This window comes from Campylobacter concisus, from assembly GCF_003048375.1.
Lineage (GTDB): Bacteria > Campylobacterota > Campylobacteria > Campylobacterales > Campylobacteraceae > Campylobacter_A > Campylobacter_A concisus_T.
In genome coordinates this window covers 1728003-1843345 of the sequence record NZ_CP021642.1, presented here as the reverse complement: position 1 = coordinate 1843345, position 115343 = coordinate 1728003, and the positions used below count along the sequence as shown (strand labels likewise).

The window sequence follows — 115343 nt, the reverse complement described above, 5'->3', positions numbered from 1 at the left end:
TCTATAACACTTCTTTTTAAGAGATCTTTTAATACATACCATAATCTACTCCAATGCACTGTAGGGAAATTTTGTATAGGATTTTTATGCCATTTCTCAGGAGATACTGCTTCTATAAATTTATTATTTCTTTTGTTGTTATTTTTTACTATACAATCAAGTAATTCTAATATCTCATTTTCAGAGAGTCCATTTTGTGATATATAAAGATAACATAGTATCTTTTGAATAAAATCTTTGCTATGATGATGTATCGAACCTAGATTTGATATGAATTCCTTTACTACATCCTTATTATTATTTGCTAGATCAACATCCTTTTTGATCACATCATAGCTTCTCCACTCTGCCATTTCCATTGCAGCCATTTTTATAAAAAATGGAGTTTGAGCATCTTTGTATTGTTCCAAGAAATAGTTTGATTGCTCTTGTGTGACCTTTCTATTTTTTTTCTTTAATGTGTTTTCTAAAAGGTCTAAGGCTTTTGAGTATTTTTTTAGTTCAATAACCTTGTAATTTCTATCTTTTATAAAATTGTAAGCACTTGAATCGTCACTGTAATTGTTATCATTTAGCATACTTATAATAAGCTTAACATTAGATGGCAATATCTCTGGTATCCACTCTGGGTTATTATTTGTGTTTAGTTGATCTATGGCATCTATCATAAATACAAAGTTCTCTTCTTTTTGCCCAAGAGCATTAATGGTCTCTACAGCCTTTTTGCACATATCTTTATATGAAAAGATATCTTCTTTAGATGATATTCCCTCGTCATCTTGAGAGGATAAACTAATTTTTGCATTTTTTATTGTGATATTACCATCTTCAGTCTCTACATAAGGCATGTTATCACCCAGTAGATAACTAAGGACATAGTTTAAATTAGTAGATCTTGGAGTAGTTCCGATAAAAATATAAGATATTTTCTTTAAATTTTTCTCTGCTTCATCTATGATGTGGGCCATTAGGGCTGACTTTCCACTTCCAGATCTACCAGATATAAAATATGGCTTATTGGAATTTGTATCATCTATATAGTCTAGTAGCTCTTTTGTTACTTTATCAAGCTCTGGTGTTGATATAAAATCTTCAAGCTTGTTTGTTTTAAATTTTAAAAAAAGATTCCCATCTTCCTTTTTTTCTTTATCATCATTTCCTTGATCGCTTTTGTTCTCACTTTTAAAAAACTCATCAATTTTTTCTTTTAAAAACTTTTTCAGACATTCTTTAAATCTATCTTTTTCATAATCTAGTTCATTTTTGCCTACAATTTTTGCATCTAGCTCTAGTAAATTTGATACTTGTTCTCTGATCTTTTCTTTTAGCTTTGCGGCTCTTTCGTGATTGTTTGCTTCATAGAAGTTGTTGTCTGTATTGCCTTTATCTTTTATGTTTCTTATAAAGGCAAAAATATTATCTTTTACATTTTCATCTTTAGAAATACGCTCTAAAAATTCAGCTTCCGTAGCAGAAGTGAAATATTTTGCTATTTGGCTTTCTTTCTTAAGAACTTTAGATGCTTCTTGTAAAATTTCTCTTAGTGTATTTTCCACCTTTTCCCATTCTTCGTATTTAACATATTTACCTTTGCGCTCTTGCAATCTATATGACGCTGGGATTTGATTTTCGTCTAGTCTATACCATTCTTTTAGTAATTTTTCATCTTTTACTTTTGATAATAGTATTTCAAATTCATCTTTTTCTATCATGAAGGGCAGAGGTATCCAACCATACCTATCTCCAGTTAGAAGTATAAAATTTGGTTTAGGATGATCCTTGCAATGTTTGACCTCATCAAGACACACTTCTAGTGTTTTTTGATCTAGTTGTGCTTCTTCACTTACTCCCCATCTAAGGTCAATTGGCTGAAACAAAGCTCCTTTATCTACACAGTATTTTTTGATTTCAGGGAAAATTTCAGTTTGTAAAATTTCTCTTTCATCTTTAAAATCAGAAAATGTTGATGAGACAAATACTCTAAAAACCTTTTGCATGACTATCCTCCTAGACTTATTTTAAATTTCATAGTCAATTGTAGCAAAAATAAAGGTTTCTATGTGATACAGAAATTTATGCTCTTAGATCATTTCTAGCTAATTAAAAGAATTTATTATAATATCTGCTTTTGTATTTAAGTATATAAATTATATGTTAGTTAAATCTTATAGCATTATGATTTTAATGAAATAATTAATTGTAGAAAGTTTTAATTCATGGCTTAACGCCGCAAAAGCAGCGTTAGCTTAAATTCTAATGGCAGCCACATCCGCAGCCACATCCGCCGCTTTGTTTTATCGTGTCAAAAACTGCGTCGTAGTTTGGCTCCTGGGTCACTTCAGGGACGATTTGTTTGTGGATGATGACGCCATCTTTGATGACAAAGACCGCTCTTGCAAGCAGGCCTTTTAGCGCCCCGTCACTCATCAGCATGCCGTAGTTTTGGGCAAATTCGCCGTATCTAAAGTCACTTCCCACGCGCAAATTTTCTATGCCCTCAGTCGTGCAAAATCTCCCCATCGCAAATGGCAGGTCGTTTGAGATGATGCTAAGTTTTATGCCGTGTTTTCCAGCTACTTTTTCGTTAAATTTACGTGCTTCTGCCGCACAAACGCCAGTATCAAGTGAGGGCAAGCAGACAAGCACCTCGATGCCGTTATTTCCGCCCACACAAAATTCGCTAAGATCTTGCGCTACGACTCTGGCTTCAGGCGCATAAGAGCCGACAAATAGCTCATTTCCGCTTAAATTTACCTCACTGCCTTTAAATTTTGTAGTTGCCATGATTTCTCCTTATCTTTTAGCTTTTTTAAATGCTTGATCAAGGTCGGCTATTAGATCATCGACGTTTTCGATGCCGATGGCTAGGCGAAGCAAATTTTGTTTTATGCCGATCTTGTCTAGCAACTCTTTTGGATATGCCTCATGCGTCATCGTAGCAGGCCTGCAGATAAGGCTCTCTACGCCACCAAGGCTCACTGCTAGATCAAAAATTTCTAGCGCTTTTACAAATTTATTTACATCATATTTTTCATCAAGCTCAAATGAGATAAGAGCGCCGATATCGCTTGCTTGAGCCGCTTGCATCTTTGCCTCTTGCTCGCTGTATGAGCCAGGGAAATGCACCACACTAACGGCGTCATTATTCTCTAAAAATTTGATGATTTTATGGGTATTTTGCGTTTGTCTGTCAAACCTAACGCTAAGCGTTTTAAGCCCACGTATTAGATAGTATGCGTCCATCGGACTGATGATGCCACCAAGCGTGTTTTTAGCAAATTTTATCTTTTCAGCCAAAGCATCGTCGTTTAGCGTGACGATACCAGCGATCACGTCAGCGTGTCCGCCGATATACTTTGTAGCACTATAAACCACGATGTCAGCTCCGTGCTCAAGCACTTTTTGATAGTAAGGCGTCAAAAATGTGTTATCCACGATGACTAGAGCGCCCTTTTTGTGAGCGATCTTTGAAATTCTAGCGATATCAGTCACTCTTAAAAGAGGGTTTGAGGGAGTTTCGATGAAGATAGCTGCCACATCATCACTTATATCATCTTCGCTTAAAAAATTTAGATCATCTATAAATTCGCTCTTTATGCCGTGACTTTCAAAAACGCTCGTGACATATCTATATGTGCCGCCATAGACATTGCTATTTAGCAGGACTTTTTGCCCTGTTTTTATAAGGCTAAGTGCAGCTGCTGTTGCTGCCATGCCTGAGCCAAAGCTAAATGCGTATTTGCTACCTTCAACTTTAGCAAAGATATCATCAAACGCCTTTTTTGTAGGGTTGTTGCCACGTGAGTAGGCAAATTCTTGAAAATTTTCAAGGTCATCTTGCACGAAGGTGCTAGCTAAAAATACAGGCGGAACGACCGCTTTGTTTGGGTTGTTTTTAGCTTCGATGCCTTTTACGATGAGAGTGTCTAGTTTCATAAATTTCCTTTTTAAAAATTTACGAAATTTTACATGATAAAGATTAATTTTCCCCAAACCCACCCAAAATATAGCCAAACCAGTAAGTGGTAGTAAAAGTGCTTTTTAAATTTGCATTTGTAAGATTGCTAAGACTAAATTTAAGCTTTTGCCTGGTCTTCGCAAGCCGCTAATGTATGGTTTTTTACTCGCTTTTGGCTAAATTTTTACCATAAATTTTACTCTACTAGATCAACCGACCAGTTTGCCTCCTGAAGCTTCATCTCAAGCTCTCTGATCTCTTTTGAAATCGCATCTACTTGCTTTTGAAGTGCGCTCACATCGACCGTGCTTAAAATTTTGATCTCGCTGTTTGAGTAAAGATCGACCTTTTGACTAGCACTCGTGGCAAACTCCCTAAGCACGTTTGCTTTTAGCACCAAAGCATCCTTTTTAGCGATCATCTCAGTGAGGCTCATGCCATCAAATTTAGCACTTGAGTTTGTTAAATTTATAGAGCAAATGAGCGTAAAAAGCTCGCTTGTTAGCTTATCAAGCTCTTTTAAAAGCAGCTTTGGATCCTCGCTTGGACTTTCATTCTCCTGCGTTTTTGCATTGCTAAGTAGCCTAACTTTTAGCTGTTCGATACGCTTTTGCGTGTCAGATCTTAGGATGAGAGCCTGAGCTAGTTTCATCACTTTTCCTTTTTTGGTATTAAATTTTTAAATCATCTTAGTATCTTTTGGGTTATAATTGATTTAAAATTTTATTTAAGGAAAAGCTATGAAGTACGATTTTGACACATTAGTAAGCAGAGAAGGCACCAACTCATCAAAATGGCGTATGAAGAGCGATGTTTTGCCGATGTGGGTTGCAGATATGGACTTTAAGGCCGCACCTGAGATCTTAAGCGTCTTGCAAAAGCGCCTTGATAACGGCGTCTTTGGCTACTCTTTCATACCAAAAGAGTGGAACGAAGCGATAAAGAGCTGGTGGCAAAGACGTCACAACGTGAGCTTAGAGAACGAGTGGATGTGCTTTTGCACTGGCGTCATACCGGCCATCTCGACCGCCATTAGGAGATTTAGCAGCCCAGGAGATCAAATTTTAGTGCAAGCGCCTGTCTATCACGTCTTTTTTAACTGCATCAAAAACAACGGACGTGAAATTTTATCAAACGACCTCGTCTATAAAAATGGCTCTTACGAGATCGACTTTGACGACCTCGAGGCAAAGCTAGCTCAGCCGCTAACTACTATGATGCTTCTTTGCAACCCTCACAACCCAATAGGCAAAATTTGGGACAAAGAGACGCTTAAAAAGATAGGCGAGCTTTGCTATAAGCACGATGTTTTGGTTATTAGCGATGAAATTCACTGCGATATAACTGATCCAGGTCTAAACTACGTGCCATTTATCAGCGTTAGCGAGGAGTGCAAAAACAACTCCATCACGTGCATCTCGCCTACAAAGGCCTTTAACATAGCTGGCCTTCAAAGCTCAGCCGTCGTCACGCCAAATGAAAAGATCAGATCAAGGCTAAATGCCGCTATCAACTACGATGAGGTCGGCGAGGCAAATGCCTTTGCGATCATCGCCGCAATAGCTGCATTTAACGAGGGCGAAGCGTGGCTTGATGAGCTTAGAGAGTATCTTTTTGAAAACAAAAAGGTCGTTGCAAACTTCATAAAAGAGCAAGGCTTGCCAGTGAAGCTCTTGCCATCGAGTGCGACCTATCTTTTGTGGCTTGACTGCAGTGCGTTTTGCGAGGATTCGAGTGAGTTTATGAATTTCTTGCGCGATAAAGCTGGACTTTGGCTAAATGACGGCAACGCTTACAGAGGAGATAGATTTTTCCTTCGTATGAATATCGCAACGCAGCGTGAAAGGGTGCTTGAAGGGCTAAAACGCTTGCAAAATGGTATAAATTTATACACTTCAAAAAGATAAATTTTGGCTGGGTGGCTTTGAAATTTAAGCCACCTTTGCTTGATACAAAATATCTACCAGGGGCATTTTGAAGTAACAAATACTGCTCCCATTTCTTAAATATCAAAGTGAGTATTACTCATAAATTTAAAGGCGAGATAGCTTTTGTTATTTTGCTACTTCGCTAACGTGTATTAGTGCCAAAAATAGTGTCGTGGTCGCGCTTGGGCTGTTTGAAGCTGTAAACCGCGATTATTTTGAGCATTAATGTGGCTTTGGCTCATAAATTTAGTAGCTTAAATTTGAAAGATAGAAATTTAAAGGCGAGATAGCTCGCGCTTAAGCAAAAAGCCTTTGAACGCGAATGCTCAGGGGCATTTTGAGTATCAGGGTGGTTTTAAATTTAAAGGCGTGAAGTTGTTTTATAGCGCTAAATTTAAAGTGAAAGCCACTGCACCAAAATAGATTAGACCGTCAAAACAAGCATTTTACGCCTTTTAAAGCAGCAATCATCGCGCCTATTGCTTGCTAAATTTAGCAACTCAAAAGAAATTTGAAAGTGAGATATCCCGCGCTAGCGTTAGATTTAAAAGAAGCCGCTTGCAAAACAAGAATTTGAGCCGTTTAAAATCGCATTATTTTTTAAAAGTGATTTTGCTTAGAAATTTGATGATTTTAAAATTTAAAAAATAGAAATTTAAAGATGAGCTAGCTCATGCTGGTTGTAAATTTATAAAAAGGTCATTTGTCAAAAGAAGCATTTGCACTCTTTTAAAATGATAAATTTGATAGTTAAATTTGAAAAAAAGTAGAAATTTAAAGGCGGGAAAGTCCCGCCAGATATCATTTATGTAGTTCTTTTGTGTAAAACTCAACTGAGCCAAGGCCCTCTTTTAGCGCCCACTCGTAAGCTTTGCTTACAAATTCCCAGTTTATGTTCTCATAAAATGTCTCTAGGTATTTTGGACGAGCATTGAAGTTGTCGATGTAGTAAGCGTGCTCCCAAACGTCAACGACTAAAAGTGGCACTTTTCCATCGCTCACTGGAGTTTTTGCGTTGCTAGTTTGCACGATCTCTAGCTTTTTGCTGCTTGGATCAAATACAAGCCACGCCCAGCCTGAACCAAAAAGCGTTGTAGCTGCCTTTAAAAACTCTTCTTTAAAGTTTGCGAAATTTGCTTCGATCGCAGCTTTTAGCTCGCTTGACATCTCGCTTTTTTTAGCGATACAGTCCCAGTAAAAGTCGTGGTTATAAACTTGAGCGACGTTGTTGTAAAGGCCACCTTCGCTATTTCTTAGGATCTCGTAAAATGATGCGTCAGCAAATTTTGTATCTTTTATGAGATTGTTTAAATTTGCAACATAGGTCGCGTGGTGCTTGCCGTAGTGGTATTCACAGGTTTTAGCACTTACTACTGCATTGTGGTTTGCGTCAAACGGAAGTTTTCTTAATTCAAACATAATAATTCCTTAATAATAAAATTTGTTATTTCGCATTATAGCCACAAAAGATTAACAAACAAAATCTTTTAAAATTTAAGCCAAAAATAGGGCGTTTTTATAAAAGCTAAATTTTTCATTTATAAAAGATAGGAGAATTTGCTTTAAAAATTTATGGTTATAAGAGTGAAAATTTATATCCTAAAAGAGCAAATTTAGCTCTCTAAAAGAGAGAAAAGTAAATTTAAATTTCTCTAAATGTAAAAAATAATACAAAAATATGTGTAGAAACGTAACAAAAATAGACTATAAAAATGATAAATAAATTTTTACGTTAAATTTACAAAGCAAAAACTATCCATTTTAGATCAAAAATGTTACAAAAATACACATATAAAAATAAAGATATGTGAATTTATGAAACAAAATTTCTAAATTTTTATTTTTGAAATTTATAATGCACCTATCAAAACTATTACAAAGGATGAAAGATGAAATTCTTACAAGCTTTACTTTTTACATGTGCCATCAGTGGCTTAGCATTTGGTGCGGATAAGGTCTATACGATCAAATTTGCTCACGTTGTTGCAGCTTCTACGCCAAAGGGCAAGGCAGCTGACTTTTTTGCAAAGCGTGCTGAGGAGCTAAGTGGCGGTAAGATAAAAGTTCAAGTCTTCCCATCAGCTCAGCTACTTGATGATGACAGAGTTTTTGGCGCGTTAAAACTTGGTAACGTTCAAATGGCAGCTCCTAGTTTTTCTAAATTTACACCTATCGTGCCGCAGTTTCAGCTATTTGACCTACCTTTCATCTTTAAAGATGCAGACCACCTTCACAAGGTTCAAGATGGCGCAGTTGGCGAGGAGCTAAAAGACCTTGTGACTAAGAAAGGCTTTGTAGCGCTTGATTACTGGGATGCTGGTTTTAAGCACTTTAGCTCAAGTAAAAAACCGATCCTTGTGCCAGAAGATGCAAAAGGACAAAAATTTAGAATCCAAAGCTCAAAAGTGCTTGAAGAGCAGATCAAAGCGATCGGTGGCAACCCACAAGTTCTGCCATTTTCAGAGGTTTATTCTGCGCTTCAACAAGGCGTAGTTGATGCGACTGAAAACCCACTATCAAATTTCTATAACTCTAAATTTCACGAGGTTCAAAGCTCTCTTACGCTTTCACACCACGGATATCTAGGCTATCTAGTTGTTATGAGTGATAAATTTTGGAACAAACTACCAGATGATCTAAAAGCAAATGTAAAACAAGCTCTAAGCGAGGCTACAGCTTACGAGAGAGAAGAGACAGCTAAAGAGGACGCTCACGTCATAGCCGAGCTTGAAAAATATATAGCAGAGACTAAAAAGCTAGAAATTTTCAAGATAGACGACGCACAAAAAGCCGAGTGGGAGAAGACTATGCAGGCTATCTATCCTAAATTTTACGATGTCATCGGCAAAGAGCTTATAGAAAAAACAATCGAGACAAAATAATGAAAAATTTCATTAACGCTCTTGATATATTGATAGTCTCGCTCAATAAGACTATCGCCGTTTTAGGGCTAGCTAGTGGAACGCTACTAGCCTTTGCCAACGTCGTGGCTAGATACTTTTTTGACAAAAGCTGGTCATGGGCGAGCGAGCTATCAAACTACTTATTTATTTGGTCGGCGTTTTTTGCCGCAGCGTATGGCTTTAACAAGGGCATCCACGTGAGCGTAACTATCTTGGTGGAGAAATTTCCACCAGCGCTTGCAAAGGCGTGCCTGCTCTTTTCGCACATTTTAACAACTGTCTTTTTGATATTTATCGCGGTTTATTCGGTTGATTATCTTAAAATTTTGCACGAGATCGAGCAGATGATAATAGACCTTGGCATACCTCAATGGGTCCCTATGCTAGTGCTTCCAATAGCCTTTGTCACAGCTAGCTACCGCTCGGCTGAAAAGGCTATCAAAGTAGCTCTAACTCCAGCAGCAAAGGTCGTAAGCAACGAAGCGCACGAGCTAGCTCATGGTAGCGTAGTCAAAGACTAAGGAGAAAAAAGATGACAATAGCATTTTTATTTATCCTGCTTTTTGCACTGATGCTAATAGGCGTGCCAGTCGCGGTTTCGCTAGGCACAAGCACCGTTTTAACGATGATATTTTTTACAGACATAGACATCGCTACGATCCCGCAGCTAATTTTTGATGGTATCAATAAATTTTCACTAATGGCGATCCCGATGTTTATTTTGGCTGGAAATTTACTAAGCAAAGGCGGCTCAGCAAGGCGTATCATCGACTTTGCAAAGTCTATGGTCGGACACTTGCCAGGTGGCTTGCCTATGAGCGCGATATTTGCCTGCATCATCTTTGCAGCCGTCTCTGGAAGCTCACCTGCGACGGTTGTGGCCATTGGCTCAATTATGTTTGCAGCTATAAAAGAGGCTGGCTATCCAAAAGAGTACGCAGTGGGCGGCATAACTACGGCTGGCTCGCTTGGAATTTTGATCCCACCTTCAGTTGTTATGATAGTTTATGGTGTAACTGCTGAGGTTAGTATCGGCAAGCTCTTTATGGCTGGCGTCGTACCTGGTCTTATGCTTGGTGGCATGATGCTTGCGCAAACCTACGTTGGAGCAAAAAAGCTTGGATTTAAAGCGACTAAGGCTGAGCCATTTAAAGTAAGAGTGCAGAAATTTGCAAAAGCATTTTGGGCGCTACTTATCGTTGTTGTGGTCATTGGCGGAATTTATGGAGGCATATTCACTCCGACTGAAGCTGCTGCGGCAAGTGCTGTTTATGCGCTATTTATCTCACTTTTTATCTATAGAGATATAAAGATAAAAGATCTTTGGGACATCTGCCTAGACTCAGCCCTTACAACAGCTATGATATTTTTCATCATCGCAAATGCCGTTGTTTTTGCATATTTGCTAACTAGCGAGCAGATCCCGCAAGCGATCGCTTCGATGATACTTGACGCAAATATCGGCATGATAGGATTTTTGATATTTGTAAATATCTTGCTCTTTATCATGGGTCAGTTTATGGAGCCTTCAAGCGTTATCATGATCATGGTGCCGCTCTTACTTCCGATAGCTACGCAGCTTGGCGTTGATCCTATTCACTTTGGTATCATCTTGGTTGTAAATATGGAGATAGGTATGGTGACTCCGCCTGTTGGACTAAATTTATTTGTCGCAAGCGGTCTTACAAATATGAACTTAAAAGAGGTCATCATGGCGTGCTTGCCATGGACGCTGACCTTGTTCTTTGGCCTTATCTTGGTTACTTATATACCGCAAATTTCACTTTGGCTACCAAACATAATGTATGGACATTAAAATTTAGAGGCTTAGGCCTCTAAATTTATCCTTTTGGATCGTAATCCGCACTCATAACGATATTTTTACCATTTCGCTTACCGACATAAAGCAGCTCGTCAGCTTGCTTGATCATACGCTCGATATTTACCTCAGTGTTGCCGCTGTGAGCCACGACACCAAAGGTCATAGTAGCTATGATTCTATGGTTTTCAAATTCAACGACATTTTGATTAAGCGTCTCTCTGATACGCTCTAAGATGCTAACCGCTTTTGCCTTTTTAACGTCAAAGATAACAGCCAAAAACTCTTCGCCGCCAAATCTCGCAACCCTATCTTCATTTCTGAAAGCGTTTTTGAAAATTTTAGAAAGGCTCTTTAGCACTTCATCGCCTGCGCCGTGTCCGTAGGTGTCGTTTATCTTTTTAAAGTTATCGATGTCGCACATCACGATAGCAAAGTCATTGCCGTCAAATAAATTCTTTTGTCTAAAAATTTGTTGCATCGAAGCTCGGTTTAAAAGTCCAGTTAGTGGGTCGTGGTTAAAGACAGCTTTAGCGGACTCTTTCTCTTCTAAGATGCCTAAGAATATAAATAAATTTGAGCTCTCTAGCAAAAATGATGTTAAGACAGCAAACACACAAGATGCAGTTAGGTTAAATACAAAAAATATCTCTTTGTATAAAGGATCGTCCTTTGCTGGTAGATCTATCACTAGATAAAAAAATAAAAATGCCGCGATATCTAGTAAAGAGATAATTCTGCTTAACATTTTAAAGCTAACTGATAAGAAAAAGAGGCTAATAGTTGATGTTAAAAATAAAATTTCAAAGCCCCAGCCTAGACCAAGGATAAAGACGCAAAGTGAGGCGTGGAGTAAAATTTCTACTTGCAAGATGAGCATCACGATCTTGTTGTTCTCTTCGCTATCAAAGAGTATCTTTAGTGCAAAAAGATATATGCTAACAGAAAGGATGTTTGCCACAGCCAAAATTTCTTCGCCCATGAGGTAGAACATAACTAGGTAAAAAGTATGTACAGCTAGAAGCGAAAAGACGATGATCTTTTGTGAGATATAAAGTGAAATTTTAGGCATTGTCTTTGTCCTTATTTGCCTTCATGATCTCATACTCGATGCGGTCTTTGCCATTTTTCTTGCCCTCATATAGCTTTTTATCAGCTTTGTTTATGACTGTGTCGATATCAGTTATAACGCCATTTGCGCAAAGGACTAGACCAAAGGTCATGGTTACTGAGCTCTTATCAGGCAGTTTTACCTGCGCTATCCTTGTGCCAAGTCTGGTTTCTACCTTTTTTACGTCTTCGGTTTTAACTTCAGGCAAGATAACTAGAAATTCCTCTCCACCCCACCTACAAATGTGGTCATTTTCTCTAAAAGTATCTTGCAAGGCTCTTGCGATCTCTTTTAAGACCTTATCGCCCCAGTCGTGTCCGTAGGTGTCATTTATCTTTTTGAAGTTATCGATGTCTCCTAGCATAACGACTAAATTTGCGTCACTGCTTTTTTCTCTAAGCTCTTTTAGCTCATATCTAAGTGTTCTTTCAATAGAGCGTCTATTTAAAAGACCGGTTAAAAAGTCATACTTAGAAATTCTCTCTATCTCCTCTTTCTCTTCGCTGATCTGTTTGTAGCCACTAGATGTGATCGCATCAGAGAAAAACGAAAGTCTAAAGACCAAGTAAAAAGTAAAGAAAACGCTTATACAGGTTGAGCCTATTTGTACCATGGTGTCTATCTCAACTACTTTATCTTTATATGTAAGATATAGCCACAAAAGGACAAATAGCTCAAGAAGGCAGACAGAGTAGGTAAGAAGTCTTTGGTTAAAAGCCAAAAAGTAGTTTATAAAGATAACGCCAAGGAGTGTTATCCATATACTAGAGCTCCAGCCCATGCCAACAACGCCAGCGATAACTGCGGTGATGACATTTAGTTGAAAGATGGCCGAGATTAAAAATCTGTATTTGATATTAAATCTAATCCTTAAAGCAGTGCTAATAGAAAGAAATAAAAAACAGATAAAAATGATCGTTAAGTCAAAGTAAAAACTACACAGCACGATCAAGACAAAGGCGTTACTTACTATCGCTACGTTTAATATCGTTTTGTAAATGTCATCGATAGCCTTGTAGCTATCTTGCTCTATAAATTCCTGTACCAAGCATTCTCTCCGTTAATTTCATCCATTAAATTTAATTAGACCATTTTAATACGAGTCGTAACTATCCTCATTCTCATCGCTATCTTCATAGTTGTAGTCATTTTCGTCGTAGTTATAGTCATAGCTATCGCTACTATCCTCGTCCTCGTCGTTAAATTCAGAGTAGTCTTCTTCTACCTCTTCGTAGTCAAAATCATCACTCATTTTTCTCTCCTTAAAAAATTTTATCTTTGATATTTTCGATATACAAGCTTTGGCTTGGGAATGCAAAATTTAGACCATTTTGCTTTAAAATATCCATAATTTTTAGCATTACATCTTGTTTTACGTCTAGAAAATCTCCCCAAACGATAGTTTTTGCAAAGCAATAAACTAGGATATTTATCGAGCTATCAGCAAAGTCATCAACCACGACAAATAAATTTGACTTATATCCAGCGTAGTCATCAACCGAAACTATGTTTTGTCTATATTTTAGTCCTCTTTTATTAGCCGCGATATCTTCGCTTTTAGCGATATCTGGGTGATTTATCAGCATATTTTTGATGTCATTTACACATTTTTTGATCTCTTCTGTAGTTGGTCCATACTCGATGCCAATAACCATTCTTATGCGTCTGCCGACCTTTCTTCTGGTCCAGTTTCTAACAGGATCGCTCGCTAGCTTTGAGTTTGGCACGAAGATAAGGGCGTTATCAAAGCTTCTAACTGTTGTTTTTCTAAATCCTATCTCAACGACCGTGCCCTCGATGTCGCCACAAACTATCCAGTCGCCTTGTGAAAATGAGTTGTCAAAGAGCATCATAACAGATGCAAAGAAGTTTGCGATGATGTCTTTAGCAGCGAAGGCAACAGCAAGACCACCGATACCAAGTGAGGCGATGAGTGCTGAGATATCAAAGCCAAGCTTTTGAAGGATCAGTAAAAGTGTGATGATAAGCACGATCACGTAGATCACTTTTAGTGCTAGGTTTATCACCTCTTTACGCTTGCTTTTTTGCGCGATCTTGTCGAGTATAGCGATGCCGTAGCCATTTAGTATGGTGAGAACAAGCCATGAAAATGCGACTATATATATGATAGAAAAGATATTTGCTACCGTTAGAGGCACTGGCACTGGATAAAATCCAATGCCGATACAGATGTTTAGCGCATAGATGATAAGAAGTGCTGAGATCGGCTTTTTGATGATATCAACGATCTGATTTTTAGCCTCTTTTACCCCTTCGCCTGAAGCGACGAGTGACATCACCCAGTAGGTGAGCTTGGCTAAAATTCTAGTTAGCGAGACAAAAAATAAAAATATCGCAACGATAACAACGATCTTGCCGATGTTAAATTTGCTTGAATTTATGGCTGTTGTTTTGTTTATATACTCGACTGCATCGACTAAATTTAGCTCAGACAAGAGCATGCTTGAGCTTAGAAGATCGGCGTTATTTTTAAGATAGATTAAAATTTCTTCTTCACTCTCTTTTTTCAGCTCAAGGTCAAAAAAGGCGCTGTCGTAAGAGCCTGAAGTGTCATTTAGTGAGTCTTTTAGATCTTTTATACTTACATAAGAATTTGTCTGTAAATTTAAAAGTCCATTATCTATCACTTCTTTTATAGAATTTGCCTTAGCACCCTTTTTAAAGATCTCTTCAAGGCTAATAAGTGCTGAGTAGTAAGCGTAATCAACCTTCATCTTCTCAAGCTCGATAGCACTTTGGATATAGGCGTCCTTGTTTGACTGCTTCTCAAGTCTTGCAACCTTTTTTTCTAGTGCCTCTTTTTGCAGATTAAATTTATTTATATCGCTTTGTGTTACCTCGATCTGCATGACGTAGTTTGGTATCTTTTCTAAAAGATCGCTCTTTTTCTTTTGAAGAGTGATCAAATTTGAGTTATCGATCTTTGAAGCGTTTAGGTCTTTTTGCTGAGATTTTATGATATTTATCTGGCTGTTTAGGGTTTGAATTTGATTTGTTATGCTGATGATATCGTCTTCTTGCGTTACGTTGTTATCAGCGCCAAAAAGAGTTATGAAAGAAAGTAGGATGATGGTTAGAAATTTACGCATTTTCGCCTCTTTTGTCCGCTAGAAGTTTAAACGTGCCCTCTTTCAAATCGTAGCTAAAAATTTCGCCAGTTTCTATGATGTAGTGCCAGCCATAAATTTGAAGCTCGCCACTTTCATACTCCTCTTTTACATTTGGATATGTCATTATGTTTTCTATCGAATTTATCACGTTTAGCCTCTCGGTTAGCCACGCCATTTTGGCTGGATCATCGCTTGTAAATTTAAGCACTTCTCGCTTGATCGGCTCTATTAGCCTGATCCAGTTTCTAACGTTTGGAGTGTTTTTTAGCTTCTTTTCATCAACATAAAGTGCTGCGCATCCGCCACAATCAGAGTGTCCGCAGATGATGATGTTTTTGATGTTTAAAACTTCAAGCGCATACTCGATCGCCGAGGTAGTCGCCAAAAACTCTTCGCTCACCCTATAAGGTGGCACGATGTTTGCGATATTGCGCACCATGAAAAGCTCGCCTGGCAGGCAGTTTGTTATCAAATTTGGCACGACTCTTGAATCCACGCAAGATATGAAAAGCGTGTGTGGATCTTGTTTGTGTTGCAAGCTTTTAAAGAGCTCTTCATGCTCTAAAAAGCCATCTTCCATAAATTTTACTGCACCTTCAAGTATTGAATCATCCATAAAATTTATCTCCATTTTTATATTTTTAACGCGATTATAGCAACTTTTATTTAATCAAAAAAATGCCCTCTAAAACGGACTTTAAACTAATATTTTTTATTAAACTTCTTTTTATATATTGTTTAATTATTTTAGGCTAAACTCACTGCAAAAATTCATAAGGAGAAAAAATGAGTTTGTATGATAGAAACTACGCTAAGCAAAATCAAGAAGAGCTTGCGTATTCTCAAAGCTCACTAAGCACTTTTATAAAACAAACTTATCAACTTTTTGCAGCATCACTACTTTCAGCTACTGCTGGCGCTTATGTAGGCATTAGCATTGCTGGCGTTTTTGCGGCAAATAGATTTTTGTTTTGGGGGCTTGTGATACTAGAGTTTGTATTGCTTTTTGGTCTAATGGCAGCTAAACGCAAAGAGGGATTAAATTTAATACTTCTTTTTGCATTTACATTTGTAAGCGGTCTTACGCTAACTCCGCTACTTTCAGCGATCCTCGCTATGCCAAGTGGCGCTAGTATCGTAGCTCAGGCATTTGGTTTGACAACGGTTGCATTTGGTGCATTAAGCGTCTTTGCGATGAATACAAAACGCGACTTTACAACGATGGGCAAGATGCTATTTATAACTTTGATAGTTATCGTTGTGGCAGCGATCATCAACATTTTCGTTAAAAGCACGATGTTTCAACTTGTAATCGCAAGTATTTCATCGATCTTATTTAGTGCTTACATACTTTTTGATACACAAAATATCATCCGTGGCAACTACGAGACACCAGTTGAGGGTGCAGTTGCTTTGTACCTTGATTTTGTAAATTTATTTACATCATTACTACAAATTTTAGGCATTTTTAATAGAAATGACTAATGACGAGCGCATCTACCGAGTGATAGATGCGAATCTAAATAGGCTAAAAGAAGGGCTTCGCGTCGTTGAAGATATAAAAAGATATGTCTTTGACGATGCTAAGCTCGCCTATAAGATAAAATCCCTCCGCCACAAGGCAAAAATCCCACAAAAAGAATTTTTAAAATTTAGAAATTCACAAAATGACGTTTTAAAAACCAGCACAAAAAGCGAGCAAGAAAGATTAAATTTAGACGAGATCATCACTGCAAATTTCAAGCGTGCCCAGGAGAGCGCCCGCGTGCTTGAAGAGTGCTTTAAGCTTATAAATTTAGAGCGAGCTGAGCTTTTTAAAAGCATAAGATACGAGCTTTATGAGCTTGAAAAAGAACTTTAACTAAAAATTTAAATCTTTTCTTGTATAATCGCAAACTATTTAAAAAATTTAAAGGAAATTTCGTGAGTTTAATATTTTTAATCTTGCAATTTGTTCTAGCTGTCGTTATCACGATCGCAGTTTTACTCCAAAAGAGCTCATCTATCGGTCTTGGAGCATACAGTGGAAGCAACGAGAGCCTTTTTGGAGCAAAAGGACCAGCTGGATTTTTAGCTAAATTTACCTTTGTGGTAGGCGTTTTGTTTATCCTAAACACACTTGCGCTTGGATATTTTTACAACAAAGATCTAAAACGCTCTATCGTTGATAGCGTCGATAGCAAATCTCTAGTCGTACCAAAATCAAACGACGTGCCAGCAGCTCCTAGCGCACCACAAAACCCAGCAAAATAACAATGATAAAAACGTTTTTAGCGTCACTTTTGACGCTAACGTTTGCTTTGGCAGACGCTCACATCCTAGTTTATCACCGCTTTGACGATCCAAGGCACGTTAGCACAGATATTTCTATTCAAAATTTAAGAGCTCAGTTTGAATACTTCAAAAATAACGGCTACGAAGTTGTCAAGCTATCAAGGCTTGTCGATGCGGTAAATGCTGGTGAGCCGATCCCTGATAATTGGATCGTTATCACCGTTGATGATGGATACAAAAGCTTTTACAATAACGCTCTTGAGCTTTTTAAAGAGTATAACTACCCATTTGCTTTGATGGTCTATGTAGAGGCAAGCGCGAACAAATATGGTGATTATCTAGACTTTGATCAGATCAAAGAGCTAGAAGCTTACGGCGAGATCGGCTACCACTCATACGCTCATCCAAGGATGACTAGACTTAGTGATGAGGCCTTGAGAGAGGACTTTCAAAAGGGCGTTGAGACCTTTGAAAAGCACATGGGCTATAAGCCAAAATACTTTGCAGTCCCTTACGGCGAGATCGATAGTAGGGTCGTCTCTTTGGCAAAAGAATTTGGCTTTTTAGCACTTTTAAATCAAAACTCAGGCGCAGTTTCAGATAAAAGCGACGTTTATGATCTTTACAGAACGCCAGTGATGAATGGCACAAAGATAGCACTAACTTTTAATAGCAAATTTTTAAACGCCGAGTGGATATTTCCAGAGGGCTATCCGCAAAACAATGCGATCGACAAGCTCATCATCAAGACCGACACTAACGCAAGTGAGGGCAGTTTTTTCATGACTGGCTTTGATGGCTTTAGAAAAGTACCTATGACAAATGGCGTTTTTGAGTGTAAATTTAACCCACCACTTGATAAACGTAAAGTGTTAATGTCGCTAAAAGTAGATCATCACAGAAGCACAAAACTTCTAATAAAGGACACCAATGCTAAATAAAATTTACGATACCCAAAAAGAGGGTTGCGAAAAGGCGATCGCTTCACTAAAGCGCGATTTTACAACGCTTAGAACTGGCAAGGTAAATATCAACATCCTAGATAACGTTATGGTTGATTATTATGGCTCGCCAACTCCGCTTAACCAAGTAGCCACCGTGCTTACGAGCGACGCTTCGACTATCGCTATCACACCTTGGGAAAAGAGCATGATAAAAGCGATCTCATCAGCTATCCAAGCTGCAAATATCGGCGTCAATCCAAACAGCGACGGCGAGAGTGTTAAACTATTTTTCCCACCGATGACCGTCGAGCAACGCCAAGAAAACGCAAAACATGCAAAAGCTATGGGCGAAAAGGCAAAAGTTAGTATAAGAAACGTGAGAAAAGATGCAAACGACGAGGTCAAAAAGCTTGAAAAAGACAAAGCTATAACAGAAGACGAGAGCAAAAAGGGTCAAGATGAGGTTCAAAAGATAACTGACACCTACACCGCAAAGATCGACACTCTTGTAAAAGAGAAAGAAGCCGAGCTTTTAAAAATCTAAATTTAATTAGAAATTTGCCCCCCTTGCAAATTTCTAAACCCCCACTTTTAGCCACGTAATGTGGCTAAATTTCATCCTTTAAAGGACGACCTTGCAGATCATCACCGAGCTAAAAGCTGCATTTGCTGATAAAAAAATTTTGCTTCTTACCATTTTGGCGTTTAGTCTGCCTACTATTTTTCTTAGTTCAAGTCAGATCATTGAGGATTACAGAGGATTTTGGCTGCTTGAGCCGCTACTTTTGGTCGCTATCTATCTAAATAAAAGGCAAATTTTACTCCCTTTATACTTTTTGATATTTGGAGCTAGCCTTTACTTTTTTGGCCTTAAGCTAAGCGGCCATGCCAGCGATCTTGTGACACTTTATCTCATGGCTTTTGTGCTTTTATTCTCTTTAAATTTTGCCAAAGATAATGAGAAATTTATAAGCCAGAGCCTAGCAAGACTTTTAAATTTACTCATCTCATTTGCCATTTTTCATCTATTTTTTCTTGGCATTTTGGCTGTTTTCGCAGGGCTTAACTACCTTTTTGGGCTGGAGCTATTAACCAGCCACAGGACGCAAAGGCTTTATCTGACACTGGTCTCTTTTGGACTGCCTTGTCTATTTATCTTTTTTGAGAGCAAATTTAGCGAGTATAGGCTCTTAAATTTCATCAAGATCGCCATAAATTTCATCCTAAATCCCCTGCTCATCATCTATGTGGCGTTACTAAATTTATACTGCATTTATAGGCTTGTTTTATTTGAGCTGCCACGCGGCGGAGTGGCCTACATCGTGCTTGCCTGCTTGATCGCTGGCTTTGTTTTAAGAGGGCTAAATTTACTCATCAAAAGCCAAATTTATGATCAAATTTTTAAGCTCTTGCCACTTTTTGTCATCTTGCCTAGCGTTTTGCTTTGGTGGGGAGTCATGCACAGAGTCGGCGAGTACGGCCTAAGCGAGCCTAGGATATATCTCATCGCCTGCGTGATATTTGCAAATTTGAGCTATTTTGTGATGATATTTTTTAGAAATTTCCCTTATAAATTTCTAGCATTTTTGATGATATTTGGCATATTTTTCACCCATTTTGTCCTTGATACGAAGCTGCTTACCATAAATTCTCAAAAAGAGCTTTTGCTAAGAGAGCTAAAGGCGCTACATTTGCTTGGTAGCGATGGCACGCTAAGTGGCGATGTGGGCAAGATCGGCGAAGAGAAGCTCTACTTTTTGCAAGATAAATTTGACTATCTCGTAGAAAACGGCGATAAATTTGCGCTAGAGAATAAAAAATTTATATCAAATTTAGAGAGTATCTCGGAGAAAAAGTGGCAGGTATTTAGCATTAACTCAGGCAATATCGGTATAAACGTCAAAGAGGCGACCATAAAAAGCGTAGTCTCAAGCAGCACAAATGGCGATGATCTTGTTATACAGCTAGATAATGAAAGAGTTAGTATAGATATGCAAAAGCACCTAGAAAAGGCGCTTGCAAGTTTAAATTTAAAGCCAGACGGCGACTTTGGCGCTGAGGTATTTGAGCAGCTAAAAGAGCAGCTTTTGATCCTTGAAGTAGGCAAAAGGGTCTTTGTTCTGCGCTCTATGGAAATCGTGCAAGAAAACGGAGTTTATAAATTTTACGACGCAAGCGTGCTTTTTTATATGGAGGATGCGCAGCTAAAATAGCGAACCCTGCGTGAGTTTTGGCTTTATGACAAAGCTTTTTCTATGAAAGTCTGAGTAGCCAAATTTAGCTATCGCATCTAGGTGCGACTTTGTGCCATATCCCTTGTGCCCTGCAAAGCCGTATGCTGGATAAAATTTATCCCAGCCGTTCATCAAGCGGTCACGGCTTACTTTTGCTAATATGCTAGCAGCGCTTACCCCAGCGACCTTGCCGTCAGCCTTTATCATCGTCGTGATGCCAACGCCGTAGTCTAAATTTCCATCGTAAATAATCTCAAAGCTCTCAAAATGCGCCTTGAAAAGTTTGAGCGCACGCCTTAGGCACTCACTTAGCCCAAGCTCGTCTATCTGGGCGTTTGAGAAGTAGGCGATGAGGAAATTTGAGCTTTTTGTGATCTCTTTAAAGAGCTCCTCGCGCCTTTTTGCGGTTAGTTTTTTGGAGTCGTTTAGACCAGAAATTTCGCTATTTAGCACGCAAGCAGCCACGCTTAGTGGCCCAGCCAGCGCCCCACGTCCAGCCTCGTCGATACCACAAATTTTAGCCATTACAGCCCGACTTCATCGCTAAAGTAAGGTCTTAGCTCCTCAAGTGGCACGCTGATCTGCTCTTCGTTTAAAAATGTAAGCCCAAGCGGCGAAAGCACGAAGTTATCGCTCACGCCAGCGGTTGCGAGGACTGCTTTTAGATGTTCGTTATTCATATCTTTAAAAATTTGCTTTAGTTTTAGCTTTTTGTTCGTCGCAAGCGAGATTACCTCGCAGTTTGTCTTTTCATTTTTATAGGTGCAAACGCTCTTTATTTTGTCGTTGATGTAGTAGATCTCTTTTAGGCTCTCATACTGGCTATTTGGCCATTGTTTGCGCTCGCTTTTTAGGTCGTAAAACTCTGCAAGAAGCTTGTTTTTATACTTTTTGGCTGAGTCTTTAGCAAAGATGTCGTTAGTGATCGCTTCGTATCTTGTGCCGTTTGCCTCGGTCATTTGGATGCCGATATTTAGGATCTCATACTCTTTTTCTTCTTTTACGGTGGCGTTGTAGGCCTTGTTTTTGACGATTATCTTGCCTTTTAGCTCGCCGTTTTCGTTTTTAACGTCTAAATTTATCTTGTCTGAGACTGCATTTAATGAAGAAATTTCACTGCCATTTTGCTCAAAAGAGCCCTTTTCATAGTCGTATTTTGCGCCGTCAAAAAAGATGTGGCCGCTTATCTTAGGCGGGACCTTAAAGCTCTTGGTTTGTTTGAAATTTTCAAATTCATCTTTAAAATAGTTCATATAAACTTCAAATTTCACACCATTTGCATCGCCACTAAATTTATAAAATTTAGCCCAGTTTTCGTGGTTTATCTCATAGCCAAAAAGGCTTGCAGCGATGAATAAGATCCCAAAAAATGCTCTCATGTCCGTCCTTTATAGTTTTTTTGATTATAACTATTTTATCTCTAGACTTTTAAAATGATAATCAAACAAAGAGTTTAAATTTATAAACCTAGGCTCCACCTAGAAAATGGCAAGATCTCGCACTTTATCCCCTCGATGCTTTGCTCGGCTTGGTTTGCGACACTGATGATTTGAAGTTTGCTAACGCCTAGCTCTTTTAGACTTGCGTGGAGTTTTTTAAATTTTAAAAAGACGATCTCAGGCGCAGAAAATGGCACGCAGATGATCGCAAGCTTCTTTTTGGCAAGGAAAAAATCGATCTCTTTTGTGTAGTAAATTTCATCTTTAAACTTAAGCAGCTCGCAAAAAACGACATTTGCAAAGACAGCCAAAAAGTCCTTTTTTAGACATAAAGCATTACGAAGTGCGAAATTTGTAAAGTAAATTTTCTTGCTCGTGCTACTCTCATCTAAATTTGGCACAAACTCAACGTATCCACTCTCATTTAGCAAATTTATCGCGCTATAAACACTATCTTTTGAAATTTTCATCTGCTCTTTTAGGTTTTTATAAATCCCAAAGGCACTTATCGTATCGTGGCACTTTGTCGCGCACTCTTTTAAGATAGCGATGTTTTGCTCGTTTAAATTTGCTCTTAAGAGCTGCTGCAAGTGGGCTGTGACCTCGCTGGAGTCCAAAAAGGCGCTTGCTATCTCGTTGCCATGGGCCAAAAAGTAGCTAAAAAGCAGGTCTTGGTCTAAATTTTTCTTAAAAAATAGTATAAATTCCTCGTAGTCGAGATAGTTTAAATTTATGCGTGCAAAGCCATCAAGCGAGAGTGAAAATTCCTTGCTTGTAATGATGATATTCTCAAGTGCAGCATCCTTTAGAAAGTCTAAATTTATAAGATCAGCGGCTTGTAAATTTTCAACCGCGAGCACTTTTATCTGGGCATTTTTTTCTAAAAACTCTTTTAAATTTGCTAAAAGCGAGGCTCTATCTATCCTTATATCGTCTAAATTTATATAAAGCCTCTCCTCGCTTTTATAATGGCTCAAAAACTCATAAACAAGGGCTGTTTTGCCACTTGATATAGCGCCAATGATAATCGTCTTTGGCGAGATGATCTCATATTTTCTAGGGATAAATTTAGCATTTTTAATGGGTGCTTGATAGAGCGTTTCTAAACTTTTCAAATTTGACCTTTTTGGCTTTTTGAAATTATAGCCACTTCCTTTTAAAAAGGAAAATATTGCTTTAAATTTTTTTAATAAATACTTAAGTGCAATATACGTAGAATGCTTTAAATTCCAAATGTATATAGACTGACGTTTATATACAAGCAACATTACTTAAAGGAGATGAGATGAAAAAAATGTATAAATTAGCTATCTTAGGCGTAATGGCATTGTCTTTTACTGGTTGTAGCTTGACTTTACCACCAAGTAAAGAACTGTCATTAAAAATGGCAAAGGAACAAGATCTAAACCTTTGGTGCTTGGTTGTAGATGCAACTGCAAAAGAAAAATTTAAAAACGCAAGAAGACTTGCTGTAACATATTACAATTCACCAAAATATGAAGGACAAGTACAAATAGGACCTCGCGGTGAATATAGCATAATGGACAATGATCAAACTTTTGCAAAGCATCCTCCACTCTATGAGCTATATATTAGAGATTTAGGAATGGTATTTCATACCCCATATTGTGATATCCCAAATAAAAAAATTATAAAAGTAATAGAACTAACCCCACAATTAATGAGAAAAAATTATGAAGGGGGAGGATTAAATAAAGATACTGAGTTTATTAATACAACTGAAGCTGCTATACAACAAGCACTTTATAGTAATGAGAGAATTGTAGAGCTTATGGAAGTTGGGGACTCTTACGAATCAATCTACAAAGACTACACAACTGGACAAGAGATAAAAAGATTTGTTTATGATTTTAAGGGATATCAAGAATATATAAAAAATCATAAAAAGTAAAAAATATTCTAATTTTAAAATAATCAAAATTTATCCTAGTCGAAAACTAACTAGGATAAATTTTTACTTCTTTAAAAGCTCAAACTAATATATAAAAAATCTAAAATTTATCTATGGCTAACTTAGATACTTTCCTTATTAAAAGGAAATAATTAATCAAAATTCAACAAAAAATAGCGTTTTTCTTGACAACTATAATAGCTTTTTTGTAAAATCCCTATCTCTTTACGAAAGACCTATGTCTTGCTCGTACGATCGCTTGATCCTATGCGGGTTATTTTGATGTAAAGAGGTCGCGAGTTTGCGACAAGTTCTTTTTAAAGGAAAACACATGGAAAGAATCAGGTTAAAGCTAAAAGCTTACGACCATAGAGTTCTAGACCGTACTGTTGCAGCAATCGTAGAAGCTGTCAAACGAACAGGTGCCGACGTTCGTGGCCCGGTACCAATGCCTACAAAGATCAAACGCTATACAGTCTTAAAATCTCCACACATCAACAAAGACTCACGTGAGCAGTTTGAGATGAGAATACACGCTCGTATGCTTGACATCGTAGCTGCTACTCCAGAAACTGTAGATAGCCTAACAAAACTCGACCTAGCTCCAGAAGTTAATGTCGAAGTTCGTGCGATGAAATAAGCGGACAAAAGGATAAGAGTATGGAATATATTGTAGAAAAAATAGGCATGAGTAGAACGATTGCCACGAAGAGTACGCCAGTTACACTACTTAAGCTAGTTGAGGCTAAAGTATGTGAGATCGACGAAAACAAACGTGCTATCGTAGCGTATGCCCACACTAAAGCAAACAACAAAGCTATCGCTGGTCAGCAAAAGAAATACAATCTGACAGCAGAATTTAACAAATTTGCTACGCTTGAAGTAGCTAATAGCGAAGTTGGAAACCTAGACTTTACACCATTAAATGAGGCTAAAATTTTAAAAGTTAGCTTTAACTCAAAAGGTAGAGGCTACCAAGGTGTGGTAAAAAGACATGGTTTCGGTGGTGGTCCAAAAAGCCACGGCTCACGTTTCCACAGACGCCACGGATCAATTGGTAACTGCGAATGGCCAGGTCGTGTTCAACCAGGTATGAAAATGGCAGGACACATGGGCAATGAGAAAGTTACTGTTAAAAACGAGCTAATAAGCTTTGACGCTCAAAATGGCATCGTAGTTGTAAAAGGTTGCGTTCCTGGTCACAATGGTGCAATGGGTAAAATAAGGATTGTAAAATGAGTAAAATTCACGTATTAAACGATAAATTTGAAAATTCAGGCGAGTTAGAGCTTCCTGCAAGCTACGCTGAAGTAAATCCGCACAACCTATATCTTTATGTAAAATCTTACCTTGCTGGTATAAGAGCAAATTCGGCTCATACTAAAAGTCGTGCTTTTGTAAGCGGTGGTGGTAAAAAACCATGGAGACAAAAAGGACGTGGTGGTGCAAGAGCGGGTTCAACTAGAACTAACGTTTGGGTAGGCGGTGCAGTTGCATTTGGTCCAACAAACGAGAAAAACTATTTTCAAAAAGTCAATAAAAAACAAAAAAGACTAGCTCTTGAGTACGCTTTGGCAGTAAAAGCACAAGATGGTAAAATTTTCGCAGTAGATAGCATCTCAATCGAGTCTGGAAAGACAAAAGATGCAGCTAATATCATCAAAAATTTAAAAGTAAAAGACGCACTTATCGTTAAAGATTTACTAGACGATAAAACACTACTTGCTTTTAGAAATTTAGCAAACTGCTATGTAGTAGATGCAAATGAGGTAAATGCTTATCTTGTCTCTACATTTAGTTCGGTTATCATTGAAAAAGCTGCACTAAAAACTATAACAAAAGAGGGCTAAAATGGCGGATATAACTGATATCAAAACAATTATTTATACAGAAAAAACTCTAGGCCTTCAAGAACAAGGCGTTGTTGTTATCCAAACTTCACCAAGAGTTACAAAAAACAGCTTAAAAGCGGTTTTACAAGAGTATTTTGGAGTAACGCCTGTTCGCGTAAATTCACTTAGAATTAGCGGCAAGGTTAAGCGTTTTAGAGGAAGAGCAGGCCAACGTGACGAGATAAAGAAATTCTACGTTAAGTTACCTGAAGGCGTAAGCCTAGAAAATACGGAGGCGTAAGATGGCTATAAAATCATATAAACCATATACACCTAGTCGTAGATATATGACTGGACTAAGCTCTGAAGATATAACAGCTAAACCAAGCGTTAGAAGCTTGCTTGTTAAACTACCTGCAACTGGCGGTAGAAACAATAATGGTCGTATAACTTCAAGACATAAAGAAGCAGGTGCAAAAAAACTTTATCGTATCATCGACTTCAAACGTCGCAAATTTGGTATAGAGGGTAAAGTTGAAGCGATCGAGTATGATCCAAACAGAAACTGCCGTATCGCTCTTATAGCTTACAAAGATGGCGAAAAACGCTATATCATTAGACCAAATGGCCTAAATGTTGGCGACGTTATCGCATCTATCGATGAGGGCTCACTAGATATTAAACCAGGTAACGCTATGAAATTAAGATTTATACCAGTTGGTACTATCGTTCATAACGTAGAGCTAAAACCTGGTAAAGGCGCTCAGATAGCTCGTTCAGCTGGTGGTTATGCTCAGCTAATGGGTAAAGAAGAGAAGTATGTTATCTTAAGAATGCCAAGTGGCGAGATGAGACAAGTACTAGCTGAGTGTATGGCAAGTATTGGTGTAGTTGGTAACGAAGACTGGGCTAACATCACTATAGGTAAAGCCGGACGTAATCGCTACCGCGGTATCCGCCCACAAACACGTGGTTCTGCTATGAACCCAGTTGATCACCCACACGGCGGTGGTGAAGGTAAGAAAAATTCAGGCCGTCACCCAGTTACTCCATGGGGTAAACCAACTAAAGGTGCTAAGACTCGCCGTAAAAAAGCTAGCGATAAGCTTATAATTTCAAGAAGGAAAGGAAAATAGAGATGGCAAGATCACTCAAAAAAGGTCCTTTCGTAGATGATCATGTAATGAAAAAAGTTATTGCCGCAAAAAATGCAAACGATAACAAACCAATCAAGACTTGGTCAAGACGTAGCACGATTGTACCTGAAATGATTGGACTAACATTTAACGTTCATAATGGCAAGAGCTTTATTCCTGTATATGTTACAGAAAATCATATAGGCTATAAACTTGGCGAATTTGCTCCAACACGCACATTTAAGGGTCACAAAGGCTCAGTGCAAAAGAAAATCGGCAAGTAAGGGGAGATAATATGAGTAAAGCAATTATAAAATTCGTAAGACTTTCTCCTACAAAAGCAAGACTTATAGCAAGAGAAGTTCAAGGTATGAATGCCGAGCTAGCACTTGCAAGCTTGCAATTTATGCCAAATCGTGGTGCTAAATTTATAGCAAACGCTATTAGCTCAGCAGTAGCAAATGGCGGATTTGAGCCAGAAGAGGTTGTAGTAACTAGTTGCCGCGTTGACGCTGGTCCTGTATTAAAGAGATTTAGACCAAGAGCAAGAGGAACAGCGAGCAAAATTCGCAAACCTACTTCTCATGTAATGGTAGAAGTATCTAAACCTGAAAAGAAGGAAGCATAATATGGGACAAAAAGTAAATCCAATAGGTCTTAGACTAGGAATTAACCGCAACTGGGAATCTAGATGGTTTCCAACCAAACAAAGTCTTCCTGAAAATATCGGTGAAGATTACAAAATTCGTGCATTTTTAAAGAAAAAACTTTACTATGCAGGAATTAGCCAAATTCTAATCGAAAGAACGGCTAAAAAACTTCGTGTAACCGTAGTTGCAGCTCGTCCTGGTATCATCATTGGCAAAAAAGGTCAAGATGTTGAAAACCTAAAGAACGAAGTTAGCAAACTTATCGGTAAAGAAGTAAATGTAAATATCAAAGAAGAAAGAAAAGCTCAAGCTTCAGCTCAACTTGCTGCTGAAAACGTAGCTATGCAACTTGAAAAGCGTGTCGCATTTAGACGTGCTATGAAAAAAGTTATCCAAGGTGCTCAAAAATCAGGCGCTAAAGGTATCAAAATTTCAGTTGCTGGTCGTTTAGGTGGCGCTGAGATGGCAAGAACCGAGTGGTATCTAGAAGGTCGCGTTCCGCTTCATACTCTTAGAGCGAAGATCGATTACGGTGTAGCTGAGGCTCATACAACTTATGGAAACATAGGTATTAAAGTATGGATTTTTAAAGGTGAGGTTCTTCAAAAAGGTGTTCAACCTGAGAAAACTGAAGAAGAGGCACCTAAGAAAACACGTAGAGCAAGAAGAGGTAAATAATTATGTTGATGCCTAAAAGAACGAAATTTCGTAAGCAAATGAAAGGTCGCAACCGTGGTTATGCGACTCGTGGAGCATCTTTAGCAACTGGTGAATTTGCACTTAAAGCTGTTGAGGCTGGTAGAGTAAATTCACGCCAAATAGAAGCTGCTCGTCAAGCTCTAACTCGTCACGTAAAGAGACAGGCTAAAATTTGGATTAGGGTTTTCCCTGATAAGCCACTTACTAAAAAACCTCTACAAACTCGTATGGGTAAAGGTAAGGCAGGAGTTGAAGAGTGGGTTATGAACATTAAACCTGGTCGTATAATATTTGAAATGGCTGGTGTTGACGAAGAGTTAGCTCGTGAAGCTTTAACTTTGGCTCTACACAAACTTCCTTTCAAATCAAAATTTGTAACGCGAGAGAGTGAAAATGAAATATACTGAGTTAAAAGATAAGAGCGTTGCAGAATTAAACGCGTTGCTAAAAGAGAAAAAGGTGCTTTTATTTACATTGAGACAAAAGCTAAAAACTATGCAGTTAAGCAACCCTAATGAGATTAGTGCTGTTCGCAAAGAGATAGCTCAGATCAACACTGCAATTAGTGCAACAAGACAAGGGGCGTAAAATGGCATTAAAAAGAGAAATTCAAGGTGTTGTTTTACAAAAAGCTGGAGATAAGACAGCTACTATTTTGGTAGAAAGACGCGTTATGCACCCAAGATACCATAAATTTGTAAAACGCTTTAAAAAGTATTTAGTTCATGATGAGAAAAATGAGACAAGAGCAGGCGATACAGTTGTTGCAGTTGAGTGCAGGCCACTTTCAGCTCGCAAGAATTTTCGCTTAAAAGCTGTATTAGCAAAGGGAGTTGAGTAATGATTCAAAGTTTTACAAGACTTGCAGTTGCTGATAACAGTGGCGCAAAAGAGTTAATGTGTATAAAAGTTCTTGGTGGCAGCAAAAGAAGATACGCTACACTTGGCGATATCATAGTTTGCTCTGTTAAAAAAGCTCTTCCAAATGGTAAGATCAAAAAAGGACAGGTTGTAAAAGCTGTTGTTGTAAGAACTAAAAGAGAGGTTCAAAGAGATAATGGTTCGCTAATCCGCTTCGACGAGAACGCAGCTGTTATACTTGATAGCAAAAAAGAGCCAGTCGGCACTCGTATTTTTGGACCAGTTGGACGTGAAGTTAGATATGCTAACTTTATGAAGATTGTTTCGCTAGCTCCGGAGGTTTTATAATGGCTAATGTAAAATTTAAAGTCAAAAAAGGCGATACTGTAAAGATCATCGCTGGTGACGATAAAGGCAAAACTGGTAAAATTTTAGCAGTTCTTGCAAAAAAAGGTCAGGTTATAGTTGAGGGATGCAAAGTAGCTAAAAAAGCTATCAAACCAAGCGAAAAAACTCCAAATGGTGGTCACGTAAATAAAGAGATGCCAATTGACATATCAAACGTCGCGAAAGTTGAAGGATAAGAGATATGAGTAGATTAAAAGATAAATTTAACGAAACTATCAAGCCAGCTCTCGTAAAAGAATTTGACATCAAAAATCCAATGCTCATCCCTGCACTCGAGAAGATCGTGATCAGTGTAGGTGCTGGAGACTCTGCGAAAGATCAGAAAGTGCTTCAAAATATGGCTGATACCATTTCACTTATCGCTGGACAAAAAGCGGTTATCACTGATGCTAAAAAATCAGTTGCTGGCTTTAAAGTTCGCGAAGGTTTCCCTGTTGGTATCAAAGTAACTTTGAGAAAAGAGCAAATGTATGCTTTCTTAGATAAGCTAATTAGCGTTGCTCTTCCAAGAGTTAAAGACTTCCGCGGTCTTCCAAAAAATGGCTTTGATGGACGTGGAAACTATAACTTCGGTCTTAGCGAGCAGCTAATGTTTCCAGAGGTTGAGTATGATAAAATTTTACGAACTCATGGTATGAATATTACGATTGCTACTACGGCTAAAAACGATAAAGAGGCATTCAAATTGCTAGAGCTATTTGGTGTGCCGTTTGCAAAAGGAAAGTAAAATGGCAAAGAAATCAATGATAGCAAAAGCTGCACGCAAGCCAAAATTTGCGGTTCGCGGCTATACTAGATGCCAAATTTGCGGTCGTCCGCACTCTGTTTATAAAGATTTTGGAATTTGCCGTGTTTGCCTAAGAAAAATGGCTAACGAAGGCCTAATACCTGGTCTTAAAAAAGCAAGTTGGTAAGGAAGAGAAATGTTGAACGATTTAATATCAGATGGATTAACACGCATTAGAAATGCAAGTATGAGAAGACTTGAGACTGCGAAATTGCTTCATTCTAAGGTTGTTGAGGCTACTCTTTCTATCCTTGCAGCAAAAGGCTATGTAGAGAGCTACAACGTTATCGAAGAAGGTAACAAGAAATTTATAAACGTAGTTTTAAAGTATGATGAGTACGGCAGAAGCGTTATAAACGAGCTTAAAAGGGTTTCAAAACCTGGTCGCCGTGTTTATCAAGGTAAAGACGACATTAAGCGTTTTAAAAATGGTTACGGAACAGTTATCGTTAGTACAAGCAAAGGCGTTATGAGCGGTATTGAGGCAAGTAAAGCTGGCGTTGGCGGCGAGGTTCTTTGCACCGTTTGGTAATAGTAAAGCAGCGTTTTGGCGTTGTTTTAAATTTAGAAATTTAACTTTAGCTAGGTGAAATTTTATATTTCGCCCAGGCTAAATTTAGTCAGGTTTCGTCAAATTTGACGATCAAATTTACGGCATTGTGGTGTTTATTCGTAAATGTAGGAACACCCTAGACAAGTAAAGGAAAAAAATGTCACGTATTGGAAAACAGCCTATCGCTATCCCAAGTGGTGTAGATGTTAGCGTTGAAAATAATGTCCTAAAATTTAAAAAGGGCAATCACTTAAAAGAGCTTGACACAAAAGGTCACGTTGATGTCAAGGTAGAAAATGGTCATATAGTTTTTGCTCCAAAGGGCGAAGATCGCCAAAGCAGAGCTTACTGGGGAACATATAGAGCACTTGCTAACAACATCGTAACTGGTATCACTCATGGCTTTACTCGCCAGCTTGAGATCAACGGCGTTGGTTACAAAGCAGCTGCAAAAGGTAAAATTTTAGAGCTTTCTCTTGGTTTTTCACACCTTATCAACTATGAGCTACCAGCAGGCGTTGAAGCTAGCGTTGATAAAAACGTTATTACTATCAAAGGCGACGACAAACAAGTAGTAGGTCAAGTGGCTGCTCAAGTTAGAGGATTTAGACCACCTGAGCCATATAAAGGCAAAGGCGTAAAATATCTAGAAGAACGTATCATCCGCAAAGCGGGCAAGACATCTAAGAAGTAAGGGGCGGTAAATGACAGCAAAAGTACTAAAAAGAAAAATCGCTCTTAGAATTAAGAGAAAAAGAAGAATCAGAGGTAAAATTTCTGGTGTTGCAACTTGCCCAAGAGTTTCTATTTTCAAATCAAACAGGACTCTTTATGTTCAAGCAATTGACGACGTTACAGCTACTACACTAGCTGCAGTTGATGGTAGAAAAATAGGCATAAAAGCAAACAAAGAAGGTGCGGTCACTTTAGCTAAAGAATTTGCTAAGGCTTTAAAAGCTAAGAAGATAGATGTTGCGATTTTTGATAGAAATGGTTATTTATACCATGGTGTTATTGCAGCATTTGCTGAAGCTTTAAGAGAAAATGGCATCAAGCTATAACCCAAAGGAAAATCGATGGAAAAATATAATAGAGAAGAATTTGAAGAAGTAATCGTCGATATCGGTCGGGTTACAAAGGTTGTTAAAGGTGGTCGTAGATTTAGATTTACAGCTTTAGTTGTTGTTGGTAATAGAAATGGCCTAGTTGGCTTTGGATATGGCAAAGCCAAAGAGGTGCCAGATGCGATGAGAAAAGCGATTGACGACGCATTTAAAAATATTATCCACGTTAAGATCAAGGGCACAACTATCCCTCACGATGTAGAGGTAAAATATAACGCAAGTAGAATGTTACTTCGCCCAGCTAGCGAGGGTACTGGTGTTATCGCTGGTGGTAGTGCACGTCCTATTATCGAGCTTGCAGGTATTAAGGATATCCTTACTAAATCACTTGGCTCAAACAACTCAGCAAACGTCGTTCGTGCTACTATAAAAGCACTTAGTTTGCTAAAAAGCTAAGAGAAAGGAGTTAAGATGGCATTAGAAAAATTAACACCTGCAGTAGGTTCAACACACGCATCTAAAAGAATAGGTCGTGGTCAAGGCAGTGGCAATGGCAAAACTGCTGGCAAAGGCAATAAAGGTCAAAGAGCAAGAAAAGGCTACAATGAAAAAAGAGGTTTTGAGGGCGGACAACAACCACTTCAAAGACGTCTTCCAAAAGTAGGCTTTGCATCTAAATTTGAAAAACCTTATGTTATCAATGTTGAAAAGATCGCAGCCATAAAAGAGCTTGCGGAAATTTCAATCGCAACAATAGCTAGCGTTCATAAAATTTCAAAGAGCGTTACTAAGATAAAACTAATCGGTGCAAGCGCAAAAGCTCTTGCTTCAAAGATCAAAGACGAGAACGTTAGCGTTAGCGGAACAAAATAATGGATAAAACACTGACCAACAAGATTTTAATCACGTTGGCATTTTTGTTCGCATACAGGATACTGGCTTATGTGCCAGTTCCTGGTGTTAATGTCGACGTAATTAAAGAATTTTTCAATTCAAACAATAGCAACGCCTTGGGTCTATTTAATATGTTTAGTGGTAAGGCCGCTGAGCGTTTAAGTATCATATCTCTAGGCATCATGCCTTACATCACAGCTTCGATCATCATGGAGCTTCTAGCAGCGACATTTCCAAAGTTAGGTCAGATGAAAAAAGAGCGCGACGGTATGCAAAAATATATGCAAATCATACGTTATGCGACCATCGTTATCACTCTTGTACAATCAATCGGCGTCTCTATCGGACTTCAAAGCTTAAGCGGTCGTGGTGGCGAGCAAGCTATCATGATAGATATGAATTTATTTATCGCGATCTCTGCTGTATCTATGCTAACTGGCACCATGCTACTTATGTGGATAGGTGAGCAGATCACGCAGCGCGGTATAGGCAATGGTATAAGTCTTATCATCTTTGCGGGCATCGTCTCTGGCATACCTAGTGCGATCGGCGGAACTGTAAATTTGGTAAATACTTCTGAGATGAATTTCCTAACAGTCATCGCTATTTTGGTGATCATTTTAGCGACCATTGGTGCTATTATCTTTGTCGAGATGGGCGAAAGACGTATCCCTATCTCTTACTCAAGAAAAGTGATAATGGAAAATCAAAACAAACGTATAATGAACTATATACCGATCAAAGTAAATTTAAGTGGCGTTATCCCACCGATATTTGCTAGTGCGATTTTGATGTTTCCAAGTACTATTTTGCAGGCTAGCACAAATCCAGTAATCCAGGCTATCAACGACTTTTTAAGTCCAAATGGCTATATGTTTAATGTTTTAACATTTTTATTTATCATCTTTTTTGCGTTTTTCTACGCATCTATCGTGTTTAACACAAAAGATATAAGTGAAAATTTAAAGAAACAAGGCGGATTTATCCCAGGTGTTAGACCGGGCGAAAGCACAGCTAGCTATCTAAATGAAGTAGCTGGCAGGCTAACTTTAGGTGGTGCTTTGTACTTGGGCATCATTTCAACATTACCTTGGGTACTTGTAAAGACTATGGGCGTACCATTTTATTTTGGCGGTACATCAGTACTTATCGTGGTTTCAGTAGCACTTGATACTATGAGGCGCATAGAAGCTCAGTCTTATACAAACAAATATCAAACCCTAAGTGCAGTAGGTCTATAAAATGGCTATCACGCTAAAAAGACCAGCTGAGATAGAGAAAATGAGAGCGGCGAACAAGATCGTCGCTCGAACACTTGATCACATTTCTACGATCATAAAACCTGGAATTTCACTTCTTGAGATAGATAAAATTTGCGAAGATATGATAAGAGCAGCTGGAGCAAAACCCGCCTTTAAAGGGCTTTATGGCTTTCCAAATGCAGCTTGCATAAGCGTCAATGAAGTGGTGATCCACGGAATTCCAAATGAATACAAGCTAAAAGAGGGCGATATCGTTAGTGTAGATATCGGCTCAAATTTAGATGGTTATTTTGGTGATTCAGCTAGGACATTTGGAGTTGGTAAAATTTCAAAAGAAGACGAAGCTTTGATCGCTTGCTCAAAAGACGCGCTATATTTTGCAATTGATTTCATAAGAGCTGGTATGCACTTTAAAGAGATTAGCTGCGAGCTTGAGAAATTTATTCTTGGTAGAGGCTATATACCTTTGCGCGGATATTGCGGTCATGGCATAGGCAAAAGGCCACACGAAGAGCCAGAAATTCCAAACTATCTTGAAGGAAACAATCCAAAAGCTGGACCAAAGATAAAAGAGGGAATGGTTTTTTGTATAGAGCCGATGATCTGCCAAAAAGATGGCACGCCAGTTTTAGGAAGCGATAACTGGAAAGTAACCTCAAAAGATGGTTTGAGAACTAGCCATTATGAGCATTGCATGGCGATAGTTAATGGCAAAGCCGAAATTTTAAGCCAAGCGTAAAATTTATAGCAAAAAAATTTAAAGAAAGGAGAGTTTGTGGCAAAAGACGATGTCATTGAGATTGATGGAAATGTTGTTGAAGCACTGCCAAATGCAACTTTTAAAGTTGAGCTTGACAACAAACATATCATTTTATGTCATATCGCCGGAAAGATGAGAATGCATTATATAAAGATAATGCCTGGCGACCGCGTAAAAGTAGAACTTACGCCATATAGCCTAGACAAGGGCAGGATCACTTATAGGTATAAGTAAATTTAGGCTCTTGGCAAATATGCTAAGTAAATTTAAAGCTGGTTTTGGGTAAAATCCAAGCTTTGCGAAAAGCTGTATGAAGAATTATTTTCAAAGTTCCCCACTTATTTTGAAAATAGTTGGTTTAAATTATTTCTTTAGACCTGATGCAGCCCCTAAAAAAGTGGAATAAATTTTTAGGAGACTAAAATGAAAGTTCGTCCTTCTGTAAAGAAGATGTGTGACAAATGTAAAATTGTCAAACGTAGTGGCATAATTCGTGTTATCTGCGAAAATCCAAAACATAAACAAAGACAAGGATAAGGCATGGCACGTATTGCAGGTGTAGATTTACCAAACAAAAAGAGAATAGAGTATGGTTTGACTTATATCTATGGTATAGGTCTTTATAAATCTCGTCAAATTCTTGACGCAGCTGGAATTTCTTACGACAAGAGAGTTTATGAGCTTAGCGAAGACGAAGCAGCAGCTATCCGTAAAGAAATTCAAGAGCACCATATCGTTGAGGGTGATTTGAGAAAACAAGTTGCTATGGATATCAAAGCTCTTATGGATCTTGGAAGTTATAGAGGTCTTCGCCACAGAAAGGGTCTTCCTGTTCGTGGTCAAAAGACTAAAACTAATGCTAGAACCAGAAAAGGCAGACGTAAAACTGTCGGTGCGGCTACTAAGTAAGGCAAGGGTTAAAGGATAATAAATGGCGAAAAGAAAAATTGTTAAGAAAAAAGTAGTTAGAAAAAGCATAGCCAAAGGTATCGTTTATATCAGTGCAACATTTAACAACACTATGGTAACTGTAACTGATGAAATGGGAAATGCTATTGCATGGAGTAGTGCAGGTGGCTTAGGCTTTAAGGGTAGTAAAAAATCAACTCCTTATGCAGCTCAACAAGCTGTAGAAGATGCTTTAAATAAAGCAAAAGAACACGGCATTAAAGAAGTTGGCATCAAGGTTCAAGGTCCAGGTAGCGGACGTGAAACGGCTGTGAAGAGTGTAGGCGGTGTTGAAGGTATAAAAGTAACTTTCTTCAAAGATATCACACCTTTACCACACAATGGTTGCAGACCGCCAAAACGCCGCCGCGTATAATTAGAGAAAATTAGGAGAAATTATTATGGCTAGATATACAGGACCTGTTGAAAAATTAGAAAGACGTCTTGGTGTGTCTCTTGCGTTAAAAGGCGAAAGAAGACTTGCTGGTAAAAGTGCTTTAGAAAAAAGACCTTATGCGCCAGGACAACATGGACAAAGAAGAGCAAAAATAAGCGAATATGGCTTACAACTTCGCGAGAAGCAAAAAGCTAAATTTATGTATGGCGTTTCAGAGAAACAATTTAGAAGATTGTTCCAAGAAGCAGCACGCCGAGAGGGCAACACTGGTGCTCTTTTGGTTCAACTACTAGAGCAGAGATTAGACAATGTTGTTTACAGAATGGGCTTTGCAACGACTCGTCGTTTTGCTCGCCAGCTTGTAACTCACGGACATATTTTAGTAAATGGCAAGAGAGTGGATATCCCATCTTACAGAGTAGAACCAGGCTCTAAAGTAGAAGTTGCTGAGAAATCTAAAAACAATCCACAAATCGTTCGTTCGATCGATCTTACAGCTCAAACTGGCATCGTTGCTTGGGTAGATGTAGAAAAAGAGAAAAAATTTGGAATTTTCACTAGAAATCCAGAAAGAGAAGAGGTTATCATTCCTGTTGAGGAAAGATTTATAGTAGAGCTTTACTCAAAATAATAGAGGGTATAAAGATGAGAAAGATTACTACATCAGCTTATATGCCAACTGAAATAGAAGTTAAAAGTGTTAGCGAAAATGTCGCTAACATTACAGCATATCCTTTTGAAGCAGGTTATGCTGTTACTTTGGCTCACCCACTACGCCGTCTTCTTTACACAAGTACGGTAGGCTTTGCTCCTATCGGCGTAAAGATAAAAGGCGTTAGTCACGAATTTGATAGCATGCGCGGCATGCTTGAAGATGTGGCATTTTTTATTATAAATTTGAAGAAGATCAGATTTAAATTAAAAAGCGGCAGCGAGCGTGAAGTTATAGAGTATAGCTTTAAAGGACCAAAAGAGATAACTGGAGCTGATCTAAATAACGACCTAGTTGAGATCGTTAATCCAGACGCATATCTTGCAACCATCAACGAAGATGCTGAGTTAAATTTCTCAGTTATCATCCAAAAAGGTATCGGATATGTTCCTAGTGAAGAGATCAGAGAAGAGATCGAAGACGAGTATATCGCACTAGACGCTTTCTTTACACCTGTTAAAAAAGCAGTTTATGAGATACAAAATGTCTTGGTTGAAGATGACCCAGACTACGAGAAGATCGTATTTACGATAACAACAGATGGTCAAGTTGGTCCAGTAGAAGCTTTTAAAAATTGTTTAGAAGCTATGTATCAACAAATGTCAGTATTTAAAGGAATTTTAGATATTGACGTTAGTGCCCCAGTTGCTAGTTCAAGCGCAAGCGGCGAGTTCTCAAAGCTACTTTCTAGTGTAGAAGATCTAAATTTAAGCGCTAGAAGTTTTAACTGCCTTGATAAAGCCGATATTAGATTTATCGGTGAGCTTGCGTTGATGGACGAAAATGAGCTTAAAGAGCTTAAAAATTTAGGTAAAAAATCTCTTGAAGAGATAAAAGCGGTTATGGAAGAGATAGGCTATCCAGTTGGTGTCGATGTGTTAAAAGATAGCAAAGAGCAACTCAGAAAGAAAATAACCGAGCTAAAATCACAAATGAGTGCAAAAGAATAAAAGGACAATAGATGAGACATAAACACGGATATCGCAAACTTGGTAGAACGTCATCTCATAGATCTGCATTGCTTAAGAATTTAGCGATAGCTATCATCAAAAGCGAAAAGATAGAGACAACTTTACCAAAAGCAAAAGAGCTTAGAAGCTATGTTGAAAAGCTTATCACAAGAGCTAGAAAGGGCGACTCTAACGCTCACAGAGCAGTATTTGCTTCATTGCAAGACAAAGAGACTACAAATAAGCTAGTTACTGAAGTAGCTCCAAAATTTAAAGAGCGCAACGGTGGCTATACAAGAATCATCAAAACTCGCGTTCGCAGAGGTGATGCGGCTGAGATGGCTTATATAGAGCTAGTAGCTGAATAATCCCCAGAGAGCCTATCTGGCTCTCTTTTCTTTCTAAAATTATCTTTTTACGTTTTATAAATTTTCATTTTTAAAGGTTTTTGTTTTAAATTTTTATTCATTCTGGGTTGTAGTAAATTTACGAGTTAGAACACTATAAAATTTTTGGCTTTTGGAGTGTTTGGGATGACAGGCACAGAGCTAGCTTAAATTTATATAGTGGCTTTAAAATGTAAAATAAGCTAGATATTCAAGATGTTAAATTTAATGTATTTCAAATTTCTAAAATAACCTTGCAAATTTCTATGTTTTTAAATTTATCTATTCTGTATTGTAGTAAATTTACAAGTTAGAAAATCATAAAATTTGGTCCTTGGGGTATTCTGCTGGTGGGTGTTACAGGCTTGAAGCTAATGCAAATTTATACAGCGGCTTTAAACCAAAAAATAACTAGATGATCATGACGTAAAATTTAGTACACTCAAAATCCCTATAATAAACCTATAAATTTCTAGCTCTTTTTGAAAGTTTTATAAAAAGCACAAAGACATAGTTGAGAAATTTAAAAAGGCTCAGGATGAAATTGGACTACATCAAAGCAAACGAGGACGAGGCGCTTAAATTTACAGCTGAAGAGACTGGGCTTAGCATAGAGGCGGTAAAGAGCATGTATCCTCAGTACGACTTTAGCTCAAAGATCACGGCTGATGATATAAAAGCGCTTGAGGCTACGCAAGAATTTATGCTTGAGAGCAAGATGATAGAGCATAAAATCGATATAAAATCACTTCTACTAAACTAAACTTAAAGGGCAAATTTGCCCTTTTCTCCACAAAAAAACCACCAAAATTTAAAGCCAAAACGCCCCCAGCAAAAGCCTAGAAAACGTTTGTTTGTACTTTATCTGCTATAATAGCTAAAAAATTTAAGGAAAAAATATGATCCCATTTAGTGATGAAGAGCTTTTAAAACCAGTGACTGCGAGTTTGCAAAAGGTGCTACCTATGCTTGAAAATGACGGCGGCGGCATGGAGCTACTTGGCATAAAAAACGGCAAAATTTACGTAAGACTCACAGGACATTGTCACGGATGCGCAGCTAGCACAACCACGCTAAAATACGGCATCGAAAGGCAGCTTCGCATAGACATTCATCCAGAGCTTGAAGTCATAAATGTCCCAATAGGCGAGGAATTTGACATTGATAGATTATAAAAAAATAGGCATAAAATATTTCAAACGCTCTAAATTTAAAGATGCGATCTTTTACTTTTCACTAGCCTACGAAAAGACGCAGGAGAGAAATTTGCTATTTTTGATACAAATTTGCTCTCTTGGCGAGGAAAATGCCGAGGAGGCAAAGCTCTTGTTTGACTACTATATGGCGAAGGTAAGAGCTGGCGAAGACGACGAGGGCGTGGAGGAAATTTTAAAAATTTTAGAGTCCAGAGACGAGGAGAGCGAGTACTTTGAAGAGCAAGACGCGATCAGCTACGAGGACTTTAAAAGGGCTGTTTATAAGGACGGCAGCTTTAAAAAGGTTTTTGAAAACATCATGTTCTCAACCAAGGTCATGATCTCAAACAAAGACGATTTTTTGGAATTTTTAGGAAATTTGATAAAAAATGACTTCATCGATATGAGCATGAACTACCTTGAGAGTGCGGCGGTGATGTTTGGCGGCGACGAGCGTATAGATCAGCTTTTTAAAGAGATACAAAAAAGACAAAACGATGAAAATATCAGTAGAAAATAGCTTCATAACAGATGACTCAAACGAGTGCGAGCAGGGTGTATACTTTGTGCAAACTACCGCAAATGCGAAATTTGTAGAACACGCGGTAAAAAAGGGCGCTAAGATAATCACTCTTGAAGAGTGCAAAAAGCTTTTAAAGATCGATGAAAGCTTAAAAATAGTTGGCATCACAGGTACAAATGGCAAGACCACAACGGCTGCGGCTATCTACGAGACCCTGCGAAATTTAGGCAAAAAATGCGGCCTAAGTGGCACCAGAGGGGCATTTATAGAGGGCGAGCAGATAGATGACAAGGCGCTTACGACAAGTGCTATTTTAAAGACGCTCTCATACCTCAAAACAGCCAGCGAACAGGGCTGTGAGTACTTCGTGATGGAGGTTAGCTCGCACGCGATCGCTCAAAAGCGCATAGAGAGCTTAAAATTTGCCCTTAAAATTTTTACAAACCTAACTCAAGACCATCTCGACTACCACAAGAGCATGGAGGAGTATGCAAGGGTAAAATCAAGCTTTTTTGACGATGAGAGCGTAAAGCTCATAAATATTGATGATGGCGGAGTTAAATTTAACCCAAAAAACGCCTACACATACGCGGTCAAAAAGCCAGCTAGCTTTGCACCGATAGTTTATGGGCTAAAGGACGGCATAGACGCAGTTATCAAGACGCCAAATGGCGATGTGGAGATAGACTCAAGCTTGCAAGGCGAGTTTAATCTCTACAACCTAATCGCAGCCCTTGGAGCAGTTTGCCTGCTAGAGCGTCCAGACGCAGCCGCACTTTCAAAGGCGATAAGTAAATTTAAAGGTGTGAGTGGCAGGATGGAGGTTGTAAGCATCGATCCGCTAGTCATCGTGGACTTTGCCCATACGCCAGATGGCATAGAAAAAGTGCTAAACTCGCTTAGACATCTAAATTTGATCGCAGTCTTTGGTGCAGGCGGCGACAGAGATAGGACAAAGCGCCCTAAAATGGGAGCGATAGCCCAAAAATACGCAAGAATTTGCATAGTCACTAGTGACAATCCAAGAAGCGAAGAGCCAGAGAGCATAATCGATGAAATTTGCGCTGGCATGAGCCAAAATGAAAATTTGATACGAAACGCCAACCGCAAAGAGGCGATCGCGCTAGCCATTAGCAAGCTAGAACCTGGCTGGGCGCTTGTCATACTTGGCAAAGGCGACGAGCCATATCAGGAGATAAAGGGCGTCAAGCACCCATTTAGCGACAAAGAAGTAGTAAAAGAGCTTTTAAAGAGGTAAAAATGAATATAGAAATTTTAGCTAGTAAGATCCACAGAGCCGTCGTAACAGACGCAAATTTAAACTATGTTGGCTCGGTAAGCATCGGCGAGGAGCTTATAAAGGCTGCAAATTTGATAGAAAATCAAAAAGTGGAAATTTTAGACGTAAATAACGGCGAAAGATTTGCCACCTACGTGATAAAGGGCAAAAAAGGCGAAATTTGTCTAAACGGCGCAGCTGCTAGAAAGGTCTGCATTGGCGACGTGGTCATCATCGTGGCTTATGCTAGTATGAAATTTAAAAAGGCTAAGAAATTTAAGCCAACCATCGTGCATGTAAATAACAAAAACGAGATCATAAAGGAGTAGGCGATGTTTGAGGGATTTGACTTTTCAAAGATGGGGCAGATGCTTGAGGATGTACAAAAGCAGGCCAAGCAGATGGAAGAAGAGAGCAAAAATAAAGAATTTGGCGCAAAAAGCGGCGGCGGGCTGGTGAGCGTGAGAGCAAACGGCAGCGGCGAGATACTTGATATCAGCATAGATGATAGCTTGCTTGAAGATAAAGAGAGCATGCAAATTTTGCTAATAAGTGCCGTAAATGACGTGCTAAAATCAGTTGAGGCCGATAAGAAAAACACCGCTTCAAGGATGCTTGGCGGCCTTGCTTCGATGGGGATAAAATGAGACTAAAATATAAATTTACCCTTGCATTTTTGTTATCAGCGCTTTGCCTAAACGCCGATCCTAGGCCTACGCAAGAGGACTTTAACGCCTGCTTTGAAAAGAATAAAAACTCAATCGTCTCGGTAAATAAACATTTTGGCGTGGCTATCACTAAAAATTTGATCGCAGTGCCAAAAAGTGACGGAGCTCCGCTTGGCGAATATGTCAAATTTGACCCATATTTGCAGCTTTTCTTAGTGCGCTCTAGCAAGGAGCTAAGCCCTGTTGTGATGGCTGATGAGACCAACGAGGAGCGCATCAAAAAGAGCACTTGGGTTGGCATCTTAAACGACTCTAACAACACTGTCATGGGCCACATCAAGTCTTTGGGGCAAAATTTAGGCGACTTTGACACGCTAAGCTTCGAGTATAACGCGACTGGCGAGATAAACACGCCTTGTTGCAAGATGATAGGCATAGCTGTTGGAGCTGATAAATTTATACCAAATCGCTATTTAAAGCACTTTGTATCTTACGATGACGTATATTACGGCGATATCGGCGTGAAATTCTTGCAAAAAGAGGATAAATTTTTTGTGGGTCTTGTCGATCCACTAGGCCGCGGCAAGATGATGATGGTTGATGATGAGCTTGTTAGTGTAAATGGCATCAAGCCAAAGAGCCTAAGAGAGCTAAATGAGATGGTGCTTTTTGCTCCAAAGGGCGCAAAACTGGACATCATCGTGAAGCGTGATAGGCAGGAGCTACTCTTTCAAGTGCCAGTAAGCGGGGATGTGAAATTTAACCAAAGCCTAGACATTGACGCCCCTTCAAGCCTTGATCTGCCAAATTTAAACGTCATGCCAAAGTCGCCTGAGAGCTTACTAGATGATAAAATTTTGGTTGATTATGGTATCACGGTCGATAAAAATTTAGTCGTTACTAAGGTCGAGCCAAAGTCAAATGCGGAAATTTTTGGCATAAAAATCGGCGATAAAATTTTAGGCTACAACAAAGAGAGCGTGAGCAACCGTGAGGAGCTTTTAGAAAAGATAAGCGACCTGCAAAATTTCGTGCTTTTATTTAGTAGAAATGACTTTCAGTTCTTTGCAAGAGTGCCAAAATGAGCCTACTTGAGGACTTTGTAAAATTTCTAAACGCAAATTTGCCAAAGGCGCCTAGCTTTCACCCTTACTACGAGGAGGCGCTTGGCGTTATGCTAAAGGCCGGAGGCAAGCACTTTAGGGCACTTTTGCTTCTTGGCGTGGTGGAGAGCGTGGATAAAAGCCTCACGCAAAAGGCGATGAGAGTGGCTTTGGGGCTTGAGATGATGCATACATACTCGCTCATCCACGATGATCTGCCTTCGATGGATAACGCAAGCCTAAGACGTGGCACACCAACGCTTCACGTAACATACGACGAAACGACTGCGATACTTGCAGGAGATGCGCTAAACACGCATGCTTTTTATGAAATTTCACGTGCTGATCTGCCAGCTCAAACACGCATAAAATGCGTGGAAATTTTAAGCGAAAATGCTGGCGTTAGCGGCATGGTGCTAGGTCAGGCGCTTGATTGTTTCTTTGAAAATACAAACAAAGATGACATCAAAAGAGCAAAGGCTAAATTTGGGCTCTCTGGCAAGATGCTAAGCCTTGATGAGTTAGTCTTTTTGCACATCCACAAGACTGCAAAGCTCATCGCTGCTAGCCTAAAAATGGGCGCTGTGATAGTAAATTTAAGCAAAACAGAGTGCGAGAAAATTTATGATATCGGACTAAAGCTCGGCCTTGCTTTTCAGATACAAGACGATATCATCGATCTTACAAGCGACGAAGCGGCCGCTGGAAAGCCCGTGCATAACGATTTAGCCAAAAACTCATTTACAAATTTACTAGGTCTATCTGGCGCAAAAAAGAAAAAAGATGAGCTAATAGGCGAGATAGAAGAGGCACTAAAACAGATAGATGCAAATATCGCAAAAATGATCTTAGAGCTTACAGACAAGCACCTAAGATAGTGCGTAAATTTCGTAAATTTATATCACTTTTTAGACATTTTGGGCAAAAATGCAAGGCAAGTTTTAATCACTTTTTTGTATAATCTGACGCAATAAAAGGAGATCATATGCTAAAAAAACAAGCCGATACTATAAGATTTTTGTGCGCTGATATGGTGCAAAACGCTAACAGCGGACACCCAGGTGCTCCTATGGGCCTAGCTGATATCATGGTGGTTTTAAGCAACTTTTTAAAACACAACCCTAAAAATCCAAAATGGCTAAATAGAGATAGGCTCGTTTTTAGCGGTGGTCACGCGTCAAGCTTGGTCTATAGCTTCTTACATCTAACTGGCTACGACCTAAGCCTAGATGAGCTTAAAAATTTCCGCCAGCTTGGCTCAAACACCCCAGGACACCCAGAAATTCACACTCCAGGCGTTGAGGTGGCTACTGGCCCACTTGGTCAAGGCGTAGCAAATGCAGTTGGCCTAGCAATGGCAGAAAAATACGCTGCAAACGTGCTAAATGAGCCAGACAATAAAATAATCGATCATAAAATTTACTGCCTTTGCGGCGACGGCGACCTAGAAGAAGGCATAAGCTACGAGGCATGTTCGGTGGCTGGAAATTTAAGATTAGATAACCTTGTGCTCATCTACGACTCAAACAACATCACGATCGAGGGCGATACAGCGATAGCATTTAGCGAGGACGTCAAGGCTAGGTTTGAGGCGCAGGGCTGGGAGGTCGCACGCATCGACGGACACGACTATAACCAGATCGAATTTGCGCTTGAGCAAGCTAGCGAGAAAGAGTCGCCATATCTCATCATCGCAAACACGCACATAGCACGCGGCGCAATGGAGCTTGAGGGTAGCCACCACAGCCACGGCTCGCCACTTGGCGAAGAGATCATAAAAAAGGCAAAGGCTGCAGCTGGCTTTGACCCTGAGAAGAAATTTGCTATCGACGAGGACGTGCTTTTAAGATTTAGAGGCGCAGTAGAAAAGGGCGATCTTGAAGAGGCTATGTGGAACAAAAAGGTTGAGGCATTAAGTGCTGAGGGTAAAAATTTGCTAAATTCCCTTCTTAATCCAGACTTTAGCAAGATCGAATTTCCAGACTTTAGCGACAAAAAGCTAGCCACAAGAGATACAAACCACGTTATTTTAAATGAGATAGCTAAAAAACTCCCTGGCTTTATCGGTGGTAGCGCTGATCTTGCTCCTTCAAACAAGACCGAGCTAAAGGGCATGGGCGACTTCCCAAATGGCAAAAACATCCACTACGGCATCAGAGAGCACGCCATGGCAGCTATAAATAACGGCATCGCCAGATACGGTCTTTTCTTGCCATTTTCAGCGACATTTTTTATCTTTAGCGACTATCTAAAGCCAAGTGCGAGGATAGCAGCGCTAATGGGCATCAAGCACTTTTTTGTCTTCACGCACGATAGCATCGGCGTTGGCGAAGATGGTCCGACGCACCAGCCTATCGAGCAGCTTAGCACATTTAGAGCTATGCCAAATTTCTACACCTTCCGCCCAGCTGATGGCAACGAAAACGCAGCTAGCTGGCATGCGGCGCTAAATTTAAACGCTCCAAGTGCCTTTGTGCTTAGCCGCCAAGGGCTTGACCCACTTGCAAAAGGCGAATTTGGCGAGGTTAGTAATGGCGCATATCTTTTAAGCTCGTCAAAAGAAGCAAAGATCACATTTATAGCAAGCGGCAGCGAGGTCTCACTCTGCGTAAAAGCAGCTGCACTTCTAGCTGAGCAAGGTGTGGGTGCAAACATCGTATCAGCGCCTTGCTTTGACCTACTTTGCGAGCAGCCAGCCGAGTATGTGGCTAGAATTTTAGATAAAAACACAACCATCATAGCAGTTGAGGCCGCAACTGGCTATGAGTGGTATAAATTTGCCGACGCGGTTTATGGCATGAACAGCTTTGGCGCCAGCGGCAAGGCGAACGAGCTGTTTGATCACTTCGGATTTACTCCGCAAAAGCTTGCAAATTTTGCTAGCGAACTTATATAAAATTTAACTTTGGGGAGTAAAATCCCCAGCTGCAATCTAAAATCAAAAAAGGCATTTTATGGAAATTTCTCACGTTATCGTTTTGGCCTTGGTGCAAGGCATAAGCGAGTTTTTGCCGATATCAAGCTCGGCTCATCTCATCTTGGTGCCAAAGCTACTTGGCTGGCCAGATCAAGGGCTTGCTTTTGACGTGGCGGTGCATGTTGGTACGCTAAGCGCGATACTTTTTTATTTTAAAGATACGATTTTTAAGCTACTTCGCGACTTTTTTGCCTCGATCGCGCAAAGAAAGATGGTAGGCGATAGCTTGCTTGTTTGGTGCGTGGGATTTGCCACTATCCCAGTTGGCATCTTTGGGCTTTTGTTTAACAACGTGATCGAAGAGTACGCAAGAAGCGGCGTTGTGATCGCTGTTACTACGATCATCTTTGGCATCGCACTTTACTTTGCTGATCTTCGCTCAACAAACAAAAGCGAATACGAAATGACCATAAAATTTGCTCTCATCATAGGCTTAGCGCAGGCTGTGGCGCTCATCCCTGGCGTCTCAAGATCAGGTATAACGATGACAGCTGCCTTGTTTTTGGGCTTTAGCCATAAAGGCAGTGCAAATTTTTCATTTTTGCTTTCGATACCTGTCATCATCCTAGCTGGCGGACTTGAGAGCATCAAGCTTATAAAAGATCCAAACGCTCTGCCTTGGAGCGACATCGCCCTTGGCGTCATCATAAGTGCAGTTAGTGCTTATATCTGCGTGAAGCTATTTATGGGGATCATCTCAAGGATCAGGATGCTACCTTTTGTCATCTACCGCTTGATATTGGGTGCGTTTTTGCTATATCTATTTTTATAATTTTAAGTTGTGAATTGGCTAGGCTAAGACCTAGCCAAAATGATGAATTTGCCAAAAGCTTGGCAAATTTAGTTTTCTTTTTTGTCTTTTTTTATGACGTTTAAGAAGTCTTTTGCCGCTTGATAGGCTCTGTCGCCAAATTTCTTAGCTTCTGATTTTATATCCATTTGTTTGATGTCTTCAAGCTTGTCGTTCGCCTTTTTCTCAAACTCTGCGATATCTTGTTTTAGGCCTTCAAGCTTATCATTTGCGTCAAAATTTAGCTTTAGCTTTTTGCTCTTGTCGTTTAGCTCTTGCTTTAGGGCTTCAAATTTATTGTTCGCCTCACTCACAAGCTTTGCAACGCCGTTTGACTTTAGCTCTTCAAGCCTTGAGCTGATCTGCTCCATCGCTTGATCGCTTATGCGTTTAAATTTTGCTAGATTTGTATCAAGCTCGCTATTTATCACGCTTTCGATCTCGCTTTTAGCCACGCCATCAAATTCATTTTCAAGCTCTTTAAGAAGCGCTATAAATTCCTCATCCACGTTTTTTAAATTTAAAAGCTGTGAGTTTAGCCTTAGCTCATCTGGAGCAAATTTCGCCTCATCTTTTAGCTTCTCAATAGCTCTTAAGATGCCATCTCTTGTGCCATTTATCGCGCCTTTTATGAGCTCTTTTGCAAATATATGCCCCTCATTTGCTAAATTCCCCGCTGCACTGATGATATTTTTTGAAATTTCAAACATTCGCTCTTTGCTAAACTCCCCGCCTCTTATCGCAGCGTAGGTCATATTTTTAGCTATCGCACCAGCGGTCTCTTCGACATCCTTTGCGCCCTCAAGCGTTGTTAAAAAGGCGATTTGAGCACTCTCTTTTAAGATGCCAAGCATCCTTGTTTCTCTGATAATGGCGTTGTTTAAAAGCTCTAAAATTTCCTCTTTTTCGCCAAAATTTCTATCTTTTACGACCTCTTCAGCCGCTTCAAATGAAATTTTTAGCCTATTTTTTATCTCTTCACGCTTTGCTTCGATCGCTCTATTTATCTCATCTCTTTTATCAAATAGCTCATAAAGCTGCTTCTCTTCGCCGCTAACTAGAGCTTGGTTTATCCCCTCCATAGCGCTTTTTAGGTTTTTAGCATTTATGAGGCTCTCTTTATCCATCTTGTCGTAAAGCTCGTTCATCTTTTGCTTCAAAAGATCAGGCAGTGTGTTTTCGTCTTTGTCTGAGACGTCCCTAAAAAAGTCGTTGCAAAGAGCCTTTATGCTAGTTAGTAGCCCCTCGCTATCTTTATAATCACGTAAATTTTGCTCAAGTTTATCCATATTTTTGCCTTATAAAACGTATTTTGCTTCGTGTTTTAGCGCTGAAAAAATCTCTAGCCTCTCTTCTTCGCTTAAAACTAGCACAGCTAGATCGTAGCTAGCGTATTTTTTATCTTTGCTAAATTTCGAAAAAACTAGCTTAAATTCTCTATCTTTTACTATCTCTTTTACCTTCTCTTCGGCATTTACGCCAGCGTCAAATATCACTTTATACTCCCAGTGTGTTGGGTAGTCGATTTTTGCCTTTTTGTTATTTAGATCGCATATATTCGCCACTTTTTCCTCCTGTTTTGCTCTCTAGCACGATGTTACTGATCTCCATGCTCTTATCTATGGCTTTTACCATATCATAAATGGTTAAAAGTCCCACGCTCACGCCTGTTAGAGCCTCCATCTCAACGCCTGTTTTGCCCTCTATCTTTACGCTCACGTAAAGCTTAAAAGCGCAAATTTCAGGCAGCTCCTCGATGTCACAATCCACACCCAAAATGGCCAGTGGATGGCACATAGGTATTAGCTCGCTTGTCTTTTTAGCGCCCATTATCGCAGCGACGACGGCTGTTTGGATGACTGGGCCTTTTTTGCCGGTATTTTCTTTGATCGCCTTAAAAGCATCTTTGCTCATTTTGATGATCCCGCTAGCAGTTGCTACTCTTTTTGTGGGATCTTTTGGGCTTACATCGACCATCTTTGGACGGTCTTTTTCATCTAAATGTGTTAGCATTATCTCTCCTTTTTTGGCAGATTATAGCCTATTTAAACAAATTTAAGTTATCAGCAAATTTAAGCAAAAAAATATCAAAAATCTAAAATTTAAGCTTTGCTCAAAACGCAAGAGCGATTTTTCATTTCTTAATATAATTATCTAATTTAAATAATTTTTTTAAAAAAATATTTATAATTTAAATTTTAATGCAGAATATACCTAAAACACGAACTTTTATAGATAATAAATTTTATCAAAAATATATTTCTATCCGTTAAATTCCAAAGTTTATTTATTGTAAATAGCAAAATTTAAAAAAATTTACTGATATTTTTCTTTAAAAGCTTAAGAAAACAAACTAACTTCTAATTTGCTTTTAAGATATGAATATGTATATTTTTGTTAATTTTAAATTTACAATGAAAGCAACCTAGATAATGAAATTTCTGCTATGTCTTAGCTTATCTTTGATAGCGCTTTTTGCTGAGAGTAAGGGCTGCTTCATCGATGAAAATAGTCAAAACATCATCTTTGTAAAAGATGGTGAGACAAAAAGCCTAGGACTAAAGGAGAAAATTTACAAAGATCAAAGATGTGCTTTTGATGAGAGCTCTTTTTACGTTGCAAATTTAAACAACGAGATCGTAAAGGTAGCTAGCGAGAAGGAATTTTTATTTGCTCTGCCAAATGTTGGCTGTAAGGTTTCAAATATCTTGCTAGATAAAGAGAAAATTTACGTCGCTTGCGATATGGCAAATGTCGTAACAATCGCCATTTTTGACAAGAGTTCTAAAAAATTTATATCAAAAAATTTTAACAATGTTTATAAAATTTCTAGCTTTTTATCGCTTGGCGAGGGAGTGTTTTTTACAAGCTTTAATGGCAAGGCGTTTTTGCTTGATAGCAAGCTTAACGCAAAAGAGCAAAAAAGCGTTGGCTTTGCGCCGATAAGTGCCTGTAAATTTAGCGATGATGAAATTTTCATAGGCTTTAGAAACGGAGAAATTTTAGATCTTAAAAGTGGAGCTAAAAAGCAAGTTTTAAGATCTAAAATTTCAGCTCTTGCGTGCGTGGGAGATGAGGTTTTAGTAGCTAGTGAGGACGGAGTGATCTATAAATTTGACAAAAGCTTCAAGCTAAAGGGCAAAAAAGAGCTTTTTAGTGGCGAGATAAAAGAAATTTTTATAGAAAAAAACGTGCTTGTTGGCGTGGATCTAGGCAATAAGACAAAGAGTTTAGAGATAAATTCATTTTAAAAAGGAGAGTAAATGCAAAAGTTATTTTGTGTCGCAAGTGCTGCACTGCTTGGGCTATCTTTAACTGCTGCTTGTGCTGCTAGTAGTGACCTTGAAAAAGTCATGAAAGAGCGCGGGCTAAGCGAAAAAGATGTCCTTGCAGCTGCTAAGACTTACCAGCCAAGCGGTAAAAAAGATGATTTCATCGTCTTTTCATCTGGCGGGCAGAGTGGTCAAGTGCTAGTTTATGGCGTTCCGTCGATGAGAATTTATAAATACATCGGCGTTTTCACCCCAGAGCCTTGGCAAGGATATGGCTATGATGATGAGTCAAAAGCCGTTTTAAAACAAGGCAACATCAGGGGCAAAGAGATAACTTGGGGCGATACACACCACCCAAATTTCACTGAGAAAAATGGTGAGTATGTTGGTGATTATCTATTTATCAACGACAAGGCAAACCCAAGGATCGCTGTCATAAATTTAAAAGACTTTGAGACAACTCAAATGGTTGTAAACCCTATCATGAAGAGTGAGCACGGCGGTAGCTTCATCACTCCAAACAGCGAGTACGTCATCGAAGCTAGCCAGTACGCAGCTCCACTTGATGATAACTATCACTCAATGGACGACTACGAAGCCGTTTATAGAGGCGCTGTGACATTTTGGAAATTTGACTATCCAAAAGGCAAGATCGACGAGAAAGCATCTTTCTCTCTTGAGCTTCCTCCATACTGGCAAGACCTAAGCGACGCTGGTAAGGGCGAGAGCTATGGCTGGGGCTTTACAAACTCAATAAACACTGAGATGTATACAGGTGGTATCGAAAAAGGTCTTCCTCCATTTGAGGCAGGCGCTAGTAGAAACGACACCGACTTCTTGCACGTTTATAACTGGCAAATTTTAGAAAAACTTGCACAAGACAAGAAAAACTACAAAGTTATAAATGGTCATAGAGTGATCACGATAGAAGCTGCTGTAAAAGCTGGAGCACTATTTTTGATCCCAGAGTCAAAGAGCCCACACGGTTGTGACGTCACACCAGATGGTAGATACATCATCGTTGGCGGTAAGCTTGATACTCACGCATCAGTTTATGACTTTAAAAAGATCAAAGAGCTAATCGACAAAAAAGAGTTCGCTGGCACTGACCCATATGGCATACCTATCTTAGATAGAGAAAAGTCAATGCACGGACAAGTCGAACTTGGCCTTGGACCACTGCACACATCATTTGACTCACAAGATGGCATACTTTATACTTCACTTTACGTTGATAGCCAAATCGTAAAATGGGACTACAAAAATTTAAAAGTGCTTGATAAGGTAAATGTTCATTACAACATCGGTCACCTTGATACAATGGAGGGCAAATCAGCAAAACCTAAGGGCAAATACGCAATCGCACTTGATAAACTTTCAATCGATCGCTTTAACCCAGTTGGCCCACTCCATCCACAAAACCACCAGTTAATAGACATCACTGGTGCAAAAATGGATCTAATCTATGATATGCCTATCCCACTTGGTGAACCACACGACGTTGTCTCAATCGCTGCTAGCAAGCTAACTCCAGCGCTTACTTACAACATGGGCACAAACTCAAGAACAGGCGAGGCTAGTCCATACGCAACTCTAGCTGGTCAAGAAAGAGTTGAGAGAAACGGCAAAAACGTAACTGTCTATGCAACAATGATCAGAAGCCACATCAACCCAGAGCACATCGAGGTAAATAAAGGCGATAACGTAACAATTCACCTAACAAACCTAGAGCGCGCTCAAGATGAGACTCACGGCTTTGGCATCGACCTTTACAACATCCACGCTTCACTAGAGCCTGGCAAAACTGCTTCAGTAAATTTCGTAGCTGATATGGAAGGCGTCTTCCCATACTACTGCACCGAGTTTTGTTCAGCACTTCACCTAGAGATGATGGGTTACTTACTTGTTAAAGATCCAAATAAAAAATATGAATCTGCAAAAAATAGCAAGCTAAAAACTCTAAGCCCAGAGGCTCTAAAAGCTGAGTACGACAAAGTAATCGCAACTAACAAAGCAACTGATGATGTTATCCAAGAGGTTGTTAAATACCTAAAAGAGAAACATTATGAGAAATATCCAAAAGTAAAAGCTTTGGTTGATGACGCACTTGATCAATACGGCCACATCAAAGAGGTAAAAGCTAAAGCTGACGAAGCTTACAAAAAAGGCGACGTAAATGGCGCTATCCTTTGGGAGTACCAAGTATGGCAATACATGGTAAAAACTGCCGACGTTGGTCTAAGAGCTAAAAACAACCTAGCTAAAGAGATCGCAACTCCGATGAGCCCAGCTGCTGCAAAAGGCGAAGAAGCTTATCTAAAAGGCGGATGTAATGGTTGCCACGTCATCGGTCAAGTAAGCTCAGGCCCAGACTTAACTGGCGTCTTGCTAAGACATGAAAACGGCGAAAAATGGGTAGCAGACTTTATAAAAGACCCTGCTAAATTCTATAACGACGACTACGTTAAAGCGATGATTGATTTCTTTAAACTTAGAATGCCAAATCAGCACATGAGTGATGAAGAGATCAAAAATATCATCGAGTATCTAAAATGGATAGACGAAAACGCAGGCATGTAGTTTTAAGGGGCATTTTTGCCCCTTTTAAATTTTAAAATTTAACTTTTGCTAGGCTAAATTTTAAAATTTAAAGGAGAGATTATGAGCAAATATAAAATTTATACCATTGTTGCACTTATCATTATGAGCGTTTGTTTTACTCTGCCAGTTCTTGGCTGGCACGGAGCAAAGGAGCGTATAGCTAATGGCGACGAGCTACCATCTTATGCTTACACTATCTACGATCTTTATAGCTCATTTCAGTATAAAAACCACCTTTTGCCAAAAGAGGTGGCAAGTGATCTTCATAAGATGATCGAGCAAAAAGCAGAGATAGGCACGCCATCACTCCCTATCTGGTACGTATCTCTTGAAGCGCCAAACTATCCAAAGGCAGCCTTTCCAGATGGCATCCCAGTATATTTTCACGTAGATGGATATAGTGGCGACGTGCACGAGATGAATACGATAAACCACTACATCGGCATGTATCCTATGGAGCATGGCGGAAATTTAGAGCGAGCGATCGCGCCTTATTATCTACTTATCGCCACACTTTGCATGCTTGCGTTTTTATACTATGACGGTAAATTTAACTCACTTCTCATGGTGCCAACCATCATTGCACCGGTGCTATTTATGAGCGCATTTGTGGGCTGGCTATACTGGTATGGACACAATATGCAAGAGTGGGGCGCCTTTAAGATCAAGCCATTTATGCCAACCGTTTTAGGAGATGGTAGCGTGGCGCACTTTACAACGCACTCGTACCCAACTATCGGCTTTTGGGTGATGATAGTCATGAGCGTGCTTTGCATACTTGCGGTATTTTCAAAGAAAAAAGAGCTAAATGCGTAAATTTTCTAAATTTGCCCTTGCTTTTTTGCCACTTTTTGGCTTTGCAAACGTCCTTCAAGATGCGATAAATAACGCTAGCCCTGGCGATGTGATAAAGCTGGGGGATGCCGTTTATGAAGGTGGCATAACGATAAATAAGCCTCTTACTATCATCGGCGAGGGCAAAAATGCCCATATAAAAGGGGAGGGCAAGGGCAGTGTTATAAAGATCATAGCTTCAAACGTGACACTTAAAAATTTAAAGATAAGTGGCAGTGGCAACGACCTTGGCGAGCTTGACGCTGGCATAGGCTGTGACAAGGCAAATAACGTAGAAATTTCTAAAAACGACATAAGCGATGTGCTTTTTGGGATTGACTTTAAAGAGTGCAGTAGCTCAAAGATCACTGAAAACAACATCACCTCAAAAAAGGGCGCTAGCCTTGGCTTTAGAGGTGATGCGGTGAGACTTTGGTATAGCCATGAAAATTTGATCGAGCACAACAATATCCGTGACAGCCGTGACATGGTCGCATGGTACGCAAGTCACAATAAATTTCTAAGCAACAAAGCAGTTGGCAGCAGATATTCGCTTCACTTTATGTATGCGAATCAAAATTTAGTAGAAAATAACGAATTTATCGGCAACGCTGTTGGCATGTTTTTTATGTATTCAGCTAGCTCAAATATAAAAAATAACCTAGTTATGGATAGCGACGGTGCCTTTGGTATCGGCATCGGACTAAAGGACGTGTCTGACTTTACGATAGAAAACAACACTCTTGTCTATAACGCGCGTGGCATCTTGCTTGATAACTCGCCGTTTCAGCCGGGATCAACTATAAATTTTATAGGCAATAAAATTTTACACAACGTAGTTGGCGTCTATTTTCACGCCACGCAAGGCACAAGCATCTTTGAAAACAACGACTTTATCGGCAACATGGACATCGTCGTAAATGACACTCCAGGCGAAAAGATGCTACTAAATAGATGGAGCAAGAACTATTATGATGAGTATGAGAGCTTTGATAGAGATAAAGATGGCTACGGCGACACGCCATTTTTGCACCTCTCATACATCGATCAGCTCTGGCAGTACTATCCAAATTTGCAGTTTTTCTATGGCTCAAGCGTCTTTAGCGTCTTAAATTTCTTAGCCAAACTCGCTCCATTTTCTGAGCCGATAAAGCTACTTGAAGATAGTTCGCCTAGGATAAAACCGCTTGATGTTTCAAATTTCAACGCTTTAAAGGCGAAACGTGGATAGAAGAAATTTTATGATAATTGGCTCAGCTGCAGCGGTGGCTGGATACGCCATAGGCAAGTTTTTGCCAAAAAGTAGTGGCGACAAACTCTATCTTAGACCGCCAGGTGCTGTTGATGACTTTGATGATCTTTGCGTAAAATGCGGTCAGTGCGTGCAAGTTTGCCCTTATCACAGTATAAGCTTACTTGATATAGAAGATGGCTACTCAAGTGGCTCAGCTCACATCGACGCAAAAGAGCGAGGCTGCTACTTGTGTGACCTTTTCCCATGCGTGCTAGCCTGTCCTAGCGGTGCGCTCGATCACGCTACAAAGGTCGTGGGCGATGTCAAAATGGGCGTTGCAGTTTTAAGTGAGACGGTGGCCTGTTTGAGCGTAAAAAGAGAAAATTTAAGCGAAGCTGGCGTTAAACATCTGCTTGATCGTAAAGCCTATAACGACAGAGAAGAGGCGCTAAAAGATAAGATAAAAGACAAGATCGGTCAAATTTGCGATCTTTGCGTCACGCTTTGTCCAGTTGGCGATAGCGCGATAGCAATGAGCGAGGCAAATTTACCACTTATAAAAAATGGCTGTGTGGGATGTGGTGTTTGCGCTGAGGTCTGCCCAGCAAAGATCATAAATATCGCCCCAAAGATGAGCTATGATGAAATTTACAAGGAGAAAAAATGAGAGTAATAATACCTTTAGTAGCTGCTGCATTGCTATTTGTCGGCTGTGAAAAGAGCGAGGACAAAGCGCAAGAGGCTGCTAGCGAGCAAGGCGCAAAAGTAGCGACAAGTGCTAGCATAAAGGTCGAAAAAAATGAAAACAACGAGAGTGCAAATAAGCAAAATGAATTTATAAAATACGACATGCACGGCGAAAAAAGCGTTAAATTTGGACTTGAAGATAACAACGTAAGCCGCCAGATCGGAGCGCTAGCCATGGTAAAAAGCCCGCTTCAAACTATAAATTTAAGGCTTATAAAGGGCAGGCTTAGCAAGGACTTCATCACAAAGTGCTCAGCCTGCCACGACGACTACGCAAATGGCATCATCGGACCATCTCTTCTAACAAAGAGCGAGGATGAAATTTATAAGATGATAAACGCTTACAAAGACAAAGAGAAGGTAAATGTGCTGATGCGTGATCTTGTTAAAAAGATGGATGAGAGTGAGATTAGAAAATTAGCCAAAGAGATAAGCGATTTTAACGCGCAGTTTAGGAGCAAACAATGAAAATCGGAAAAATCATAACGATCATTTTAGCGGTGCTAATATGTGGCATCATGGTGTTTATGCTAAGCCAAACTCCGCCTAAAAAGGAGAAATCAGAAGCTAGCGTTCAGCCAAAAGTGGAGCAAAATATCTCAAAAGAGCAGTCAAAGTCTAGCGAGGAATTTGCCAGCGAAGATGAGCTAAAAAAGGTAAAAGAGCTAAGCCTAAGCGTGGCTAAGACGCAAAATGAAGGCGTTAGCAAGCAATACCTAACCTCTTGCGCTCCGTGCCACGGCGCAAATGGCAAAGGCGTCGTAGCGCCTGATATCACTCATCTAAGCAAAGAGGATCTGCTAAAAAAACTAGCTGATTATAAGGCTGGCAAGGTGCAAAACACGCTTATGAAGGGCTTGCTGACAAATGTTAGCGACAGCGATCTAAACAGCCTTGCTGATGAAATTTCTAAATTTAAAAAGTAAAAATGGATAAATATAACGTTCGTGCGACCATTAGAAACGTAAGCTTTCTAAGCACGCTAATAACGACCACAAAAGATGGCAAAAAGCGTCCAAGCATACGTTTTTGGCGTATTTTTACCATCGTTTTAGTGCATCTTTTATTTGTGCTCTCTTACAGGGTCGATGTGCAAATTTTAGAGGGCGATATCAGCGCCTCAAGGATACTTGGCTTTCACCTAGCAGATGCATTTATGAGCTTGCAAGTCTTTTTGGCAACGCATGAAATTCATGTAAATTTGCTGATTGGCTCACTTAGTATCCTAGCTTTTTACATCATTTTTGGTGGCAGGGGCTTTTGTTCGTGGGTTTGCCCATACTCACTCATAAGCGAGATAGCTGAGAAAATTCACGAAAATTTACGCGCCAAAAAGATAGTAAAACCACGAGTTTTTGACGCAAAGTGGCGATATGCTTTTACCATTTTGTTTTTGGCTCTTAGCTTTGCTAGCTCAAGCCTAGTCTTTGAAATTTTTAACGTCGTTGGGATATTTTCAAGATTTATCATCTATGGCTACTTTCACGCTATCTGGCTAGTTGTGGCTATGCTTGTGGTTGAGATTTTCTTCTCACGCAGGGCGTGGTGCAGGTATGTTTGCCCTGTTGGAGCGACTTATTCGCTACTAGCTAAACCAAATGCGATAAAGGTCAGCTGGGATAAAGAAAAGTGCGATCACTGTTTAGTTTGCACTGATGTTTGCCTAGTGCCACACGTGCTTTTTATGACAAAAAAAGGCGCAAAAACTGATGATAGTAAAAAGCTCTTTAGGATAGCTGGGGCTGACTGCACACTTTGTGGCAGGTGTATCGACGTTTGCCACCAAGATGCACTTAAATTTGACAACGGCTTTAAGAAACTCATATAAGGAAATTTTTTGATAGATATAAAAGAAGTAACGAAAATTTTTGGCTCGCAAAAGATACTTGATAGCGTCAGTCTAAATGTAAAAGCTGGCGAAAAGATAGCGATACTTGGGCAAAATGGAGCTGGCAAAAGCTCGCTAATGCGTATCATCTTGGGCGAGTTTGTGCCAAATAGCGGAAGCGTCGCGATAAATGGCGTAAATACCCTAAAAGATAGAAAAGAGGCGCTAAAGTTTATCTCATTTGTGCCGCAAACCCCGCCGCCACTTAAATTTAGCCTGCGTGAGCTTTGCGAGTTTGTCTGCAAAAGCTCAAATGTTAAATTTGAAGATATTGAGAAATTTAGCAAGCTTTTAGAGCTTGACCTGCATGCAAATTTAAACAAGTCATTTTACAAACTATCTGGCGGCATGAAGCAAAAGATGTTAATAGCCATCGCATTTGCCAAAGATAGTGAAATTTTGATGTTTGACGAACCAACGGCAAATTTAGATGTAAAAGCAAGGGAGTCTTTTAAAAATTTGCTAGATAACTTCACGCAAAATAAGACATTAGTTTTCATCTCGCACCGCATAGATGAGATCGCTCATTTGCTTGATAGATGCGTCTATATGGACCTTGGCAAGATCATCAAAGAAGAAAATTTAAGGAGCAAGAGTGAATAACCTTTTTTTAATAGCAAAACTAGACGTCAAAGAGTCGTTTCGCTCGAGATGGTTTGCGATCTATGCGCTTCTTTTTTCTGCTTTGATGATAGGATTTTTATTTAGTGGAGTGACTGACTCGCGCGTGCTTGGCTTTTCTGGGCTAACAAGGGCGCTACTTTTGTTTATACAAATTTGCGTCATCATCGTGCCGATATTTATCCTCATCTCAACCGTTAGAAGCATAAATCAAGACAGGGATACAAACCTGCTTGAGTACGTGCTAAGCTTCCCACTAAGCCTTAAAGAGTACTATTTCGGCAAGGCGCTTGGGCGGACATTTGTCGTTTTTGTGCCGCTTTTGTTCTCGCTTTTGCTTTGCGTGGTGGTTGGCTTTATAAAGGGCGTGTCGATACCTTGGGGCGTGCTAGTGCTTTACTTTGGCCTGCTTTTTAGCCTAAGTATCGTATTTTTATCGCTTGGCTTTTTCATATCAAGCCTTATTAAAAACCAAGAAACAGGCCAAGGCGTGGCGTTTTTGCTCTGGCTTATCATGCTAGCTTTTATCGACCTAGCGCTCATTGGGCTGCTTATGCGAAGCTCTGTTGATGAGTACGTCATCTACACCATCGCGATGCTAAATCCGATCGAGCTTTTTAGGATAGCAGCGCTTAGCCTTTTTGATCCAAATTTAGCAGTTATCGGCACTGCGTCTTACTTTATCTTAGGCACATTTTCAAAAGCGACCTTCGTAGCTTATGCGATCATCTACCCTTTAGTGCTTGGTGCGATCTTGCTAGTTTGCGGCTATTTGGGCTTTAGCAAGAGAGATCTTGTTTGATTGTTTTTTGTTAAATAAGAGTTGGCTTTAAATTTAGACGAGGCTTGTATCATTCCACCTGTCCAACAAGAAACCTCCTTTTTGTAATGACCCCCTTTCCCCCAAAGGGGGTTTATCTCTCTCAAGGAAATTTATGAAAAAATCCATTTTATTTTTAGCCTTTGCCGTTTTATCTCTAAGTGCAAACTGGGATGAAAATATGCAAAACTGCATCAACAAAAGTGACGCAAAAGCTTGCAAGAGCTTTACTAAAAAGCTTTCAAGCGAGTGTGAGAACAAAGACAAAACCTCTTGCTTTTTATATGCTGACATGCTAGGCCGAGGTCTTGGCGTGGAGAAAGATCTGGTTAGATCTTATGAGATATTTAAGTCGCTTTGCGAAAATGGCAGTAGCGAAGCTTGCTACGAGCTAGCTACAAAATATCTGCAAGGAAACGGCGTAGAGCAGAGCTTTGATCTATCTGCAAATGCCCTTGATAAAGCTTGCAAAATGGGCAGCAAACGAGCCTGCAACGTCTTAGAGCTCGTACCTAAGAATTAAAATTTATAAATTTATAAAGATTTTTTGCAAATTTTAAAATTTGTCTGACACTTGTATGTTTGACGAAGCAAATTTGCAAATTTTAAACTTTCACTCACTCGCAAGAATTGACTACTAAAATTTGGCTTCGCTTACAGCTTAGCTCAAATTTTAGAGCCGAAATTACTCACTCATGAAATTTTAAAATTTATCAGAGCTTTTTAAGTCGCATGCGGCACGATAGTGCTATCCGCATGCACCTCTAACGTTGTCGGGGTTAGGGGATTGTTAAGGGGGAAGGGAGCGACTTCGTAATTCAAGCCTCTTCCCCCTTAACAAAGAAACAAAACTTTAAATTTCTAAAAAGCTATTTTGCAAATTTTAAAATTCCATTCACTCGCAAAAATTGACTACTAAAATTTGGCTTCGCTTATCGCTTAGCTCAAATTTTAGAGCCGAAATTACTCGTTCATGAAATTTTAAAATTTGCTCGATTTTTTTGATATAAAAAGCATGTAGTTAAAAACTATGGCAAATTCTAAAATTTACACGAGTTTTTGAGCGAAATGCATGCGGCACGATAGTGCTATCGCATGCCCTTTGAACGTGCGAGGGGATTGTGGGATCTAAAGGGAGATAAGGGGACGGCTTCGTAATTCAAGTCCCCTTGTCTCCCTTTTGATAAATTTATATCTCAAAGCAAATTTTAAAATTTCATTCACTCGCAAGAATTGACTACTAAAATTTGGCTTCGCTCACCGCTTAGCTCAAATTTTAGAGCCGAAATTACTCGTTCATGAAATTTTAAAATTTACTTGACACTCATTTGATTTGACAAAGCAAATTTACAAATTTTAAAACTTTACTCACTCACCTTAGCATGCTACTAAATTTAGAGCCGTGATATGCTTGCTTGTAAATTTTCAAATTTGATAGAACTTTTGAATAAACCACGTTTAGTAGTAATAAAAATAAAATTTCAAATGTGATTTTTGCTTTCATACAAAGCATATATTTTTACCATTTTAAAAGAGAAATTTCTTTAGAAAATGCCTAAATATCGTGATTTACTTTAGTATTACGCAGAATTTCTTTTTTATTAACTAAAAATTTCATTAAAATTTATATTTAAATAATAACATTTCATCGTCCTAAACGGACCCTCCTTTTTGTAGCGGTTAAGACTTTGCTTCCCCCTTTTCTGGCTTTTCCGCTTACACAAAGAGGAGTTGTCTCTCTTTTTTAAATCAAATTTTTACCTTTGCAAACTCAAATTTCACAAACGGCAATTTCTTTTTAAAATTATATTTTGATAATGGTTTTAAAAATTATAAAAGCAAAAATCTTATAAAATTGCGAGCTGTTATCAAGACTAACTTTTATAAAGGTGGCAAAAGGGGTGAAATTTTTAAATTTAAAGCTTTTTTACAAGGTGCATGCGTATTTGTCGCTTCTCTTTTTTATCCCGCTTGTCGTAGTTTGCTTTAGCGGTGCGATCCTAGTTTATAAAGACGAGCTAAACAGCCTTTTTCATCCAAATATCGTAAATGTAAATTTAAACAAAGAAAATTTGAGCAAAAGGATCAGCTTTGATGAGCTAAGAGATATCGTCGCAAGCGAGCTTAGCGGCTACGAGATGGTTGGCATAAACATCGATGCAAACCCTAAAAAATGCGACAAAATCTGGCTAATCGAGCATAACGATAGCAAAAAAGAGTGGAAATTTATCTATTTTGATGCTTTTAGCGGCAAGATAAAGAGCGAGCCACTTGCGCACGATGAGGGATTTTTCGGGGTTTTGGCGCATATCCATGAGGAGCTCTTGCTTGAAAAAAGTGGCAACATTATCCTTTTTCTAACAGCTATTTTTACATTTTTTATCTGCATTAGCGGCTTTGTGATCTACCGTAAATTTTGGCTAACTCTGCTTAGACTGCGCGTAAATGGGCTAAATGTTTTCATGAACGACATCCACAAGATAATAGGAATTTTTTGCACGCCAGTTTTGCTGCTCATTTGCATAAGTGGCGCCTGGTGGGAATTTCAGATGGCACGCGCGCCAGAGTTTAAAAATGACTTCGTAATAGACGCAAAAATTTACAACAAAAGTTTATCCCTTGATGAGCTGGTGGCTAGCTCGAAAAAGGAGATCAAAGGCTTTGAGCCACACTTTATCTCGCTGCCTTTCATACAAGGGGCAAACATCCGCATCTTTGGCTACGTGATGTGGCAAAGCTTTTTGCATAACGAATACTCAAGCGTGATCACTTATGACAAAGATAGCGGCAAACTAGTTAGCGTCTTAGACATAAAAAATGCAAATTTAAGCGAGAAAATCCTCTCAGCCTTTAGAAGATCGCACTTTGGAAACTACAACCAAACTACAAAATTTATCTGGTTTATAGTGGGTATCTCGCCGTTAGTTTTGAGCATCTCAGGGCTTTATCTGTGGTTTAGAAAATTTAAAAGGAGAAAAAATGAAAAAAATTTTACTTAGCTTAGTTGCTTTAAATTTGGCGTTGCCTCAAATTTACGCTAGTGAAAACGAGAAGGTTTTAGAAGCGGTCGATGTCGTGGAGAGTGAGCGAAGAGACGATGCAAACTACTTTGCAAAAGAGCTTGTAAAGAGCACAACTAGGCTAAATTTAACCTCTCGTCAAACGCCCCAGTCGCTAACTGTGCTAGCAGAGCTAGGCTAAAAGATCAAGGCATCAAAGACTATCAGGTGCTTCTTAGAAATGTCCCTGGCGTCACGCTAAATAAATGGGACGAGCGCGTATATCCGACGGCTCGTGGCTTTGCGATAGATTATTACTTGCTTGATTCGATGCCTAGCTTTGGCGGCTTTAGCCTTGGCGCAAATGATATGAGCTTGCTGCCTTATGAGAGAGTTGAGGTGGTAAAAGGGGCAAATGGCCTGCTTGCAGGCGCTGGTAACCCAGCTGCAAGCTTAAATTTCATAAGAAAAAGAGCAGACTCAAAGGAGCTAAAAGGAAATTTTGGCGTAAGTGCTGGCTCATACGATAGATACGGCGTAAATGGTGATGTGCAAACGCCTGTAAATGAGAGTGGAAGCGTCAGAGCAAGGCTTTCATTTATACATGAGAAGTCGCACTCTTATATGGATTATTACAACCGAAAAAATAGCGCGATTTACGGCGTAGTCGATAGTGACATAGGCGATAGCTCATGGGGCTTAGTCTTGGTGCGTTTTATCAAGAGCTAAGACGCCGTGGCGTTAGGTGGGGAGGTATGCCGGCATTTTACACAGATGGCTCTAGGACAAATTTTAGTAAAAATGAAATTTTCTCTCAGCCTTGGACGAGGTGGGATATAAAAACACTTGATTTTTATGCTGATTTTAAGCACTACTTTGAAAATGAAGCGAGCTTAAATTTAAGCTACTCATTTAGGCGCGCAAATACTGATTCAAATTTACTTTATTACGGCGGACAAGGTAACAAAGGAGAAGTAAATTTAGACGGCACTGGCAATATAAACGGTCTTAGTATCTACGCAAACAAAAGAGAGGAGAATATCCACAACGTAGATGCATACGCAAATATCCCTTACGAGATAGCAAATTTATCTCATGAGTTTGTCTTTGGCGCGATGTATAACAACTATAAAAAAAGTAGCGATAAGGTAAGTAGCTACTGGTTGCAAAGGACTACACCAGCTGGGCTTGCTTATACAGCTAGAAGTAGGATAGACTTTAAAAATTTACACCTTGATGATCCAAAATTTCCTTACGAAGATCAAAATAACAAAGATAAAACGATACAAAAGGCATTTTACGCGGCAAATAAACTATCAATCACCGATGAGCTTAAATTTTTGCTAGGTGCTAGGGTGAGCTACTACAAATACGAGATCGAAGGTGGCAAAGACAATAGAAATTTCACAAATGAGATCACGCCATATCTTGGCATCACTTACGACATCGGAGCAAACCACACTCTATATGCGAGCTACACGAGCATATTTAAACCCCAAAACGTAAAGGACGCAAACGACAAATATCTTGATCCGATCCAAGGCAAAGACTATGAAGTGGGCATCAAAGGCGAGTATCTTGACGGGGCACTTCAAGCAAGTCTTGGCGTCTTTAAGATCGTGCAAGACAAGCTTGGCATAAACACTGGCAAGAAAAATCCAGCGACAAATGCCGATATATATGAAGCTGGCAAAGGCGTGACAAGCAGGGGCGTCGAGCTAGATCTAAACGGCGAGATCACTAAAAATTTAAGCCTAAGCTTTGGCGCAACGCACTTTAACGCAAAAGATGCTAATGGCGAGAAATACGCCACCGACTCATCAAGAAGCACGGCAAATTTATTTGCAAAGTATGAATTTAGGGACTTTAGAGTAGGGGCTGGAGCTATGTATAAGAGTAAAATTTACACTGGCAATGGCGCAGGTGAGATCACACAAAAGGGCTACACCTTGGCAAATTTGATGTTTGGATATAAATTTGGTAAAAACTTTGACGTGCAGCTAAATATCGACAATCTCTTTAATAAAAAGTACTACGAGGGCATCGGCAAAAACATGATGGTTTATGGCGATCCACGCACATTTAATCTCAGCTTTAACTATAAGTTTTAGCTAAATTTACTCTAATGCGCCAGCTAAATTTCTAGTTGGCGCTCTTCATTTTTTGCATAGTAGGTGTATAATTTCAAAAAAAATAAGGAATTTGCATTGCTTAAAGTAGAAGTGATATATAAATTTTGTCTTGTTTGCGCTCTTGCTTGTGGTATCTGCCTGCTTGCATTTACTGGGCTAAATTTCGCCATGGGTGATTATAGTGAGTGGATGATGAGCACGCACAAATTTGCAGGAGCTTTGATCGTTTGTGCCGTGATCTTGCACCTTTTTAACCGCAGAAGAAAGCTAGTAAAGCTCATAAATGAGATGATCGATGTCACCACGCACCGCAAAAATCCAACTATATGCAACATGGACCGCATCATCGCTTCGCTTGAGCCTTACACTATCAGTGAAATTTCACGCATGCTTGGCTTTGATGAGGCCGAGTTTTGCAAGAGCTTGCGCGAAAATGATGTTAAATTTAATGACGCTAGCCAGACTTTACGCCAGATCGCGAGGCTAAACGATGAGAAGATATTTTTCGTGCTAGTTCTCATCGTCGAAGCCAAATTTGGCAAGAGATTTTGCGGTGCGGTAAGTTGCAATGTCGCAAGAAAATTTTAGTACTCGCTATGCTCCTGCCACCTTCGCTCCTCAAGGTCGATGTGATACAAAAAGATCCTGATGATCTCTTCGTCGATTTTTGGGTCTTTGTTTAGCTCACGAAGCGCCTTTCTTTGTTCCTCTAAAATTTCAAAATACCTCTGTTTTGTCTCGTCACTGATCTCAAAATTTTCGCTCTCAAGCTCGAAATTCCAAACCTCCTCAAGCTTTTGAAATAAAAAATGCTCATCGCCCACAAATTTCTCCTTTTTAAATTTAAGCGAAGCCTGCGCAAGTGCCTTTTTGATCTTGATCCTTGCAAGTTCATTTGGCATGTGGTCGTTAAAGTCTGGAAATTTCACGCTTTTGATGAGCAGTGGCAAGCTTAGCCCCTGAACTACGAGCGTTAGCAAGATCACGACAAAGGTGATAAACAAGATGAGATCTCTATGCGGAAACGGCTCGCTACCAGCCATGGCGGGGATAGAGAGTGCCGTAGCTAGCGAGACTACGCCCCTCATGCCCGCCCAACCGACGATAAATGGTGTGGCTTTGCCAGGGTTGCGATCATCCGCCACGCTGATAAAGCGCTTCATAAATATCGTGATATAAACGGCTCCGTATGATGCCAAAAGCCTAATGACGATGAGCACGGCAGTCACCAAAACGCCGTAAGATAGTGCCTCAAGCAGCGAGACACCGCTACGCTTTAGCCCTGCTAAAATTTCAGGCAGATCAAGGCCGATCATGGTAAAGGCAAGGCCGTTTAGCAAGAAAATAAGGTTGTACCAAACGGGGAAAGCGTGGATCCTTGTTGAAGCGGTTAAAATTTCGTTTCGTTTTGTCGAGAGGTAAAGTCCGCCGCAAACTACCGCCAAAACGCCGCTCGCGCCAAGCTCCTCAGCTAAAATATACATAACATAAGGCGTCGTGATCGTCATGATCGTATCGCTGTTCTCATCGGTTGGCAAGGTCTTATGCAAAAAGTAGGCTACTAATGCCACCACAAGACCGACCAAAACACCGCCAGCCACCATCCAGACAAAGCTTGCAGCCGCCTTGTACCAGATAAACTGCCCAGTAGTCACTGCCACTGCGGCAAAGCGAAAGATGATGAGCGATGATGCGTCATTTAAAAGGCTCTCGCCTTCTAAAATAGCGCTGATCCTGCGCGGTGCTTTGACAAATTTAAAGATCGCAGCCGTACTCACCGCATCTGGTGGTGAGACGATGGCGCCAAGCATGAAGCCAAGGGCGAGCGAGAAGCCAGGGATCACTAAATTTGCTATCAAAGCAACTGCTGCTGCGCTTATGAAAACCACGATAAAGGCGAAACTGCCGATCGTACGGCGCCATTTATAGAGCTCTTTTAGCGAGTTTGCCCACGCAGCCTCATAAAGAAGTGGCGGCAAAAATATGATGAAAATAAGCTCGGGATCGATCTTGATACTTGGTAAATTTGGCACAAAGCTAATGGCCAGCCCGCCAAGGACTAATAGCACCGGATAGGCGACCTTTAGGTGGTTTGAGACCATCACTAATGCGATGATGATGGCTAGCAGTGCGAAAAACAGCAGCAAGTGTTCGATCATTTTGTCTCTTTTTGGTTTTATAAATTTGCATTAAATTTAGGAGATTTTAGCACTTTAGGTTTAAATTTTTTAAATGCCTTAGTATTAGATGTTTTTGTGTGACATAAAAAATATGAAAGTAAATTTATTTAGCAGAGCGAAAAGCTCTGCCGTGATAGTTTGTGTATTAGTTTTGACTAGCGTAAAATTTAGCTACTTCACACAATTTTTCAGAATAGGCATAAATATCCTCGATCCTATCAAGTTGAAATCTTGTTTCGTTTTTTTCGCTATCCATTATGCCTATTTGTTTTTTATTATCTGTGAAGTATAGTCTGCATATCGGCTTGCGGTTATTATCGTTAAAGAATATTGCAAAATAAGACTGAGCATCCCTGTATGTTATATTTTCTACATTAGTAACCGCTGCCAATATCGCTCTAACAATATAAAAGGCGTCTAACTCCTCTTGTGTGGTTATGACCTTATTTTCGTCTTCTTGGGGTGGCAAAGGCTCTGCTTCTTTCTTTGTCTCCTTATCAAGTGCTGACGTTAGCCTATCTCTTACCATATCGTTAATGCGCCCAGCAAAGACTGCTTTTAGTAAAGGCATGATCTGCTCGACCCTTTTTTCGGTTGCTACTTGGTCGCTGATCTTTCTAAAAAAGTATGATGCGAATTCTCGACTAGGATTTTCAAGCTCAGCGCTAACTACTTTTTCGAGTTGGTTTGTATATTTTAGGTTATTTGCAGTGTTGAAAATATTTTCTAAGTCAAAATTCTTTTTATGAAATTTCTCGAGTTCAAGCACTTGTGTATCTTTTATTTTTGTTATATCAAAGCTTAAAAATGGAGTTGTATCCATTATATTTTTCTCTTCTAAGTCGGTATAAAATTTATAATCACGACCATTTGTCAAAATCGCAAATTTAGCTCTGCTGACATTAAAGTATCTAAGTAACTGTGACTCGTTTTTAGCATTTAGTTCAGCTCCTATCTTTTTACACTCAACCAAAAGAACTGGCTCATTATTTTGAAAAATAGCGTAATCTATACGCTCTCCCTGTTTTGTGCCAATATCTTGGGTATATTCAGGCATTACCTCTAATGGGTTAAAAACATCATAGCCTAAAGCCCTGATAAAAGGCATTATAAAAGCGTTTTTTGTTGCTTCTTCTGTTGTTATGCTAGCCCCTAGTTTTTCTATATTAGCGGCTATCTCTTTTATTTTTGCCTTTACTTCATCCATAAAACACCTCCTGCTTTTTTGATATTTTAACGATTAAAAGTAAAATGAAGGTCAAGGAGTTTTTAAGGGTTGTAGTTGCTGTTAAAATGGCGGGTAGAGAGAGATTCGAACTCTCGGTGAGTTGCCCCACACACGCGTTCCAGGCGTGCTCCTTAAACCGCTCGGACATCTACCCAAGAAGAAGGTGATTATATCTTCATTTGCTTAATGCTTGGCTTTTAGAGCTTTAGCCCCAAGATAACGACATCTTTATACTCGCCATCCATCAGGCAAACGCCAGGCAGTTCGCCCCATTTTTCAAAGCCAAATTTCAAAAACAGCCCAAGGCTTGCTTCGTTTTTGCTAAAGATTAGCGCGATGACGTTTTTTAAATTTAGCCCTCTAGCTTCATTTAGGCTGTGGGCTAAAAGCTGCTTGCCGATGCCCTTTTTAAGGGCTTCTTTAGCGACATAGATGCTTATCTCTACGCTTATATCGTAAGCGATCTTGGGATTGAAGTCACTTAGCGAGCAGTAGCCTAAAATTTCATCATTTTCTTTGTAGATAAAGATAGGGCGCGAGCCGCCGTGGGCGTTAAACCAAGGCTCTCGCTCCTTTGTGCTAACTGGCCGCATATCAGCAGTCGCACTTCTGTCTAAGATGTAGTCATTATAAATTTGCGTGATCGCTTCAAGGTCGCTTAAATTTGCTCGCTCGATCAAGCCTAACCTTTTTTGGTTGCTTGATAGATCGGCTCAAGCTTTGCTGCGATCTCTTTTAGATCCTTGATCCTGCTCTCGTTTGATGGGTGAGTGCTTAAAATTTCAGGTATTTTACCGACATTCATCTTGCTCATCTTGACCCAAACTTCGACCGCCTCTTTTGGATCATATCCAGCTCTTGCCATTAGCTCAGTGCCGATGTGATCGGCCTCGGTCTCGTGTGAGCGAGAAAATGGCAGTGAGATGGTGTATTGGCTGGCTAAATTTAGAGCGCTTGCGCCAAGGTCGCCAAGTCCTGTGGCGGTTGCGACTGCGAAGATGCCGATGTTTTTGAGCTGGTCGGTACTCGCTTGCTCCCTGCTGTGCTCTCTAAGCGCGTGGGCGATCTCGTGACCCATGACCGCTGCTAGCTGTGCATCTGTCAAATTTAGCTTTTTAATAATACCGCTATAAACGACGATCCTGCCACCTGGCATACACCAAGCATTTAGCGTATCTTCGTTGATGACATTTACTTGCCACTTCCATTTTAGGGCATCCTCTCTGAAAACGCCAGTTTGCGCGATCAGCCTTTTTGCAATATCTTGAACCCTTTTTGTGAGGATCGGATCGACGTTTAGCTCGCCCTTGCTTCTAGCAGCTGTTAGTGTCTTGACGTAAGCCTGAGCCGAGCTTTGCTCCATCGCTTCAGAAGATACTAGCATGAACTGCTTGCGATCTGCGCCCACGACGCCTGACTTTGTGACGCTCGTGCAGCCTGTGATAAGCATGCTAGCTGTTAATAACGTAAGTAAAAATTTTTTCATTTTCATCCTTTTTGGATTAAAATTTGGCGTATTATAGCCTGAGTTGGATATGCATTGTTAAACGAGGGGTGAAATTTAAATTTTGCGATTTCAAAAATAGAAATTTACTATCGCACAAATTTTAAAATTCCATTCACTCGCAAGAATTGACTACTAAAATTTGGCTTCGCTCACCGCTTAGCTCAAATTTTAGAGCCGAAATTACTCGCTCATGAAATTTTTCAATTTGCGAAAACTTACTTGATAGCAAAACACATGCGGCACGATAGTGCTATCGCATGCACTTCTAACGTGCGAGGGGTTTGGGGGATTTAAAAAGGGGGATAAGGGGACGGACTTCGTGTCTGCCCCGCAGTTGCGAGCTAGCGAAGCAAAATTCAAGTCCCCTTGTCACCCTTTTGAATAAAAAGAATTTACAAATTTTAAATTTTCATTCACTCGTAAGAATTGACTACTAAAATTTGGCTTCGCCTACAGCTTAGCTCAAATTTTAGAGCCGAAATTACTCGTTCATAAAATTTTAAAATTTATCCGAGTTTCTTCAGTATGTAAATTTAACCCCTACGCTTTATAGCCTATATTTCTCTCAAATTCTCTCAAACGCTTATTAACCGATCTTAGCTCCGTTATCGTCGTCCAGTTATCGATAAAGACGCTAAAACTCTCTCTGACCTGCGAGAAAGCATTGCTAGCTTGGATCAAAACGCCAAGCGTGATGACGCCGCTAAATAGGCCATTGCCCATGATGATGTAAGGCACGATGACAAGAATTTGCGAAAATGAGATGAGCCAAAGATTAAAGTAGCCATAGTGCAAAAAGAGCTTATAGTAGTTTAGTTTGAGCCCAGTAAAAAGCTCTAGCATGACGTTTGGCTGGCAAAATTTAAGCTTATCATCCTCGCCATAAACTAGCTCTTTTCTAAACGCCGCCTCCGCTTTTTGGTTGTTATACTCAAGGTGTGGCAGCTTTATACCCACAAACCACGATACGATGAGGCCTCCGATGCTAATTAGTAGCGCGATATAAACTAGCGAGCCTTCGATATCCTTGATGAAAGGCAGGCTCACGCTTTTGCTTAGCTCCCAAAGCACTGGTATAAAGGCGATCAGCGTCATAAATGCCTTTAAAACCTGCACGCCAAGGCTCTCCATGATCTTGGCAAAGCGATAAACGTCCTCTTGGATACGCTGTGAGCTGCCCTCGATGTCGTTTTGGCAGTTTCGCCAAAATTTGAGATACTTAAAGGTCATCGCCTCCCTCCAGCGAAAGACCCAGTGGCTCGCAAAGAACGATATCACCGTGTAGGTTACGACATAAGGCATGGCGATCTTTAAGAAATTTAATATCCCTTGCCAAAACTCATCTACATTGTGATCCTTTGAGTTTTGCATGATGTCGTAGAAATTTTTATACCACTCGTTGATGCGGACATTTAGATGCGTTTGATAGACAAGCAGCAAGATGATAAATAGCGCTCCGCCGTAAGCCCAAAGAGCCCATTTTTTATCTTTGAAAAATGATGAAAACATAAAGTGCCTTTTGTAAATTTTGGCAATTATAGCAGGCAAGGGTTAAGCATTTATATAAAATTTAAACCCAAACTATATCATTTTGCAAATTTTAATGTAAAGGAAAATGATGAAGAAATTTGCATTTTTAGCTCTTAGCTTTTGTGCGACCTTAGCGCTTGGGGCCGATATGAAGGTCTATAAAAGCCCAACTTGCGGTTGTTGTGGCAACTGGGCGAGTGCTATGCAAAAGGCTGGCTTTAGCGAAGAGACCATCAAAGTAGATGACTTGGTCAAGGTTAAAAAAGAATTTCACGTGCCACTAGAGCTTTCAAGCTGCCACACAGCTATCGTTGATGGCTACGTTATCGAGGGTCACGTGCCAGCTGATGAGGTCAAGCGCCTGCTAGAGCTTAAACCAAAAGATGTCGTTGGTATCGCGGTGCCTGGCATGCCTATGGAGAGTCAGGGCATGGAGCAAGGCGGCAAAGCTGAGCAATACGACGTCATACTCTTCAAAAAAGATGGCTCACAAGAGGTCTTTGCTACTTATATCGGCTCTAAAAAGCTAAAATAACTTCAAATTTAGACTTAGCTCGTCTTTTGATGGGCTAAGTTAAAAAGAAATTCCCTTGCTAATGGCGATGATGCAGAGCAAAAAGGCTATTGGCACATAGATAAATTTACCCACAAAATACCAAAATGAGCCGTAAGTTTTATTTGCTCCTGAATTTACCTCGTCTAAAATTTCTTCTTTTTTAATGATCCAAAACCAAGATATTGCGCCGATGACTGCGCCGATTGGGATGATGTAGATAGAAACAAAGTCCATCCAAGGCCCCCAGCTACTAATAGGCTCCATAAACGCTCCAAAGCCAAAGCAAACCACGCAAAGTAGCACAAGCACCCAAAATCTGCTAAGACGCGGGAATTTATGCATAAGCGACTCAGCCACGACCTCAAACATATTTTGAAGCGAGGTGATGCCACCAAAGATGACCGCGGTAAATAAGATGATCGCAAAAATTTGACCGCCGATCATATTTTGTAAAATTTTAGGAAGCGTTACGAAAAGTAGCTTTGGACCCTCAGCTGGATCCATAGCGTAGGCAAAGACTGCTGGGATCATGACAAGTGCTGCCACAAGGGCTGCAAGCGTGTCAAAAAATGCCGTAGTTTTGGCGCTTTCTACGATGTCCTCGTCTTTTGAAAGATATGCTCCATAAACTATCATGCCTGATCCCGTGATAGAGAGCGAGAAAAAGGCTTGACCCATCGCTGTGACCCACACCATCGGATCTTCAAGCTTGCTAAAATCAGGGATAAATAGAAATTTATACCCCTCAAATGCGTTTGGAAGCATCGCGACATTTGTAGCCAAAATGGCAAATAACACGAAAAATAGTGGCATCATTATTTTATTAGTCTTTTCGATGCTTTTTGCTCCAAAAAATAGCGTAAGAAGCGTGCCAACGATGACTATGAAGTGATAGGGCAGGACCGAGTACTCGTGAAGTGCAAATGAGTTAAACCAAACATTTGTATCAACGCTCATAAATGAGCCAGTAAGCGCCTGGGTAAGGGCTTTTAGCACGTAAGCGATGATGACAGCGTAGCCGATGGCTATGCAAAGCGAGCCAGCAAGTGGGAGCCAGCCAACGATGCTACCGATGACGCCTAAATTTCTACTTTGCCAAGCAAATTTATATGATCCTAGCGTGCCAGTCTTTGCTCGTCTGCCGATCGCATACTCAGCGCTTAAACCAACGTAAGAAAAAAGCGCTACGAAAAATATGTAGATGAGTAAAAACGCTCCACCACCATTTGTGCCAAGCTTGTAAGGAAAGCCCCAAACATTTGCCATACCAACGGCTGAACCAACTGAGGCTAGTATAAACGCCCAGCGTGATGAAAAATTCTTTTTGCTCATTGTAAAATCCATAATTTTAGTGATGAAAATAATGTTACCAAAATATGATTTAAGAACTTTTTATAAATCTTAAATTTAAGAAATGTTGTTACTTTTGGGCGCGGCTAATTTGACCGCTAAATATAAATTCGCTATAATCAGCCAAAATTTTTAACTCTTAAGGATCATAATTGTACCCCAGTAGCGATAACTCGCTTTTAATGGTAATACTTGCCATTATATTCATTTTACTAAACGCATTTTTTGTTTTGTCGGAATTTTCCCTTGTTAAGGTTCGCAAGTCTAGACTTGAAGAGCTTATAAAAGAGAAAAAGCCAAACGCCCAGCTTGCCTTTGAGATGTCAAACAAGCTTGATACCTACCTTAGCGCCACTCAGCTTGGCATCACGCTAAGCTCACTCGCCCTTGGTTGGATCGGTGAGCCAGCAGTCGCAAGGCTCATAGAAGCCCCACTTAAAAATGTTTTTAATCTTAGCGATATCTTAGTTCATACAGTCGGCTTTGCGATCGCATTTACGCTTATCACGCTACTTCACGTCGTTATGGGTGAGCTTGTACCAAAGTCAGTCGCCATAGCCAAATCAGAATCAGCAGTGCTTAAAATCGCCCGTCCGCTTCACTTTTTCTGGATACTATTTTCGCCTATCATAAAGCTTTTTGACATCCTAGCTACATCCGGACTTAAAATTTTAGGCATCCAGCCAGCAAAAGAGAATGAGCTAGCGCACTCTGAAGAGGAGATCAAGATCATCGTTGGCGAGAGCTTAAAGGGCGGCGTGCTTGATAGTTTTGAGACTGAGATCATCAAAAATGCAGTTGATTTTAGTGATACGGTCGCAAAAGAGGTTATGACGCCAAGGCGCGACATGATCTGTATAAACAAACAAAAGAGCTTTGAAGAAAATTTACAAGTCGTTTTTGAGTCAAAATATACTCGCTATCCTTATATAGACGGCTCAAAAGATATCATTTTGGGCATGATACACATTAGAGATATCTTACAGCTGCACTTTAGCGAGGATAAAGAGAAGAGCTTTGATGCGATCGTGCGTAAATTTGTCATCGTGCCTGAGAGCCTTTCTATATCAAAGGTGCTTGTGATGATGAACAAGGAGCAAATTTCAGCGGCACTTGTCGTTGATGAGTATGGCGGCACGGCTGGACTTCTTACGATGGAGGATATCATGGAGGAGGTGCTTGGCGACTTTAACGACGAGCACGATGAGGTTGATCAACACTATAAAAAGATAAATGAAAACATCTATGAATTTCAAGGCAGATACGATCTAGAGAGCGTTGAGGAGCTTCTTGGCATAAGCTTTGATGAAGAGACCGATCAAGTCACGATCGGCGGATATGTCTTTAACCTTATCGGTCGCTTGCCAGTAGTTGGGGATAAGATCGAGGATGAAAACTGCTACTACGAGGTGAGAAAGATGGATGGAGCTAGCATCTCACGCGTAAAAGTTAGAAAAAAGATAAAAGAAGAAGAGGAGCCTGCTCAGGCTTAGTTTATAAATTTAATGGCTTTTTGAGCCATTAAATTTAACCTCGCAAAATCATAAAAAATAGGGCAAATTTAAGTGGCATTGTGCTTTTTAAAAACTCTAAGCCATCAAATTTAGCTTTTAAAACCACAAAATTTAAAGTGGCACTACCTTTTTAAATAGCTCTCTAAAACGTTACCGCCGCTTTTTTCGTAAATTTGGTTATAAATTTTAAAATGGCTTGCTAGTTTTAAAATTTATCAACCGCTCGCAAAAGTAGCTGCGACTGATATTGCTTGTGATATTTAAATTTACTAAAGTTTATTAGCCTTGGCGGGGAGATATGATGTCACGAAATTTCGTCATAAATTTCTCTATCGCGCTCATCTATGATTTAGCAAATAAAACAAAAGAGCTAAATTATTTTGTAAAACCCTAAGTAATGCCTCTTAATAGCTCTTTTATAGCCAAATTTGCTTATCTATTTTTATGTGTAAATTTATCTTGATAAAAGCGTGCTAGATCTTTGCCATGCTTTAATGCTAGCTCGTAGTAGGGCGCGTCTGGGTCCTCTTCTATCATCTCATAGAGCTTTTTACGAAGCTCTGGCAAAAGGCGAAGATTGCTATAGTCTATATTCTTTTTATACGCTGGCAAGCCTTGTAAGAGCAGGGCATTTGAGTAGTTTATGCCACCAGTTTTGCTGCCAGTAATGTTAAATTCATTCTCATATTGCGCGCGAGTTAAGCCAGTTGGTATGCTAAGCTCTCCCCGTTGTAGGCAAATTTTATCATTGCTACTTACGATATACTCTGGAAATTCTAACTCTTGGTAGTTTATATCTTCGTGATCATAATAGACCCACTTTATGCCGTCTTCATTTTTGCGGTTGAAACTGCTTTTGTAGATGAAGCTACCTGGGATTATAAATTCACGGCTTTTTAGCACCGGCGTATCTGCTATATCTTTATAAACAGCAACCAAGTAGCAGTCACTAAAAAAATCAAGCGGCCAAAGAAGGCCCTCATTCGCTCGCTTTACAAGGCGGTTTTTAATATCAACTAAGATTTTGCCAAAGAAATATCTCTTGTAGTAATCATTATAGACGTAAAATATGTCGCCTTCTTTGAGCTTTGTCTTATCTGGCATTTTATAAATTTAGCTCTTCCAGATGTTTTTGTTTAGCTCCAGATCACGCACGATCTCCACAAAGTCGCTAACTCCTGCGATGTAGTTTTGCACGCTCTCGTTGCTGTTTATCGGCTTTTTAAGATCAGGCTCAAAGCTGTCCTTTCTAAGATCGATCGCGATGAAAATTTCATTTTTTAAAAACACTGCCGAGAGTGGGGCGTTAAATTTAGTTCTTAGAGTGGTTAAATTTTCCATCAGCTTTGGCGTCAGAGCGTATCTAGCGGCGATCTGATCGGTCGTGTAGGTTTTAAAGAGCTCATTAAATTTAGGATTATCCATCGTCGCTTGCTCGCCATCGCTTCTTAGATCAGAAGTTTGCTTTTTATCGCAGACGTAGATCGTGGCGTTTAGCTCTTTTTTAAACTCAGCCTTTAGCAAAATGCCTTGAAATTTTACCGTTGTTGTGGTGCGTTTCTCGCCTTGCGTCTCTTTTGCCGCATAAAAATCACAAAGCTTAAACTGCGTCTCATCGATCTGTCCGTAGATCATATCTTCTGCGTAGTGTCTATTTACGTCAGCGTCATAAATTTTAAAAAAATCATCCAAACTTAGCCCGCCATTTGCGCTGAAATTTAGACCATAGTTTTTTACGATGACGCCAACTACTTTTTGTTTAAATTTTGCTATAAGCTCGTTTTTTAGCCCATTTATCGTCTTGCCAAGATAAAAAACTCCGCCGATTAGCAAAAAGAAAAATAAATTTCCAAGGTGCAGTGATGCCAAAAAACCACTTACAACTATGATGCCAAGAAAGCCATAAACGATCATTTTAAAGGCTTTTTGCCCCATGGCAAGACGCTCTTTTTCAAGCTCGTCAAGATCGCTTAGATCAAGGCCTTTTAGTTCGTCTGCTTGCATTTTTATGCCTTATTTTTTAAAAAGATCACCGACGTTTGGAGCAACTGCTTCATTTTCAGGGATATCAAAAAACACATCTTTGTGAAAGCCAAACATTGAAGCTACGATGTTTGAAGGAAACATCTGTGTGGCGTTGTTGTAAATTTCAACAGCTGAGTTGTAAGCACGTCTGGCAGCTGAAATTTGCTCTTCAATCTCATTTAGTGTGCTTTGGATGTGAAGTAAATTTTGATTTGCTTTTAGATCAGGATAGTTTTCTACGCTTACTCTTAAACCATTTAGCAAGCTTGAAATTTTGTTATTTAGCTCAAATTTCTCCTCATTTGTAGAGGCGCTTCTAGCACTCTCTCTAAGGGCAGTGATGTTTTCTAGTAGGCCTTTTTCATGCACCATGTACTCTTTTGCAGTAGCTACTAAATTTGGTATGAGGTCATATCTTCTTTTTAGCTGTGCGTCGATGCCAGCCTCCACGCTTTTTACCTGGTTTTGCTTTGCAACAAGTGAGTTGTAAAGGCTGATGAAAAAGACAAAAATGACTGCGATAACAAGTATCACGATGACTAACGAATTCATAACTTTTCCTTTGAAATTTAAGTTTGTTGTAGTTTATCCAAAGTTGCTTAAGAGTATTTAAACACCGATGTTGGGTGATTAAATTTAATATTATAATTTAATCTTAAATTTTACATATAATTTATATAATTAAAAATTGTTTTTTACGAGGAGGATAAATGAGAACGGTAAACGTAAAAGATATAAAAGAGACTGTTGCAAAGCTTTGCAAACAAGCCTGTTACGTCGTTACACCAGATCTAAAGGCTGCTTTTACAAAAGCTCAAACCACTGAGAGCTCATCTCTAGGTAAAGATATCTTGGGTAAAATTTTGCAAAATGCCAAGCTAGCAGAAGAGGGCGTTGCACCTATTTGTCAAGATACAGGTATGACAGTTGTCTTTGTAGAGATCGGTCAAGACGTGCATATAGAAGGCGGATATATCGAAGATGCGATCAATGAAGGTGTTGCGAAGGGCTACACTGAAGGCTATCTTAGAAAATCAGTCGTTGCTGAGCCGCTTTTTGAGAGAAAAAACACTACAAACAACACTCCAGCGGTCATCCACACTAGGATCGTGCCAGGAGATAAGCTAAAGATAAAAGTCGCTCCAAAGGGCTTTGGTAGTGAGAACAAATCAATACTAAAAATGCTTGTGCCAGCTGATGGCATAGAGGGCGTTAAAAAGGTATTTTTAGAGGCTGTAAAATATGCTGGACCAAACGCTTGCCCTCCAATGACAATAGGCGTTGGCATAGGCGGCACTATGGATAAAGCGGCACTTCTAGCCAAGCAAGCTGCAGTTCGTCCAGTAGATAGCAAAAATGCCGATGTAAGATATGCAAAACTTGAAGATGAGCTTCTTGAGCTTGCCAGCAAAACAGGCGTCGGTCCTCAAGGACTTGGCGGCGATACAACTGCTATAAAAGTAAATGTCGAGTGGTATCCAACCCACATCGCAGGCCTACCAGTAGCCATAAATATCAACTGCCACGCTGCACGCCACGCAGACGCCGAGCTTTAAGGAGATAACATGTCAGAAGTAAAAAGAATAACAGCACCATTTGATAAAGAGGTGGTAAAAAGCCTAAAAGCAGGCGACAATGTCCTAATCTCAGGCACTATCATCGCTGCTCGTGACGCCGCTCACAAGGCGCTAACAGAGGCTCTAGCACGTGGCGAGAAGCTACCAGTTGAGCTAAAAGGCGAAACTATCTACTACGTCGGGCCAACACCAGCTAAACCAAACCAAGCTATCGGTGCAGCAGGCCCAACAACAAGCGGCAGAATGGACAAATACACACCAACTATGATAAACGAAGTTGGCATAAATGGCATGATCGGCAAGGGATATCGCAATGATGCAGTGGTTGATGCGATGAAAAAATCATGCTGTGTTTATATGGTCGCTATCGGCGGCATCGGAGCGGTCATTAGCCAAAGTATCAAAAAATATGAAGTCTTGGCATATCCAGAGCTAGGACCAGAGGCAGTCGCAAGGCTCACAGTAGAGGACTTCCCAGCGATAGTCGCTATCGACTGCGAGGGCAATAACTTCTACGAAGTCGGTCAAGCACCTTACAAAAAAATCTAAATTTGATCCGCTAGCAGCCTAAGCTAGCGGAATTTCTCCTAAAATGAAAACTTTTTGCAACGATCAAGCAAAGCCACTACTTAAATTTTTTACCAAAACCAAAAGCGAGATTATAAATTTAAAGCTAAAGCAAATTTTAGAAGAGGGCTTTGTCTCAAAACCGCAAGGGATATTTTTAAAAGCTGCCATAAGAAAAAGGCAGAAATTTGAGCAAAACAAGACGCAAAATGAGTGGTCGATAAATGAGATAGTAGTTTTTGAAAGCGAGTATGAGAGCTGCGAGGAGTATTTTAGCGATGTGGGGTTTTTTGTAGTGAAGCTGGCTGATAAATTTAGAACAAGTGGCATTAGCGAGGAGATAGTGCTTGCTGTTTCGTTTCAGGCGCTGCAGTTTATCACGCTGGGTAGTGAGGAGTTTAAATTTATATACGAAGACTACGATGAAAGCACAAACTCCGCTCACATTAAAATTTACGCCAAAAGAGAAAACGACGAAATTTTACTATATAAAGATGGATGTGGTGGCTATAAAACCGAAGCGCTAATCGTTTACGAGGTGGCTAGTAGTAGCCAAGACACATAGTCTCAGTTAGTTTTATGCGCTTTTCAAATGGCGCTGGCGAGAAAAATTTGCACTTTTCGATGTAAATCCTATACGAGTAGTTAAGCTTTAAATCATCATAAAATTTCTTTAAATTTAAAAATTTGATACCGCAAATTTCATGAAATTCAAAAAGATCATAAATTTTAGAGCCATTTTTTGCCACAAGGTGCGAGGGGGCAAGCGAGGTAAATGAGCAAAAAACGCCAGTTGGCACAAGACCATTTAACGGCGTGCAAGCTTGCAAAGCGCTTGCAAATTTCTCTGGGACGCTCTTTTTTCTAAGAAAAACGATGCGTGAGTTTTCAAATTTAGCGCTGATGGCATTTTTCCAAAAGAGATAGGCGTTTGATGAGATGCCGGCGTTTTTGGCAAGCTGAGCGCCAAGCACGTAGTCATCTAAAAATTCGTTTGGTGCAAGGGTTATTTGCATCTTTGTCCTTTTGAAATTTTGCTCATTATAGCCTTTGGTGCCTAAAAATTTAGAAATTTATAGTAGGATTTTGCCAAAATTTAAAGGAGAAGATATGAAAAAACAAATTTCAACAAAAAACGCTCCACAAGCGATCGGACCGTACTCTCAGGCGATTAGCGCGAATGGATTTTTATTTATCTCAGGTCAGCTTGGCGTCACACCAGCAGGTGAGTTTGCAGGTAGCAATGTAGAGGCACAAGCCGAGCAATCACTTACAAATTTACAAAACATTTTGGCTGAGGCTGGACTTAGTTTTGATAATGTCGTAAAGACTACGATCTTTTTAGCAGATATGGCAGATTTTGCTAAAGTAAATGTCACATACGCTAAATTTTTCAAAGAGCCATATCCAGCCAGAAGCACGGTGGCTGTGAAGACTTTGCCAAAAGATGCACTTGTAGAAATTGAGGTTATCGCAGCACAATAATATCACAACTGTACCCAAGTACAATATACAAAGAGGATTAAAATGTCTTAAAATTACGTAAAATTTATTTTACGATAAGGATAGACATGCAAACTCAAGTAGGAGTAATCAAACAAATCTCAGGCTTAGTAGTAGCTGTAGATCAAAATGGCGTTAGCCGCGTTTTAAAAGTTGGCGACGCTTTATATCTTGGGGAGGTTATAAAGACCTCTTCAGCTTCTTCTAAAGCCGTAGTTTCAATGGACAATGGCAAAGATGTCACCATCTTGGGTGATGAGTCGTTAAAGCTTGATGAAAATGTAGCCGCAGGACAAAATTCAAATAAAGTAGCCGATGTTAGTGACTTGCAAAAAGCGTTGTTAAACGGCGAAGATCTAACAAAACTAGAGGAGACTGCCGCTGGTGGTAACGCAGCCGCAGCTGGTGGTGGAGATGGCGTTAGCCTTGGTGCAGCGTCGTTTGATGAGGGCGGTCACTACTCAAATATCAATGAAAATTTTCGCTCTATAGGCGACCTAAACAGCGCAAGAGGTGCTGAGAGGATAGGCGGCGTAAGCGGCGCAGCCGATAATGCTGGTGGTGACACTGGTTTTGTAGATACTACTATCCCAACAGTAACTCTAGATCCAATTAACAACACTTCAACAGTAGTAACTGGTAAGGTTCCAAACCCAGATCCAAATACCACTGTAATTGTTGAAATTCCTGGTCATACCCCAGTTACAGTTCCAGTAAATCCTGATGGTACATTTAGTGTTCCTACACCAGATAATAAACCACTAAAACCAGGTACTGAGGTAAAAGTTACTCCAAAAGATGATGCAGGCAATGGTACACCAGTTACTACTCCAGTATCAGACGTTGTACCGCCACAAGTAGATCTCACCCCAAAGGCTGACGGCACAGTTGATGTAGTGCCTCACGACAATGACGCGACAAAGGTTGAAATTTCATACACAGATAATGGTGGCAACACGCAAACTATAACCGTGGTCAAAAACCCAAGCGCCGGCTGGGTCGTAGATAGCACATCTGGCAAGACGACAGCTCCAACAGGTGCTTTCAAGCTTGATCCACATAGTGGCAAGGTCACTATCAGCGACAATGCGACAAAAGACAACACTCCAGTGATCGCAAAGGCCACTGATGGCGCTGGCAACACAGCCACAGGCGAGACTACTGCTCCAGATAAATTTACTATCAAATTTAATGATGATGCAGATGGCAATGGCACTATCACAAGAGGCGAGAACTATGCCGAGGGTGGCGCAAAAGCTACTGCAACTATCAGCATACCAAACCTTGCAAAGGACAGCAGCAAGATACATGTCATAGGCACTGGCATAAATGACTATTACACAGTTCATAAAGATGCTAGTGGCAATATTACAAGCGTTGTAGATACAAAAGGCAACAATGCATTTGACGGCGATAATGGCATAAAGGTTAGCTACGACTATAACCACTATCAAACAGCCCTCGGAAATGCAGCTAGTATCACAGCTGAGCTAGAAGGCACAACTCTTAAAGCTACTTCAAGTGTTAAATTTGAAAATGTCAAAATGGCTGACGTTGAATTTGTAGAGCTTGATAAGAATGGTAATGTTTTAAGCGATATGAAAACTGGCAATATAGATACTACTAGGAGGTATAATAGAGCCACGGCTGCACTTGATGGTGACATAAACCACACCACAGCTCGTATATCATTACCTGACAATATCCAAGATGGCGACGTTATAACCGTAAAATATGGTTTTGGACCTAGTGCTGCATCTTTAGCTGCAACAGGTGGCACAGATACGACTGCTTATAAGTATTTCTTAGTTCATAAAGCAGCTGATGGCTCTATGACGGTTGATCAGATCACTTCAGAGACTGATAAGACACCTATAAAATCAGGTCTTACATCTACAAATGGCGCTGGCGAGAAATTTGGTATAGATATCCACGATATGCCAACAGCCAACTATGATCATACACATTCACGTGGTATAGAAGTAAAAATAACAGGCGAAGATGATTCGAGTATGGGTATGAATTCTAGGTATATAAGTAGAGAAAGCATGCAAGCCCCAACTGTTATGTTTGTAGAAGGCAGCAAAGAATTTGATCCAGCTGTAGTAGGCAATGGTGGACCTGGATCTATTGGCATGAAAATGGAATATGCTGGACTAGATGGTGATATACACCACACAACAGCACGTATCAAGCTACCAAGTATCTTCTCAGATGGCGATAAACTAACAGTTGCTATAACTGACTATAACAAAATTTATGCAGATACTGGCGTAGTAAAATATCCAGATGATAATCCAGCTCCAACTGCTGTAAAGACATTTGTTATCCACAAAGCGGCTGATGGTACTGTGACATTTGACGAGGTTGATGCAAGCGGTAATGTCATACATGCAGGTATCCCATCAGTAAATAACAGTGCTATAGATGTATCTGAAATAACTCTATATAGTAGAGATGAAGCTGGTTTTGTTCACGCAACTCGTGTTGATGCGACCATCACAGATCATCTTAACCTAAATGGCAATGATAGCGCAAGCGACATTGCAAATTATGTCTTCCGTGAGACTGTAAATGTTAAAGATGTTACTATCACAACCGTACATGATGATTTTGGTAGCATAACAGGCGACATATCAAAAGGTGGAAAAACAGATGATAAAACTCCAGAGTTGATAGGCAAAGCAGATAAATTTGCTACGATCGAAATTTTTGATGGTACACACTCTTTGGGTACAACTACAGCTGACAAAGATGGTAACTGGAGCTTTACACCTAGCACCCCACTAAATGACGGCGAGCATAAATTTACAGCCAAAGCAACTATCGGTGGCTCTAGCAAGACAAGTGGCGAGTATGCAATAGATATAGATACTCATGTAAGTATCACACTAGAAAGTGTTGATCTTGTTGCAGATAGTAGTAGCTTACCAGGTGCAGGAACTATGCCATTGCCAGTAAGAAATTTAACAGGTGGAAAAATGCCTCTTAGTGACCACAATGATATTCTTAATGTTAGTGGTAATGTTACAGGTGGCGCTGAAGTACTAGCTGGTAAAGGAAATGATAAGATAAGTATAGGAGGATACTTAGGAGGTATTCTGGGCAATAAAGGTATCATTAATCTAGGTGAAAGTGATGCCAAACTAACTAAAACTGTTCGTATCTCAGTTAGCTCAGATGAAGACAATAGAGAATTTATCATCAAAGATGCAAATGACCATGAGATAGGTAGAGCTACTACTGATGCTAATGGAAAATTTGATGGGAAGGTAAATTTAACAAGAACTATTAGCCCTAATGAAAAAATAAGTGTCGAGATAAGCGATACTGTTGGCAACACAGCTTCAGATAGTAAAGTAGCTAGCCATATAGTTAATAGCAATGGAGCTCGCTATTATAACAATGAACTAGGAATAGGCACGGATGTTGATACTGGAACCATTATAGGTGGTAGCGGCAATGACAAGGTAGTAGTCGGAACCGCAAACCACGGTAGTCGTTATGTCACTGATGGATCTGAGATTAACCTAGGTGATGGGGACAATTATTTAAGTGTTTATTCAAATATATCTGGCTCTAAAGTTCAAATGGGTAGTGGTGATGATATAGTTAAAACCGGCTTTGACGAGGCGAATAATAAATTTACCAATGGAGATGGTTATATAACTGGTAAGTCAATAGTAGATCTAGGTGATGGTAATAATAAGCTTGATGTTGGAACTAATATCGATAACTCTAAAGTCACAACTGGAAGTGGCGATGACAATGTAGAAGTAAGAGGTTATATATGGAATGCTAGCGGTAAGATCGCAGGAACAAATGAAGAATATGGTGTATATCTAGGTGACGGAAATAATAAACTAAAAGTTGGCACAAACATAGATAACTCGAAAGTCACAACTGGAAGTGGCGATGATGTTATAGAAGCTGGAGGCTATGTCATAAATTCTAAGATAAATTTAGGTGATGGTAATGATACTATAACAGTTGGCTGGATCAAAGGCAATAACAACGACATCAACGGTGGTACTGGCTATGACAAACTAGCTATCACTAATCCAGGAACATCTATAAATTTAGATAGTATTGCAAGCCAAGCACACAACTTTGAAGAGCTTAATATCTCTAACAAGAGCCAAAATACTACTTTAAGCGTAAAACTAAGTGATGTTATAAGCTTAACAGATGGTGATAATACTCTAAAAATAACAGCTGATGCTGGAGATAAAGTAGAATTTAAAGATACTGGTTGGCAAAAGGGTGCATCAACTGACGGCTATACCGCATATACAAATGATACTAGCGGAACAACTGTTACTGTTGAGATCAAGGACGAAGTAACACAGCCTATGTAATCATAGAGGTAAATTTGCTATCAAAGTGGCGGCGTTAAATCAAACGGAGAGCAAGGAAGCTTATGTATCAGAAATAAAATTTAAATTTGTAAAATATTTTGCAATTATTTCAACTACCTTTAAGCATCCCTCATATATAATTCCAGCTCACGAAACGAGAAACCACCTTTAACTTCAACGTTAATAAAGCCTTTTTCTTATCGTTGTTCTTTTAACTTACAATTGTTAAACTATTAGTCAATCTTTGAAATCTAAACAAGTGATCGATTGAGCCAGTCTATTATGATTAAATAATAGATTAGACAAACTAATATAAAAACTAAAAGTTTTTTTGATTAAAAACTTCATAATAAAAATCCTATCTATTAGATAGGTAATTAATATGGAGAGTTTGATCCTGGCTCAGAGTGAACGCTGGCGGCGTGCCTAATACATGCAAGTCGAACGGACGAGTAAGAGCTTGCTCTTATGAGTTAGTGGCGCACGGGTGAGTAATGTATAGCTAATCTGCCCTACACTAGAGGACAACAGTTGGAAACGACTGCTAATACTCTATACTCCTATCTAACATAAGTTAGATAGGGAAAGTTCTTCGGTGTAGGATGAGGCTATATTGTATCAGCTAGTTGGTGAGGTAATGGCTCACCAAGGCTATGACGCATAACTGGTCTGAGAGGATGATCAGTCACACTGGAACTGAGACACGGTCCAGACTCCTACGGGAGGCAGCAGTAGGGAATATTGCTCAATGGGGGAAACCCTGAAGCAGCAACGCCGCGTGGAGGATGACACTTTTCGGAGCGTAAACTCCTTTTGTTAGGGAAGAACAATGACGGTACCTAACGAATAAGCACCGGCTAACTCCGTGCCAGCAGCCGCGGTAATACGGAGGGTGCAAGCGTTACTCGGAATCACTGGGCGTAAAGGACGCGTAGGCGGATTATCAAGTCTCTTGTGAAATCCTATGGCTTAACCATAGAACTGCTTGGGAAACTGATAATCTAGAGTGAGGGAGAGGCAGATGGAATTGGTGGTGTAGGGGTAAAATCCGTAGAGATCACCAGGAATACCCATTGCGAAGGCGATCTGCTGGAACTCAACTGACGCTAATGCGTGAAAGCGTGGGGAGCAAACAGGATTAGATACCCTGGTAGTCCACGCCCTAAACGATGTATACTAGTTGTTGCTAAGCTAGTCTTGGCAGTAATGCACCTAACGGATTAAGTATACCGCCTGGGGAGTACGGTCGCAAGATTAAAACTCAAAGGAATAGACGGGGACCCGCACAAGCGGTGGAGCATGTGGTTTAATTCGAAGATACGCGAAGAACCTTACCCGGACTTGATATCTAACAAATCATCTAGAGATAGAAGAGTGTCTGCTTGCAGAAATGTTAAGACAGGTGCTGCACGGCTGTCGTCAGCTCGTGTCGTGAGATGTTGGGTTAAGTCCCGCAACGAGCGCAACCCACGTCATTAGTTGCTAACAGTTCGGCTGAGCACTCTAATGAGACTGCCTTCGTAAGGAGGAGGAAGGTGTGGACGACGTCAAGTCATCATGGCCCTTATGTCCGGGGCGACACACGTGCTACAATGGCATATACAATGAGAAGCAATATCGCGAGATGGAGCAAATCTATAAAATATGTCCCAGTTCGGATTGGAGTCTGCAACTCGACTCCATGAAGCCGGAATCGCTAGTAATCGTAGATCAGCCATGCTACGGTGAATACGTTCCCGGGTCTTGTACTCACCGCCCGTCACACCATGGGAGTTGATTTCACTCGAAGCCGGAATACTAAATTAGTTACCGTCCACAGTGGAATCAGCGACTGGGGTGAAGTCGTAACAAGGTAACCGTAGGAGAACCTGCGGTTGGATCACCTCCTTTCTAGAGTACATATAGATATTCTCTCACAAGATATCTATAAGAAAGATATTCTCAATCATCCTTGTTTAGTTTTGAAAGATTGATAGACCTATAGGGGCCTATAGCTCAGCTGGTTAGAGTGCACCCCTGATAAGGGTGAGGTCACAAGTTCAAGTCTTGTTAGGCCCACCAGAGAATTTAATTGGGGAATTAGCTCAGCTGGGAGAGCGCCTGCTTTGCACGCAGGAGGTCAGCGGTTCGATCCCGCTATTCTCCACCATAAAATAGTTTAACAGTAAAAGTCTATATTAAGTGTTTTTAGAAACATTTACTTTAGACTTTTAAGTGTCTTAATCTTTATTGATTACGAAGTTGCCGAAAGCAACTTTGTGCTTTAGGGGTTTCCAAAGGGTGTAACTCTTTGGTCGTAAAGACTAGCTTGCTAGTCTGCGAAGTCTAAATGTTCTTTTAATTAATATTGTTAATAGTCACAAGCAAGTTTTAAAAACAATTTTACAGGACTTGTTAAAGATTTAAATTTCTATTCTCTTTGCATTTAATGCAAAAGTTTGACATCACAATCTATTTAGGATTTAAAACTTATCTAAATAGTAGTCAATGCTTTCCGTCTTGAGAGTTAGAATTTAAATGTAGTAACTAAAGTTATCTTTAACAAGGAAGTGATGCGAATTAGAATAATCTAATATAGAAAAGGTAAGCTACAAAGAGCAAGTGGTGGATGCCTTGGCTAGTAGAGGCGATGAAAGACGTGCCAGGCTGCGATAAGTCTCGGGGAGCCGTCAAGGGGCTTTGATCCGGGAATTTCTGAATGGGGCAACCCAACTAATAGAGATATTAGTTACCGTATAACGGAGCGAACGAGGGGAATTGAAACATCTTAGTACCCTCAGGAAAAGAAATCAAAAGAGATTACGCTAGTAGCGGCGAGCGAACGCGTAAGAGGGCAAACCACTAGTTTACTAGTGGGGTTGTAGGACTGCAATATAGACTAAACTTAGCTAATAGAACAACCTGGAAAGGTTAGGCACAGAGGGTGATACCCCCGTATATGAAAGCTTTGTTTTACTTAGCAGTATCCTGAGTAGGGCGGAACACGTGATATTCTGTCTGAAGCTGGGTAGACCACTATCCAACCCTAAATACTACTACTAGACCGATAGTGCACAAGTACCGTGAGGGAAAGGTGAAAAGAACTGAGGTGATCAGAGTGAAATAGAACCTGAAACCATTTGCTTACAATCATTCAGAGCCCTATGATTTATCAGGGTGATGGACTGCCTTTTGCATAATGAGCCTGCGAGTTGTGATGTCTGGCGAGGTTAAGGAAACCCGGAGCCGTAGCGAAAGCGAGTCTTAATAGGGCGTTTAGTCAGACGTTGCAGACCCGAAACGATGTGATCTATCCATGAGCAGGTTGAAACCGGTGTAAGAGCCGGTGGAGGACCGAACCCGCTAGCGTTGAAAAGCTATGGGATGACTTGTGGATAGGGGTGAAAGGCCAATCAAACATCGTGATAGCTGGTTCTCTCCGAAATATATTTAGGTATAGCGTCATGTAGTAACACTAGGGGGTAGAGCACTGAATGGGCTAGGGCATACACCAATGTACCAAACCCTATCAAACTCCGAATACCTAGTGTGTAATCATGGCAGTCAGGCGGCGAGTGATAAAATCCGTCGTCGAGAGGGGAACAACCCAGACTAACAGCTAAGGTCCCTAAATCTCATTTAAGTGGAAAACGATGTGGAGTTACTTAAACAACCAGGAGGTTGGCTTAGAAGCAGCCATCCTTTAAAGAAAGCGTAATAGCTCACTGGTCTAGTGATTCTGCGCGGAAAATATAACGGGGCTAAAATGAGTACCGAAGCTTTAGACTTAGTTTTACTAAGTGGTAGGAGAGCGTTGTATTTGCGTTGAAGGTATACCGGTAAGGAGTGCTGGAGCGAATACAAGTGAGCATGCAGGCATGAGTAGCGATAATTGGGGTGAGAATCCCCAACGCCGTAAACCCAAGGTTTCCTACGCGATGCTCGTCATCGTAGGGTTAGCCGGGTCCTAAGCAAAGTCCGAAAGGGGTATGCGATGGAAAATTGGTTAATATTCCAATGCCAACTATAATGTGCGATGGAAGGACGCTTAGAGTTAGAGGAGCCAGCGGATGGTAGTGCTGGTCGAAAGGTGCAGGTTGGAGTTCAGGTAAATCCGAACTCCTTTAAGCCGAGGCCTTACAGGTACGTGAAGTTTTTCGGAATGAATCGTAAATCCTTGATACTGTCGAGCCAAGAAAAGTTTCTAAGTTTAGTTATAGTTGCCCGTACCGTAAACCGACACAGGTGGGTGGGATGAGTATTCTAAGGCGCGTGGAAGAACTCTCTTCAAGGAACTCTGCAAAATAGCACCGTATCTTCGGTATAAGGTGTGCCTAACTTTGTGAAGGATTTACTCCGTAAGCATTGAAGGTTACAACAAAGAGTCCCTCCCGACTGTTTACCAAAAACACAGCACTCTGCTAACTCGTAAGAGGATGTATAGGGTGTGACGCCTGCCCGGTGCTCGAAGGTTAATTGATGACGTTAGCTCTGCGAAGCGTTTGATCGAAGCCCGAGTAAACGGCGGCCGTAACTATAACGGTCCTAAGGTAGCGAAATTCCTTGTCGATTAAATATCGACCTGCATGAATGGCGTAACGAGATGGGAGCTGTCTCGAAGAGGGATCCAGTGAAATTGTAGTGGAGGTGAAAATTCCTCCTACCCGCGGCAAGACGGAAAGACCCCGTGGACCTTTACTACAGCTTGACACTGCTATTGGGATAAAAATGTGCAGGATAGGCGGGAGGCTTTGATCCATAGACGCCAGTTTATGGTGAGCCATTGTTGAGATACCGCTCTTTTTTATTCTGATAGCTAACTAGCTTGAGTTATCCTCAAGTAGGACAATGTCTGGTGGGTAGTTTGACTGGGGCGGTCGCCTCCCAAAATGTAACGGAGGCTTACAAAGGTTGGCTCAGAACGGTTGGAAATCGTTCGTAGAGTATAAAGGCATAAGCCAGCTTAACTGCGAGACATACACGTCAAGCAGAGACGAAAGTCGGTCTTAGTGATCCGGTGGTTCTGTGTGGAAGGGCCATCGCTCAAAGGATAAAAGGTACCCCGGGGATAACAGGCTGATCTCCCCCAAGAGCTCACATCGACGGGGAGGTTTGGCACCTCGATGTCGGCTCATCGCATCCTGGGGCTGGAGCAGGTCCCAAGGGTATGGCTGTTCGCCATTTAAAGCGGTACGCGAGCTGGGTTCAGAACGTCGTGAGACAGTTCGGTCCCTATCTGCCGTGGGCGCAAGAAGATTGAGGAGAGTTGACCCTAGTACGAGAGGACCGGGTCGAACCAACCACTGGTGTACGAGTTGTCCTGCCAAGGGCACCGCTCGGTAGCTATGTTGGGATGTGATAACTGCTGAAAGCATCTAAGCAGGAAGCCAACTCCAAGATGAATCTTCTTTTAAGAGCTCATATAGACTATGTGTTTGATAGGCTGGGTGTGTAATGGATGAAAGTCCTTTAGCTGACCAGTACTAATAGCTCGTCTGCTTATCTTTTAATAAGCATCACTTCCTTGTTAAGGATAAAAACTTAATAAGATATGTTTTTACAAAACTTTGTTTATGACTTTTAACTTTATCTAGTAGTGTTAAATAAGAGATTTAGCTATTATATCTTTTATTTAACACTGCCCGTGACTATACAGACGAGGAAACGCCTTGCTCCATCTCGAACCAAGAAGCTAAGCTCGTCCTGGCTGATGATACTCTCCCTTACTGGGATGTTGGAAAAGTAGGTCGTTGCGGGCTTTGTTGTTAGTCTGCTTTAATTCTTATGTTATTAATCTTGTTTTTATTGGTGTTTATTTCTATTTAAGTATTAAAGTATTAAATTCTTTTACTTGTTTTTATATTAATTTCTTCAAGCTTATAGTTTATAATCTGATTTTTTCGAACTGGGTTTTAGGTAGTTAGATTAAAGTTCTAATATATGCGATCATAAAATTTGGGATATTTATTCCATTGGTTGTTAAAAAATACCCGAACCTTATCATGTTATTAATGCCAAAGGCGACAGCATGGTATTTGCTAATGGTGAACTTCTTTTTATAAGTGCGGCAAATACAGGTGACATAATAAGCTGCAATGTACACGTCATAAATATGCGGCGGCGTATTCGTAAAACTATTAGAAAAAAATCAGATAGCGGATGTTATAACTCTATTTTTGGATAATGAAGAGTATAAACCTATCATAATAGACGGCAAAAATTTAGAAAATTGCGCTATTGTATGGGTCGTGACGCATAACAGAAAAAGGAGTTGCTTAAAGGGACTTTGAAGCTATTTGAAGCTTTAGACTTTCAAATGCAAAAAATGCCTAAATTTTGCATTTTGAGTTTCCTATTTTTACTCCATGTCCCCATCTGCTAAAATAACGATCTTAACGCTATTTACCCCATATTTTTAACTGTTCTTTTTACCTTTTAAATAAGATTTATCATTTAGCCATTTGATATTAGCAAGCTCTAAGCTGATCTTCAAAAAGTCATTTTTGAGGTGATGCGTTGATAGTTTATGTATTTATTGTTCTTGCTAAAGTTTTATTACACACAAACGAACGCGATGCTAAATTTATTAAATTTAACACTGCCTCATGCAAAAGTGTATACTTATATTAAGCTAAACGAAAAGTATTAAGTTATATTATTTTCTTAAGATTTATCAAATTTCTTTAAAGGAGAGCGTATGAAACTAGCATTTTCAAAAGCTGTTTTTGTAGCAGCTGGCGTTGCCTTATTCGCAGGCTCACTCTTAAACGCAGAGGATAAATTTAGTCCCGTCATAGTCATACATGGTGGCACTAGCGGACTTGAGCTTACTAAAGATGAGTTTAAAGTGCGTGAAGAGCCTATGAAAAAGGCGCTTTTGGCCGGCCAAGCTGTGCTTGAAAAGGGTGGTAGCGCGATGGATGCAGTGACGGCAGCCATTATGGTGTTAGAAGACGATCCAAATTTCAATGCTGGCAAGGGCGCAGTATTTACAGCTGATGGCTTTAATGAGCTAGACGCTTCTATTATGGACGGTTCTACTAAAAAAGCAGGCGCAGTTGCGATGGCAAGACATATCAAAAACCCAATCCTTGGCGCAAGAGTCGTAATGGATAAGACTTGGCACACGCTTGTTGCTGGCGATGGAGCTGACAAACTAGCCAAAGAAAACGGCCTAGAGATGGTTGATCAAAAGTACTTTTTCACGCAGTTTAGATATGACGCACTCCAAAGGGCTAAAGAGAAACAAAAGCTCATGCTTGATAGTGAAAAGACAAAGAAAACCTCACTAAATTTATATGAGCGTCCATATCTCGGTACTGTTGGAGCGATAGCTCTTGATAAAAATGGCAACCTAGCTGCAGCAACAAGTACTGGTGGCATGACAAATAAAATGACTGGCCGTATAGGTGATAGTCCGATAATTGGCTCTGGAACCTATGCAGATAATGATTCAGTGGCAGTCTCTTGCACAGGCACAGGTGATATCTATATGCGCGTAAATGCTGCTCATGAGGTCTCAGCTCTTTATAAATACAAAACTTCAGATGTGCAAAAAGCAGCCGAAGAGGCTGTAAAAGAGGTAGCAGCACTAGGCGGTAGTGGCGGTATCATCTCTATCGATAAACTTGGTAAGACTGGCTTTGCTTGGACTAAAGATAAGCTTGGTATGTATCATGGTGAGGCAAGACTTGGAGCTAAACCAGTTGTTTACTGGCCACTTGGCGAGAAATGATTAGATAGCTAGGCCAGATTCTATCTGACCTAGTTTTAAAGGGAGAAAGTTTATTAAAATATATAAATTGCTCCAAGAACGATAAATGCTCTTAGGCAAAAACCGCCGATTAAAACACCATATTCATTATATACGCAGCTTTTAACGCCTTCGCTACATCCGCATACTGCTCCGTCTTTTGTCACGCTACATCTTTGTAGCATAAATTTACTGCCGCCAATTAATGGCAGTGCAAGACCAAGCACTATAAAGCCTATCCAAAACATCGGCGCAAGCGAGCCGCTGACTATCTTAGTCACGCTAGCCATGCCCGCAGCCTCGCTTCTCACGCTAGCAAATAGCGCTAGTACCGCAACAATCTCAAGTGCGACTAAAACGACGTGAAATTTATGCGCGCATTGGCTTAGCCCGTGCCCCGCATTTAGCGTAGCGGCGGCATTTGCGCTAAGCCCTGTAGAGATCGCGGAGATCGTAAATAAAATCGGTAGCCATATGCTTGCCCATAGTGGGATCGCTTTTACAACATACAAAAGTAGTCCAGTATAACCCATCACTCCAATTGCAAGTAGCGAGCCAAAACTAAGCATCATATCGCAAATTTTGCCAGCTTTTTTAACTTGTAAAAGCACGAGCACGCTAACTATTATGAAAAATGTTAGAAGATATGTGCCGATACTCATTATAGAAACTGGTCTTGTGTAAAGACCTATGATCTTAGCTGGATTGATCGCCGCACTTGGTGCTAGGTCAAATAGCAAAAGTACAGTTCCAACTATGACCGCTATTGGCGCTAGCAAAAATCCAAATTTGTAAAATTTCTCATCGAGCTTGCCCAAAAAGCCTTTATAGGCTAAAGCCGAGCACAAAAATGCCCCAGCACCTAAACCACCTAAAAACAGATATATGACTATGAGCCATCCCCAAGTTGTTTGTTCCATTATCTATCCTTTAACTCTTAAAAGTTAGAAGAGCTCTTGACTGCTCTATCTCGTTTTCAAGATATAAATTTAAAAAATCAGCAAAGCTCACATAGGCTTCTAAATTTGTAGCCTCCTTACAGCGAGAGCTAAATTTATAAAACCACTCAAACGGATGAGTGCGGATGAAGTCATATTTTTTATGTAAAATTTCATCCATTTTCTCTTTTTCGTCTGCTTGTAAGGCATTGAAACTTAGAAAGTAAAGGTATTGCAGCTCGTATCCGATGAAATCATCTGGAAATTTATCAAACTGCTCTTTGCTAAGCTTTAGTCCAGAGCTTTTATAAAAGCCACGCACCTGCATAGTCTTTTCGCCAAACATCGTTTTATAATCAAAATAAACCGACTCGTATGGCTCAGCTTTTGGGTGTCTTGGCCCTACAAATAGCCTATTAAATTCATATCTTAGCTCGTCTAGCAAATTTAGATCATCTTTACACTTATTTAGCCAAAGTATGAAGTCATGATTTTTAAATTTATCACTAAAATTAAGGCTTAGGCTTATGAGCTCATCTAAATTTTGCTCTCTAAGCTCTACTAAGAAAAATCGCCTTAAAAAGTCTTCAACACTAAGGCTAACGCTAAGCTTTTCTTTGACCTTATCCATCTTTTACTCTTTAGTGTATGAATTCGTTTCGCTTCATTCTTGGATAAAAGCGGATATTTGGCTTGGTAAAGAAGTGTTTAAAGCCTGGCATCTCTTTTTGCATACCAGCGCTGTCGCTAACGTTGCTATCAACTAGTTTTAGTACTCCACATGGACAGCCTGCTACACAAGCTGGCTCTTCGCCACGCTCAAGTTTTTCAGCGCAGAGATTACACTTTTGAGCTTTACCGTCTTTACCTTTTGTAATAGAGCCATAAGGGCAAGCCATCAAGCAGTATCCGCAGCCTATGCACTTATCATGAAGTGGCTGTACGACACCATTTTCTAGCTTGATATAAGCCCCAACTGGGCAGACATCCATACAGGCTGGCTCGTCGCAGTGATGACAAGAGTGAGTTATAAAGATCTCTTTTTCTATGCCATCTTCATGTATCATAAGGCCATCAACATGTCTCCAGTTTATATCTGGATCTTGGTTGTGATAGACTTGACATGAAATTTCACAAGCCTTGCAGCCTATACAAAAGTTATAATCAAATAAAAAACCTTGTTTTCTTTTCATCTTAGACCCCTTTACATCTCTTGTTTAGCTGCTTTTTTTACTTCACAAAAGCTAGCTGTATAGGTTGAGCCATTTCCTAGATCGCTAACACCATCAGAGCAAAGTATATTTGCTCCAGTTCTTGATTTAGTCACTTTTACCCAGATGTTGTTCCACGCATAGACTATGCCTGGGTTCATTTGATTTGTCTCGACTGCTGTAAAGATGGCTGTACCTTTTTCGTTTGTTGCCTCAACTGTGTCTCCATTTTTGATACCGCGTGCTTCCATATCTTCACGTGTCATAAATAGCTCAGCATTGCCCTTAACGATAACTCTTTTTAAGATATAAGGCATATTGCCCCAGTTTGAGTTATCTTGGAGCTGAGTACCCGGCGTCATGAAATAAAGCGGATATTTCTTAAGATAGTCTTTTCCAAATTTATTGCTCTTTTCATAGTAGTCCCAGTCGGTTTCAAGGTCTATTACTGGATGATATCCTGCGTCTTTAAAGGTTTGTGAGTAAAGCTCGCATTTTCCACTCTTTGTACCAAAGACTAGTTTGTCTTTTGGCGCATAAGGGTAGTACGGAAACTGATCCTTCATTGTTTCAGGCGTTCTAAATGGTTTGATCCAGCCGACTGATTTTAGTTTTTCATAGGTGATATTTTGTTTTTTGGCAAATTCTGTATCCAAAAAGCGTCTGCAAACCGTTTCACTATCCCAGTTAAAGCACTCTTCTGTATAGCCCATCGCTTTTGCAAGAGCGTTAAAGAACTCTAAATTTGTCTTAGCTTCACCAAGAGGTTTTACACTTTGAGCGTTGTAACAGACGTATCCAGAAATTTGGTCGTTTTGGATATCCTCACTCTCCATAAATGTAACACCAGGTAGAACATAGTCAGCATAGTCACAGGTATCTGTTTCGTAAGGATCAATTACAACCAAAAAGAAGTCATCGTCCATTACACGCTTTTTGATCAAATTTGTATTTGGTGCTGTTACCATTAAATTTGAGTTGTAGTTGATACATGCTCTAATGATAGTGTTTATAGGCTTATCAAGATATGTTGGATTTTCTTTTTGTATGCCTTTACCAAATTCTATATAGCTTACTTGCTGTCTTTCTATCTTTTTGCCATCTTTATCTTTTGGAGAGAGATCTGGCATGCAGTTGTCGAAATTAAAGCAGCCTTTTACATGTACGTATGCCCAAAATAGTCCGCCACCAAGCTTTGTCAAGGCGCCAGTTAAAACTGGTAAAAATGTAACCGCACGAACAAGTCTTGCTCCGTTAAAGTGTCTTTGTCCGCCATCGCCGTGCATGATAGCTGGTGCTTTTGCGTGAGCGTACTCTCTAGCAAAAACTTTGATCTGATCTACACTTGCTCCGCACATCTCAGATAGCTCGCCATAGGTGTAGAGTGAGCACTCGTGTACTAGATTTTCAAATCCTGTTGTGTATTTTTCTACAAATTCATGATCATATAGATCTTCTTCTATTAAAAATTTACAGACCGCTAGACAAAATGCAGGGTCGCTAGATGGTTTTAGCTGGATAAACATATCTGCTTGGTTTGCTAGAGGAATTCTTATTGTATTTATAACGATGATCTTTCCGCCTCTTTTTTTAACACGGTGAGCAAATCTTATCCAGTGTACGGCTGTATAAGCTTCGTTTGATCCCCAGCTGATATACATATCGCTCTCATCGATCTCAAGTGCATCTTTTGAGAAGTCAGTACCTATAACGCTAGGAGTACCCGCATATCTTGGCCAGTCACAAGGGTTTCTAACAAGTCTTGTGGCTCCATATTTTTCAAAGAAATTTCCTGGTGCGATAGTTTTTGAGATATGTCCTTCGTTGCCAGAGTAGACAAACTCGGTCAAAGCTTCTCCGCCAAATTTCTCTTTTATCTCAGTTAGCTTTGCAGCTATCTCTTTTAAGGCTTGATCCCAGCTTATCTTCTCCCATTTTCCCTCGCCTTTTTTACCGACTCTTTTCATAGGGTGCATGATGCGGTCAGCGTTATATAGGTGCATGGCATAGGTGTGACCCTTGACGCAGACTGTGCCTTGCGTTAGAGGGTGTTTTGGATCGCCTTTTATGCTTACCATTTTGCCATCTTTTATCTCAGCGATCATCGAACAGGCATCACGGCAGTTTCTAGGACAGGTTAGGTAGTGGTACTCTACATTTTCCTCGTTCTTATAGGATTTTGGGTTAAAATCCACCTCAAATTGCTCCATACCAAATAGGCTAGGAGCTGTCCCAGCTGCTGCTAGAGCTGCTCCGGTGCCTTTTAGGAAAGAACGTCTTTGCATGTTTTCTCCTTAAATTTGATAGCTATTTCACCTCAAAGATAAAAACTTTATTCTCTTTGCCTTCTCGTGAGAAGATGTAAAATTTATTATCTTTGATTGCTAATGCTCTTGGGTTATTTACCCCACTAAAACTAAATGCCTCGTCTATCTCTTTGGTGGTTAAATTTAACTTTAAAATAGTTGAGAAATTTTTGCTTAAAAGATAGAGCGCACCAGGCTCCACATCAACACCAGTAATGTAGTAGTTGTTTAAATTTCTACCTTCTTTTAGCTGCAAATTTGCTCCAGCTTTTGGCATAAATTCTTCTAAGATCATCTTGTCGTCACCATCAAATATAGCCACACTCCAGTAGTCTCTAACGTCATTTGGCACGCTAGCTGTGAAAAATTTATTCTCATTCTCTAGGTAGTCCCAGCCTAAGATGTACTGCTGCTTTGATCTAATGGTAGAAAATCTACCCTTGTTGCCAAGGTCATTTAGCTTCCACGCGTCATATCCAGCCAATAGGTGCCTCCACTGGCTATTTTGCTCATCTTTGCTAAGGTTGCTAGCTGGCTCATAAAAGACAAAAGTCTTGTTATAACTTATCATGCCAAGCTCTTTTTTATACCAAGTAGCTCCGACTGTTGCTTCCATCTCCATTATAAAATGACGGTCGTGCTTAGCATAACTTAGAGGCTTTAAATTCTCATCTGCGATGTAAAATTCATTGTCGTTTGAGACAAGAGCAAAGTGCTTTTTGCCCTCATCATAGTCAGCTCCAGTTATTGCATTATCGTTTTGCAAATTTAGAGTGAGCGTATCTTTAAGACCTAGCTCTTTTACGTTTTGGATCGCTCCATTTTTACTATCCATGTCAAAGTTAAAACCAAAAGCAAGGCTTACTAATGCGATAAAAAATATTAGCTTTTTCATCTTTTACTCCTTACTTTGCTAGGTCTGGAAGCTCAGGGTTCCAGTCAAATCTAAAGTTAAGCGAGCTATCCCAGTGGTCTTTCTCCCAGAACCATTTTGAAGGATCAAGGCTTATTCTAGGCGGTGTGCTAGATCCTAGATATGGTGGTGGACCAGAAGCTATAAAGGCTTGAACGCAGTTTGCAAGGATGATCACGATAAAGACTAAATTTGCAAATTTGCCAAGTGGTAAGTAGCTTAGAAAGTTGCCATATTCGCCATTTGAGCTTTTTTGCATTATAAGGCCCAAATTTTTGCTAAACAAAAATATAAAAGCCAAAAATATGATCACGCAAAAATCAACAACCATAACCCAAAACTGAGTGTGGGCACCTAAAATTTCAAGGCCAAAACCTTGTTTGATGTCAAGATAGCCGCCAAATGTCCCATCAAGGCTGTAGTGGATAAAGCCATTAAATATGCCCCAGCAAGCCATTAGTAAAAGTGCTGCTAGATAGCTAGGCTTTAGTCCGTACCTGATGATAAAAAGCGCTATTAGGCTAATAGCTATCATCGTGATCCTCTCGGCCCAGCACATTACGCAAGGGTTATCACCTAGCCCAAAGCCAAGTACTAAGCAGGCGATACCAACTGGAAGTGCCACAAGAGCAGTGATGGCCAGTGACATAAGGTTGAAAAAGCCTTGTTCGTTTGCTGGGATTTCGTTTTGTTTTGTTTGCATCTTGCCCTCCTAAAAGTTGCCTATTGGCAAGACTACCCATAAATTTACGTAAAATTCTAGTGCAACTAGTATTACGCACCCCAAAGCCATACAGGACGTTGCTATTTTCTTCATTTGTGGCTTTATGTATAAGATAAGCCCACTAATCAGAAATAGCGTCAAAATTAGAAATTCCATTTTGAGCTCCCAATTTGTAAATTTTCAACTACAAGCATGCTTATCTGAGAAAAATAATATAACTATATTTATTAAATTTAGTTTAAAAAATATATTTTTATAGCTAAGTTTTACTTTATAAAATAAAATTTTGTAAATAAAAATATATTTATATAAAAATATTTTATATAATTAAGTTATATTTAATTAAATTAATATTAGTTTTCATAAAATTATTTTTATTAGCTAGCTTATAAATTCAAATTAGCTTAAAGAATAGTTATGTAATATTTTTGCAAAGGTAAAAAGGGGTAGTAATGGAAAATATATTTTTAGAATCATACGATGTTTTTAAGGTATGTAAATCCCCAAGCAAATTAAAAATTTACGATGAATTTTTGCAAAACAACAAAAGGTACTCTATAACGCGTTGCTACTACGTAATTGTAGTGGACAATACCTTTTTAACCTACTCACATCTAATGGTCTATGAGCAGCTGCTCTATCTTTTATACTCACAAAACAAGCTAAAAAATGGCGACTTTTCGCTCACGCTTAAAAAAGCAGAGCTTGCTAAGAAATTTAAGACAGATATCACAAAAAGTGCCACAGATACGATAAAGTGCTTTTACGAAATGCAAGACGTGAAAATTTCGATCTTTGTAAAAGATAAGATCGAAAAGCAGATGAATATCATCGAATTTATAGACGCAGAGCAAACTGATAAATATGGCGAGCTACAAGATGAGATAAATGTTAGGCTAAATCCAGAATTTGTGAAGCTCTACCGATGCATCTATCTTGATAAGATCGAGTATTTAAACAGCTTTGACATAGAGCAAGGCAGCTTCATAAGATACTTCATGCAGCACGAGCTAGATGGTGGCGTAAGAAGCTCAGCTATTATCGATAAAATGGGCGTTTTAAACTATTTGCCTTTTTCTTATAAAAAGCGTTTCGAGCAAGAGGTGGCAAATGTTAGCTTTTATTATAAAAATGAAAAATACGAGATAAAAGATGGCTTTGTAGTTGTTACAAATCACGCAAATAGAGTAATGGATAATCAAAATGCTTCGATCGAACTCTTTGGTCTTATCTACGAGCAGATTACAAAAAACTGCACTAAAAATATCGTGCTAAATGATGCAAATTTGCAAAATTATTACGCAAGGTTTGGTAAATTTGAGACAAATCAAACTATATTTAAAATTTTTAGTAACATGGAGCTCATGCTAAATCACTCAATGCAAAAAGAAAATGCCAAAATTTCTTTCTTCTCTCACTTTTTTGAAAGCATAGTCTGCAAAAGAGATACGGAGCTTGAAATTTTGATCGAACTAAATCAAAAAGGCTTTGAGTATATCATCTCGCGAAGTGCAAATTTAGACTTTTATAACGTTGAGTCAGCTGACTACGGACTTACTTCATATCCAGCTAGCTCGTGTGCAGTGGGTGGAAATTTCTAAATTTAGTTGATTTTATCTTTTAGTTTAGCAATAATTTCGTCAAGCTTGCCGCTATCTTGAGCGTTTTTTAGGCATTCATTTATCTCGGTCATCTTTTTGGTAAATTCGTTTTTTATAATGCCAGCCACAAAGTCCTCGCTGCTAGTCTCGTCCAAGATAGGATACATGTCTCGCCAGATATCTTTGATCCACCAGCCGCATTTTGATATGCAAGGGAACTCTTTAAGCTCACCAAGTTTTAGGCTCATCATAACCTCATCAGAGTGCTTGATATCGTCTGTGACAAAGTCTTTATGTGCGCTATCAAAGCTCGTAAACATGCGGTAGCCAAGGCTTGAGACGTTGTTTTCAGAGCAAATTCTAAACTGAAAAACATTATCTTCATAGTCTAAATTCGATATGCAAATTTGATGTTTTTGGGTGAAATTTGGAAATGAGTTAAACCTTTTATCATCTATGTCAAGCTGCCATTTTGAGCAGTTGTCTTTAGCTAAAAACTCTTTAAAGCTTAGTTGTACAAATTCTTTATAGCTCATCTCATCAGCTGCGAAAAAATCATAGTTGCTACTGTTTTTTTCTTTAAAATCTTTAAATTTCATTTCATTTCCGATCAAAAAAGTGTAACTATTTTACTACTACTTAGGATAAAAGCTATTAAATTTTACGAAATTTATAAGATTTTTTATTAGCGAGCTATTTCGGTTTTAGAAATTTAAGTTGTGTAGCAAATGATTTTTCAAAAACAAATCAAATTTTCATCCTTGACTATCTCTATATTTTTATTGGCAAAAATAATATTTGGTATCACTAAAGCAATAATATCTATGTTTTTAGAGAAATTCATAATGCCTAAAAATTTTTACTAAATTCAGCCTATTTTTTCCTCAAGAAATTCCAAAATTTCTTGCACTTTTTCATTTAGCGACTCTTTTGGGATATATAAGAATGAGCCTTCTTTTAAGACCAAAGCTACAAAATCATCAGTTTCGCAAGTCCCAAGAAACGCACCATATGAAAAATGAACCGTGCTTGTCGCTGTGACAAACAAGACCTCATCATCATATATAACGATCTCTTGTTCGCGCTAAACATCGATTTTTGAGTAAATGGCTCTAGTAAATAAAACTGGTTTAATTATAGTCGTATAAATATAGAGCAAGACTATGCCTACACAAAGAACAATGGCTAAATTTATTGCCAAAAAAGAGACGTTGGTCATGTCTGAAATAACTATTAAATCGTTCTCAAAAATGTCAAAAAGCACAACCAAAGCTACTCCGAATAGCGCAGCAAATGGCAGTTAAATCACTCTCATTAAAAATACAAATTTATTCTTTTTATAGACGACGCTCGAGACCTCGCGTAGTAGCTTTTTAAATTTAGCATCGTTTTTTATACTAAATTTTGCTCTAAATTTTTCATTTTGCATGTTATTTCTTTAAAATTTGCCTAAATTTCATCCGTGATGATCTCTATCTTACTTGCATCAACTAAGCTGCCATCTATGATGATCTCATCTATCTTGCCAGCTCTTATGACGCCACTTTTTGGATTTTTCACACTTTTTATGCTGCTTTTTGTGCTTACATTGACGCTTGAATACTCAAAAGCAAGGCTTGTATCCATAAAAATGCAATCTTTTACGACCAAATTTTCCACGTAGCAAAGTGCTTGCAAGCTCTTTATCGTGCAGTTTATGAGCGTCACATTTTTTGCGTTCCAGGCTAGGTATTCGCCTGAGATTAGGCAGTTTTGTGCGACCACGTTTTCGCAGTTCCAAAAGGCGTCTTTTGAGATGAGCTTCGAGTTTGTGATGCGAAGGTTTTTGCAACTATCAAAGCAGTAGTTACCGTCTAAATTTAGCCCATCAACCTCTAAATTTTCGCTATTTGCCCCGAAGTAATCCCCTTTTGCAAAGACGTTTTTTATCTTCACGTCCGCACATCCCCAAAGTGTCTCGGCAGCGTCTGAGAAATTTATATTTTCAAGTGAAATTTGCGAGCTTTTTCTAAAGCTTTTTGGCGCATTTATGACCACATCTTTGAAGCTTAAATTTGTGCTGTACCACATGCCAGCCCTTGCTAGAGGCTCTAAGTATCCGCCATTTAGCGTGATGTCGCTTGCGTACCAAAGTGGATATTTGTAGGCAAAAACGCACTCATTTAGCTTTAAATTTGAGCTGTGTTTTAGCGGTGATTCGCCATCTTCAAAGATGCAGTTAGTAAAATTTATCCCCTTTGCCCCAAACATCGCGCGTTCTCCTGTGAAAATTTCAGCGTTTCTCTCTTGCATTTTTGTCCTTTATTAAATTTTTCTCTCAAAATTATACTGATTTTCTCAAAATTTATTGCAAGATGCCATTAAATTTACTTTAAAGACGCAAAGCGTTATAATCGCCCCAAAAAAGGAGCAAAAATGGGTTTAAAATCAGACTCTTGGATAAGGAAAATGTCGGTTGAGAAAAATATGATCGTGCCATTTGCCGAGGAGCAAGTGGGGCGTGGTGTCGTTAGCTACGGCGTTTCTAGCTATGGCTATGATATCCGAGTGGGCGATGAGTTTAAAATTTTCACAAACATCGGCGGAACCGTCGTTGATCCAAAGAATTTTGATGAGAAAAATGTGGTCGATTTTAAGGGCGATGTCTGCATCGTGCCGCCAAATTCTTTTGCTTTAGCGCGCACGATCGAGTACTTTAACATGCCTGATAACGTGCTAGCGATCTGCCTTGGCAAGAGCACATACGCAAGGTGTGGCATTATCGTAAATGTGACGCCTTTTGAGCCTGGATTCAAGGGGCATATCACGATAGAGATCTCAAACACGACGCCGTTACCTGCGAAAATTTATGCAAACGAGGGCATCGCACAGGTGCTATTTATCGAGGGTGATGAGCCTTGCGAGGTGACTTATGCTGATAAAAACGGCAAATACCAAGCCCAAGAAGGCATCACGCTGCCTAGAATTTTGAAGTAATTTTCATGCCTTTGCGACTTTGCAAAGGCTAAATTTATCTCCCACTTTTTATAAAAACCCTAAACAATAACGAAATTTTGACGAAATAGAAGCTAGAAAGAGCGAAGCTTTGATAAACAAATTTTAAATTTGGCACAGCTTTTGCTTAAAAAATTATAAAAAATAATTCAAATTAGCCATTTATAAATCAAAAAATGACTAGCAAAAAGGCGCAAAATGTTTAACAACAAATCGATATTGATCACCGGCGGAACAGGAAGTTTTGGTAAAAAATACACCGAAATTTTGTTAAAAAAATATAAGCCAAAAAGGCTAGTTATCTACTCGCGCGATGAGCTAAAACAATACGAAATGGCCCAGGTCTTTAAAGACAAGGCCATGCGTTTTTTTATCGGCGACGTGAGGGACTATAAGCGCTTAAGAACTGCGATGAACGGCATAGACTACGTCATCCACGCAGCTGCGATGAAACACGTACCAATCGCAGAATACAACCCAATGGAGTGCATCAAAACAAACATTGACGGAGCTCAAAACGTCATCGACGCCTCTTTGGAGTGCGGCGTTAGCAAAGTGATCGCACTCTCAACTGACAAAGCGTGCAACCCTGTAAATTTATATGGAGCTACAAAGCTAGCCAGTGACAAGCTCTTTGTCGCTGCGAATAACATTGTTGGAGACAAAAAAACAAGATTTAGCGTCGTAAGATATGGAAATGTCGTTGGTTCTCGCGGATCAGTCGTACCGCTCTTTAAAAAGCTGATCGCACAAGGAGAAAAAGAGCTTCCTATCACGCATGAGAAGATGACTAGGTTTTGGATCACGCTTGAACAAGGCGTAAATTTCGTCCTTAAAAACTTTGAGAGGATGAAAGGCGGCGAAATTTTCATACCAAAGATCCCATCAATGACGATGGTAGATCTCGCAAAAGCCCTTGCACCAGACCTTGGCGTCAAGATCATAGGCATTCGCCCAGGCGAAAAGATGCATGAGATGATGATATCAAGAGATGACGCGCATCTTACATACGAATTTGATGATTACTACGTTATTAGTCCGTCTATTCAGTTTTTAACAGCGCAAGACTTCTCGACAAATGCCCTTCATCAAAAGGGCAAACCAGTGAGCGAGGACTTTGAATATAGCTCGAATACAAATAAAATTTGGCTCGATAGAGCAGGTCTTCTTGAGATGATAGGAGATGCTAAATGATCCCTTACAGCCGTCAGCAGATCACAGAAGAGGACATAAAGGCAGTCACAGATGCCTTAAAAGATGACATCTTAACAGGTGGCCAAAAGGTTAGTAGCTTTGAAGAGGAGCTAGCAAAATATGTTGGCGTAAAGCATGTTGTCGTTATGAACTCAGCCACTTCGGCCCTTCACGTAGCCTATCTTTGCCTTGGTGTAAAGGACGGTAATGAAGTGATCACGACGCCCATCACCTTTGCAGCCACTGCAAATGCGGCTTTGATGGCAGGAGCGCAGGTCAAATTTTGCGACATAAAAGCAAATGGCAACATCGATGAAGAGAAAATTCCAGCTCTTATCATACCAAGAACAAAGGTTATAACTGCGGTTGATTACGGTGGCAATCCAGTGGAGCTAGATAAGATCATAAATTTAGCCAAAAAACACGACATAAAAGTGATAGATGACGCCTCTCATGCCCTTGGTAGCGTGCAAAACGGCGTAAAAGTGGGCGTTAAGGCTGATATTAGCATATTTAGCTTTCACCCAGTAAAGCCTATCACCACACTTGAGGGCGGCGCACTTGCTACAAACGACGACGAGCTCGCAAGACTTGCAAGGCTATATAGAAGCCACGGCATCGCCAAAACAAAGCTTTGGGATAGCGACATGAGCCTACTTGGATACAACTACAGGATCACAGACGTAGCCTGCGCTTTGGGGCTTAGCCAGCTAAAAAGGCTGGACGGCTTTATCGCCAAAAGAAATGAGATAGCTAAATTTTATGATGAGAAATTTAGCGGGTGTGAGTATTTTAAAACCATAAAAATCCCAGCAAATACAACTAGCTCAAGGCACCTATATCCTGTGCTTTTGGATGAGAAATTTTGGGACAAAAAAGAGCAAATTTTTGAAGCACTCTTACAAAAGGGCGTTGGCGTGCAGGTGCATTATAAGCCATCATATAAATTTAGCTTTTATAAAGCACTACTTGGCGAAATTTCACTGCCAAATGCGGAGAAATTTTATAGTGCCGAGCTTAGCATCCCATGCCACCATGGCATGAGCGCGGATGATGCTAAATTTGTCGCAAGCACGCTATTTAACGTGCTAAAAAGCTTTAGCGAGTAAAAATGATCTGCATTATCCCAGCAAGAGGCGGCAGCAAGAGAATACCTGGCAAAAACATCAAAGACTTTTTAGGCAAGCCCTTAATCGCATATAGCATCGAGGCTGCGCTAAATTCTAAAGTTTTTAAAGAAGTAATAGTAAGCACTGATGATGAAATGATCGCAAATGTGGCTAGAGAATTTGGAGCTAGCGTGCCATTTTTTAGAGATGCAAACCTAAGCGATGACTACGCGACAAGCACTGATGTGATAAAAGACGCGATAAGGCGCGTAAATTCTGGCTTTAGTGATGTCTGCTGCCTTTATGCCACAGCACCGCTTGTAAGGGCTGAAATTTTAAAAGAGGCCGCAGGAGAGTTTAAAAAGCAGGAGTGTAAATTTTTATTTTCAGCAACTGCGTTTGATTTTCCTATACAAAGGGCGATAAAACTTGATGAAAATGCTAGAGTTAGCATGTTTTACCCGCAGTTTGAAAGGACACGCTCGCAAGATCTTGAGCCTGCGTTTCATGACGCTGGAGCATTTTATTTTGGCAAAAAAGAGGCTTGGCTAGAGTGCAGTGCTTTGTTTGCGCCACACTCAAAGGCATATTTACTGCCAAGAAATTTAGTCTGCGATATCGACACGCTAGAGGATTTTGAGTTTGCTAAGAAGCTTTACTTGATAAATAATGGAAAGATCTGATTGAAAGAATTTAAAGGACTCCCCTTGCTAAAAACGCTCGTTCGCGCTGATAGTAGCAGCAAGATAGGCCATGGGCACATCAGGCGAGACCTTTTGCTTGCTAAAAAATTTAATAACATCTCATTTGCATCTTTAAGGCTTGAAGGTGACATTTTTGATGAGATAAGCTACACTAAATTTAGCTTAACAAGTGGCGAGATAGATGAGCTTTGTGAACTTATAAAAGATAATAAATTTGAGCTTCTCATTATCGATCACTACGGCTTTAGCTTTGAAGATGAAAGAGCTATAAAAGAAAAAACTGGCATTAAAATTTTATCATTTGACGACACTTACGAGAAACATTTTACAGACTACATTTTAAACGTAAATTTATATGCGAAAAAGGCAAGATACGAGGGGCTGGTAGAAAAAAGCTGTGAGGTATTTTGCGGGAGCGAGTTTTTGCTAGTTAGAGATGAGTTTTATGAAGAAGCGCAGGTAAAAAGGGAGAAAATTTACGACTATGCTATCATTCTTGGAGGCACTGATATCTCAGGGCTAAGCGCTAAAATTTCAGAAAAATTGCTCTTAAAAGGGCTAAAAACAGCCGTCATAACAACTAGCGGAAATAAAAACTTAAGCGTTCTAAAAGAGATATCTAGTAAAAACGAAAATTTTAGCCTTTTTGTAGATAGTAAAAATGTAGCAAAGCTCATGAACGAAGCCAAAATGCTCATCATAACAGCAAGCTCGCTTGTAAATGAAGCTTATGTTTTAGGAGCTAAATTTAAAGCCATTTGCGTAGCAGACAATCAAAAAGAGATCTTTGCTTGGCTCAAAGAAAATGGGTATGAAGCTTACTGGGGAGATGAAATTTGCTTGAGCTTATAAATTTTACCTCGCTTAGTGGCGAGCAAAAACTGATGGTCTTAAAGTGGCGAAACGACGAGCGTATAGCCAAATTTATGAAAAACAAAAGCGTTGGCAAAGAGGAGCATTTTGCTTTTTTAGAGAGATTAAAGAGCATTCAAGATAAGATCTATTTTTTAGTAAAAGATGAGGGTGAATTTATCGGAGTGGTGAGCTTTGTCGATATCACGAAAGAGAGTTGTGAATTTGGCGTTTATAAAAACCCAGAGCTAAAAGGAGCGGGTAAAAAGCTGCTTGATCTCATAAAAGAGTACGCGTTTTTTACATTAAAAGTTGGCTCGCTAAAGGCAAAAGCTTATAATAACAACGAAAAAGCGCTTGCACTTTATGAAAATTTTGGCTTTAAAATTTACGCAAAAGATGATGAATTTAGCTATCTTGAGCTTAAAAATGAAACGGACTAGTGGATGAAAATAGGAAATTTTGATACAGACAAAAAGGTCTTTATAATAGCAGAGCTCTCTGCTAATCACAGCGGTAGCCTAAAAACGGCGGTAGATACGATAAAGGCGGCCAAGCGCGCTGGAGCTGACGCGATAAAGCTTCAGACATATACACCTGATAGTTTGACTCTAAATTCGCACCTAGATGACTTTGTCATAAAGGGCGGACTTTGGGACGGGCGAAATTTTTACGAGCTTTACCAAGAGGCACTAACGCCAAAAGAGTGGCATGCTGAGCTTTTTAAAGTGGCAAAAGAGGAGGGGCTTGTCTGCTTTTCAAGCCCATTTTGCAAGGATGATGCCAACTTCTTAGAGCAGTTTAACCCGCCAGCTTATAAGATCGCAAGCTTTGAAGTGACGGATTATGATTTTGTAGAGTTTGTAGCCAAAAAAGGCAAGCCCATCATCATCTCAACTGGCATAGCCTACGAAGAAGAGATAAGAGATGTGGTGCAAATTTGCAAAAATGCAGGCAATAGCGACATCGCCCTTTTAAAATGCACCTCAAGCTATCCAGCGCCGCTAAATGGTATGAATTTGCAAACCATTGCAGATATGAGAGAGAAATTTGGCGTTGAGGTTGGCTTTTCAGATCACACTTTAGGTGTGACAGCCCCAGTTGTGGCGGTTAGTCTTGGAGCTAGGATAATTGAAAAACATTTTATACTTGATAAAAGCGTAAAAAGCGTTGATAGCGCATTTAGCCTTGATGAGAGCGAATTTGCTCTTATGACAAAGTGCGTTAGAGAGGCCGAGGAGCTTTTAGGCAAAATAAACTACGAGCTAGATGAAAAAGCGGTTTTAAACAGGAGATTTTCACGCTCACTTTATGCAAGTGCAGATATAAAAAAAGGTGAAATTTTTAGCGAGCAAAATATAAGGAGCGTGCGCCCAGGATATGGCTTGCACCCTAAATTTCTAAAAGAGCTGATCGGCAAAAAAGCAAAAAGAGATATAAAATTTAGCGAGAGGATAACAAAGGAGGATCTGATATGAGTGATGAAAACAAAGTTTATAAACTAGATGACCTTGAGGTATCTAAAAATAAAAAAACAGATAATTCAAAGCGAAAAGTACTTGAAAGTAATATAACAAATATAGAAAATCTAATCTTTCAAAAAAATCTTCAAGCACTTTTTCAGCAAGATGAAATTTTAGCTGCTAGGCTTTGGTCTATTGTTGGCAATAAAGATTACGAAATCTTTATAGGAAAAGACCCTATTGATATAAATTTAATAAACAAACATACTTTTAAATATATATATGATAATCCAGATACTGATATACTAAAACTACTTGAAGACATAGAGAAGGGCTATAAGCGTTATCCGATGTTATTTTTTTATGGTCTGGGCAATGGCATACTTTATAAAGCATTAGCAAAAAATGAAACTCATCAAAAAATCGTAGTTATAGAACCAGAGATCGAAATTATATATCTTGTTTTAAATGTCGTTGATCTTTCAAATGAGCTAGCAAGCGGACAGATAATACTTTTTTACTCAAAATTTGCAACATATACGCATTTTTATTACCTAGTGACAGAAGCTAAGCTAAATTCGTATGCCAAGACTTACGATCTCAAGGTTCATGCGCCTTTTTATGATCAATATGAAGAAGATTATATAAGGATAAATAAAGAGATTACAAGAGCATTTTCTCAGATAGTAGTGTCTCATGGCAATAGTATTGATGATCTTTTGCTTGGCACAAGGCAAAACTGTGAAAATTTAGCATCTATGATTAAAAATTACTGCTATACTAGCCTTGTTAAAAAAAGATATGGTCTTATGGATACAGCTATTATAGTCTCAACTGGCCCGAGTCTTGATAAACAGCTTAAAACGCTTAAAGAATTTGCACCATACGCTACTATTATAAGTGTTGATGCTTCTTACCCAATCCTTGCAAAGCATGATATTGCTCCGGATTATGTAATATCTATGGAAAGAGTATTGCCGACTTCAACTTTTTTTGAGAAAGTGCATCCAAATATTGATAAAGATATATATTTTGTTGTGGCTTCTGTTACACACAAACAAACTATAAAAAATATCCTACCAAGAAGGCTAGTTTTAACCATGAGACCTCAACAAGAAGAACAAATGTTTGGTATAAAAAGATATGGATATTTGGGCATTGGACATAGTTGTGCCAATATGGCTTATCAGCTAGCTTATGTTTTAGGTCACAAAAACATTGTTTTTATAGGACAAGACTTGGCTTTTGGAAAAGATGGTGCAAGCCATGCAAAAGGACATGCTTTTGCGCGAGCTGATGAGAATTTATATGTTAAGGCTTATGGAGGAGTTGGAGAGGTTAGAACAACATATGTCTGGACATTATTCAAAAATCAGTTTGAAAATGATATCGCCCAATCAAGTTTGGAAAGCATTAAGTCTTATAATTGCACAGAAGGCGGTGCTAGAATAGAAGGAACCACAGAAAGACCATTTTTAGATGTTATGGAAGAGCTTTGCAAAGGCAAAAAGGTAAAGACGCTACCTAACATCAGAAAAGATAGTGAAACGACTATAAATAAAAATTTACTAAAAGCCTATGAAGTAATAAAGACAAAGGTAAAAATCCAAAGCCAAGTCAAGCATCAAATAGAAAAAGTCTTTTTAGACGTAGTGCCTAGCATAGATAAGCTACTCAAACTAAACAATGAAAATAAAATAACCGAAAAGCATTTTAATGAGCTTCTTAAAATAACTAAAAAAATAGATAGGCTCAAAGATACAATTGCAAAAAAAAGTTATCAAAAATATATAGAAAATGTCATACAAATTTCAGTTTATTATCAAGAGCTTGAGCTTGCTAAAATTTCAGTAGCTCCTAGTGATACTAAGATTCAAAAAGTAAATAAACTACTCGAGTGGGTCGAGATGCACAAGTACTGGATGTTCTCTGCAGCGGGCGGGCTCAATGCTGATATAGAAGTAACCAAAAAAGCTTCAAAGCCACTTGTTGCTGAGCTAAAAAAGAGAAAGCTAATAACTAAAAATGAGATAGGAAACGCAAAAGAGAATTTCAAACTAAGTATATAGATAAATTTGCAAGTAAATTTTTACTTGCAAATTTCTATCAAATTTATTTGCTTCTACAAATGTTATTAATATTTAAATTTAAAGATACAAACCCTTTAAGAAGCCAATTAAAAACAACAACTGTAATTTTAACTTTTTATTTTTTTGAATTAGAAAACCCCAAAGACTAGCTTTGGGGCTGGGGGTTTGCGTATTGTAAAAGCATTAACACATTAGGGCTTTGCTACTGCAACAAAGCCCTATTTAAAACTTAATTTAACTAGCTACGTTATTGTAGAAGTTTCATTACGTTTTCAAGGAAACTTCACTCAACTCCTACTATTGTAGTAGCTTCATTACGTTTTGTTGAACGCTGTTTGCTTGACTCATAGCATAAGCACCTGATTGAGCTAGGATGTTATGTTTTGAGAATGTTGCAGACTCGCTAGCAAAATCTACGTCCCTGATTTGTGATTCTGCTGATTTTACGTTAACTTGAGTTACAGTTATGTTATTAACTGTAGCTTGAAGTTGGTTTTGAACTGAACCAAGGTCTGAACGAACTTGATCAAGTGTTTTTTGAGCTGACTCAGCGATACTCATAACAGCCATCGCACCGCGAAGTGTCATAACACCTGCAGATTGATTTACTGTTAAAGCTCCACTCATTCTTTGGAAGCCCATAGCTGTTGCCAATTCACCTTTTATTTGGCCTCTTACATCTCTTAAAGAGATAGATTGTTGAGCGCCACCATTTGCTGAGAATGCTACTGATAGTTTTGCAACGCCGCCAGCATCTAGCTTGATATCTCTACCATCAAGGCGAACTAGGTTTAGTCTTCCAACAAAGCCACTAATAGCTGTGCCTTTGCCAGCTACACCTTTACTACCAAGACCTTTTGAGATATCTTTTCCAGTTGCAACAATAGCACGACCATCACGGCTTGTTAAGACCATTTTGCCGCTTTCAGCATCAACTGAAGCTTCAACGCCTGTTTGATCTTTTACGGCATTGATAGCATTTACTAGTGCGCCATTAGCATCATTTTTTTGAACTTCTAAGTCACCTATTTTAACACCATTTATTGTTAAAGACTTGATTTGACCACCAGCGATAGAGGCACTTGCTCTCCAAGTAACATCAGCTGTTGCTCTAACACCAGTTTTATCAGCAACTTTGTTGATATTTTCTGCTAGTGCACCAAGGCCTTTACCGATACCAGTTGAAACAACAGCAGATGTAACACCTACATCGTTTACGCCATCAACGTTTAAGAATTTAAGTTTTACTTCACCCATAGCAGTAAGTAGTTTTGAACTCTCAAAACGTGTAAGACCGATCTTATCAGATGTAGTCGCACCAATACTTGCTTTAACAGTTTGGTTTGAGTAAGCGCCTATTTGGAACTCTTTGTTTGTAAATGTTCCGTTTAGTAGTTGCTGACCGTTAAATGAAGTAGTGTTACCGATATTGTCAAGCTCCTCCATTAGACGAACGATATCAGCTTGCAATGCTTGGCGTGATTGAGTTGTTTGGCCGTCTTGAGCTGATTGAGTAGCTTTAGTCTTGATAGTATCAAGAATTTTTAGCTGCTCGTCCATAGCTTTGTCGGCAACTTGAATGATACCAATAGCATCATTACCATTTGCAATAGCTTGACCTAGAGCTGAAGCTTGGCTTCTTAAGCTATCTGCGATAGATAGACCTGAAGCGTCATCTGCAGCTGTTTGAATTCTAAGACCAGAACTAAGTTTGTTAAGTGACTTAGATAGGTCAACGTTGTTGCTAACTGCGTTAGCGTGTGTGTTAAGTGCGTTTACGTTTGTGTTAATACGAAAACTCATTGTAAATCCTTTTATGTTTTAAGTTACGACTTCATGTCGCACGAAAACTATATCGATCGGTTTTTAAAAAAGTTTAGAGCTATGTATAAAATTTTTTATAAAAAACAAAAATCGCGTTCACCTAAAAATTTTTCACATGTTACACTCTAAAAAATTATTTCTGCTACAATTACGCCAAAAAATTTAAAGGCTATATATAAATGAAAAGCTTAATCATCGTGGAATCTCCCGCAAAAGCAAAGACTATCAAAAATTTCTTAGACAAAAGCTACAACGTCATCGCCTCAAAAGGCCACATCAGAGACCTGCCAAAAACGAGCTTTGGCATCAAGATAGAGGATGATAAATTTACCCCAGAGTATCGCATCAGCAGCGATCACTCCGCCATCGTAAAAGAGATAAAAGAGCTTGCTAAGGGTGCAGATGAAATTTATCTCGCGACCGATGAGGATAGAGAGGGTGAGGCGATCGCATTTCACATCGCAAATGCCATCGGCAAAGAGCCAACAAGTCTGCCTCGCATCGTCTTTCACGAGATCACCAAAAGCGCCATACAAAACGCTCTAAAAAGCCCAAGACACGTCGATATGAACAGCGTCAATGCCCAGCAAACAAGGCGCTTACTTGACCGCATTGTTGGCTACAAGCTAAGCCCACTTTTAAATTTAAAGATACAAAAAGGCTTAAGCGCTGGACGTGTGCAAAGTGCAGCGCTAAAGATAATAGTTGACCGCGAGCGTGAAATCCAGGCGTTTAAACCAGTCGAATACTACACCATTGACACCGTTTTTAAAAAAGATCTAGACGCCGAGCTAGTTAAATTTGAAAATCAAAAGATCGAAAAGCTAACCATCCAAAATCCAGACCGCGCAAAATACATCATTGAAAATTTACAAAATGAGAAATTTAGCGTCCGTGAGATCGAGAGCAAGGATAGAAAGATCCAGCCAAGCCCGCCATTTATGACCTCAACACTTCAGCAAAGTGCGAGCAACCGCCTTGGCTTTAGCCCTAAAAAGACAATGATGATCGCGCAAAGCCTCTATGAGGGCGTGCAAACAAACGAGGGCTTCATGGGTGCGATCACTTACATGAGAACGGACAGCTTAAATTTAGCCAAAGAGGCCGTCGCAGCCGCTAGAGAGCATATCCTGCAAAACTATGGCAAAGAGTATCTGCCAGCCAAAGCGATAAGCTACACGACAAGCTCAAAAGGCGCGCAAGAAGCCCACGAAGCGATTCGCCCTACAAATTTAAACTTCACACCACAAATCGCCGCTAAATTTTTAGAAAAAGACGCGCTCAAACTCTACACACTCATCTACAATAGATTTTTAGCCTGCCAAATGAGCGCATGTGTGAGCCAAACGCAAAACGTCTATGTAGCAAGCGAAAAAGGCGAGTTTAAGATAAGTGGCAGAAAAGTGCTATTTGACGGCTTTTACAAGGTTTATGGCGAGCTTGATAAGGATAAAATTTTGCCAAACTTAAAAAAGGGCGACGAGATGAGCTTGCAAAGCATAAAAAGCACGCAAAACTTCACCGAGCCACCAGCCAGATACTCTGAAGCTGGCCTTGTTAAAAAGCTAGAGAGCCTAGGCATCGGCCGCCCAAGCACATACGCACCGACCATCTCGCTGCTAACATCAAGAGACTACGTAAGGATCGAGAAAAAGCAGCTCATACCAAACGAGATCGCATTTAGCATGATAGGCGTTTTGGAGGAGCACTTTAGCAACATCGTCGATAGCGAATTTACCTCGCATCTTGAAGAAAAGCTCGATGAGATCGCACTTGACAAGGCTGACTGGCAAAAGGTGCTAAGCGACTTTTACTATCCATTTATGGAAAAAATAAGCGCTGGCAAAACTGGCATAAAAAGCCTAAAAACAGCCACTCCGATCGGCGAGAAATGCCCAGAGTGTGGAAGCGAGCTAGTGCTTAGAAAGGGCAGATATGGCGAGTTTATCGCTTGCTCAAATTTCCCAAAATGCAAATACTCAAGAAACGTCGCAAAAGATAATGAAAAGAGCGCAGAAACTGGCACTGCAACGGCAGCTAAGCCAAAACGCGAGCTCAAAAAACTTGACGTGCCATGTCCAAAATGTGGCGGCGAGATCGTTGAGAGATTTAGCAGGCGCGGTAAATTTTATGGATGTGCCAACTATCCAAAATGCGACTTCATCTCAAACTACGAGCCAGTCGCACAAAAATGCGATGAATGCGGTAGCGATATGATCAAAAAAGAGCTTAAAAAAGGCACATTTATAGAGTGTACAAAGTGCAAGAAAAAGACACTTATCTCTGAAAATTAAAATTTCTAGCCAAATTTGAGCTTTTGAGCCTAAATTTGGCTTATAAATTTGGACCTTAAATGCCTGAAACCATCATAGAAGTTAGCCAGTATAAAGGGCAAAAGAGCCTTGTGATAAACTGCACGCAGCTAGGAGATAGCTTCACGCCGCAGTATAAAACCGCCAAGCAAAAAAGAGCGGTGCTTGATGAGTGGTGCGACTTTTTAAGAAGCGAGCAGGACGCATTTGACGAGCTTAGCTTTTGCACCAAAATGCCTCAAGAGCTCTTTGACGCGGTGTGCTGCCAAAGAAATTTAAAGAGCCTTCATATCAAATGGGGCTCGTATGAGAGCCTTGATGCGCTAGCAAGTCTTTCTAGTCTAAAGAGCCTTTTTATCGGCTCTGGTGCTAGTGTAAATAGCATCGCACCGATCGCGACACTTACTGGGCTTGAAAGCCTTGCGGTGGAGAATTTTCAAAAGATAAGTGACTACTCTGCGCTTTCAAATTTGCAAAATTTAAAGAGCTTAGAGATCAGTGGCGACGGACTTTCGCCTAAATTTATCCACATAGAAAGCCTAGAGTTTTTACGCCAGATGCCTGGGCTAACCAGCCTTGTGATCTTGGTGGCTAGGCTAAAAAGCAAGGACTACTCGCCTATCTTATCTCTAAAATCCCTCACCCACCTTAGCCTGCCGCCGCAGCACGCACTTTTTGGACTTTTTGACGAGCTTAGCGCTTTGCCAAATTTAAAAACAGGTCTTTTAAAGGAGAGAGCGGAAATTTACAAGAAAAGTAAAACTTTAAATTTCTAAAAAATAGTTTTTGCAAATTTTAAATTTTCACTCACTCGCAAGAATTGACTACTGATTTTTGTATGATACTTCCATAAAATCAGAGCCGAAATTACTCGCTCATGAAATTTTAAAATTTGTGCGAGTTTGTCTGGCATAAATGACGCATGCGGCGCAAAACGCTATCGCATGCACTTCTAACGTCGTCGGGGTTAGGGGATTGTTAAGGGGGAAGGGAGCGACTTCGTAATTCAAGCCTCTTCCCCCTTAACAAAGGAATAAACATTTAAATTTACCTATTTCTCATAAATTCAAGCCACTCTACTTAAATTTTAAACCTACCAAAGCTATAATACGCCCCAAAAAAAGGATCAGAAATGAAGACTATCATGCTTTGTGCGATATGCTCTGTCACACAGGGAAACTGCGGTGAAGACTGCGCTTATTGCACGCAAAGTGCCAAAACTGGCGCTGATATCACGAAATTTAAAGAAAAAAGCGTGCAGCAGGTGGTGGACGAGGCCAAAATGGCTTATAAAAACCACGCTCTTGGCTTTTGTTTAGTCACAAGTGGCGCCAGGCTAAATGACAAAAAGACCGACTACATCGCTTCTTTGGCGCGCGCCGTGAGCAAAGAAGTGCCAAATTTGATGCTCATCGCATGTAACGGCATGGCGACTTACGAGCAGCTTTGTGAGCTCAAAAATGCTGGCGTTTTTAGCTACAATCACAACCTTGAAACAAGCCGCGAATATTTCCCCAAAATCTGCACAACGCACTCTTGGGACGAGAGATTTCAGACAAATTTAGACGCAAAAAGGGCTGGGCTAATGCTTTGCACTGGCGGCATTTATGGCGTTGGCGAGAGCGAGGCAGACAGGGTGAGCTTTAGAGCTAGCTTAAAAGAGCTTGAGCCATTTTCGTCGCCTATAAATTTTTTCATAAAAAGTGACGCCCTGCGCCTTGTTCAGCCACCTCTTAGCGCGGATGAAGCCCTAAAAATCGTGCGTGAGACCAAAAGCGCGCTGCCAGAAACTAGGGTCATGATAGCTGGCGGCAGGGAGAAGATTTTGGGCGAGAGGCAGTACGA

General features: G+C 39.8%; 120 protein-coding genes, 3 tRNA genes, 3 rRNA genes and 1 pseudogene (2 of these 127 cut by a window edge). 89 read left to right on the top strand and 38 right to left on the bottom strand.

The annotated features are described in order from the left end of the window. From CCS77_RS09225 to CCS77_RS09210, 4 genes are all read right to left on the bottom strand, one after another. A protein-coding gene (locus tag CCS77_RS09225) for a DUF4062 domain-containing protein (RefSeq protein ID WP_107917209.1) crosses the window boundary here: on the bottom strand, positions 1–1997 show its 5' portion. Its footprint begins 1696 nt before the window's first position; 1997 of the gene's 3693 nt are visible here — the first part of the coding sequence; it begins with the start codon at positions 1995–1997; its stop codon lies beyond the left edge, outside the window. Positions 1998–2253: 256 nt separating this feature from the next. Continuing rightward, positions 2254–2784 (bottom strand): thiol peroxidase, encoded by a 531-nt coding sequence (tpx, locus tag CCS77_RS09220; RefSeq protein WP_103575517.1) that lies wholly within the window; start codon positions 2782–2784, stop codon positions 2254–2256. A gap of 9 nt (positions 2785–2793) precedes the next feature. Beyond that, positions 2794–3936, bottom strand: a complete 1143-nt coding sequence (locus CCS77_RS09215) for a trans-sulfuration enzyme family protein (protein WP_103607213.1) — start codon at positions 3934–3936, stop codon at positions 2794–2796. 218 nt (positions 3937–4154) lie between these two features. Beyond that, the gene (locus CCS77_RS09210; protein WP_107917208.1) at positions 4155–4610 is read right to left on the bottom strand and encodes a DIP1984 family protein; all 456 of its coding nucleotides are present in this window, start codon (positions 4608–4610) and stop codon (positions 4155–4157) included. An 88-nt stretch (positions 4611–4698) separates the two neighbouring features. Here CCS77_RS09210 and CCS77_RS09205 point away from each other — a divergent pair, with 88 nt between their 5' ends. Further along, positions 4699–5865: a MalY/PatB family protein gene (locus tag CCS77_RS09205; protein ID WP_021086330.1), complete on the top strand. Its 1167-nt coding sequence runs from the start codon at positions 4699–4701 to the stop codon at positions 5863–5865. Positions 5866–6687: 822 nt separating this feature from the next. On the opposite strand, the gene sodB is transcribed toward CCS77_RS09205, so the two are convergent. Then, positions 6688–7305, bottom strand: a complete 618-nt coding sequence (sodB, locus tag CCS77_RS09200; protein ID WP_107917207.1) for a superoxide dismutase [Fe] — start codon at positions 7303–7305, stop codon at positions 6688–6690. A gap of 470 nt (positions 7306–7775) precedes the next feature. On the opposite strand from sodB, the gene CCS77_RS09195 reads away from it, so the two are divergent. The 3 genes from CCS77_RS09195 to CCS77_RS09185 are packed head-to-tail and all read left to right on the top strand — an operon-like array spanning position 7776 to position 10605. Beyond that, positions 7776–8768, top strand: a complete 993-nt coding sequence (locus tag CCS77_RS09195) for a DctP family TRAP transporter solute-binding subunit (protein WP_107917206.1) — start codon at positions 7776–7778, stop codon at positions 8766–8768. Further along, a complete protein-coding gene (locus tag CCS77_RS09190) occupies positions 8768–9310 on the top strand; it encodes a TRAP transporter small permease (protein WP_021084026.1) in 543 nt (180 codons plus the stop codon). The genes CCS77_RS09195 and CCS77_RS09190 overlap by 1 nt, the downstream gene beginning before the upstream one ends. An 11-nt stretch (positions 9311–9321) precedes the next feature. Next, on the top strand, positions 9322–10605 hold the full coding sequence (locus CCS77_RS09185; RefSeq protein WP_107856717.1) for a TRAP transporter large permease: 1284 nt from the start codon (positions 9322–9324) through the stop codon (positions 10603–10605). A gap of 25 nt (positions 10606–10630) precedes the next feature. Here the strand turns inward: CCS77_RS09185 and CCS77_RS09180 are convergent, their stop codons facing one another. The 5 genes from CCS77_RS09180 to CCS77_RS09165 are packed head-to-tail and all read right to left on the bottom strand — an operon-like array spanning position 10631 to position 15466. Then, the gene (locus CCS77_RS09180) at positions 10631–11680 is read right to left on the bottom strand and encodes a GGDEF domain-containing protein (RefSeq protein ID WP_107917205.1); all 1050 of its coding nucleotides are present in this window, start codon (positions 11678–11680) and stop codon (positions 10631–10633) included. Then, a complete protein-coding gene (locus CCS77_RS09175) occupies positions 11673–12767 on the bottom strand; it encodes a GGDEF domain-containing protein (RefSeq protein ID WP_107917204.1) in 1095 nt (364 codons plus the stop codon). The genes CCS77_RS09180 and CCS77_RS09175 overlap by 8 nt, the downstream gene beginning before the upstream one ends. 45 nt (positions 12768–12812) lie before the next feature. Continuing rightward, positions 12813–12971: a hypothetical protein gene (locus CCS77_RS10535; protein WP_180996993.1), complete on the bottom strand. Its 159-nt coding sequence runs from the start codon at positions 12969–12971 to the stop codon at positions 12813–12815. 10 nt (positions 12972–12981) lie between these two features. Continuing rightward, a complete protein-coding gene (locus CCS77_RS09170) occupies positions 12982–14829 on the bottom strand; it encodes a mechanosensitive ion channel domain-containing protein (protein WP_107917203.1) in 1848 nt (615 codons plus the stop codon). Further along, on the bottom strand, positions 14822–15466 hold the full coding sequence (locus CCS77_RS09165) for a carbonic anhydrase (RefSeq protein ID WP_107917202.1): 645 nt from the start codon (positions 15464–15466) through the stop codon (positions 14822–14824). Before CCS77_RS09165 ends, CCS77_RS09170 begins: the two co-directional genes overlap by 8 nt. A 170-nt stretch (positions 15467–15636) precedes the next feature. Here CCS77_RS09165 and CCS77_RS09160 point away from each other — a divergent pair, with 170 nt between their 5' ends. The 6 genes from CCS77_RS09160 (at position 15637) to CCS77_RS09135 (ending at position 20281) form a co-directional block, all read left to right on the top strand. Further along, a complete protein-coding gene (locus tag CCS77_RS09160; RefSeq protein WP_002941542.1) occupies positions 15637–16335 on the top strand; it encodes a Bax inhibitor-1/YccA family protein in 699 nt (232 codons plus the stop codon). Continuing rightward, positions 16328–16711, top strand: coding sequence for a thiamine-phosphate pyrophosphorylase (locus tag CCS77_RS09155; RefSeq protein ID WP_107917201.1), 384 nt, complete (start codon positions 16328–16330; stop codon positions 16709–16711). The genes CCS77_RS09160 and CCS77_RS09155 overlap by 8 nt, the downstream gene beginning before the upstream one ends. A gap of 62 nt (positions 16712–16773) precedes the next feature. Beyond that, on the top strand, positions 16774–17103 hold the full coding sequence (secG, locus tag CCS77_RS09150; protein WP_103598458.1) for a preprotein translocase subunit SecG: 330 nt from the start codon (positions 16774–16776) through the stop codon (positions 17101–17103). A gap of 2 nt (positions 17104–17105) precedes the next feature. Then, positions 17106–18065 carry a polysaccharide deacetylase family protein gene (locus tag CCS77_RS09145; protein WP_107917200.1) on the top strand — a complete coding sequence of 320 codons (960 nt, stop codon included), beginning with the start codon at positions 17106–17108 and terminating at the stop codon, positions 18063–18065. After that, a complete protein-coding gene (gene frr / locus CCS77_RS09140) occupies positions 18055–18612 on the top strand; it encodes a ribosome recycling factor (RefSeq protein ID WP_002941557.1) in 558 nt (185 codons plus the stop codon). Before CCS77_RS09145 ends, frr begins: the two co-directional genes overlap by 11 nt. Before the next feature lie 91 nt (positions 18613–18703). Beyond that, a complete protein-coding gene (locus CCS77_RS09135; RefSeq protein ID WP_107917199.1) occupies positions 18704–20281 on the top strand; it encodes a DUF4153 domain-containing protein in 1578 nt (525 codons plus the stop codon). Here CCS77_RS09135 and CCS77_RS09130 read toward each other — a convergent pair. The 3 genes from CCS77_RS09130 to CCS77_RS09120 all read right to left on the bottom strand — a co-directional run bounded on the left by CCS77_RS09130 (position 20273) and on the right by CCS77_RS09120 (position 22856). Further along, entirely contained in the window at positions 20273–20827 is a 555-nt protein-coding gene (locus CCS77_RS09130) for a ribonuclease HII (protein ID WP_107917198.1), read from the bottom strand. The genes CCS77_RS09135 and CCS77_RS09130 overlap by 9 nt on opposite strands. Continuing rightward, the gene (locus CCS77_RS09125; RefSeq protein ID WP_107917197.1) at positions 20827–21681 is read right to left on the bottom strand and encodes an S-adenosylmethionine tRNA ribosyltransferase; all 855 of its coding nucleotides are present in this window, start codon (positions 21679–21681) and stop codon (positions 20827–20829) included. The genes CCS77_RS09130 and CCS77_RS09125 overlap by 1 nt, the downstream gene beginning before the upstream one ends. A gap of 80 nt (positions 21682–21761) precedes the next feature. Continuing rightward, the gene (locus tag CCS77_RS09120) at positions 21762–22856 is read right to left on the bottom strand and encodes an ATP-binding protein (protein WP_107917196.1); all 1095 of its coding nucleotides are present in this window, start codon (positions 22854–22856) and stop codon (positions 21762–21764) included. Between the two features lie 170 nt (positions 22857–23026). On the opposite strand from CCS77_RS09120, the gene CCS77_RS09115 reads away from it, so the two are divergent. The 40 genes from CCS77_RS09115 to CCS77_RS08920 all read left to right on the top strand — a co-directional run bounded on the left by CCS77_RS09115 (position 23027) and on the right by CCS77_RS08920 (position 46470). Next, positions 23027–23653 (top strand): hypothetical protein, encoded by a 627-nt coding sequence (locus CCS77_RS09115; RefSeq protein ID WP_087581156.1) that lies wholly within the window; start codon positions 23027–23029, stop codon positions 23651–23653. 331 nt (positions 23654–23984) lie between these two features. After that, positions 23985–24293 (top strand): 30S ribosomal protein S10, encoded by a 309-nt coding sequence (gene rpsJ / locus CCS77_RS09110; protein WP_009295257.1) that lies wholly within the window; start codon positions 23985–23987, stop codon positions 24291–24293. A 20-nt stretch (positions 24294–24313) separates the two neighbouring features. After that, on the top strand, positions 24314–24892 hold the full coding sequence (rplC, locus tag CCS77_RS09105) for a 50S ribosomal protein L3 (protein WP_002941563.1): 579 nt from the start codon (positions 24314–24316) through the stop codon (positions 24890–24892). Next, a complete protein-coding gene (rplD, locus tag CCS77_RS09100; protein WP_012140561.1) occupies positions 24889–25503 on the top strand; it encodes a 50S ribosomal protein L4 in 615 nt (204 codons plus the stop codon). The genes rplC and rplD overlap by 4 nt, the downstream gene beginning before the upstream one ends. 1 nt (position 25504) lies before the next feature. Next, complete coding sequence (locus tag CCS77_RS09095; protein WP_002941535.1) at positions 25505–25786, top strand: 50S ribosomal protein L23; 282 nt, start codon at positions 25505–25507, stop codon at positions 25784–25786. A 1-nt stretch (position 25787) separates the two neighbouring features. Continuing rightward, positions 25788–26621, top strand: coding sequence for a 50S ribosomal protein L2 (gene rplB, locus CCS77_RS09090; protein ID WP_002941522.1), 834 nt, complete (start codon positions 25788–25790; stop codon positions 26619–26621). Positions 26622–26623: 2 nt separating this feature from the next. Continuing rightward, a complete protein-coding gene (gene rpsS / locus CCS77_RS09085) occupies positions 26624–26905 on the top strand; it encodes a 30S ribosomal protein S19 (protein WP_002941639.1) in 282 nt (93 codons plus the stop codon). 11 nt (positions 26906–26916) lie between these two features. Then, positions 26917–27249, top strand: coding sequence for a 50S ribosomal protein L22 (gene rplV / locus CCS77_RS09080; RefSeq protein WP_009295259.1), 333 nt, complete (start codon positions 26917–26919; stop codon positions 27247–27249). Position 27250: 1 nt separating this feature from the next. Then, positions 27251–27949 (top strand): 30S ribosomal protein S3, encoded by a 699-nt coding sequence (gene rpsC, locus CCS77_RS09075; protein ID WP_002941650.1) that lies wholly within the window; start codon positions 27251–27253, stop codon positions 27947–27949. Positions 27950–27951: 2 nt separating this feature from the next. After that, positions 27952–28377: a 50S ribosomal protein L16 gene (rplP, locus tag CCS77_RS09070; RefSeq protein ID WP_002941572.1), complete on the top strand. Its 426-nt coding sequence runs from the start codon at positions 27952–27954 to the stop codon at positions 28375–28377. Beyond that, positions 28364–28558, top strand: a complete 195-nt coding sequence (gene rpmC / locus CCS77_RS09065) for a 50S ribosomal protein L29 (RefSeq protein WP_002941625.1) — start codon at positions 28364–28366, stop codon at positions 28556–28558. Before rplP ends, rpmC begins: the two co-directional genes overlap by 14 nt. A 1-nt stretch (position 28559) precedes the next feature. Beyond that, positions 28560–28811, top strand: coding sequence for a 30S ribosomal protein S17 (rpsQ, locus tag CCS77_RS09060; RefSeq protein WP_002941511.1), 252 nt, complete (start codon positions 28560–28562; stop codon positions 28809–28811). Further along, positions 28811–29179 carry a 50S ribosomal protein L14 gene (gene rplN, locus CCS77_RS09055; protein WP_002941516.1) on the top strand — a complete coding sequence of 123 codons (369 nt, stop codon included), beginning with the start codon at positions 28811–28813 and terminating at the stop codon, positions 29177–29179. Before rpsQ ends, rplN begins: the two co-directional genes overlap by 1 nt. Continuing rightward, positions 29179–29415 carry a 50S ribosomal protein L24 gene (rplX, locus tag CCS77_RS09050; protein ID WP_009295260.1) on the top strand — a complete coding sequence of 79 codons (237 nt, stop codon included), beginning with the start codon at positions 29179–29181 and terminating at the stop codon, positions 29413–29415. Before rplN ends, rplX begins: the two co-directional genes overlap by 1 nt. Positions 29416–29420: 5 nt before the next feature. After that, positions 29421–29966, top strand: a complete 546-nt coding sequence (gene rplE / locus CCS77_RS09045; RefSeq protein ID WP_002941643.1) for a 50S ribosomal protein L5 — start codon at positions 29421–29423, stop codon at positions 29964–29966. A 1-nt stretch (position 29967) separates the two neighbouring features. Then, a complete protein-coding gene (locus CCS77_RS09040) occupies positions 29968–30153 on the top strand; it encodes a type Z 30S ribosomal protein S14 (protein WP_002941532.1) in 186 nt (61 codons plus the stop codon). Positions 30154–30162: 9 nt separating this feature from the next. Further along, positions 30163–30558, top strand: coding sequence for a 30S ribosomal protein S8 (gene rpsH / locus CCS77_RS09035; protein WP_009295261.1), 396 nt, complete (start codon positions 30163–30165; stop codon positions 30556–30558). Between the two features lie 178 nt (positions 30559–30736). After that, positions 30737–31273 carry a 50S ribosomal protein L6 gene (gene rplF, locus CCS77_RS09030; RefSeq protein ID WP_103575095.1) on the top strand — a complete coding sequence of 179 codons (537 nt, stop codon included), beginning with the start codon at positions 30737–30739 and terminating at the stop codon, positions 31271–31273. A 10-nt stretch (positions 31274–31283) separates the two neighbouring features. Continuing rightward, positions 31284–31640, top strand: a complete 357-nt coding sequence (gene rplR, locus CCS77_RS09025) for a 50S ribosomal protein L18 (RefSeq protein ID WP_002941658.1) — start codon at positions 31284–31286, stop codon at positions 31638–31640. A gap of 15 nt (positions 31641–31655) precedes the next feature. Beyond that, complete coding sequence (gene rpsE / locus CCS77_RS09020; protein WP_002941646.1) at positions 31656–32099, top strand: 30S ribosomal protein S5; 444 nt, start codon at positions 31656–31658, stop codon at positions 32097–32099. Between the two features lie 15 nt (positions 32100–32114). Then, positions 32115–32516 carry a 50S ribosomal protein L15 gene (gene rplO, locus CCS77_RS09015; RefSeq protein WP_107917195.1) on the top strand — a complete coding sequence of 134 codons (402 nt, stop codon included), beginning with the start codon at positions 32115–32117 and terminating at the stop codon, positions 32514–32516. Continuing rightward, positions 32516–33778, top strand: coding sequence for a preprotein translocase subunit SecY (gene secY / locus CCS77_RS09010; protein ID WP_009295263.1), 1263 nt, complete (start codon positions 32516–32518; stop codon positions 33776–33778). The genes rplO and secY overlap by 1 nt, the downstream gene beginning before the upstream one ends. Before the next feature lies 1 nt (position 33779). After that, positions 33780–34538: a type I methionyl aminopeptidase gene (gene map / locus CCS77_RS09005; RefSeq protein ID WP_107917194.1), complete on the top strand. Its 759-nt coding sequence runs from the start codon at positions 33780–33782 to the stop codon at positions 34536–34538. A gap of 36 nt (positions 34539–34574) precedes the next feature. After that, complete coding sequence (gene infA / locus CCS77_RS09000; protein ID WP_002848031.1) at positions 34575–34793, top strand: translation initiation factor IF-1; 219 nt, start codon at positions 34575–34577, stop codon at positions 34791–34793. 189 nt (positions 34794–34982) lie between these two features. Beyond that, positions 34983–35096: a 50S ribosomal protein L36 gene (gene rpmJ, locus CCS77_RS08995; RefSeq protein WP_002941545.1), complete on the top strand. Its 114-nt coding sequence runs from the start codon at positions 34983–34985 to the stop codon at positions 35094–35096. Between the two features lie 3 nt (positions 35097–35099). Beyond that, on the top strand, positions 35100–35468 hold the full coding sequence (gene rpsM / locus CCS77_RS08990) for a 30S ribosomal protein S13 (RefSeq protein ID WP_002941610.1): 369 nt from the start codon (positions 35100–35102) through the stop codon (positions 35466–35468). Positions 35469–35490: 22 nt separating this feature from the next. After that, a complete protein-coding gene (gene rpsK, locus CCS77_RS08985; RefSeq protein WP_002941551.1) occupies positions 35491–35883 on the top strand; it encodes a 30S ribosomal protein S11 in 393 nt (130 codons plus the stop codon). 25 nt (positions 35884–35908) lie between these two features. After that, a complete protein-coding gene (gene rpsD / locus CCS77_RS08980; protein ID WP_107917193.1) occupies positions 35909–36535 on the top strand; it encodes a 30S ribosomal protein S4 in 627 nt (208 codons plus the stop codon). A 14-nt stretch (positions 36536–36549) separates the two neighbouring features. After that, positions 36550–37566: a DNA-directed RNA polymerase subunit alpha gene (locus CCS77_RS08975; protein WP_002941564.1), complete on the top strand. Its 1017-nt coding sequence runs from the start codon at positions 36550–36552 to the stop codon at positions 37564–37566. 11 nt (positions 37567–37577) lie between these two features. Continuing rightward, complete coding sequence (gene rplQ, locus CCS77_RS08970; protein ID WP_002941584.1) at positions 37578–37934, top strand: 50S ribosomal protein L17; 357 nt, start codon at positions 37578–37580, stop codon at positions 37932–37934. Positions 37935–38490: 556 nt separating this feature from the next. Then, entirely contained in the window at positions 38491–38715 is a 225-nt protein-coding gene (locus CCS77_RS08965) for a hypothetical protein (RefSeq protein ID WP_236635267.1), read from the top strand. Positions 38716–38851: 136 nt separating this feature from the next. Beyond that, a complete protein-coding gene (locus CCS77_RS08960; RefSeq protein ID WP_009295267.1) occupies positions 38852–39127 on the top strand; it encodes a NifU family protein in 276 nt (91 codons plus the stop codon). After that, on the top strand, positions 39114–39668 hold the full coding sequence (locus CCS77_RS08955; RefSeq protein ID WP_035142362.1) for a hypothetical protein: 555 nt from the start codon (positions 39114–39116) through the stop codon (positions 39666–39668). Before CCS77_RS08960 ends, CCS77_RS08955 begins: the two co-directional genes overlap by 14 nt. Beyond that, on the top strand, positions 39646–40929 hold the full coding sequence (locus tag CCS77_RS08950) for a UDP-N-acetylmuramoyl-L-alanyl-D-glutamate--2,6-diaminopimelate ligase (RefSeq protein ID WP_107917192.1): 1284 nt from the start codon (positions 39646–39648) through the stop codon (positions 40927–40929). The genes CCS77_RS08955 and CCS77_RS08950 overlap by 23 nt, the downstream gene beginning before the upstream one ends. Before the next feature lie 2 nt (positions 40930–40931). After that, positions 40932–41279 (top strand): aspartate 1-decarboxylase, encoded by a 348-nt coding sequence (gene panD / locus CCS77_RS08945; protein ID WP_107790755.1) that lies wholly within the window; start codon positions 40932–40934, stop codon positions 41277–41279. 3 nt (positions 41280–41282) lie between these two features. Then, positions 41283–41597 (top strand): YbaB/EbfC family nucleoid-associated protein, encoded by a 315-nt coding sequence (locus CCS77_RS08940; RefSeq protein ID WP_002941513.1) that lies wholly within the window; start codon positions 41283–41285, stop codon positions 41595–41597. Beyond that, a complete protein-coding gene (locus tag CCS77_RS08935) occupies positions 41594–42703 on the top strand; it encodes a DUF7488 domain-containing protein (protein ID WP_107917191.1) in 1110 nt (369 codons plus the stop codon). Before CCS77_RS08940 ends, CCS77_RS08935 begins: the two co-directional genes overlap by 4 nt. Further along, complete coding sequence (locus CCS77_RS08930) at positions 42700–43599, top strand: polyprenyl synthetase family protein (protein WP_107917190.1); 900 nt, start codon at positions 42700–42702, stop codon at positions 43597–43599. Before CCS77_RS08935 ends, CCS77_RS08930 begins: the two co-directional genes overlap by 4 nt. A 107-nt stretch (positions 43600–43706) precedes the next feature. Then, positions 43707–45617 carry a transketolase gene (gene tkt, locus CCS77_RS08925; protein ID WP_107917189.1) on the top strand — a complete coding sequence of 637 codons (1911 nt, stop codon included), beginning with the start codon at positions 43707–43709 and terminating at the stop codon, positions 45615–45617. A gap of 58 nt (positions 45618–45675) precedes the next feature. Next, on the top strand, positions 45676–46470 hold the full coding sequence (locus CCS77_RS08920; RefSeq protein ID WP_002941660.1) for an undecaprenyl-diphosphate phosphatase: 795 nt from the start codon (positions 45676–45678) through the stop codon (positions 46468–46470). Between the two features lie 68 nt (positions 46471–46538). Here CCS77_RS08920 and CCS77_RS08915 read toward each other — a convergent pair whose 3' ends face one another. From CCS77_RS08915 to moaC, 3 genes are read right to left on the bottom strand one after another with little or no spacing between them, the layout of a single operon-like run. Continuing rightward, positions 46539–47777 carry a hypothetical protein gene (locus tag CCS77_RS08915; RefSeq protein ID WP_107917188.1) on the bottom strand — a complete coding sequence of 413 codons (1239 nt, stop codon included), beginning with the start codon at positions 47775–47777 and terminating at the stop codon, positions 46539–46541. A 9-nt stretch (positions 47778–47786) separates the two neighbouring features. Beyond that, positions 47787–48053, bottom strand: coding sequence for an HP0495 family protein (locus tag CCS77_RS08910; protein WP_009295275.1), 267 nt, complete (start codon positions 48051–48053; stop codon positions 47787–47789). Continuing rightward, a complete protein-coding gene (gene moaC, locus CCS77_RS08905; RefSeq protein WP_180997380.1) occupies positions 48028–48504 on the bottom strand; it encodes a cyclic pyranopterin monophosphate synthase MoaC in 477 nt (158 codons plus the stop codon). The genes CCS77_RS08910 and moaC overlap by 26 nt, the downstream gene beginning before the upstream one ends. 416 nt (positions 48505–48920) lie before the next feature. Here moaC and CCS77_RS08900 point away from each other — a divergent pair, with 416 nt between their 5' ends. The 14 genes and pseudogenes from CCS77_RS08900 (at position 48921) to CCS77_RS08835 (ending at position 64224) form a co-directional block, all read left to right on the top strand. After that, positions 48921–49739 carry an ATP-dependent protease gene (locus tag CCS77_RS08900; protein ID WP_107917187.1) on the top strand — a complete coding sequence of 273 codons (819 nt, stop codon included), beginning with the start codon at positions 48921–48923 and terminating at the stop codon, positions 49737–49739. A gap of 12 nt (positions 49740–49751) precedes the next feature. Further along, positions 49752–52340 (top strand): Sec-dependent nitrous-oxide reductase, encoded by a 2589-nt coding sequence (gene nosZ, locus CCS77_RS08895; protein ID WP_107917186.1) that lies wholly within the window; start codon positions 49752–49754, stop codon positions 52338–52340. An 81-nt stretch (positions 52341–52421) separates the two neighbouring features. After that, the gene (locus CCS77_RS08890) at positions 52422–53177 is read left to right on the top strand and encodes a cytochrome C (protein ID WP_107917185.1); all 756 of its coding nucleotides are present in this window, start codon (positions 52422–52424) and stop codon (positions 53175–53177) included. Next, positions 53170–54426, top strand: a complete 1257-nt coding sequence (locus tag CCS77_RS08885) for a nitrous oxide reductase family maturation protein NosD (RefSeq protein WP_107917184.1) — start codon at positions 53170–53172, stop codon at positions 54424–54426. Before CCS77_RS08890 ends, CCS77_RS08885 begins: the two co-directional genes overlap by 8 nt. Beyond that, the gene (locus CCS77_RS08880; RefSeq protein ID WP_107917183.1) at positions 54419–55096 is read left to right on the top strand and encodes a 4Fe-4S dicluster domain-containing protein; all 678 of its coding nucleotides are present in this window, start codon (positions 54419–54421) and stop codon (positions 55094–55096) included. Before CCS77_RS08885 ends, CCS77_RS08880 begins: the two co-directional genes overlap by 8 nt. After that, positions 55093–55644 carry a c-type cytochrome gene (locus CCS77_RS08875; RefSeq protein WP_107790745.1) on the top strand — a complete coding sequence of 184 codons (552 nt, stop codon included), beginning with the start codon at positions 55093–55095 and terminating at the stop codon, positions 55642–55644. Before CCS77_RS08880 ends, CCS77_RS08875 begins: the two co-directional genes overlap by 4 nt. Further along, positions 55641–56102 carry a c-type cytochrome gene (locus CCS77_RS08870; RefSeq protein ID WP_107790744.1) on the top strand — a complete coding sequence of 154 codons (462 nt, stop codon included), beginning with the start codon at positions 55641–55643 and terminating at the stop codon, positions 56100–56102. The genes CCS77_RS08875 and CCS77_RS08870 overlap by 4 nt, the downstream gene beginning before the upstream one ends. A 2-nt stretch (positions 56103–56104) precedes the next feature. Next, positions 56105–57004 (top strand): NapH/MauN family ferredoxin-type protein, encoded by a 900-nt coding sequence (locus CCS77_RS08865; protein ID WP_107790743.1) that lies wholly within the window; start codon positions 56105–56107, stop codon positions 57002–57004. Positions 57005–57013: 9 nt separating this feature from the next. Then, on the top strand, positions 57014–57667 hold the full coding sequence (locus tag CCS77_RS08860) for an ABC transporter ATP-binding protein (RefSeq protein ID WP_021083997.1): 654 nt from the start codon (positions 57014–57016) through the stop codon (positions 57665–57667). Beyond that, positions 57660–58487 carry an ABC transporter permease gene (locus tag CCS77_RS08855; protein WP_002941509.1) on the top strand — a complete coding sequence of 276 codons (828 nt, stop codon included), beginning with the start codon at positions 57660–57662 and terminating at the stop codon, positions 58485–58487. The genes CCS77_RS08860 and CCS77_RS08855 overlap by 8 nt, the downstream gene beginning before the upstream one ends. A 133-nt stretch (positions 58488–58620) precedes the next feature. Then, complete coding sequence (locus CCS77_RS08850) at positions 58621–59028, top strand: tetratricopeptide repeat protein (protein WP_107832138.1); 408 nt, start codon at positions 58621–58623, stop codon at positions 59026–59028. Positions 59029–60406: 1378 nt separating this feature from the next. After that, on the top strand, positions 60407–61504 hold the full coding sequence (locus tag CCS77_RS08845; RefSeq protein WP_107917182.1) for a PepSY-associated TM helix domain-containing protein: 1098 nt from the start codon (positions 60407–60409) through the stop codon (positions 61502–61504). Continuing rightward, positions 61485–63615: pseudogene (locus CCS77_RS08840) on the top strand (TonB-dependent siderophore receptor). The gene CCS77_RS08845 and the pseudogene CCS77_RS08840 overlap by 20 nt, the downstream one beginning before the upstream one ends. 96 nt (positions 63616–63711) lie before the next feature. Next, positions 63712–64224, top strand: coding sequence for a chemotaxis protein (locus CCS77_RS08835; protein ID WP_107917181.1), 513 nt, complete (start codon positions 63712–63714; stop codon positions 64222–64224). Here the strand turns inward: CCS77_RS08835 and CCS77_RS08830 are convergent. The 6 genes from CCS77_RS08830 to CCS77_RS08805 all read right to left on the bottom strand — a co-directional run bounded on the left by CCS77_RS08830 (position 64221) and on the right by CCS77_RS08805 (position 70060). Continuing rightward, positions 64221–65795 carry a Na+/H+ antiporter gene (locus tag CCS77_RS08830; protein ID WP_107917180.1) on the bottom strand — a complete coding sequence of 525 codons (1575 nt, stop codon included), beginning with the start codon at positions 65793–65795 and terminating at the stop codon, positions 64221–64223. The two genes, CCS77_RS08835 and CCS77_RS08830, sit on opposite strands and share 4 nt — an antisense overlap. Positions 65796–65961: 166 nt before the next feature. Then, a complete protein-coding gene (locus CCS77_RS08825) occupies positions 65962–67023 on the bottom strand; it encodes a type I restriction endonuclease (protein WP_103575474.1) in 1062 nt (353 codons plus the stop codon). Positions 67024–67110: 87 nt separating this feature from the next. After that, positions 67111–67198: transfer RNA gene (locus CCS77_RS08820), tRNA-Ser, on the bottom strand. A 43-nt stretch (positions 67199–67241) separates the two neighbouring features. After that, positions 67242–67724, bottom strand: coding sequence for a GNAT family N-acetyltransferase (locus tag CCS77_RS08815; RefSeq protein WP_107917179.1), 483 nt, complete (start codon positions 67722–67724; stop codon positions 67242–67244). A 2-nt stretch (positions 67725–67726) separates the two neighbouring features. Beyond that, the gene (locus CCS77_RS08810) at positions 67727–68530 is read right to left on the bottom strand and encodes a M48 family metallopeptidase (protein ID WP_107917178.1); all 804 of its coding nucleotides are present in this window, start codon (positions 68528–68530) and stop codon (positions 67727–67729) included. A 561-nt stretch (positions 68531–69091) separates the two neighbouring features. After that, on the bottom strand, positions 69092–70060 hold the full coding sequence (locus CCS77_RS08805) for a putative transporter (protein WP_107917177.1): 969 nt from the start codon (positions 70058–70060) through the stop codon (positions 69092–69094). A 109-nt stretch (positions 70061–70169) separates the two neighbouring features. Here CCS77_RS08805 and CCS77_RS08800 point away from each other — a divergent pair, with 109 nt between their 5' ends. Then, entirely contained in the window at positions 70170–70616 is a 447-nt protein-coding gene (locus tag CCS77_RS08800; RefSeq protein WP_107917176.1) for a DUF411 domain-containing protein, read from the top strand. 39 nt (positions 70617–70655) lie between these two features. On the opposite strand, the gene CCS77_RS08795 is transcribed toward CCS77_RS08800, so the two are convergent. Beyond that, entirely contained in the window at positions 70656–71969 is a 1314-nt protein-coding gene (locus CCS77_RS08795; protein ID WP_107917175.1) for a sodium-dependent transporter, read from the bottom strand. Positions 71970–72139: 170 nt separating this feature from the next. Here CCS77_RS08795 and CCS77_RS08790 point away from each other — a divergent pair, with 170 nt between their 5' ends. After that, positions 72140–73480, top strand: a complete 1341-nt coding sequence (locus tag CCS77_RS08790) for a hemolysin family protein (protein ID WP_009295308.1) — start codon at positions 72140–72142, stop codon at positions 73478–73480. 453 nt (positions 73481–73933) lie between these two features. Here CCS77_RS08790 and CCS77_RS08785 read toward each other — a convergent pair whose 3' ends face one another. Genes CCS77_RS08785 through CCS77_RS08775 form a run of 3 tightly spaced genes read right to left on the bottom strand, consistent with a single transcriptional unit; the run spans position 73934 to position 76078 of the window. After that, the gene (locus CCS77_RS08785) at positions 73934–74605 is read right to left on the bottom strand and encodes a sugar transporter (protein WP_107917174.1); all 672 of its coding nucleotides are present in this window, start codon (positions 74603–74605) and stop codon (positions 73934–73936) included. A gap of 9 nt (positions 74606–74614) precedes the next feature. Next, a complete protein-coding gene (locus CCS77_RS08780; RefSeq protein ID WP_107917173.1) occupies positions 74615–75505 on the bottom strand; it encodes a DUF3137 domain-containing protein in 891 nt (296 codons plus the stop codon). Between the two features lie 9 nt (positions 75506–75514). Beyond that, a complete protein-coding gene (locus CCS77_RS08775; protein WP_107917172.1) occupies positions 75515–76078 on the bottom strand; it encodes a LemA family protein in 564 nt (187 codons plus the stop codon). Between the two features lie 158 nt (positions 76079–76236). Between CCS77_RS08775 and CCS77_RS08770 the strand changes: the two genes are divergently transcribed. The 3 genes from CCS77_RS08770 to CCS77_RS08760 are packed head-to-tail and all read left to right on the top strand — an operon-like array spanning position 76237 to position 78235. Next, positions 76237–77082 carry a fumarate hydratase gene (locus tag CCS77_RS08770; RefSeq protein ID WP_107917171.1) on the top strand — a complete coding sequence of 282 codons (846 nt, stop codon included), beginning with the start codon at positions 76237–76239 and terminating at the stop codon, positions 77080–77082. A 9-nt stretch (positions 77083–77091) separates the two neighbouring features. Further along, positions 77092–77652, top strand: coding sequence for a Fe-S-containing hydro-lyase (locus tag CCS77_RS08765; RefSeq protein WP_002942950.1), 561 nt, complete (start codon positions 77092–77094; stop codon positions 77650–77652). 43 nt (positions 77653–77695) lie between these two features. Continuing rightward, on the top strand, positions 77696–78235 hold the full coding sequence (locus CCS77_RS08760; RefSeq protein ID WP_107917170.1) for an L-cystine-binding protein TcyA: 540 nt from the start codon (positions 77696–77698) through the stop codon (positions 78233–78235). On the opposite strand, the gene CCS77_RS08755 is transcribed toward CCS77_RS08760, so the two are convergent. Further along, positions 78213–78686, bottom strand: coding sequence for a cysteine permease (locus CCS77_RS08755; RefSeq protein ID WP_107917169.1), 474 nt, complete (start codon positions 78684–78686; stop codon positions 78213–78215). The two genes, CCS77_RS08760 and CCS77_RS08755, sit on opposite strands and share 23 nt — an antisense overlap. A 94-nt stretch (positions 78687–78780) precedes the next feature. Here CCS77_RS08755 and CCS77_RS08750 point away from each other — a divergent pair, with 94 nt between their 5' ends. The 8 genes from CCS77_RS08750 (at position 78781) to CCS77_RS08715 (ending at position 91245) form a co-directional block, all read left to right on the top strand. Next, on the top strand, positions 78781–79155 hold the full coding sequence (locus tag CCS77_RS08750; protein ID WP_103597002.1) for a RidA family protein: 375 nt from the start codon (positions 78781–78783) through the stop codon (positions 79153–79155). 86 nt (positions 79156–79241) lie between these two features. Then, positions 79242–83531, top strand: coding sequence for a retention module-containing protein (locus tag CCS77_RS08745; protein WP_107917168.1), 4290 nt, complete (start codon positions 79242–79244; stop codon positions 83529–83531). Positions 83532–83910: 379 nt separating this feature from the next. Then, a 16S ribosomal RNA gene (locus tag CCS77_RS08740) occupies positions 83911–85421 on the top strand. Between the two features lie 94 nt (positions 85422–85515). Further along, positions 85516–85592, top strand: a tRNA-Ile gene (locus CCS77_RS08735). Between the two features lie 12 nt (positions 85593–85604). Next, positions 85605–85680, top strand: a tRNA-Ala gene (locus tag CCS77_RS08730). Positions 85681–86112: 432 nt separating this feature from the next. Next, positions 86113–89017: ribosomal RNA gene (locus tag CCS77_RS08725) — 23S ribosomal RNA — on the top strand. Between the two features lie 133 nt (positions 89018–89150). Continuing rightward, positions 89151–89269, top strand: a 5S ribosomal RNA gene (gene rrf, locus CCS77_RS08720). Together the 16S, 23S and 5S rRNA genes with 2 tRNA genes alongside form the textbook arrangement of a ribosomal RNA operon. 938 nt (positions 89270–90207) lie before the next feature. Continuing rightward, positions 90208–91245 carry an isoaspartyl peptidase/L-asparaginase family protein gene (locus CCS77_RS08715; RefSeq protein ID WP_107917167.1) on the top strand — a complete coding sequence of 346 codons (1038 nt, stop codon included), beginning with the start codon at positions 90208–90210 and terminating at the stop codon, positions 91243–91245. 53 nt (positions 91246–91298) lie between these two features. On the opposite strand, the gene nrfD is transcribed toward CCS77_RS08715, so the two are convergent. Genes nrfD through CCS77_RS08685 form a run of 6 tightly spaced genes read right to left on the bottom strand, consistent with a single transcriptional unit; the run spans position 91299 to position 97334 of the window. Beyond that, positions 91299–92183: an NrfD/PsrC family molybdoenzyme membrane anchor subunit gene (nrfD, locus tag CCS77_RS08710; RefSeq protein WP_107917166.1), complete on the bottom strand. Its 885-nt coding sequence runs from the start codon at positions 92181–92183 to the stop codon at positions 91299–91301. Between the two features lie 10 nt (positions 92184–92193). Beyond that, the gene (locus tag CCS77_RS08705) at positions 92194–92832 is read right to left on the bottom strand and encodes a TorD/DmsD family molecular chaperone (RefSeq protein ID WP_107917165.1); all 639 of its coding nucleotides are present in this window, start codon (positions 92830–92832) and stop codon (positions 92194–92196) included. Between the two features lie 10 nt (positions 92833–92842). After that, complete coding sequence (locus CCS77_RS08700; protein WP_012140509.1) at positions 92843–93394, bottom strand: 4Fe-4S dicluster domain-containing protein; 552 nt, start codon at positions 93392–93394, stop codon at positions 92843–92845. Positions 93395–93405: 11 nt separating this feature from the next. Then, positions 93406–95697, bottom strand: a complete 2292-nt coding sequence (locus CCS77_RS08695; protein ID WP_107917164.1) for a molybdopterin-containing oxidoreductase family protein — start codon at positions 95695–95697, stop codon at positions 93406–93408. A 22-nt stretch (positions 95698–95719) separates the two neighbouring features. Beyond that, positions 95720–96613, bottom strand: a complete 894-nt coding sequence (locus CCS77_RS08690) for a hypothetical protein (protein ID WP_107917163.1) — start codon at positions 96611–96613, stop codon at positions 95720–95722. A gap of 10 nt (positions 96614–96623) precedes the next feature. Further along, positions 96624–97334, bottom strand: a complete 711-nt coding sequence (locus CCS77_RS08685; protein ID WP_107917162.1) for a disulfide bond formation protein B — start codon at positions 97332–97334, stop codon at positions 96624–96626. 473 nt (positions 97335–97807) lie between these two features. Between CCS77_RS08685 and CCS77_RS08680 the strand changes: the two genes are divergently transcribed. Then, complete coding sequence (locus CCS77_RS08680) at positions 97808–98956, top strand: hypothetical protein (protein WP_107917161.1); 1149 nt, start codon at positions 97808–97810, stop codon at positions 98954–98956. A gap of 2 nt (positions 98957–98958) precedes the next feature. Here the strand turns inward: CCS77_RS08680 and CCS77_RS08675 are convergent, their stop codons facing one another. From CCS77_RS08675 to CCS77_RS08665, 4 genes are all read right to left on the bottom strand, one after another. After that, the gene (locus CCS77_RS08675; protein ID WP_107917160.1) at positions 98959–99555 is read right to left on the bottom strand and encodes an effector protein; all 597 of its coding nucleotides are present in this window, start codon (positions 99553–99555) and stop codon (positions 98959–98961) included. Between the two features lie 269 nt (positions 99556–99824). Further along, complete coding sequence (locus CCS77_RS10530) at positions 99825–100022, bottom strand: YcxB family protein (protein WP_256372126.1); 198 nt, start codon at positions 100020–100022, stop codon at positions 99825–99827. 234 nt (positions 100023–100256) lie between these two features. After that, on the bottom strand, positions 100257–100385 hold the full coding sequence (locus CCS77_RS10745) for a hypothetical protein (protein ID WP_256372117.1): 129 nt from the start codon (positions 100383–100385) through the stop codon (positions 100257–100259). A 20-nt stretch (positions 100386–100405) separates the two neighbouring features. After that, positions 100406–101248 carry a DUF3737 family protein gene (locus CCS77_RS08665; RefSeq protein WP_107917159.1) on the bottom strand — a complete coding sequence of 281 codons (843 nt, stop codon included), beginning with the start codon at positions 101246–101248 and terminating at the stop codon, positions 100406–100408. Positions 101249–101371: 123 nt separating this feature from the next. Here CCS77_RS08665 and dcd point away from each other — a divergent pair, with 123 nt between their 5' ends. From dcd to CCS77_RS08625, 8 genes are all read left to right on the top strand, one after another. Then, positions 101372–101932, top strand: coding sequence for a dCTP deaminase (dcd, locus tag CCS77_RS08660; RefSeq protein ID WP_021091674.1), 561 nt, complete (start codon positions 101372–101374; stop codon positions 101930–101932). 216 nt (positions 101933–102148) lie between these two features. After that, the gene (pseB, locus tag CCS77_RS08655; protein WP_002940035.1) at positions 102149–103144 is read left to right on the top strand and encodes a UDP-N-acetylglucosamine 4,6-dehydratase (inverting); all 996 of its coding nucleotides are present in this window, start codon (positions 102149–102151) and stop codon (positions 103142–103144) included. Next, a complete protein-coding gene (gene pseC, locus CCS77_RS08650; protein WP_107917158.1) occupies positions 103141–104253 on the top strand; it encodes a UDP-4-amino-4,6-dideoxy-N-acetyl-beta-L-altrosamine transaminase in 1113 nt (370 codons plus the stop codon). Before pseB ends, pseC begins: the two co-directional genes overlap by 4 nt. 2 nt (positions 104254–104255) lie before the next feature. Further along, positions 104256–104936, top strand: a complete 681-nt coding sequence (gene pseF, locus CCS77_RS08645) for a pseudaminic acid cytidylyltransferase (RefSeq protein WP_107917157.1) — start codon at positions 104256–104258, stop codon at positions 104934–104936. Next, positions 104937–105809, top strand: coding sequence for a UDP-2,4-diacetamido-2,4,6-trideoxy-beta-L-altropyranose hydrolase (gene pseG, locus CCS77_RS08640; protein ID WP_107917156.1), 873 nt, complete (start codon positions 104937–104939; stop codon positions 105807–105809). Further along, positions 105794–106252, top strand: coding sequence for a UDP-4-amino-4,6-dideoxy-N-acetyl-beta-L-altrosamine N-acetyltransferase (pseH, locus tag CCS77_RS08635; protein ID WP_107917155.1), 459 nt, complete (start codon positions 105794–105796; stop codon positions 106250–106252). Before pseG ends, pseH begins: the two co-directional genes overlap by 16 nt. A gap of 3 nt (positions 106253–106255) precedes the next feature. Further along, on the top strand, positions 106256–107287 hold the full coding sequence (gene pseI, locus CCS77_RS08630) for a pseudaminic acid synthase (protein ID WP_107917154.1): 1032 nt from the start codon (positions 106256–106258) through the stop codon (positions 107285–107287). Next, on the top strand, positions 107284–109341 hold the full coding sequence (locus CCS77_RS08625; RefSeq protein WP_107917153.1) for a motility associated factor glycosyltransferase family protein: 2058 nt from the start codon (positions 107284–107286) through the stop codon (positions 109339–109341). The genes pseI and CCS77_RS08625 overlap by 4 nt, the downstream gene beginning before the upstream one ends. Positions 109342–109659: 318 nt before the next feature. On the opposite strand, the gene CCS77_RS08620 is transcribed toward CCS77_RS08625, so the two are convergent. After that, on the bottom strand, positions 109660–111165 hold the full coding sequence (locus tag CCS77_RS08620) for a flagellin B (RefSeq protein ID WP_107917152.1): 1506 nt from the start codon (positions 111163–111165) through the stop codon (positions 109660–109662). A 200-nt stretch (positions 111166–111365) separates the two neighbouring features. On the opposite strand from CCS77_RS08620, the gene topA reads away from it, so the two are divergent. The 3 genes from topA to CCS77_RS08605 all read left to right on the top strand — a co-directional run. After that, a complete protein-coding gene (gene topA / locus CCS77_RS08615) occupies positions 111366–113480 on the top strand; it encodes a type I DNA topoisomerase (RefSeq protein ID WP_103610653.1) in 2115 nt (704 codons plus the stop codon). A gap of 59 nt (positions 113481–113539) precedes the next feature. Next, the gene (locus tag CCS77_RS08610) at positions 113540–114274 is read left to right on the top strand and encodes a hypothetical protein (RefSeq protein WP_107917151.1); all 735 of its coding nucleotides are present in this window, start codon (positions 113540–113542) and stop codon (positions 114272–114274) included. Between the two features lie 356 nt (positions 114275–114630). Further along, on the top strand, positions 114631–115343 hold the 5' portion of the coding sequence (locus CCS77_RS08605; RefSeq protein WP_107917150.1) for a biotin synthase. The gene runs 127 nt beyond the window's last position; only the first 713 of its 840 coding nucleotides appear in the window; its start codon is at positions 114631–114633; its stop codon lies beyond the right edge, outside the window.

Coding starts and splice junctions, on each gene's coding strand:
- tpx (WP_103575517.1), bottom strand. CDS start 2,784: ATGGCAACTACAAAATTTAAAGGCAGTGAGGTAAATTTAAGCGGAAAT.
- CCS77_RS09215 (WP_103607213.1), bottom strand. CDS start 3,936: ATGAAACTAGACACTCTCATCGTAAAAGGCATCGAAGCTAAAAACAAC.
- CCS77_RS09210 (WP_107917208.1), bottom strand. CDS start 4,610: ATGAAACTAGCTCAGGCTCTCATCCTAAGATCTGACACGCAAAAGCGT.
- CCS77_RS09205 (WP_021086330.1), top strand. CDS start 4,699: ATGAAGTACGATTTTGACACATTAGTAAGCAGAGAAGGCACCAACTCA.
- sodB (WP_107917207.1), bottom strand. CDS start 7,305: ATGTTTGAATTAAGAAAACTTCCGTTTGACGCAAACCACAATGCAGTA.
- CCS77_RS09195 (WP_107917206.1), top strand. CDS start 7,776: ATGAAATTCTTACAAGCTTTACTTTTTACATGTGCCATCAGTGGCTTA.
- CCS77_RS09190 (WP_021084026.1), top strand. CDS start 8,768: ATGAAAAATTTCATTAACGCTCTTGATATATTGATAGTCTCGCTCAAT.
- CCS77_RS09185 (WP_107856717.1), top strand. CDS start 9,322: ATGACAATAGCATTTTTATTTATCCTGCTTTTTGCACTGATGCTAATA.
- CCS77_RS09180 (WP_107917205.1), bottom strand. CDS start 11,680: ATGCCTAAAATTTCACTTTATATCTCACAAAAGATCATCGTCTTTTCG.
- CCS77_RS10535 (WP_180996993.1), bottom strand. CDS start 12,971: ATGAGTGATGATTTTGACTACGAAGAGGTAGAAGAAGACTACTCTGAA.
- CCS77_RS09170 (WP_107917203.1), bottom strand. CDS start 14,829: ATGCGTAAATTTCTAACCATCATCCTACTTTCTTTCATAACTCTTTTT.
- CCS77_RS09165 (WP_107917202.1), bottom strand. CDS start 15,466: ATGGATGATTCAATACTTGAAGGTGCAGTAAAATTTATGGAAGATGGC.
- CCS77_RS09160 (WP_002941542.1), top strand. CDS start 15,637: ATGAGTTTGTATGATAGAAACTACGCTAAGCAAAATCAAGAAGAGCTT.
- CCS77_RS09155 (WP_107917201.1), top strand. CDS start 16,328: ATGACTAATGACGAGCGCATCTACCGAGTGATAGATGCGAATCTAAAT.
- CCS77_RS09145 (WP_107917200.1), top strand. CDS start 17,106: ATGATAAAAACGTTTTTAGCGTCACTTTTGACGCTAACGTTTGCTTTG.
- frr (WP_002941557.1), top strand. CDS start 18,055: ATGCTAAATAAAATTTACGATACCCAAAAAGAGGGTTGCGAAAAGGCG.
- CCS77_RS09130 (WP_107917198.1), bottom strand. CDS start 20,827: ATGGCTAAAATTTGTGGTATCGACGAGGCTGGACGTGGGGCGCTGGCT.
- CCS77_RS09125 (WP_107917197.1), bottom strand. CDS start 21,681: ATGAGAGCATTTTTTGGGATCTTATTCATCGCTGCAAGCCTTTTTGGC.
- CCS77_RS09115 (WP_087581156.1), top strand. CDS start 23,027: ATGAAAAAAATGTATAAATTAGCTATCTTAGGCGTAATGGCATTGTCT.
- rpsJ (WP_009295257.1), top strand. CDS start 23,985: ATGGAAAGAATCAGGTTAAAGCTAAAAGCTTACGACCATAGAGTTCTA.
- rplC (WP_002941563.1), top strand. CDS start 24,314: ATGGAATATATTGTAGAAAAAATAGGCATGAGTAGAACGATTGCCACG.
- rplD (WP_012140561.1), top strand. CDS start 24,889: ATGAGTAAAATTCACGTATTAAACGATAAATTTGAAAATTCAGGCGAG.
- CCS77_RS09095 (WP_002941535.1), top strand. CDS start 25,505: ATGGCGGATATAACTGATATCAAAACAATTATTTATACAGAAAAAACT.
- rplB (WP_002941522.1), top strand. CDS start 25,788: ATGGCTATAAAATCATATAAACCATATACACCTAGTCGTAGATATATG.
- rpsS (WP_002941639.1), top strand. CDS start 26,624: ATGGCAAGATCACTCAAAAAAGGTCCTTTCGTAGATGATCATGTAATG.
- rplV (WP_009295259.1), top strand. CDS start 26,917: ATGAGTAAAGCAATTATAAAATTCGTAAGACTTTCTCCTACAAAAGCA.
- rpsC (WP_002941650.1), top strand. CDS start 27,251: ATGGGACAAAAAGTAAATCCAATAGGTCTTAGACTAGGAATTAACCGC.
- rplP (WP_002941572.1), top strand. CDS start 27,952: ATGTTGATGCCTAAAAGAACGAAATTTCGTAAGCAAATGAAAGGTCGC.
- rpmC (WP_002941625.1), top strand. CDS start 28,364: ATGAAATATACTGAGTTAAAAGATAAGAGCGTTGCAGAATTAAACGCG.
- rpsQ (WP_002941511.1), top strand. CDS start 28,560: ATGGCATTAAAAAGAGAAATTCAAGGTGTTGTTTTACAAAAAGCTGGA.
- rplN (WP_002941516.1), top strand. CDS start 28,811: ATGATTCAAAGTTTTACAAGACTTGCAGTTGCTGATAACAGTGGCGCA.
- rplX (WP_009295260.1), top strand. CDS start 29,179: ATGGCTAATGTAAAATTTAAAGTCAAAAAAGGCGATACTGTAAAGATC.
- rplE (WP_002941643.1), top strand. CDS start 29,421: ATGAGTAGATTAAAAGATAAATTTAACGAAACTATCAAGCCAGCTCTC.
- CCS77_RS09040 (WP_002941532.1), top strand. CDS start 29,968: ATGGCAAAGAAATCAATGATAGCAAAAGCTGCACGCAAGCCAAAATTT.
- rpsH (WP_009295261.1), top strand. CDS start 30,163: ATGTTGAACGATTTAATATCAGATGGATTAACACGCATTAGAAATGCA.
- rplF (WP_103575095.1), top strand. CDS start 30,737: ATGTCACGTATTGGAAAACAGCCTATCGCTATCCCAAGTGGTGTAGAT.
- rplR (WP_002941658.1), top strand. CDS start 31,284: ATGACAGCAAAAGTACTAAAAAGAAAAATCGCTCTTAGAATTAAGAGA.
- rpsE (WP_002941646.1), top strand. CDS start 31,656: ATGGAAAAATATAATAGAGAAGAATTTGAAGAAGTAATCGTCGATATC.
- rplO (WP_107917195.1), top strand. CDS start 32,115: ATGGCATTAGAAAAATTAACACCTGCAGTAGGTTCAACACACGCATCT.
- secY (WP_009295263.1), top strand. CDS start 32,516: ATGGATAAAACACTGACCAACAAGATTTTAATCACGTTGGCATTTTTG.
- map (WP_107917194.1), top strand. CDS start 33,780: ATGGCTATCACGCTAAAAAGACCAGCTGAGATAGAGAAAATGAGAGCG.
- rpmJ (WP_002941545.1), top strand. CDS start 34,983: ATGAAAGTTCGTCCTTCTGTAAAGAAGATGTGTGACAAATGTAAAATT.
- rpsM (WP_002941610.1), top strand. CDS start 35,100: ATGGCACGTATTGCAGGTGTAGATTTACCAAACAAAAAGAGAATAGAG.
- rpsK (WP_002941551.1), top strand. CDS start 35,491: ATGGCGAAAAGAAAAATTGTTAAGAAAAAAGTAGTTAGAAAAAGCATA.
- rpsD (WP_107917193.1), top strand. CDS start 35,909: ATGGCTAGATATACAGGACCTGTTGAAAAATTAGAAAGACGTCTTGGT.
- CCS77_RS08975 (WP_002941564.1), top strand. CDS start 36,550: ATGAGAAAGATTACTACATCAGCTTATATGCCAACTGAAATAGAAGTT.
- rplQ (WP_002941584.1), top strand. CDS start 37,578: ATGAGACATAAACACGGATATCGCAAACTTGGTAGAACGTCATCTCAT.
- CCS77_RS08965 (WP_236635267.1), top strand. CDS start 38,491: ATGAAATTGGACTACATCAAAGCAAACGAGGACGAGGCGCTTAAATTT.
- CCS77_RS08960 (WP_009295267.1), top strand. CDS start 38,852: ATGATCCCATTTAGTGATGAAGAGCTTTTAAAACCAGTGACTGCGAGT.
- CCS77_RS08950 (WP_107917192.1), top strand. CDS start 39,646: ATGAAAATATCAGTAGAAAATAGCTTCATAACAGATGACTCAAACGAG.
- panD (WP_107790755.1), top strand. CDS start 40,932: ATGAATATAGAAATTTTAGCTAGTAAGATCCACAGAGCCGTCGTAACA.
- CCS77_RS08940 (WP_002941513.1), top strand. CDS start 41,283: ATGTTTGAGGGATTTGACTTTTCAAAGATGGGGCAGATGCTTGAGGAT.
- CCS77_RS08935 (WP_107917191.1), top strand. CDS start 41,594: ATGAGACTAAAATATAAATTTACCCTTGCATTTTTGTTATCAGCGCTT.
- CCS77_RS08930 (WP_107917190.1), top strand. CDS start 42,700: ATGAGCCTACTTGAGGACTTTGTAAAATTTCTAAACGCAAATTTGCCA.
- tkt (WP_107917189.1), top strand. CDS start 43,707: ATGCTAAAAAAACAAGCCGATACTATAAGATTTTTGTGCGCTGATATG.
- CCS77_RS08920 (WP_002941660.1), top strand. CDS start 45,676: ATGGAAATTTCTCACGTTATCGTTTTGGCCTTGGTGCAAGGCATAAGC.
- CCS77_RS08915 (WP_107917188.1), bottom strand. CDS start 47,777: ATGGATAAACTTGAGCAAAATTTACGTGATTATAAAGATAGCGAGGGG.
- CCS77_RS08900 (WP_107917187.1), top strand. CDS start 48,921: ATGAAATTTCTGCTATGTCTTAGCTTATCTTTGATAGCGCTTTTTGCT.
- nosZ (WP_107917186.1), top strand. CDS start 49,752: ATGCAAAAGTTATTTTGTGTCGCAAGTGCTGCACTGCTTGGGCTATCT.
- CCS77_RS08890 (WP_107917185.1), top strand. CDS start 52,422: ATGAGCAAATATAAAATTTATACCATTGTTGCACTTATCATTATGAGC.
- CCS77_RS08885 (WP_107917184.1), top strand. CDS start 53,170: ATGCGTAAATTTTCTAAATTTGCCCTTGCTTTTTTGCCACTTTTTGGC.
- CCS77_RS08875 (WP_107790745.1), top strand. CDS start 55,093: ATGAGAGTAATAATACCTTTAGTAGCTGCTGCATTGCTATTTGTCGGC.
- CCS77_RS08870 (WP_107790744.1), top strand. CDS start 55,641: ATGAAAATCGGAAAAATCATAACGATCATTTTAGCGGTGCTAATATGT.
- CCS77_RS08865 (WP_107790743.1), top strand. CDS start 56,105: ATGGATAAATATAACGTTCGTGCGACCATTAGAAACGTAAGCTTTCTA.
- CCS77_RS08850 (WP_107832138.1), top strand. CDS start 58,621: ATGAAAAAATCCATTTTATTTTTAGCCTTTGCCGTTTTATCTCTAAGT.
- CCS77_RS08830 (WP_107917180.1), bottom strand. CDS start 65,795: ATGATCGAACACTTGCTGCTGTTTTTCGCACTGCTAGCCATCATCATC.
- CCS77_RS08825 (WP_103575474.1), bottom strand. CDS start 67,023: ATGGATGAAGTAAAGGCAAAAATAAAAGAGATAGCCGCTAATATAGAA.
- CCS77_RS08810 (WP_107917178.1), bottom strand. CDS start 68,530: ATGAAAAAATTTTTACTTACGTTATTAACAGCTAGCATGCTTATCACA.
- CCS77_RS08805 (WP_107917177.1), bottom strand. CDS start 70,060: ATGTTTTCATCATTTTTCAAAGATAAAAAATGGGCTCTTTGGGCTTAC.
- CCS77_RS08800 (WP_107917176.1), top strand. CDS start 70,170: ATGAAGAAATTTGCATTTTTAGCTCTTAGCTTTTGTGCGACCTTAGCG.
- CCS77_RS08795 (WP_107917175.1), bottom strand. CDS start 71,969: ATGAGCAAAAAGAATTTTTCATCACGCTGGGCGTTTATACTAGCCTCA.
- CCS77_RS08785 (WP_107917174.1), bottom strand. CDS start 74,605: ATGCCAGATAAGACAAAGCTCAAAGAAGGCGACATATTTTACGTCTAT.
- CCS77_RS08780 (WP_107917173.1), bottom strand. CDS start 75,505: ATGCAAGCAGACGAACTAAAAGGCCTTGATCTAAGCGATCTTGACGAG.
- CCS77_RS08775 (WP_107917172.1), bottom strand. CDS start 76,078: ATGAATTCGTTAGTCATCGTGATACTTGTTATCGCAGTCATTTTTGTC.
- CCS77_RS08770 (WP_107917171.1), top strand. CDS start 76,237: ATGAGAACGGTAAACGTAAAAGATATAAAAGAGACTGTTGCAAAGCTT.
- CCS77_RS08765 (WP_002942950.1), top strand. CDS start 77,092: ATGTCAGAAGTAAAAAGAATAACAGCACCATTTGATAAAGAGGTGGTA.
- CCS77_RS08760 (WP_107917170.1), top strand. CDS start 77,696: ATGAAAACTTTTTGCAACGATCAAGCAAAGCCACTACTTAAATTTTTT.
- CCS77_RS08755 (WP_107917169.1), bottom strand. CDS start 78,686: ATGCAAATAACCCTTGCACCAAACGAATTTTTAGATGACTACGTGCTT.
- CCS77_RS08750 (WP_103597002.1), top strand. CDS start 78,781: ATGAAAAAACAAATTTCAACAAAAAACGCTCCACAAGCGATCGGACCG.
- CCS77_RS08745 (WP_107917168.1), top strand. CDS start 79,242: ATGCAAACTCAAGTAGGAGTAATCAAACAAATCTCAGGCTTAGTAGTA.
- CCS77_RS08715 (WP_107917167.1), top strand. CDS start 90,208: ATGAAACTAGCATTTTCAAAAGCTGTTTTTGTAGCAGCTGGCGTTGCC.
- nrfD (WP_107917166.1), bottom strand. CDS start 92,183: ATGGAACAAACAACTTGGGGATGGCTCATAGTCATATATCTGTTTTTA.
- CCS77_RS08705 (WP_107917165.1), bottom strand. CDS start 92,832: ATGGATAAGGTCAAAGAAAAGCTTAGCGTTAGCCTTAGTGTTGAAGAC.
- CCS77_RS08700 (WP_012140509.1), bottom strand. CDS start 93,394: ATGAAAAGAAAACAAGGTTTTTTATTTGATTATAACTTTTGTATAGGC.
- CCS77_RS08695 (WP_107917164.1), bottom strand. CDS start 95,697: ATGCAAAGACGTTCTTTCCTAAAAGGCACCGGAGCAGCTCTAGCAGCA.
- CCS77_RS08690 (WP_107917163.1), bottom strand. CDS start 96,613: ATGAAAAAGCTAATATTTTTTATCGCATTAGTAAGCCTTGCTTTTGGT.
- CCS77_RS08685 (WP_107917162.1), bottom strand. CDS start 97,334: ATGCAAACAAAACAAAACGAAATCCCAGCAAACGAACAAGGCTTTTTC.
- CCS77_RS08680 (WP_107917161.1), top strand. CDS start 97,808: ATGGAAAATATATTTTTAGAATCATACGATGTTTTTAAGGTATGTAAA.
- CCS77_RS08675 (WP_107917160.1), bottom strand. CDS start 99,555: ATGAAATTTAAAGATTTTAAAGAAAAAAACAGTAGCAACTATGATTTT.
- CCS77_RS10745 (WP_256372117.1), bottom strand. CDS start 100,385: ATGCAAAATGAAAAATTTAGAGCAAAATTTAGTATAAAAAACGATGCT.
- CCS77_RS08665 (WP_107917159.1), bottom strand. CDS start 101,248: ATGCAAGAGAGAAACGCTGAAATTTTCACAGGAGAACGCGCGATGTTT.
- dcd (WP_021091674.1), top strand. CDS start 101,372: ATGGGTTTAAAATCAGACTCTTGGATAAGGAAAATGTCGGTTGAGAAA.
- pseB (WP_002940035.1), top strand. CDS start 102,149: ATGTTTAACAACAAATCGATATTGATCACCGGCGGAACAGGAAGTTTT.
- pseC (WP_107917158.1), top strand. CDS start 103,141: ATGATCCCTTACAGCCGTCAGCAGATCACAGAAGAGGACATAAAGGCA.
- pseF (WP_107917157.1), top strand. CDS start 104,256: ATGATCTGCATTATCCCAGCAAGAGGCGGCAGCAAGAGAATACCTGGC.
- pseI (WP_107917154.1), top strand. CDS start 106,256: ATGAAAATAGGAAATTTTGATACAGACAAAAAGGTCTTTATAATAGCA.
- CCS77_RS08625 (WP_107917153.1), top strand. CDS start 107,284: ATGAGTGATGAAAACAAAGTTTATAAACTAGATGACCTTGAGGTATCT.
- CCS77_RS08620 (WP_107917152.1), bottom strand. CDS start 111,165: ATGAGTTTTCGTATTAACACAAACGTAAACGCACTTAACACACACGCT.
- topA (WP_103610653.1), top strand. CDS start 111,366: ATGAAAAGCTTAATCATCGTGGAATCTCCCGCAAAAGCAAAGACTATC.
- CCS77_RS08610 (WP_107917151.1), top strand. CDS start 113,540: ATGCCTGAAACCATCATAGAAGTTAGCCAGTATAAAGGGCAAAAGAGC.